113 protein-coding genes, 1 tRNA gene and 2 pseudogenes (2 of these 116 running past the window's edge) are annotated in these 108972 nt (G+C 44.1%); 82 read left to right on the top strand and 34 right to left on the bottom strand.

Going from position 1 to position 108972, the window contains the following annotated elements; genetic code table 11:
- Positions 1-2380 carry the 5' portion of a DNA gyrase subunit A gene (gene gyrA / locus CEF13_RS28395; RefSeq protein ID WP_102716115.1) on the bottom strand. Its footprint begins 104 nt before the window's first position, so only the first 2380 of its 2484 coding nucleotides appear in the window; it begins with the start codon at positions 2378-2380; its stop codon lies off the left edge, out of view.
- Between the two features lie 289 nt (positions 2381-2669).
- Here gyrA and CEF13_RS28390 point away from each other — a divergent pair, with 289 nt between their 5' ends.
- Positions 2670-3443 (top strand): YheC/YheD family protein, encoded by a 774-nt coding sequence (locus CEF13_RS28390; protein ID WP_243864807.1) that lies wholly within the window; start codon positions 2670-2672, stop codon positions 3441-3443.
- A gap of 28 nt (positions 3444-3471) precedes the next feature.
- Here the strand turns inward: CEF13_RS28390 and gyrB are convergent, their stop codons facing one another.
- From gyrB to dnaA, 6 genes are all read right to left on the bottom strand, one after another.
- Complete coding sequence (gene gyrB / locus CEF13_RS28385) at positions 3472-5382, bottom strand: DNA topoisomerase (ATP-hydrolyzing) subunit B (protein ID WP_102716113.1); 1911 nt, start codon at positions 5380-5382, stop codon at positions 3472-3474.
- A gap of 46 nt (positions 5383-5428) precedes the next feature.
- Positions 5429-5680 (bottom strand): extracellular matrix regulator RemB, encoded by a 252-nt coding sequence (gene remB / locus CEF13_RS28380; RefSeq protein ID WP_102716112.1) that lies wholly within the window; start codon positions 5678-5680, stop codon positions 5429-5431.
- Positions 5681-5708: 28 nt separating this feature from the next.
- Positions 5709-6818, bottom strand: a complete 1110-nt coding sequence (gene recF / locus CEF13_RS28375) for a DNA replication/repair protein RecF (RefSeq protein ID WP_102716111.1) — start codon at positions 6816-6818, stop codon at positions 5709-5711.
- 27 nt (positions 6819-6845) lie between these two features.
- Positions 6846-7061 carry a S4 domain-containing protein YaaA gene (gene yaaA / locus CEF13_RS28370; RefSeq protein ID WP_102716110.1) on the bottom strand — a complete coding sequence of 72 codons (216 nt, stop codon included), beginning with the start codon at positions 7059-7061 and terminating at the stop codon, positions 6846-6848.
- A 35-nt stretch (positions 7062-7096) separates the two neighbouring features.
- Positions 7097-8239 (bottom strand): DNA polymerase III subunit beta, encoded by a 1143-nt coding sequence (gene dnaN / locus CEF13_RS28365; RefSeq protein WP_102716109.1) that lies wholly within the window; start codon positions 8237-8239, stop codon positions 7097-7099.
- Positions 8240-8467: 228 nt separating this feature from the next.
- A complete protein-coding gene (dnaA, locus tag CEF13_RS28360) occupies positions 8468-9823 on the bottom strand; it encodes a chromosomal replication initiator protein DnaA (RefSeq protein WP_102716108.1) in 1356 nt (451 codons plus the stop codon).
- 543 nt (positions 9824-10366) lie between these two features.
- Between dnaA and rpmH the strand changes: the two genes are divergently transcribed.
- The 12 genes from rpmH (at position 10367) to CEF13_RS28300 (ending at position 21768) form a co-directional block, all read left to right on the top strand.
- Positions 10367-10501 carry a 50S ribosomal protein L34 gene (gene rpmH / locus CEF13_RS28355; protein ID WP_054025773.1) on the top strand — a complete coding sequence of 45 codons (135 nt, stop codon included), beginning with the start codon at positions 10367-10369 and terminating at the stop codon, positions 10499-10501.
- A 128-nt stretch (positions 10502-10629) separates the two neighbouring features.
- On the top strand, positions 10630-11001 hold the full coding sequence (rnpA, locus tag CEF13_RS28350; protein ID WP_102716107.1) for a ribonuclease P protein component: 372 nt from the start codon (positions 10630-10632) through the stop codon (positions 10999-11001).
- 266 nt (positions 11002-11267) lie between these two features.
- Complete coding sequence (locus CEF13_RS28345) at positions 11268-11990, top strand: YidC/Oxa1 family membrane protein insertase (RefSeq protein ID WP_102716605.1); 723 nt, start codon at positions 11268-11270, stop codon at positions 11988-11990.
- A complete protein-coding gene (gene jag / locus CEF13_RS28340) occupies positions 11987-12610 on the top strand; it encodes an RNA-binding cell elongation regulator Jag/EloR (RefSeq protein WP_102716106.1) in 624 nt (207 codons plus the stop codon). Before CEF13_RS28345 ends, jag begins: the two co-directional genes overlap by 4 nt.
- 96 nt (positions 12611-12706) lie before the next feature.
- Positions 12707-14086, top strand: a complete 1380-nt coding sequence (gene mnmE / locus CEF13_RS28335; RefSeq protein WP_102716105.1) for a tRNA uridine-5-carboxymethylaminomethyl(34) synthesis GTPase MnmE — start codon at positions 12707-12709, stop codon at positions 14084-14086.
- Between the two features lie 159 nt (positions 14087-14245).
- The gene (gene mnmG / locus CEF13_RS28330; protein WP_102716104.1) at positions 14246-16135 is read left to right on the top strand and encodes a tRNA uridine-5-carboxymethylaminomethyl(34) synthesis enzyme MnmG; all 1890 of its coding nucleotides are present in this window, start codon (positions 14246-14248) and stop codon (positions 16133-16135) included.
- A gap of 1 nt (position 16136) precedes the next feature.
- Positions 16137-16859, top strand: a complete 723-nt coding sequence (gene rsmG, locus CEF13_RS28325; protein WP_102716103.1) for a 16S rRNA (guanine(527)-N(7))-methyltransferase RsmG — start codon at positions 16137-16139, stop codon at positions 16857-16859.
- Between the two features lie 500 nt (positions 16860-17359).
- Positions 17360-18178: a nucleoid occlusion protein gene (gene noc / locus CEF13_RS28320; protein WP_102716102.1), complete on the top strand. Its 819-nt coding sequence runs from the start codon at positions 17360-17362 to the stop codon at positions 18176-18178.
- A gap of 191 nt (positions 18179-18369) precedes the next feature.
- Complete coding sequence (locus CEF13_RS28315) at positions 18370-19143, top strand: ParA family protein (protein ID WP_102716101.1); 774 nt, start codon at positions 18370-18372, stop codon at positions 19141-19143.
- On the top strand, positions 19124-19978 hold the full coding sequence (locus CEF13_RS28310) for a ParB/RepB/Spo0J family partition protein (protein WP_102716100.1): 855 nt from the start codon (positions 19124-19126) through the stop codon (positions 19976-19978). Before CEF13_RS28315 ends, CEF13_RS28310 begins: the two co-directional genes overlap by 20 nt.
- A gap of 110 nt (positions 19979-20088) precedes the next feature.
- Positions 20089-21258, top strand: a complete 1170-nt coding sequence (locus CEF13_RS28305) for an aminotransferase class V-fold PLP-dependent enzyme (RefSeq protein ID WP_102716604.1) — start codon at positions 20089-20091, stop codon at positions 21256-21258.
- A gap of 27 nt (positions 21259-21285) precedes the next feature.
- Positions 21286-21768 carry a DUF4446 family protein gene (locus CEF13_RS28300; protein ID WP_102716099.1) on the top strand — a complete coding sequence of 161 codons (483 nt, stop codon included), beginning with the start codon at positions 21286-21288 and terminating at the stop codon, positions 21766-21768.
- Positions 21769-21789: 21 nt separating this feature from the next.
- Here the strand turns inward: CEF13_RS28300 and yyaC are convergent, their stop codons facing one another.
- Positions 21790-22398, bottom strand: a complete 609-nt coding sequence (gene yyaC / locus CEF13_RS28295; protein ID WP_102716098.1) for a spore protease YyaC — start codon at positions 22396-22398, stop codon at positions 21790-21792.
- A 135-nt stretch (positions 22399-22533) separates the two neighbouring features.
- Here yyaC and CEF13_RS28290 point away from each other — a divergent pair, with 135 nt between their 5' ends.
- The 4 genes from CEF13_RS28290 (at position 22534) to CEF13_RS28275 (ending at position 24162) form a co-directional block, all read left to right on the top strand.
- Positions 22534-22773 (top strand): putative Se/S carrier protein, encoded by a 240-nt coding sequence (locus CEF13_RS28290; protein ID WP_102716097.1) that lies wholly within the window; start codon positions 22534-22536, stop codon positions 22771-22773.
- 35 nt (positions 22774-22808) lie between these two features.
- A complete protein-coding gene (locus tag CEF13_RS28285) occupies positions 22809-23684 on the top strand; it encodes a mechanosensitive ion channel family protein (protein ID WP_102716096.1) in 876 nt (291 codons plus the stop codon).
- On the top strand, positions 23674-23892 hold the full coding sequence (locus tag CEF13_RS28280) for a DUF951 domain-containing protein (RefSeq protein ID WP_102716095.1): 219 nt from the start codon (positions 23674-23676) through the stop codon (positions 23890-23892). Before CEF13_RS28285 ends, CEF13_RS28280 begins: the two co-directional genes overlap by 11 nt.
- A 179-nt stretch (positions 23893-24071) precedes the next feature.
- Positions 24072-24162: transfer RNA gene (locus CEF13_RS28275), tRNA-Ser, on the top strand.
- Between the two features lie 407 nt (positions 24163-24569).
- Here CEF13_RS28275 and CEF13_RS28270 read toward each other — a convergent pair.
- Positions 24570-24752, bottom strand: coding sequence for a YjzC family protein (locus CEF13_RS28270; RefSeq protein ID WP_102716094.1), 183 nt, complete (start codon positions 24750-24752; stop codon positions 24570-24572).
- Positions 24753-24973: 221 nt separating this feature from the next.
- On the opposite strand from CEF13_RS28270, the gene rpsF reads away from it, so the two are divergent.
- From rpsF to rpsR, 3 genes are all read left to right on the top strand, one after another.
- On the top strand, positions 24974-25258 hold the full coding sequence (rpsF, locus tag CEF13_RS28265; RefSeq protein WP_102716093.1) for a 30S ribosomal protein S6: 285 nt from the start codon (positions 24974-24976) through the stop codon (positions 25256-25258).
- A 35-nt stretch (positions 25259-25293) separates the two neighbouring features.
- Positions 25294-25833, top strand: a complete 540-nt coding sequence (gene ssb, locus CEF13_RS28260) for a single-stranded DNA-binding protein (RefSeq protein WP_102716092.1) — start codon at positions 25294-25296, stop codon at positions 25831-25833.
- A 103-nt stretch (positions 25834-25936) separates the two neighbouring features.
- On the top strand, positions 25937-26224 hold the full coding sequence (gene rpsR / locus CEF13_RS28255; RefSeq protein ID WP_102716091.1) for a 30S ribosomal protein S18: 288 nt from the start codon (positions 25937-25939) through the stop codon (positions 26222-26224).
- Positions 26225-26304: 80 nt separating this feature from the next.
- Here rpsR and CEF13_RS28250 read toward each other — a convergent pair whose 3' ends face one another.
- The 4 genes from CEF13_RS28250 to CEF13_RS28235 are packed head-to-tail and all read right to left on the bottom strand — an operon-like array spanning position 26305 to position 29215.
- A complete protein-coding gene (locus CEF13_RS28250; RefSeq protein WP_102716090.1) occupies positions 26305-27033 on the bottom strand; it encodes a hypothetical protein in 729 nt (242 codons plus the stop codon).
- A 16-nt stretch (positions 27034-27049) separates the two neighbouring features.
- The gene (locus CEF13_RS28245; RefSeq protein ID WP_102716089.1) at positions 27050-27739 is read right to left on the bottom strand and encodes a fluoroquinolone export ABC transporter permease subunit; all 690 of its coding nucleotides are present in this window, start codon (positions 27737-27739) and stop codon (positions 27050-27052) included.
- Positions 27736-28617, bottom strand: a complete 882-nt coding sequence (locus tag CEF13_RS28240; protein WP_243864806.1) for an ABC transporter ATP-binding protein — start codon at positions 28615-28617, stop codon at positions 27736-27738. Before CEF13_RS28240 ends, CEF13_RS28245 begins: the two co-directional genes overlap by 4 nt.
- Positions 28595-29215, bottom strand: a complete 621-nt coding sequence (locus tag CEF13_RS28235) for a TetR/AcrR family transcriptional regulator (protein ID WP_102716087.1) — start codon at positions 29213-29215, stop codon at positions 28595-28597. The genes CEF13_RS28240 and CEF13_RS28235 overlap by 23 nt, the downstream gene beginning before the upstream one ends.
- Positions 29216-29346: 131 nt before the next feature.
- Here CEF13_RS28235 and CEF13_RS28230 point away from each other — a divergent pair, with 131 nt between their 5' ends.
- The 8 genes and pseudogenes from CEF13_RS28230 to CEF13_RS28195 all read left to right on the top strand — a co-directional run bounded on the left by CEF13_RS28230 (position 29347) and on the right by CEF13_RS28195 (position 37051).
- A complete protein-coding gene (locus CEF13_RS28230; RefSeq protein ID WP_102716603.1) occupies positions 29347-29643 on the top strand; it encodes a hypothetical protein in 297 nt (98 codons plus the stop codon).
- Positions 29644-30097: 454 nt separating this feature from the next.
- On the top strand, positions 30098-32974 hold the full coding sequence (locus tag CEF13_RS28225) for a Na+/H+ antiporter subunit A (protein WP_102716086.1): 2877 nt from the start codon (positions 30098-30100) through the stop codon (positions 32972-32974).
- Positions 32975-32976: 2 nt separating this feature from the next.
- Complete coding sequence (locus tag CEF13_RS28220; RefSeq protein ID WP_102716085.1) at positions 32977-33315, top strand: Na(+)/H(+) antiporter subunit C; 339 nt, start codon at positions 32977-32979, stop codon at positions 33313-33315.
- Positions 33308-34789, top strand: a complete 1482-nt coding sequence (locus CEF13_RS28215) for a Na+/H+ antiporter subunit D (RefSeq protein WP_102716084.1) — start codon at positions 33308-33310, stop codon at positions 34787-34789. The genes CEF13_RS28220 and CEF13_RS28215 overlap by 8 nt, the downstream gene beginning before the upstream one ends.
- 5 nt (positions 34790-34794) lie before the next feature.
- Positions 34795-35124, top strand: a pseudogene (locus tag CEF13_RS28210) (Na+/H+ antiporter subunit E); the annotation flags it as partial.
- Positions 35121-35414, top strand: coding sequence for a Na(+)/H(+) antiporter subunit F1 (locus CEF13_RS28205; RefSeq protein WP_102716082.1), 294 nt, complete (start codon positions 35121-35123; stop codon positions 35412-35414). The pseudogene CEF13_RS28210 and the gene CEF13_RS28205, both read left to right, overlap by 4 nt.
- A complete protein-coding gene (gene mnhG, locus CEF13_RS28200) occupies positions 35398-35751 on the top strand; it encodes a monovalent cation/H(+) antiporter subunit G (protein WP_102716602.1) in 354 nt (117 codons plus the stop codon). Before CEF13_RS28205 ends, mnhG begins: the two co-directional genes overlap by 17 nt.
- Positions 35752-35911: 160 nt before the next feature.
- A complete protein-coding gene (locus CEF13_RS28195) occupies positions 35912-37051 on the top strand; it encodes an AI-2E family transporter (RefSeq protein WP_102716081.1) in 1140 nt (379 codons plus the stop codon).
- Between the two features lie 67 nt (positions 37052-37118).
- On the opposite strand, the gene CEF13_RS28190 is transcribed toward CEF13_RS28195, so the two are convergent.
- On the bottom strand, positions 37119-37472 hold the full coding sequence (locus CEF13_RS28190; RefSeq protein ID WP_102716080.1) for a DUF4870 domain-containing protein: 354 nt from the start codon (positions 37470-37472) through the stop codon (positions 37119-37121).
- A gap of 210 nt (positions 37473-37682) precedes the next feature.
- On the opposite strand from CEF13_RS28190, the gene CEF13_RS28185 reads away from it, so the two are divergent.
- The 14 genes from CEF13_RS28185 (at position 37683) to CEF13_RS28120 (ending at position 54260) form a co-directional block, all read left to right on the top strand.
- On the top strand, positions 37683-38747 hold the full coding sequence (locus tag CEF13_RS28185; RefSeq protein WP_102716079.1) for an LCP family protein: 1065 nt from the start codon (positions 37683-37685) through the stop codon (positions 38745-38747).
- A gap of 79 nt (positions 38748-38826) precedes the next feature.
- On the top strand, positions 38827-39246 hold the full coding sequence (locus CEF13_RS28180; protein WP_102716078.1) for a CBS domain-containing protein: 420 nt from the start codon (positions 38827-38829) through the stop codon (positions 39244-39246).
- 201 nt (positions 39247-39447) lie between these two features.
- Positions 39448-40353, top strand: coding sequence for a DUF2232 domain-containing protein (locus CEF13_RS28175; protein ID WP_208414732.1), 906 nt, complete (start codon positions 39448-39450; stop codon positions 40351-40353).
- Positions 40354-40371: 18 nt separating this feature from the next.
- The gene (locus CEF13_RS28170) at positions 40372-42333 is read left to right on the top strand and encodes a DHH family phosphoesterase (protein ID WP_102716076.1); all 1962 of its coding nucleotides are present in this window, start codon (positions 40372-40374) and stop codon (positions 42331-42333) included.
- Positions 42330-42773 carry a 50S ribosomal protein L9 gene (gene rplI / locus CEF13_RS28165; RefSeq protein WP_102716075.1) on the top strand — a complete coding sequence of 148 codons (444 nt, stop codon included), beginning with the start codon at positions 42330-42332 and terminating at the stop codon, positions 42771-42773. Before CEF13_RS28170 ends, rplI begins: the two co-directional genes overlap by 4 nt.
- A 175-nt stretch (positions 42774-42948) precedes the next feature.
- Positions 42949-44310 carry a replicative DNA helicase gene (gene dnaB, locus CEF13_RS28160; RefSeq protein WP_102716074.1) on the top strand — a complete coding sequence of 454 codons (1362 nt, stop codon included), beginning with the start codon at positions 42949-42951 and terminating at the stop codon, positions 44308-44310.
- 200 nt (positions 44311-44510) lie between these two features.
- On the top strand, positions 44511-45797 hold the full coding sequence (locus CEF13_RS28155; protein WP_102716073.1) for an adenylosuccinate synthase: 1287 nt from the start codon (positions 44511-44513) through the stop codon (positions 45795-45797).
- Positions 45798-45970: 173 nt separating this feature from the next.
- Positions 45971-46639, top strand: a complete 669-nt coding sequence (locus CEF13_RS28150; RefSeq protein WP_102716072.1) for a hypothetical protein — start codon at positions 45971-45973, stop codon at positions 46637-46639.
- A gap of 144 nt (positions 46640-46783) precedes the next feature.
- Positions 46784-48352, top strand: coding sequence for a M23 family metallopeptidase (locus CEF13_RS28145; protein ID WP_102716071.1), 1569 nt, complete (start codon positions 46784-46786; stop codon positions 48350-48352).
- 251 nt (positions 48353-48603) lie between these two features.
- Positions 48604-49368 (top strand): response regulator YycF, encoded by a 765-nt coding sequence (gene yycF, locus CEF13_RS28140; RefSeq protein ID WP_102716070.1) that lies wholly within the window; start codon positions 48604-48606, stop codon positions 49366-49368.
- The gene (gene walK / locus CEF13_RS28135) at positions 49365-51215 is read left to right on the top strand and encodes a cell wall metabolism sensor histidine kinase WalK (RefSeq protein WP_102716069.1); all 1851 of its coding nucleotides are present in this window, start codon (positions 49365-49367) and stop codon (positions 51213-51215) included. The genes yycF and walK overlap by 4 nt, the downstream gene beginning before the upstream one ends.
- Entirely contained in the window at positions 51212-52618 is a 1407-nt protein-coding gene (locus tag CEF13_RS28130) for a YycH family regulatory protein (protein WP_102716068.1), read from the top strand. The genes walK and CEF13_RS28130 overlap by 4 nt, the downstream gene beginning before the upstream one ends.
- 46 nt (positions 52619-52664) lie before the next feature.
- On the top strand, positions 52665-53420 hold the full coding sequence (gene yycI, locus CEF13_RS28125) for a two-component system regulatory protein YycI (protein WP_102716067.1): 756 nt from the start codon (positions 52665-52667) through the stop codon (positions 53418-53420).
- 33 nt (positions 53421-53453) lie between these two features.
- Positions 53454-54260, top strand: coding sequence for an MBL fold metallo-hydrolase (locus CEF13_RS28120; RefSeq protein WP_102716066.1), 807 nt, complete (start codon positions 53454-53456; stop codon positions 54258-54260).
- Here CEF13_RS28120 and CEF13_RS28115 read toward each other — a convergent pair.
- Positions 54229-54450, bottom strand: coding sequence for a hypothetical protein (locus CEF13_RS28115; RefSeq protein WP_102716065.1), 222 nt, complete (start codon positions 54448-54450; stop codon positions 54229-54231). The genes CEF13_RS28120 and CEF13_RS28115 overlap by 32 nt on opposite strands.
- A 164-nt stretch (positions 54451-54614) precedes the next feature.
- Here CEF13_RS28115 and CEF13_RS28110 point away from each other — a divergent pair, with 164 nt between their 5' ends.
- From CEF13_RS28110 to rlmH, 3 genes are all read left to right on the top strand, one after another.
- Positions 54615-55997, top strand: coding sequence for a S1C family serine protease (locus CEF13_RS28110; protein ID WP_102716064.1), 1383 nt, complete (start codon positions 54615-54617; stop codon positions 55995-55997).
- A gap of 332 nt (positions 55998-56329) precedes the next feature.
- Positions 56330-56497 (top strand): CxxH/CxxC protein, encoded by a 168-nt coding sequence (locus tag CEF13_RS28105; RefSeq protein WP_102716063.1) that lies wholly within the window; start codon positions 56330-56332, stop codon positions 56495-56497.
- Positions 56498-56706: 209 nt separating this feature from the next.
- The gene (gene rlmH / locus CEF13_RS28100; protein WP_102716062.1) at positions 56707-57186 is read left to right on the top strand and encodes a 23S rRNA (pseudouridine(1915)-N(3))-methyltransferase RlmH; all 480 of its coding nucleotides are present in this window, start codon (positions 56707-56709) and stop codon (positions 57184-57186) included.
- A 288-nt stretch (positions 57187-57474) separates the two neighbouring features.
- Here the strand turns inward: rlmH and CEF13_RS28095 are convergent, their stop codons facing one another.
- On the bottom strand, positions 57475-58029 hold the full coding sequence (locus CEF13_RS28095; RefSeq protein WP_146022767.1) for a hypothetical protein: 555 nt from the start codon (positions 58027-58029) through the stop codon (positions 57475-57477).
- Positions 58030-58285: 256 nt separating this feature from the next.
- Between CEF13_RS28095 and CEF13_RS28090 the strand changes: the two genes are divergently transcribed.
- From CEF13_RS28090 to CEF13_RS29090, 5 genes are all read left to right on the top strand, one after another.
- Complete coding sequence (locus CEF13_RS28090) at positions 58286-58573, top strand: alpha/beta-type small acid-soluble spore protein (protein ID WP_424991989.1); 288 nt, start codon at positions 58286-58288, stop codon at positions 58571-58573.
- A gap of 150 nt (positions 58574-58723) precedes the next feature.
- Positions 58724-59275 (top strand): phosphotransferase, encoded by a 552-nt coding sequence (locus CEF13_RS29605; RefSeq protein WP_102716059.1) that lies wholly within the window; start codon positions 58724-58726, stop codon positions 59273-59275.
- Positions 59276-59967: 692 nt separating this feature from the next.
- Entirely contained in the window at positions 59968-62019 is a 2052-nt protein-coding gene (locus tag CEF13_RS28080) for a helix-turn-helix transcriptional regulator (RefSeq protein ID WP_102716058.1), read from the top strand.
- A 182-nt stretch (positions 62020-62201) separates the two neighbouring features.
- A complete protein-coding gene (locus tag CEF13_RS28075; RefSeq protein WP_102716057.1) occupies positions 62202-62657 on the top strand; it encodes a DUF2269 family protein in 456 nt (151 codons plus the stop codon).
- A gap of 24 nt (positions 62658-62681) precedes the next feature.
- Positions 62682-63383, top strand: coding sequence for a hypothetical protein (locus tag CEF13_RS29090; protein WP_208414728.1), 702 nt, complete (start codon positions 62682-62684; stop codon positions 63381-63383).
- A gap of 57 nt (positions 63384-63440) precedes the next feature.
- On the opposite strand, the gene CEF13_RS28065 is transcribed toward CEF13_RS29090, so the two are convergent.
- Complete coding sequence (locus CEF13_RS28065; protein WP_102716056.1) at positions 63441-64298, bottom strand: hypothetical protein; 858 nt, start codon at positions 64296-64298, stop codon at positions 63441-63443.
- A gap of 513 nt (positions 64299-64811) precedes the next feature.
- Here CEF13_RS28065 and CEF13_RS28060 point away from each other — a divergent pair.
- From CEF13_RS28060 to CEF13_RS28020, 9 genes and pseudogenes are all read left to right on the top strand, one after another.
- Positions 64812-65600 carry a response regulator transcription factor gene (locus CEF13_RS28060; protein ID WP_102716055.1) on the top strand — a complete coding sequence of 263 codons (789 nt, stop codon included), beginning with the start codon at positions 64812-64814 and terminating at the stop codon, positions 65598-65600.
- 108 nt (positions 65601-65708) lie between these two features.
- Entirely contained in the window at positions 65709-67052 is a 1344-nt protein-coding gene (locus CEF13_RS28055) for an ABC transporter substrate-binding protein (RefSeq protein ID WP_102716054.1), read from the top strand.
- A 186-nt stretch (positions 67053-67238) separates the two neighbouring features.
- Entirely contained in the window at positions 67239-68084 is an 846-nt protein-coding gene (locus CEF13_RS28050; protein ID WP_244917139.1) for a carbohydrate ABC transporter permease, read from the top strand.
- Positions 68085-68087: 3 nt separating this feature from the next.
- Entirely contained in the window at positions 68088-68936 is an 849-nt protein-coding gene (locus CEF13_RS28045; protein WP_102716052.1) for a carbohydrate ABC transporter permease, read from the top strand.
- A gap of 137 nt (positions 68937-69073) precedes the next feature.
- Positions 69074-69388, top strand: a pseudogene (locus CEF13_RS28040) (Crp/Fnr family transcriptional regulator); the annotation flags it as partial.
- Between the two features lie 134 nt (positions 69389-69522).
- The gene (locus CEF13_RS28035) at positions 69523-71658 is read left to right on the top strand and encodes a winged helix-turn-helix domain-containing protein (RefSeq protein ID WP_102716051.1); all 2136 of its coding nucleotides are present in this window, start codon (positions 69523-69525) and stop codon (positions 71656-71658) included.
- Positions 71659-71723: 65 nt separating this feature from the next.
- The gene (locus CEF13_RS28030) at positions 71724-72383 is read left to right on the top strand and encodes a DUF4386 domain-containing protein (protein ID WP_102716050.1); all 660 of its coding nucleotides are present in this window, start codon (positions 71724-71726) and stop codon (positions 72381-72383) included.
- Positions 72384-72538: 155 nt separating this feature from the next.
- Complete coding sequence (locus CEF13_RS28025) at positions 72539-73099, top strand: TetR/AcrR family transcriptional regulator (protein WP_102716049.1); 561 nt, start codon at positions 72539-72541, stop codon at positions 73097-73099.
- Between the two features lie 50 nt (positions 73100-73149).
- On the top strand, positions 73150-73662 hold the full coding sequence (locus CEF13_RS28020) for a DUF2798 domain-containing protein (protein ID WP_102716048.1): 513 nt from the start codon (positions 73150-73152) through the stop codon (positions 73660-73662).
- A gap of 88 nt (positions 73663-73750) precedes the next feature.
- Here the strand turns inward: CEF13_RS28020 and CEF13_RS28015 are convergent, their stop codons facing one another.
- Positions 73751-74362, bottom strand: a complete 612-nt coding sequence (locus CEF13_RS28015) for a TetR/AcrR family transcriptional regulator (RefSeq protein ID WP_102716047.1) — start codon at positions 74360-74362, stop codon at positions 73751-73753.
- Between the two features lie 230 nt (positions 74363-74592).
- Between CEF13_RS28015 and CEF13_RS28010 the strand changes: the two genes are divergently transcribed.
- From CEF13_RS28010 to CEF13_RS28000, 3 genes are all read left to right on the top strand, one after another.
- Positions 74593-76092, top strand: coding sequence for a DHA2 family efflux MFS transporter permease subunit (locus CEF13_RS28010; RefSeq protein WP_102716046.1), 1500 nt, complete (start codon positions 74593-74595; stop codon positions 76090-76092).
- Between the two features lie 200 nt (positions 76093-76292).
- Positions 76293-77153: an NAD-dependent epimerase/dehydratase family protein gene (locus CEF13_RS28005; RefSeq protein WP_102716044.1), complete on the top strand. Its 861-nt coding sequence runs from the start codon at positions 76293-76295 to the stop codon at positions 77151-77153.
- 84 nt (positions 77154-77237) lie between these two features.
- On the top strand, positions 77238-78134 hold the full coding sequence (locus tag CEF13_RS28000; RefSeq protein WP_102716042.1) for a DMT family transporter: 897 nt from the start codon (positions 77238-77240) through the stop codon (positions 78132-78134).
- Between the two features lie 124 nt (positions 78135-78258).
- Here the strand turns inward: CEF13_RS28000 and CEF13_RS27995 are convergent, their stop codons facing one another.
- The 5 genes from CEF13_RS27995 to CEF13_RS27975 form a co-directional block, all read right to left on the bottom strand.
- On the bottom strand, positions 78259-79038 hold the full coding sequence (locus tag CEF13_RS27995; protein ID WP_102716040.1) for a sulfite exporter TauE/SafE family protein: 780 nt from the start codon (positions 79036-79038) through the stop codon (positions 78259-78261).
- A gap of 52 nt (positions 79039-79090) precedes the next feature.
- On the bottom strand, positions 79091-79318 hold the full coding sequence (locus tag CEF13_RS27990) for a sulfurtransferase TusA family protein (protein ID WP_102716038.1): 228 nt from the start codon (positions 79316-79318) through the stop codon (positions 79091-79093).
- A 48-nt stretch (positions 79319-79366) separates the two neighbouring features.
- On the bottom strand, positions 79367-80494 hold the full coding sequence (locus CEF13_RS27985) for an MBL fold metallo-hydrolase (RefSeq protein ID WP_102716036.1): 1128 nt from the start codon (positions 80492-80494) through the stop codon (positions 79367-79369).
- A gap of 12 nt (positions 80495-80506) precedes the next feature.
- The gene (locus tag CEF13_RS27980; protein ID WP_102716034.1) at positions 80507-81073 is read right to left on the bottom strand and encodes a sulfurtransferase TusA family protein; all 567 of its coding nucleotides are present in this window, start codon (positions 81071-81073) and stop codon (positions 80507-80509) included.
- A 111-nt stretch (positions 81074-81184) separates the two neighbouring features.
- Entirely contained in the window at positions 81185-81664 is a 480-nt protein-coding gene (locus tag CEF13_RS27975) for a DsrE/DsrF/DrsH-like family protein (RefSeq protein ID WP_102716032.1), read from the bottom strand.
- A gap of 306 nt (positions 81665-81970) precedes the next feature.
- Between CEF13_RS27975 and CEF13_RS27970 the strand changes: the two genes are divergently transcribed.
- The 4 genes from CEF13_RS27970 (at position 81971) to CEF13_RS27955 (ending at position 84929) form a co-directional block, all read left to right on the top strand.
- A complete protein-coding gene (locus CEF13_RS27970) occupies positions 81971-82372 on the top strand; it encodes an Rrf2 family transcriptional regulator (protein ID WP_102716030.1) in 402 nt (133 codons plus the stop codon).
- A 100-nt stretch (positions 82373-82472) separates the two neighbouring features.
- Positions 82473-83090, top strand: a complete 618-nt coding sequence (locus tag CEF13_RS27965) for a TetR/AcrR family transcriptional regulator (RefSeq protein WP_166742929.1) — start codon at positions 82473-82475, stop codon at positions 83088-83090.
- 87 nt (positions 83091-83177) lie between these two features.
- Positions 83178-84374, top strand: a complete 1197-nt coding sequence (locus tag CEF13_RS27960; protein ID WP_208414727.1) for a YhgE/Pip domain-containing protein — start codon at positions 83178-83180, stop codon at positions 84372-84374.
- Between the two features lie 228 nt (positions 84375-84602).
- On the top strand, positions 84603-84929 hold the full coding sequence (locus CEF13_RS27955) for an MGMT family protein (protein ID WP_102716599.1): 327 nt from the start codon (positions 84603-84605) through the stop codon (positions 84927-84929).
- Positions 84930-84945: 16 nt separating this feature from the next.
- Here the strand turns inward: CEF13_RS27955 and CEF13_RS27950 are convergent, their stop codons facing one another.
- Positions 84946-86169 carry an L-dopachrome tautomerase-related protein gene (locus CEF13_RS27950; RefSeq protein WP_424991988.1) on the bottom strand — a complete coding sequence of 408 codons (1224 nt, stop codon included), beginning with the start codon at positions 86167-86169 and terminating at the stop codon, positions 84946-84948.
- A gap of 258 nt (positions 86170-86427) precedes the next feature.
- Between CEF13_RS27950 and CEF13_RS27945 the strand changes: the two genes are divergently transcribed.
- Positions 86428-87246, top strand: a complete 819-nt coding sequence (locus CEF13_RS27945) for a purine-nucleoside phosphorylase (RefSeq protein ID WP_102716026.1) — start codon at positions 86428-86430, stop codon at positions 87244-87246.
- A 128-nt stretch (positions 87247-87374) separates the two neighbouring features.
- Here CEF13_RS27945 and CEF13_RS27940 read toward each other — a convergent pair whose 3' ends face one another.
- Positions 87375-88016 (bottom strand): NAD(P)-dependent oxidoreductase, encoded by a 642-nt coding sequence (locus CEF13_RS27940; protein WP_102716024.1) that lies wholly within the window; start codon positions 88014-88016, stop codon positions 87375-87377.
- Positions 88017-88158: 142 nt separating this feature from the next.
- Between CEF13_RS27940 and CEF13_RS27935 the strand changes: the two genes are divergently transcribed.
- Positions 88159-88515: a winged helix-turn-helix transcriptional regulator gene (locus CEF13_RS27935; protein WP_102716022.1), complete on the top strand. Its 357-nt coding sequence runs from the start codon at positions 88159-88161 to the stop codon at positions 88513-88515.
- A 79-nt stretch (positions 88516-88594) separates the two neighbouring features.
- On the opposite strand, the gene CEF13_RS27930 is transcribed toward CEF13_RS27935, so the two are convergent.
- The 3 genes from CEF13_RS27930 to tlp form a co-directional block, all read right to left on the bottom strand.
- On the bottom strand, positions 88595-89566 hold the full coding sequence (locus tag CEF13_RS27930) for an iron-hydroxamate ABC transporter substrate-binding protein (protein WP_102716020.1): 972 nt from the start codon (positions 89564-89566) through the stop codon (positions 88595-88597).
- Between the two features lie 242 nt (positions 89567-89808).
- Complete coding sequence (locus CEF13_RS27925) at positions 89809-91011, bottom strand: MFS transporter (RefSeq protein ID WP_102716018.1); 1203 nt, start codon at positions 91009-91011, stop codon at positions 89809-89811.
- A gap of 138 nt (positions 91012-91149) precedes the next feature.
- Positions 91150-91374 carry a small acid-soluble spore protein Tlp gene (gene tlp, locus CEF13_RS27920; protein ID WP_102716016.1) on the bottom strand — a complete coding sequence of 75 codons (225 nt, stop codon included), beginning with the start codon at positions 91372-91374 and terminating at the stop codon, positions 91150-91152.
- 160 nt (positions 91375-91534) lie between these two features.
- Here tlp and CEF13_RS27915 point away from each other — a divergent pair, with 160 nt between their 5' ends.
- From CEF13_RS27915 to CEF13_RS27865, 11 genes are all read left to right on the top strand, one after another.
- A complete protein-coding gene (locus CEF13_RS27915) occupies positions 91535-92485 on the top strand; it encodes an urea transporter (protein ID WP_102716014.1) in 951 nt (316 codons plus the stop codon).
- Positions 92486-92620: 135 nt separating this feature from the next.
- Complete coding sequence (locus tag CEF13_RS27910) at positions 92621-92923, top strand: urease subunit gamma (protein ID WP_102716012.1); 303 nt, start codon at positions 92621-92623, stop codon at positions 92921-92923.
- A gap of 31 nt (positions 92924-92954) precedes the next feature.
- Positions 92955-93278: an urease subunit beta gene (ureB, locus tag CEF13_RS27905; protein ID WP_102716010.1), complete on the top strand. Its 324-nt coding sequence runs from the start codon at positions 92955-92957 to the stop codon at positions 93276-93278.
- Positions 93275-94987, top strand: a complete 1713-nt coding sequence (ureC, locus tag CEF13_RS27900; RefSeq protein ID WP_102716008.1) for an urease subunit alpha — start codon at positions 93275-93277, stop codon at positions 94985-94987. Before ureB ends, ureC begins: the two co-directional genes overlap by 4 nt.
- An 11-nt stretch (positions 94988-94998) precedes the next feature.
- The gene (gene ureE / locus CEF13_RS27895; protein WP_102716006.1) at positions 94999-95454 is read left to right on the top strand and encodes an urease accessory protein UreE; all 456 of its coding nucleotides are present in this window, start codon (positions 94999-95001) and stop codon (positions 95452-95454) included.
- Positions 95447-96133, top strand: coding sequence for an urease accessory protein UreF (locus CEF13_RS27890; RefSeq protein ID WP_102716004.1), 687 nt, complete (start codon positions 95447-95449; stop codon positions 96131-96133). Before ureE ends, CEF13_RS27890 begins: the two co-directional genes overlap by 8 nt.
- 30 nt (positions 96134-96163) lie before the next feature.
- On the top strand, positions 96164-96775 hold the full coding sequence (gene ureG / locus CEF13_RS27885; protein ID WP_102716001.1) for an urease accessory protein UreG: 612 nt from the start codon (positions 96164-96166) through the stop codon (positions 96773-96775).
- Between the two features lies 1 nt (position 96776).
- Complete coding sequence (locus tag CEF13_RS27880; protein ID WP_102715999.1) at positions 96777-97601, top strand: urease accessory protein UreD; 825 nt, start codon at positions 96777-96779, stop codon at positions 97599-97601.
- A 75-nt stretch (positions 97602-97676) separates the two neighbouring features.
- Positions 97677-98378 carry a HoxN/HupN/NixA family nickel/cobalt transporter gene (locus CEF13_RS27875; protein WP_102715997.1) on the top strand — a complete coding sequence of 234 codons (702 nt, stop codon included), beginning with the start codon at positions 97677-97679 and terminating at the stop codon, positions 98376-98378.
- Between the two features lie 363 nt (positions 98379-98741).
- On the top strand, positions 98742-99716 hold the full coding sequence (locus CEF13_RS27870) for a glycosyl hydrolase (RefSeq protein ID WP_102715995.1): 975 nt from the start codon (positions 98742-98744) through the stop codon (positions 99714-99716).
- 221 nt (positions 99717-99937) lie between these two features.
- Positions 99938-100795, top strand: coding sequence for a class II fructose-bisphosphate aldolase (locus tag CEF13_RS27865; protein ID WP_102715993.1), 858 nt, complete (start codon positions 99938-99940; stop codon positions 100793-100795).
- Between the two features lie 126 nt (positions 100796-100921).
- Here the strand turns inward: CEF13_RS27865 and CEF13_RS27860 are convergent, their stop codons facing one another.
- The 4 genes from CEF13_RS27860 to CEF13_RS27845 form a co-directional block, all read right to left on the bottom strand.
- On the bottom strand, positions 100922-101323 hold the full coding sequence (locus tag CEF13_RS27860) for a VOC family protein (protein WP_166742928.1): 402 nt from the start codon (positions 101321-101323) through the stop codon (positions 100922-100924).
- 149 nt (positions 101324-101472) lie between these two features.
- Positions 101473-102480 carry a FecCD family ABC transporter permease gene (locus CEF13_RS27855; RefSeq protein WP_102715989.1) on the bottom strand — a complete coding sequence of 336 codons (1008 nt, stop codon included), beginning with the start codon at positions 102478-102480 and terminating at the stop codon, positions 101473-101475.
- The gene (locus tag CEF13_RS27850; RefSeq protein ID WP_102715987.1) at positions 102477-103487 is read right to left on the bottom strand and encodes a FecCD family ABC transporter permease; all 1011 of its coding nucleotides are present in this window, start codon (positions 103485-103487) and stop codon (positions 102477-102479) included. The genes CEF13_RS27855 and CEF13_RS27850 overlap by 4 nt, the downstream gene beginning before the upstream one ends.
- 4 nt (positions 103488-103491) lie before the next feature.
- Positions 103492-104424: an iron-hydroxamate ABC transporter substrate-binding protein gene (locus tag CEF13_RS27845; RefSeq protein WP_102715985.1), complete on the bottom strand. Its 933-nt coding sequence runs from the start codon at positions 104422-104424 to the stop codon at positions 103492-103494.
- 168 nt (positions 104425-104592) lie between these two features.
- On the opposite strand from CEF13_RS27845, the gene CEF13_RS27840 reads away from it, so the two are divergent.
- From CEF13_RS27840 to CEF13_RS27830, 3 genes are all read left to right on the top strand, one after another.
- Complete coding sequence (locus CEF13_RS27840; protein WP_102715983.1) at positions 104593-105642, top strand: NAD(P)/FAD-dependent oxidoreductase; 1050 nt, start codon at positions 104593-104595, stop codon at positions 105640-105642.
- A gap of 170 nt (positions 105643-105812) precedes the next feature.
- Complete coding sequence (locus CEF13_RS27835) at positions 105813-106154, top strand: zinc ribbon domain-containing protein YjdM (protein WP_102715981.1); 342 nt, start codon at positions 105813-105815, stop codon at positions 106152-106154.
- Between the two features lie 211 nt (positions 106155-106365).
- Positions 106366-107343, top strand: coding sequence for a ring-cleaving dioxygenase (locus CEF13_RS27830; protein WP_102715979.1), 978 nt, complete (start codon positions 106366-106368; stop codon positions 107341-107343).
- A 66-nt stretch (positions 107344-107409) separates the two neighbouring features.
- Here the strand turns inward: CEF13_RS27830 and CEF13_RS27825 are convergent, their stop codons facing one another.
- Positions 107410-108252: an aldo/keto reductase gene (locus CEF13_RS27825; protein WP_102716597.1), complete on the bottom strand. Its 843-nt coding sequence runs from the start codon at positions 108250-108252 to the stop codon at positions 107410-107412.
- Positions 108252-108972: the 3' portion of an MFS transporter gene (locus tag CEF13_RS27820; RefSeq protein ID WP_102715977.1), read on the bottom strand. It continues 485 nt past the right edge of the window; 721 of the gene's 1206 nt are visible here — the last part of the coding sequence; the start codon falls outside the window, past its right edge; the stop codon is at positions 108252-108254. The genes CEF13_RS27825 and CEF13_RS27820 overlap by 1 nt, the downstream gene beginning before the upstream one ends.

Below are 108972 nucleotides of genomic sequence, written 5' to 3'. Positions count from 1 at the left end.
CACGCGTATTAATGAGTCTCACGCCCTGCGTGTTGCGACCCATTGTTGAAATGCCTTCCATACTTGTACGGATCATTGTGCCAGAAGCCGTCATGATCATCAGATCCTCGTCATTCTCAACAACCTTGAGCGATACGATAGCTCCGTTTTTATCGGTTACATTCAACGTTTTTATTCCTTTACCGCCACGGTTCTGGATACGGTAATCAAGCACCGGAGTACGTTTGCCATAGCCATTGGTCGTAACGATCAGAATATCTTTCTCAGGGACGATGACATCCATGTCAATAACGGTATCCCCATCATCAAGCTGGATTCCCTTCACGCCTGTCGCTGAACGGCCCATTGAACGGACATCCTGCTCTGAGTAACGAATCGACATCCCTTGGGCAGTTCCCATAATAATTTCTTGGTTGCCGTCTGTCAGCTTGACGCCGATCAAATCATCATCTTCGCGAAGTGAGATGGCGATTAAGCCGACCTTGCGAATGTTGACATAATCATCAAGCGGAGTCTTCTTCACAACCCCTTGCCTTGTAGCAAAGAAGAGGTAGTGTTCGGAATCAAAATCTTTTACCGGAATAACCGCATTAATCGTTTCACCTTGTTCAATCTGAATCAGGTTAATAATCGGTGTTCCGCGGGCCGTACGGCTTAGATCCGGAATTTCATACGCTTTTAACTTATACACTTTCCCTTTGTTCGTAAAGAACAGAAGATAGTGATGCGTATTAGAAACAAAAAGATGCTCTACAAAGTCATCATCTTTCGTATCCATTCCGACTACGCCTTTGCCTCCGCGCTTCTGGCTGCGATACGTCGTAACCGGCAAACGCTTAATGTATCCCGTATGGGTAATGGAGATGATTACATCCTCGCGCGGAATAAGATCCTCGTCCAGAATTTCCTCATCACTCGCCATAAGCTCAGTACGACGTTCGTCACCGAATCTATCCTTCACTTCGTTAAGCTCCGTGCTAATAATATCAAGAACGAGCTGCTCATCTGCTAGAATAGCTTTGTATTCGGCAATTTTACGCATAAGTTCTGCGTACTCCGCTTCTATTTTGTCTCTTTCCAAGCCAGTTAGACGCTGTAAGCGCATATCTAGAATAGCTTGTGCTTGCTCATGGCTTAACGAGAATCGATTAATTAATCCTTCTCGAGCCTGATCGGCTGTTTGAGATCCACGTATTAATGCAATAACTTCATCCAAATGGTCTAGCGCGATACGCAAGCCTTCCAAAATATGCGCACGAGCTTCTGCTTTCTTCAGTTCAAACTCAGTACGACGGCGAATAACCTCAATTTGGTGCTGCAAATAATGATAAAGCATATCTCGCAGGTTAAGCGTCTTAGGCTCACCGTTTACAAGCGCCAGCATGTTAATCCCGAAATTGGATTGCAGCTGTGTATGCTTGTATAGATTGTTCAATATTACGCTCGGATTTACATCTCTGCGAAGCTCTATAACAACACGCATACCGTTACGGTCTGATTCATCGCGCAAATCGGTAATGCCTTCTATTTTCTTCTCGCGCACAAGCTCAGCTATTTTCTCTACTAGTCGCGCTTTAATAACTTGGTACGGCAGCTCATGAACAATAATGCGTGCTTTCCCATTGTTTTCCTCAATCGTCGCCCTAGCCCGCATCGTTACCGATCCGCGGCCTGTCAGATAAGCCTGACGGATTCCTTGGCGGCCCATAACAAAGCCGGCAGTAGGGAAGTCTGGACCTTTGATGTATTCCATTAGTTCAAGCGGCGTAATATCCGGATTCACAATCAAAGCCTGTACGCCATCGATTACTTCATTCAGGTTATGCGGCGGAATATTCGTAGCCATGCCGACAGCAATACCAGTAACCCCGTTTACGAGCAGGTTTGGATAGCGGGCTGGCAAAACAACCGGCTCACTCTCTTCACCATCGTAGTTGGGTGCGAAGTCAATCGTTTCCTTGTTGATATCACGAAGCAGCTCCATTGCAATTTTCGAAAGACGAGCTTCCGTATAACGCATGGCAGCCGCGAAGTCACCGTCAATTGAACCAAAGTTTCCATGTCCGTCGACGAGCATATAACGCATAGAGAAATCCTGTGCCATCCTTACCATTGATTCATAAACAGCGGAATCACCGTGCGGATGGTACTTGCCGATTACTTCCCCTACAATTCTCGCCGATTTCTTATGCGGCTTATCCGGCGACATGCCAAGCTCGGACATTGCGTACAAAATACGCCGATGCACCGGCTTTAAACCATCCCTAACATCGGGAAGAGCACGGCTTACAATAATGCTCATTGCGTAATCCATAAAGGAATCTCGCATCTCCGTGCCAATATCGCGATCTGTTACAGATAATCGTTGTTCTTCCGCCATGATTTACCTCCCTGACGCTATCTATCACTACTCTTCATTCAACAGAAACTCACTATATTACTTTCTCAAAAAGCGAGCATCTAAACCTTTTCTGCTCATACTTTTGGAATTACCTCAAATCTCTTGAAATTCATCCTAAAAAATAGGTGAATCGACACTCTCCATTTATGAAAAGCTGCCATAAAATAAACAGACCTAACTTACATTATACCACTCAATCCAAAGTCTGTCTCCTGTCCCAGCTTAAATAATGATCATGGGAAGCACCATGTCGAGAGGGGAAATAACGTTGACCATTCAGCGCGTTCAGAGCAAATGGGCCAAAACAAAAGTAATGCTGAAATCCGATTATTTGCGTCAATATATGCCAGATACAAAGTTGTTTAGCCATAGCAGCTTAAAGTCCATGCTCCTCGAATATGGCATGATTTACGTTAAGCCGATAAACGGCACATTCGGCAACGGCGTCATTCGGGTAGAAAGAACATTCGTTCCTTCTATTGGCTACCGTTATCAGCTTGAGCAAAAAATACTTTTTTTCTCATCGATTGATTCGCTTTATCGCAGGCTTGCGTCCCAAATCAAAAATCGCCGTTATATCGTCCAGAAAGGAATTCACCTGCTTCGTCATCAAAAACGCCGTTTCGATATACGTGTCATGGTACAAAAAAATCTTAACAATAAATGGGAAGCAACAGGGATAATCGGGAGGCTTGCGCATCCGAAGAAGATTGTGACTAATTATCACAGCGGCGGCACACCAATGTCTATAGAGATGCTCATGTCCGATCATACGACTTCATCGGAGCTGGCTGCATTCAAGAATAAGCTGAGAAAGCTCAGCCTTAATATCGCACACCATCTGCAAGCCACCTACCCGAATATTAAAGAAATAGGCGTAGATATCGCCGTTGATTTAAAGCTTCATCCTTGGATACTGGAGGTAAATACCTATCCTGATCCATTTATTTTCCGCAAGCTGAATGATCAAAGTGTTTTTCATAAAATATATCGATATGCCAAAGCTTATGGGCGATTCAAAAAAAGAAGCAATCATCCGTAATGGATGACTGCTTCCACACTCACAATAATTAAACGTCCAAATTCGTTACGTATCTTGCATATTTGTGAATAAATTCGCGACGAGGCTCAACGTTGTCGCCCATCAGCGTATCGAATATGACATCGGCTTCAATAGCATCTTCGATTGTCACTTGCAGCATGGAACGGCTTTCGGGATCCATCGTTGTCTCCCAAAGCTGAACGGCGTTCATCTCTCCGAGTCCTTTGTAGCGTTGAACGTTTACTTTCACGCCTTCGCCGAATTCAGCAATGATCTGATCACGTTCCTTCTCCGTCTGCGCATAGCGAATGACTTTGTTGCGCTCAACTTTGAACAATGGAGGCTGTGCAATATAAATATAGCCTGCTTCTAGAATTTCTCTCATGTAACGGTAGAAGAAAGTCAGCAGCAATGTACGGATATGTGCACCGTCAACGTCCGCGTCCGTCATAATAATCACTTTGTGGTAGCGTGCTTTAGACAGATCGAAGTCATCGCTTATACCAGTGCCAAGCGCTGTAATAATTGCTCTTATCTCGGCATTGCCCAGAATGCGATCCAAGCGAGCCTTCTCAACGTTCAATATTTTACCGCGCAACGGCAAAATAGCTTGGAAGTGACGGTCACGTCCTTGCTTCGCGGATCCGCCTGCCGAGTCTCCTTCTACGATGTACAGTTCGCTGATTGATGCATCCTTAGATGAGCAATCGGCAAGCTTACCTGGAAGGGAACCAACCTCAAGCGCGCTCTTGCGGCGAGTCAGCTCACGTGCTTTACGGGCTGCTTCGCGGGCGCGAGCTGCCTGCAGGCCTTTCTCGACAATTTTACGCGAGACGGATGGATTCTCTTCCAGGAACTCTTGAAGCTTCTCTGCGAAAAAGGATTCTACAATCCCTCTTACTTCACTGTTGCCAAGCTTTGTTTTCGTTTGTCCCTCGAATTGCGGTTCTGGAATTTTCACAGAAATAATCGCCGTCAAACCTTCACGCACGTCATCTCCGGAGAAGTTTGAATCATTTTCTTTAATTAAATTCGATTTACGGGCGTAATCGTTAATGATCCGTGTCAAAGCGCTCTTGAAGCCAGATTCATGTGTTCCGCCCTCATGCGTATTAATGTTATTGGCAAACGAATAAATGTTCTCTGTATAGGAATCATTGTATTGCAGAGCAACTTCTACTTGGATGTAATCCTTCGAACCCTCTACATAAATCGGCGTTTCATGCAGCGCAACACGATTGCGGTTCAAATACTGAACGAATTCACTAATACCGCCTTCGTTTTTGAATGTATTGGATACACCTGTGCGCTCATCGGTCAACACAAGTTCAATGCCTTTATTCAAAAAGCCCAGCTCGCGAACACGCGACTGCAGCGTCTCGTAATCAAATATGGTTGTTTCGGTGAAAATTTCTTTGTCCGGCGTAAACGTAGTCTTAGTTCCCGTTTCTGTCGTATCACCAACGATTTTAGTATCGTATTGAGGAGCGCCTTTGCGGTATTCCTGTTGATAAATATGTCCGTCCCGTTTAACTTGAACAATAACGAGCTCAGACAATGCATTCACAACGGATACGCCAACCCCGTGCAAGCCGCCGGATACTTTATAGCCCTCTCCGCCAAACTTGCCTCCCGCATGCAATACAGTCATAACAACTTCGAGCGTGGATTTTTTCAGCTTTACATTCTCGCCGACTGGAATACCCCGTCCATTATCTGTAACGGTCACACTATTATTCTCATGGATGATGATTTCGATCTTAGAGCAATAACCGGCCAAAGCCTCGTCAATACTGTTATCGACAACCTCCCATACGAGATGGTGAAGACCTTTGCTACTAGTGGAACCAATATACATCCCCGGACGTTTGCGTACTGCCTCTAAACCTTCTAGGACCTGTATCTGACTCTCGTCATACGTATGCTGCTCCAAAGACATGCAAGCTCACTGCTCCTCTCAACTGCTTTTCCTAATCGCCTTCGCTCTACCCGTTTGCTGCAAAATAATGTGCGCGTTTCTTTAACGTAGAGGATGAAATGGGCGAATAATATATTTTCTGCTTCGTCACAACGATTGATTTCGGCTCTTCCTCGCCTATCGTTTCAACGTCTTTACGTTTGCGTGCCCCCGCAACGAATTGCTTGGATAGTTTTGAGGATTGCTCGATAGAGATATCAAAAATGGCCACCAGCTCCGCAGCCCGAATAATTTTCTCGCCGCCTAAATGGATGTACATAGCCTTAGCTCACCTCTCCTAATCGCACCTAACGTGTCACTCGGCCGTCTTTCACATGGTAGATGCCGGCATCCTGAAGCTTACTAACATTCACGCTTTCAAGGCCGGTGGTCGTAATAAAGGTTTGCACCTTGCTTTGGAACGTCTCAATAAGCTGCGTTTGCCGATTCTGGTCGAGTTCTGACAAGACATCGTCAAGCAGCAAAAGCGGGTATTCTCCGATTTCTTCGTTAATGAGCTCTATTTCCGCTAATTTTAAAGATAGGGCCGTTGTTCGCTGCTGCCCTTGGGAACCGAATATTTGGGCTTCCTTGCCGTTAATGAAAAAAGCCAAATCGTCGCGATGTGGTCCCACGAGCGTAACGCCTCTGCGAATCTCCTGATCTTTCACCTGTGATAACTTTATCATAAATTGATTAAATAAAACAGATTCATCTTGCAAGGCGTCCGTATCAAACGAAGGACGGTACTGAATTGTGAGCTGTTCGGCCCCATTCGTTATTCCCGCATGAATTTGTTCGGCGTACGTTTGTAATTTATGTATGAAGTGTTCCCTTTTTTTCATAATTTTAACACCGTGCTCCGCCAGCTGCATATTCCAAACATCGAGCATCGTTTGATTAGCCCCGCTTGGGTACGCTGCTTTTAGGAAATTGTTTCGCTGCATAAGCACTTTTCCGTATTGCTGCAGCGTATGCAAATAGCCGGGCTGTACTTGTCCGATTTCCATATCAAGAAACCGTCTTCGTATTCCCGGCGTTCCTTTTACGATTTCAAGATCCTCTGGCGCAAACATAACCACATTGACGGAGCCAATAAAATCACTTAGCTTGCGCTGCTCAAGTCCATTGATCTTCGCTTTCTTTCCTTTGGCGGAAAAGAGCAGATCGAGCTTCACTGAACCATACTTCTTGTTCGCCTCTCCGGCAATACGAGCCGATTCAGCTTGCCAGCCAATCAGCTCCTTATCCTTCGAGGTGCGATGAGACTTTGTTAGAGCGAGCACAAAAATCGCTTCAAGCAGATTCGTTTTCCCTTGTGCGTTAGGGCCCAGAAATACGTTTACTTTGTTGGGCGTTTGCAAATCAAGCTCACTATAATTGCGATAGTTTTGTAACTGTATGCTTGTTAAAAACACGTTTTGACCTCCCGGTCCCTTGGTGCGCTACGCTCTACCTACCGTAAAGTCGCCGCAGCCCTCAACCTCTACTTTATCACCAGCATACAGCTTTCTGCCTCTGCGATTATCTGCCTCTCCGTTGATGAGAACCTTGCTTTCTTGGAGAAAAAACTTGGCATGGCCTCCAGTAGAAATACAATCCGCGAGCTTTAAAAACTGGCCAAGCGTTATATATTCTGTATGAATGACGATTTCCTTCATAGGACGTCTCATTCCTTTCTTTGCTTAAGTTCGTATTAGCCTGTTGTGCGGTAAGGCAGAATTACGTACATGCTGTAGGCATGGTCAATTGGGCGAATAATGATAGGGCTCATGGCGCCTGTGAAGCCGATAAACAATTGCTCGCTGTCAATAACTTTAAGCACATCAAGCATATATTTCGAGTTAAATGCGATCCGAAGCGGTTCTCCGTTAAATTGCTTCGCTTCAAGCTGCTCTGTAACACGTCCAAGCTCTGTAGAGCTTGATGATATTTCGATCGTTCCATCCTCAAGAGTCATTAGGCGAACAATATTCGTTTTTTCCTCACGTGACATCAGATAAGCCCGATCTATCGCATCCATTACATTTTTTGTATCTAGAACAAGTTCTGTTTTGAACGTTTGAGGAATAATCTTAGATGTATCGGGATAAGTTCCATCCAGAATGCGCGTATAGAACAGCACATTTCCAAGTTTGAATAGAACTTGATTGTCGGCAACAACGATATCAACTAGCGCATGCTGCTCTGGCACGAGCTTCGACAGCTCGATGAGCGTTTTGGCTGAGATGACGACATTGCTAAATTTAAATTGGGCTTCCGTATCTACTTGAGCCGTACGGCTTGCAAGCCGGTGGCGGTCAGTGGCTACGAATTTAAGCTCGCCTTCAAGTAAATTCCACAAAACCCCTGTCAAAATCGGCGTTTGCTCGCTCGCTGATGCAGCTAAAACAGTTTGTCGAATCATCGCTTTCAGTAAATCGCCAGGTACTTGCAGCACATCATTCTGCTCAATGGACGGAAGGACTGGGAATTCCTCTGGATCAAGCCCAACCATTTGAATTTCAGTGGAGCCTGAACGAATCATCGTCTGGTAAGAACTGCTTACCTCGATTATGACTTGTTCCGACGGAAGCTTCTTAACGATCTCTACAAAAAATTTGGCAGGAAGAACAACACTTCCCGGCTTATCGACATTTGCAATAACGAATTGATCTCTTTCGACAGGAATAAAGCTTTGGATCGATATATCAGTATCACTAGCAGTGAGTGTGACCCCTAAGTGGGTAACTTCGATTTTGATACCGCCAAGAATCGGAATGGTTGGTCGAGAAGATGCAGCTTTCGATACTTGCTGGATGGCATCATTTAATTCATTTTTTGAAATAGTTAATTTCATAGTTTCACTCCTAGTGATCTTATAGAATTATTCGTTTTAATTTGTTGAATGTTGTTGAATTTTTTTGAAATTAAGAATTGGCCGTTTCGGCTTATTTGATGATGTTTTTTTAAAGATTTTTAGTAGTCGTAGTAGTAGGGGCACTGAATATGTGGATAACCCCTAGTAAGGCTGATAAAGCAAGCCTATCCACATGTGCATAGCGTGTGTATAGGCTTGCTTACTTGTTCACATATGATTTTTGATCTTTTCAGTCAGGTTTTGAACGATTTTGTATAGGTCCTGATCGATCTTAAGCTGCTGAGTAATTTTTTCATGCGCATGGATGACCGTTGTGTGGTCTCGGCCACCAAACGCTTCACCGATCTTTGGAAGTGAGAAATCAGTGAGCTCCCGCGATAAATACATAGCGATTTGACGCGGGAAGGCGACAGCCTTCGTACGTTTCCGCGCTTTGAACTCTTCAAGCCTTAGTCCATAAAATTCGCCGACTTTATTCTGAATATCGAGCATCGTTATCATCCTAGGGCGGCTTGAGGGAATAATATCCTTGAGTGCTTCGGCTGCCAAATGCGAGGTGATATCAGCATTGATTAAGGAGGAGTAGGCGACAACCCTTATTAAAGCTCCTTCTAATTCTCTAATATTCGTATCGATTTGATTAGCAATATAGATCATAGCTTCGTTCGGAATATCCAGGTTCTCGGCTCGCGCTTTCTTACGCAATATGGCGATCCGTGTTTCTAGATCAGGAGGCTGAATATCCGTAATAAGTCCCCATTCAAACCGGGAACGCAGTCTTTCCTCAAGCGTTGGAATTTCTTTCGGCGGGCGATCGCTTGATATAACAATTTGTTTCCGTTCCTCGTGCAGAGCATTAAAGGTATGGAAAAACTCTTCCTGGGTTTGCTCTTTGCCTGCCAAAAATTGAATGTCATCGATGAGAAGGACGTCGATATTGCGGTATTTCGTACGGAAGCTTTCTCCGCGGTTATCACGAATCGCATTAATAAATTCATTCGTAAATTTCTCGGACGAAATATACAGCACCTTCGTGTTCGGATTGTGATCCATGATGTAGTGGCCGATTGCGTGCATTAAGTGGGTTTTTCCAAGGCCTACACCACCGTACAAAAACAATGGATTATAAGCTTTGGCCGGCGCTTCGGCTACAGCCAACGATGCAGCATGCGCGAAGCGGTTGTTCGCGCCAATGACGAATGTATCAAATGTGTACTTCGGGTTAAGCATATGAGTCGGCGTTGCTTCTTCATTCATTGCAGGAATATTAACGGCTTTCGGCGGGAACATAAAAGCAGGCTCCGCGCCTTTGGGCTCTTCAATAGAAAAGCGCACATCAACTTGTCTGCCTAAAAATTCGAACAGCGTCGTTCTAATAAGCTTTGTATATCGGCCTTCCAGCCATTCGGCCGCAAATGTTGTCGGCGCTGTTACTTCAAGCATAGAATCATCGACAAAAGAAGCCTTCGTCGCTTTGAACCAGGTGTCAAAGCTCGGTTTGCTTAGTTTTGTTTGGATGATTGACAACACTTGCTGCCATAAATCATAGGTATGGCTGTCCACAGACTGTCACTCCTTATCCAAATCGCCCAATGGGCGCAGTTACGCGAAAAATTGTCGAAATACGGGATTTTATAACGAAAGCATCCACATTCTGACGCTGTAGAAGCAAATGAGTTATAAATAGGGGATGAGTTTGTTCACAATGTTATCCACAGGTTGTTGATAAGACTGAGGCCATCACGATGTAATCCACAGTGAAAACATAATTATCATAGCAAAAGATGCCTTATATTTCAACGAAATCGCATATTTTATCCACATTCTCAACTGCTTGTGCATAAAAGTTATCTACACCACTACATATTGTTTATATCTTGTTAAGATTTCGACAAAGTTCGTTCGGGCCGCTTGTGGATTGTGCACATGTTATTAGTTTTCGATAAAAGGAAGCATTTCATACTTTTATCCACAGCCTTTTTAGAAAGTGCTAACTTACCAACTTTGAAGGGAGGGCGAATCATTGACTTTTGAGCGTTAACATGGTTTAATAAAAAAAGCGTTTTTTAACAGGCAAGGGACACGCTATATAGGAGGTGCAGAACGATGAGACCTACATTTAGACCGAATGTAAGCAAACGCGCGAAAGTGCATGGATTCCGTAAGCGGATGAGCACGAAGAACGGACGTAAAGTTTTGGCAGCGCGCCGTCAAAGAGGAAGAAAAGTATTGAGCGCATAAGCAGAAGACCACGTCCGGTGGTCTTTTTTTTTTGCTTGCGATGAAGAGAGCTATGAGTGCACTTAGCTTAAGCGGTGCACTTATTGGCAATGCTAAGAAGATGAAGAAGAGAACGGTGGCTATCAGTCGTGCATAGAAAATTGCGTCTTCGCAACCGTGAAGACTTTAGCCGAATATATAGAAGCGGCAAATCGTTTGCGAATGGGCAGTTTGTCGTCTATTGGTCGAAGCAGCCCTCGGCGGATCCATTTCGCCTTGGTGTATCTGCTAGTAAAAAAATTGGCAACGCTGTTGTTCGCAATCGCATGCGCCGAATGCTGAAAGAAATCGTGCGTCAGCATGAGAATAGAATCGTCCCCAAAACCGACTTCATACTAATAGTAAGAAAGCCTGCTACTGTAATGAAGATGAAGGAGATGGAGAAGAGCGTTCTTCATGTATTGAAGAAAGCCGGTTTGCTCCAAAGCATAAGCTATTCCAAGGATAAGCAAGCAGATTAGCTCTAATCAGCGTGCTTACTTTGTGTTTTCAAAAAACGCTGATAGATGAGATTGAAGAAAGCGGATGCATGGACATGCTTCTTGTTTCTTTGTCCCATAAAATATGGTATAGTCTAGAATGAAAATATACCGTGAAGCGAATGGTGCGCCGCTTGATTTCAGCGTAAGCCGCTTACGCTTGATGTGATTGCTCTCAGAGAGGAGTTTTATTGTTGTTTTGGACTAAAAACAAGAAATGGATTTTAGTAATTGGTCTTGTTTTGTTGATGGGCGTGCTTGCTGGTTGTGGCGCTCCTGCGACAAAGACGACGGAGACCGCTGAGTTATTGAACGGTAACTTCTGGGAGAAAAATGTCGTCTACTATTTTGCAATTACGCTCGATACTTTCGCTAAATGGTTTGGCGATTCGTATGGGCTTGCTATTTTGCTCCTGACGATTATTGTAAGAACGTTGATTTTACCATTAACGCTGAAGCAATATCGCAGTTCAAAGGCAATGCAGAAACTTCAGCCGGAAATGGCTGAAATTAAAAAGAAATACAAAGACGATCCGAAAAAACAGCAAGAGGAAACGATGAAGCTGTTCCAAACGCATCAAGTAAATCCGATGGCGGGCTGTTTGCCGCTGCTTGTTCAAATGCCTATTTTCATTGCATTGTACAATTCGATTTACAAAAATCCGGATATTCGTGAGCATACATTCCTGTGGCTCCAGCTTGGTGAGAAGGATCCGTATTATATTCTTCCGATTCTCGCTGCTGCAACGACTTTCATCCAGTCCAAAATGATGCAAAAGCAACAAACACAAACAATGCCTGGTATGGGTATGATGCTGGCTATATTCCCAGTGCTTATCTTTGTCATGGCCCTTTCCTTCCCTGCAGCTCTTCCGCTGTATTGGGTATATAGCAACATTTACACAATTACTCAAAACTACTTCCTATACGTTCGTAACGCTGATAAGGGTAAGGGGGCCCTCGCGAAATGAAGAAAATCATCGCATCAGGCAAGACGATAGACGATGCTTTGCGTAATGGATTATCACAATTGCAAGTGACTGAAGACCGTGTAAAAACAGTTGTGCTTGAACAGCCCTCCAAAGGTTTCTTGGGGCTGTTCGGTGCTAAGGAAGCGAAAGTTGAGCTTGAGCTTATTCCCGACCCAACACAGGAAGCGGAGAATTTTCTTCGTGAGGTGGCAGGTTCTATGGGGCTGCAAGTGAACATTGATCGAAAGCAAACGAGGGAAGGGACTCATCTGGCCGTATCGGGCAGCGGAGACCTTGGTATGCTGATTGGACGTCGCGGACAAACGCTGGATGCACTACAGTACTTAGTTAATATTGTGGCTAATCGTTACTCAGACAGTCATTTGCGTATCGTGCTAGATGCAGAAGATTTTCGGGAACGCCGCCGCAAGACGCTAGCGGATTTATCGGATCGACTAGCAGGCCGTGTCATTCGGACTAGGAAAGAGGTTGTCCTAGAGCCGATGTCACCGCATGAGCGGAAGGTTATTCATTCGCAGCTTCAAAACCATCCTAAAGTGAAAACGTTCAGTAAAGGCGATGAGCCGAACAGGCGTGTAGTTATTGCATTAAGATCATAAAACCGGCATACAAAAATTTAAGATTTTATATGCTATACGCAGCAATGGCTCATTATGGTCATTGCTGTTTTTCCATTTGAGAGGTGCTGAATACCGATGGTACATGATACGATTGCAGCCATTTCGACAGCAGTAGGTGAAGGCGGCATTGCGATTATTCGTATAAGCGGACCCGATGCAATAGAAGGGATCGCACAAATTTTTCGTTCAAAAATCAGCTTGAAGGATGCGGACACACATACGCTCCACTATGGCCATATCGTTGATCCGAAAACAGGGGACGATGTGGAAGAGGTGCTCGTTACGTTGATGCGTGGACCCCGTTCCTTTACGGCTGAGGACGTTGTCGAAATAAATGCGCATGGCGGTGTAATAGCCGTTAAAAAGGTTTTGGATGTTGTCCTGCAGCAAGATGGATTCCGAACGGCTGAGCCAGGTGAATTTACGAAGAGAGCATTTCTTAATGGCCGGATCGATCTCATGCAGGCTGAAGCGGTTATTGATTTAATTCGTTCCAAATCGGATCGAGCTTTCTCGGTCGCTCGGAAGCAATCGGAGGGAGTGCTCTCGAAGCGAATAAAAGCACTCCGGCAGACCGTTATTGAGCTGCTTGCCCATATCGAAGTGAATATTGATTATCCGGAGCATGACGTAGAGGAAATGACGAATTTATTTATTCGTGACCAATGCGATTCTGCTATTGATGAAATAGATCGGCTGTTGAAAACAGCAAATGAAGGAAAAATATTAAGAGAAGGTATTGTAACGGCTATTGTTGGAAGACCAAATGTCGGTAAATCATCGCTTATGAATGTACTGACGCAGGAGAATAAAGCAATCGTTACGGATATACCTGGTACGACAAGGGATGTTATTGAACAGTTTGTAGCATTGAACGGGATTCCTCTTCGTCTGCTCGACACAGCGGGGATTAGGGAAACAAGTGATGTGGTAGAGCGGATCGGTGTTGAACGCTCGCGCAATGCGCTTGAAGAAGCGGACCTGATTTTATTTGTATTGAATTACAATGAGCCGCTACAGGATGACGATATCGAGCTGCTGAAGCAGTTAAAGGATCGTCCTGTCATTGCTATTGTGAATAAGACTGATTTGCCGCGTCAATTAGAAATTGAGGTGGTGGAGGAAGCTATTCCAGCAGATTCCATTGTGCGAATGTCCGTATTAGAGGAAGATGGACTAGATCGGTTAGAACGTACGATTAGCGAAATGTTTTTTGAGGGACAGCTGGAATCCAATGATTTGACATATGTCAGCAATGTCCGACATATCTCGTTGCTGAAGCGAGCTAGGCAATCGTTAGTTGATGCGATTGAAGCTTCAGATGCTGGAATTCCGATTGACCTTATTCAAATAGATGCACGTTCAGCATGGGAATCACTTGGCGAGATTTTGGGCGATGAGGCTGGGGATTCTTTGATCGATCAAATTTTTTCACAGTTTTGCTTAGGGAAATAAGAGATCGAGGCTTGCCGTGCAAGCTTTGATTATTCATAGAAAGTAGTAGGTTTTCTTCGAAAACCTTAGTTTATGCTTACGTAGTAGGTTTGCATCGCAAACCTTGGCTTATGCTTACGAAGTGGTTTTCTTCGAAAACCTTTAGGAGGGAAAAGGACAATGGGATATTTAGCTGGACAATATGACGTTATCGTCATTGGAGCGGGGCATGCGGGCTGTGAGTCCGCGCTTGCAGCTGCACGTATGGGCTGTGAGACGCTTCTGCTGACAATAAATTTGGATATGGTGGCATTTATGCCATGTAATCCATCTATCGGTGGTCCTGCGAAAGGGCATGTGGTGCGGGAAATTGATGCGCTTGGCGGTGAAATGGGCCGGAATATTGACAAGACATTTATACAAATGAGGATGCTAAATACGGGTAAAGGCCCTGCTGTGCATGCATTGCGTGCGCAAGCAGACAAAGTCGATTATCAGTATGAAATGAAGAAGACGATTGAAGAAACACCTCGCTTAACGCTTCGCCAAGGTATGGCAGAAGAGCTAATTGTAGAGGATGGCAAATGCGTCGGCATTATTACGAAAACAGGTGCAGAATATCGTTCGCGTACAGTCGTAGTAACGACAGGAACTTATTTGCGCGGTAAAATAATTATGGGCGAATTGATGTACGAGAGCGGCCCTAATAATCAACAGCCTTCGGTAAAATTGGCTGCAAGCTTGAAGGAACACGGTCTAGAGCTCGTACGCTTTAAGACTGGAACACCTCCGCGCGTGCATAAAGATACAATTGATTTCTCCAAAACAGAGATTCAACCTGGCGATGAGAAACCAAAGTTTTTCTCGCATGAAACTGAGTCTTCGAATAATGAGCAGCTGCCTTGTTGGCTGACGTATACGTCAGAAGATACACACAAAATTATTAATAGTAATCTACACCGTGCTCCTATGTTCTCGGGTGCGATCGAAGGCACTGGGCCAAGATATTGTCCTTCTATTGAGGATAAAATTGTACGCTTTGCTGATAAGCCGAAGCATCAGATTTTCTTAGAGCCGGAAGGCAAGAATACGTCTGAGTACTATGTGCAAGGCCTTTCGACAAGTATGCCAGAGGATGTACAGCTCGGAATTGTGCGTTCTGTTCCAGGTTTGGAAAAAGCTGAGATTATGAGAAATGGTTATGCCATTGAATATGATGCGGTTGTTCCAACTCAGTTATGGCCGTCTTTGGAGACAAAGGTGATTGACGGTTTATTCACAGCTGGACAAATTAACGGAACGTCAGGATATGAAGAAGCAGCAGGCCAAGGTGTTATCGCAGGCATTAATGCTGCTCGTAAAGTGCAAGGTAAAGAACCAATCATAATAGGACGGGCTGAAGGATATATCGGTGTAATGATTGACGACTTGGTTACTAAAGGGACAAATGATCCTTATCGTTTGCTTACTTCAAGAGCAGAGTATCGCTTGCTGCTTCGTCATGACAATGCTGATATGCGTCTTACACCAACCGGTTATGAGATCGGACTTATTTCGGAAGAACGCTATAATAAGTTTTTACGCAAGAAAGAGCTTGTTGAGCTCGATATTGAGCGTTTACGCGGTATAAAAGTGAAGCCAGATGAAGTAAATGAAATGTTAACTGCGGCAGGCACGGCAGCCATGACAAATGGTACGGATGCTTTATCATTGCTTCGCCGTCCGGAAGTAACGTATGCGATGCTCGAAACGGTCGTTCCATCTGTACCGGAGATGACAGAAGAAATGAAAGAACAGGTTGAAATACAAATTAAGTATGAGGGCTATATTGAAAAACAGCTGGTTCAGGTCGCTCGATTAAACAAAATGGAGAAAAAGCGTATACCTGACGATATAGATTATAGTGATGTTCACAGCTTGGCGTCAGAGGCAAAACAAAAGCTTGCTTTGATCAGACCTCTATCCATTGGTCAAGCTTCTCGTATTGCAGGTGTAACACCTGCTGATATTTCTATACTTCTTGTATATTTAGAACATTACAACCGAGTAACTGCTGCGAGAGGTTCATAATATGGATGAAACTTTGTTATGGTTTACAAAGAGAATGGAGGAGAGTGGGATTCCACTCTCTGCCAGACAGCTGGATCAATTCGAACTCTATTATCGTCTTCTTGTTGAGTGGAATGAAAAAATGAACTTAACTGGCATTACCGAGAGAGATGCGGTATATGAAAAACATTTTTTCGATTCCGCCTCTCTTTCTTTTTTTGTTAACATGAGTAATGTGCGAAACATTGCTGATATCGGGTCTGGGGCGGGCTTTCCGAGCATCCCGTTAAAAATATGCTTTCCCCACTTGAAGGTTATGATTGTTGATTCTTTGAATAAAAGAATACAATTTCTTACTCATCTAAAGGATCAGCTTCAGCTTGAGGACGTACTTTGCATACACGGACGTGCTGAGGATGTTGCACAATTGCCTGCACATCGAGATGGCTATGATTTGGTTACAGCTCGTGCGGTTGCTAGGCTTAACGTTTTGAATGAGTTTTGTTTACCTTTCGTTAGGAAGGGCGGTCTTTTTGCCGCGATGAAAGGTTCGCAGTCAGATGAAGAAGTTCGTGAAGCTTCTTTTAGCTTGAAAGAATTGAAAAGTAAAATTAAATCACAGCATCAGCTTTCTCTTCCTAATGAGCAATCTGAACGTCATATTGTATTAATAGAAAAGCTGGACGCTACACCCCGTAAATACCCTAGAAAAGCAGGCACTCCTCTAAAGCAGCCGCTTATTTAGAATGGTTTTGTTCCACGTGAAACATTTATACGTACAGTAAATTATTTGTACACGATTTTAATCTAACAATTATGTGTTGAAGACAGGTGTCAAGCAGGAGATCGTTTAACAATAGTCGAATGAATAGATTATATGAAGTGACTGGAATACCTTTTGGAAATCGCATGCGAATAACACGGGCTTTTGATCGTGGAGTTAATCCATTCCTATCATTACCAAATGACTTTTGTTATGAATACTCACCTAATAGCTGAAAAATGAAGGCATGAAAATTTCAAGCCATTCCTATTCATACAACAGGTAATGAACCAGACTCTCTGCTGAAGCGTGTTTGTCGCAAAACCTTGCAATCGCTTTTAATTGGCAATATTCGCTTGAGTTATTACTCGATGCTTATGTTGTTGTGGAATTCATAGCTTTCGTCGGGAGATGGTAGTAGATGAATTCCAGAAAGTGGTTGAACACGAGGTTTATCTCATGATCGGGTGGTAATTATCGATATGAAGGAACAATTTTCTCGATTGTTCGGCTTGTCCGAACAGCGTATTCCGCAAGAAGAAGTGCGGCAAATTCCCATTAATGAAATCGATGCAAGTCCTTTTCAACCGCGTACTATATTTGATGATGATCGAATTGAAGAGCTTTGCCAAACGATTAGAACTCATGGTGTCATTCAGCCCATTGTTGTACGTATGCGTAATGGCAGATATGAGATTATTGCAGGTGAACGTCGGTGGCGAGCTGTAACGAAGCTTGGTTATGATACGATTCCTGGTATTGTACGCGAATTTAACGATTCACAGACAGCTTCTATCGCTTTAATAGAGAATCTTCAACGAGAAGGCTTGTCCGCAATAGAAGAAGCTATTGCTTATCAGAAGTTGATTGAGCTTCATCAGCTCACTCAAGAAAGCCTAGCGCAGCGGCTTGGCAAGAGCCAATCAACTATTGCGAATAAATTGCGGCTATTAATGTTGAATGATACGATTAAGATGGCATTAATGGAACGAAAAATTACCGAACGTCATGCTAGAGCTTTATTATCATTAGATAATGAAGAGCTGCAGCTTAAGGTTTTGGAAGAAATTATTACAAAAGATCTGAATGTAAAGCAAACAGAAGTTAGAATTGCTTTTTTGAAGGAATCGACAAAACTGAAGAAATCAAAGCGTATTTCCTTTACGAAGGATGTACGATTGGCTCTCAATACCATTAGACAATCGATTGAAATGGTGTCTGGTTCTGGTTTACAGATCAAAACAAACGAGAAGGACCATGAGGATCATTATGAAATAGTCATTCAGATCCCCAAAAGATAATACCCATTTATAACATGGTGAAAACAAGCGATTATCTGTTTTCATCGTTTATTACATTATAAGAGTGTATCCATACCCATTTTTTGCCGTCCTTACTGAGGACGGCGATGCCATTTTGGGAAAATTAATCATTATATTCTACTAACATAAAAACAGAACATAAACGTTGTACACATAGAGGTGAGCCGGTTTTGTCGAAAATTATTGCTATTGCCAACCAGAAGGGCGGTGTCGGAAAAACGACAACGTCTGTAAATTTAGCTGCTTGTCTCGCATCGCTTGGTAGAAGAGTGCTGCTTGTTGATATTGATCCACAAGGAAATACAACTAGTGGACTTGGTATCAACAAAGGAGATGTAAACAATTGTATTTATGATGTTCTTATTAACGATGTCCATCCACGGGATGCAATGTTTGAGACAAGTGTTCCTGGCTTGAAGATTATCCCTGCTACTATTCAATTGGCTGGGGCGGAGATTGAATTAGTGCCAACTATATCTCGTGAGCTGCGTTTGAAGAAATCATTGCATTTGGTTAAAGATGACTTTGATTATATTCTTATTGATTGTCCACCTTCACTTGGTATTCTAACTATTAATTCATTAACAGCTGCAGATTCCGTTCTAATTCCTATTCAATGTGAATATTATGCTCTCGAAGGATTGAGCCAATTATTAAATACGGTTCGACTCGTTCAGAAGCATTTGAATACATCTCTTCAAATAGAAGGGGTACTCTTAACAATGCTGGATGCTAGAACGAACCTTGGAATTCAAGTTATTGAAGAGGTTAAAAAGTATTTCCAACAGAAGGTATATCAAACTATTATTCCGCGCAACGTTCGTTTGAGCGAAGCGCCATCACATGGACAAGCAATTATCACATACGATCCACGATCTAAAGGTGCTGAAGTTTATCTTGAACTCGCGAAGGAAGTGATTACGTATGAGCAAGCGGCTAGGTAGAGGGCTTGATGCTCTTATTCCATCGCTTTCTGTAAATGATGATGACAAAGTGATTGAAATCACCTTATCCCAATTAAGACCAAACCCGTATCAACCTCGAAAAACGTTTGATGAGGATTCGATAAGGGAACTTGCAGAATCGATTAAACAGCATGGTGTTATTCAGCCGATAATCGTTCGTACCGTGTTAAAAGGGTATGAGATTATTGCAGGGGAAAGACGCTTCCGTGCATCTCAATATTGTGGAAACCCAACGATCCCCGCTGTAGTAAGATCCTTTACAGATCAGCAGGTAATGGAAATTGCTTTGATCGAGAATCTTCAAAGGGAAGATCTGAATGCAATTGAAGTGGCTATTGCTTATCAAGCGCTTATTGATAAATTCAAGCTTACGCAGGAAGAGCTATCCATGAAAGTCGGAAAGTCTCGTTCGCACATTGCTAACTTTGTAAGACTATTATCTTTGCCAACAGAAATCAAAGACAATGTTTCACGTGGAACAATTTCCATGGGGCATGCAAGAGCTTTGGTTGGCATAAAGGATGATAAGGTGCAGAAGGAATTGGCTGATCTTACCGTATCAATGGAGTGGAGCGTACGTGAGTTGGAAGAAGCTATCCAGAAGCTGGATTCCAAGCAGCCGGATGATAAAGTAAGTAAGCCGAACCAGAAAAAACGCGATCCGTATATTGATCATCTTGAAGAGTCGTTGCGGGAACGATTTAAGACCACGGTTAAAATAAAACAACAAAAAGATAAAGGTAAAATAGAACTGCAATACTATAGCAAACAAGATTTAGAAAGATTGTTGGAATTGCTTCAAAATATGGCTTAAATGATATTAATATAATGGCATACCTTAGTTGTAATCTTCCTTTTGAAGGATTAAACTAAGGTATGCCATTGTTGTGAGAAGGCGTTCTGGGGAAGGTGTGTGTGGAATTGATTAACAATGATCAGTCTGTTATTTATTTGGATCATGCGGCTACGTCATGGCCTAAGCCCGCTGCTGTAACCGAGGCAGTAGTAAATGCGATGATAAACGATGCGGCTAATCCAGGCCGAGGAAGCCATGCGATGGCTGTTCGAGCAAGTCGGATATTATTTGAAACTAGAAAACAGTTAGCAAAATTATTCAATATAAAAAATCCTAACGATATTGCATTTGCTTCCAATACAACAATGGCATTAAATATGGCGATAAAAGGTTTTCTTAAGCCGGGTGACCATGTTATTGCCACATCAGTTGAACATAATTCTGTAAGAAGACCATTGTATTACTTAGAACAGAAAATTGGGATTCAAGTTACTTATATAGAAGCGGATGAAACCGGAAATCTTAATGTAGATGATATTGCGAAGGCAATACAGCCTAATACGACATTAGCGGTAGTAAACCACAGCTCGAATTTATTGGGAACGATTATGCCAGTTGCAGAAATAGCTGAAATATTGAAGAAGCATGATATCAAGCTGCTTGTAGATGCAGCCCAAAGTGCAGGAATCATTCCTGTAGACGTTAGAGCAATGGGTATTCACATGTTAGCCTTTCCAGGTCATAAGGGGTTGCTTGGTCCACAAGGCACAGGAGGCCTTTACATCGATCCTAGCTTGGAATTGGAGCCTTTATTGCATGGAGGAACTGGAAGCCAGTCAGAGGCAATTGAGCAGCCTCATGTGAGGCCGGATAGGTATGAGGCGGGAACGCAAAACACGCCAGGATTAGCAGGACTTAAAGTGGGTGTGCAGCATGTGTTGAATGAAACCGTGCAGAGCATACAAACGAAGGAGTGGACGTTAGCCCAAAGGCTAATGCATGGATTACAACCACTAAATGGAGTGAAGCTGCTTGGTCCGGCTATTGGAAAACAACGCACAGGTATAGTTGCGTTTAATATAGAAGGCATTGATCCGTCTGAGCTATCATTTATTCTGGATCAGCATTATCGAATTGCTGTAAGAGCGGGTTTTCATTGCACACCGCTCGCACATACTTGCGCGGGCACTTCAGCTACGGGAGCCATTCGCGCCAGCGTAGGTATCTATACAACCGGAGCTGAAGTAGATGCATTAACAGATGCTATAAAAGAAATCATACAGCAATATGGGATTTAGTCATAAAATGGAGGCGGAACAGCAGCGATGAATGATTGGACATCAAATCCGATGAATGCGGTAACGGTAGGTATAGCTTTAATAGTCATCATTTTATTCATATGGATTGCAGTTGTTGGCAGAAGGCTGAAAAATCTTAGAAAACAGTATACAGCGGTTATGGGGAATACAGGTGTTTCTAATGTAGAAGAAGTCATTGTGGGGTTGAAAGAAAATCTCGCTGAGCAGCTGCAAACCATCAATCTTCTGCAATCTCAGCTTGCGGAAGTAAGGAATGCTTTGCCAGAGAAGAAATCAAAAATAGGCATGAACCGCTATAATGCATTCCATGATCAAGGAAGTGATCTAAGCTTCTCCATTGCAATTGTTAATGAAGCACAGGATGGTGTTGTTGTCTCTAGCATTCATGGCAGAGATAATTCATATGTGTATGCAAAACCAGTTGCAAAAGGGGAGTCATCCTATCCTCTTACACCTGAGGAGCGCAAGGCTATCGTCGAAGCAAAGTAGCAGCATGCTTAAGCTGTGCAATCAAATATTATCGGAAGCAGCCGTTTGCTCACGAGTATCATGATTTAGGTGTGTATAATTTGATATCGCTGTAAATAAGCTAAGTGAAATAATGTCTGCCATTCTCATAACAAGATGTAGACGCGTATTCTGTAAAACAAAGTACTCCATGAATCCTCCGACATTTACGATGCCTGTAAGATGAATGTCGCCAACAGGAGGCAAATCCTTGTTAACCCCGGCACCAGGGCGGACAGGGCCAGCTCCTACTTGTATACAACCAACGCTCGCAACTTGTCCAAGACAAGCATCAATACCGATGACAAAAGGCTTATGGAATCGGCGATTTACTTCAATTAATGTTTCATCCAGATTCATGGCATGTACGGGTTCTTCTAATGTGCCGAATAGGTTGAAATGAGGACTCCGGTATTTGGACAAATTGGTACCGATCAGAGGGCCAAGTGAATCACCAGTAGATCGATCGGTACCGACACATACGATGACGATAGGCCGGCCTTCTGCCATTTCTTCCAGCATGACGGTCAAACGATTAACCAGCATACCAATGACATTAGGTGTTGTATAGGGCACCTTTAGTGGCGTTTCTTTCATAAATGGAAGCTTCATAGAATCCCTCCGATAATACTAATGTGTTACTAGTATATGGATGGAACTAACAAATTATACGTCAGATAGTTTTGATATTTTTGATAGCGATGAATAAGGCAGCTTGCTGCATGTATTTTTTTGGAGGTCTTGCTTATGCTAATCGCATTTGATTCTACTCAGCAAGCATTGCGGGCAGAAATGCTGCTTGAATATGCAGAGGTGGAAATCGATATTTGTCCAACGCCGAAGGAAATAACGGCAGGCTGCGCTTTATCCATTCATTTTCCTGAGGATGATTTAACGATGGTGAAGAAGGTCATTGAAGAAGAAAATGTAGAAATCAGAGGGATATTCAAATCTGTTCAAAGCGGGTATGAACAAATAGAGATATAAAACTGGGCTCAGGATGTTGGTAAGGAGGAATTATCATGTCAATCACAGAACTATATACAAATGTTATTAACGGATTGACTGACAATGAACAATGGCAAGCAATAGGTACCACTATACTTCGAGTTGTACTGTTTCTCGTTATAGGAAGAATTATCGTATGGGCCATACATAAAACAATTGATCGTGTCGTATTAGAGCGTGAGGCAAAGCGTTTGCCTAATCATGCTAGGCGAATGATGACAGTCGGCAAGCTTATGAAAAATGTAACCTCATACGTCATTTATTTTATTATGGCTATGCTGATTATGTCTGAGTTCGGATTTAATCTCGGCCCTCTGCTGGCTGGTGCAGGCGTCCTAGGATTAGCCATAGGCTTTGGCGCTCAAAGCTTAGTAAAGGATATTATTACAGGCTTCTTCATTGTCCTTGAGGACCAGTTCGGTGTCGGAGACGTCATTCAAACCGGACAATTTAAAGGTACGGTCGAAATGATCGGTCTGAGAACCACTCGGGTGCAAAGCTGGACAGGAGAAATACATATCATCCCTAATGGAATGATTAATCAGGTAACGAATTTTTCCATTAATAATACCGTTGCTGTAGTTGATATATTAGTTGCGCATGAAGAGGATGTAGATCGTGCTCTAGATATCATCCGCTATACGATGGTAAGCACGCAGGATGATAATCTCATTAGTGCTCCCGAGGTGCTAGGTGTTCAATCCATTGCTGCTACAGGCGTAACGGTACGTGTTATAGCGGAATGCAGGCCCAATACGCATCATGCCGTTTCACGGAAGCTCAATATTGAGATAAAGAAGGCTTTGGATGCAAGCGGAATAGAAATTCCCTATCCAAGAATAGTCACGTACCAACGTAATGAAAAGGGAGGCAGTAGAGATGGAGCGTAAACAGTTTGAGCTAGGCGACGTTGTTCAAATGAAAAAACAGCATCCATGCGGCTCTAATGAGATGGAAATCATTCGAATGGGGATGGATATTCGCATCAAATGTGTTGGCTGTAAGCATAGCGTCCTCATACCGCGGGCTAAATTCGAGAAAAATATGAAAAAGGTTTTACGTTCAAAAGCTGCTGAAGAAGGAGATTCAGACGTTTAGCTATTGATTCTGAATGGATGAATAGTTTAATAGATTTATTACTTGAGACTTCTACAGATATGTGTGGAGGTTTTTTTTGTTCTCAGCTCATAGAATGATAAAGGGGTTAAAATAACTAGAAAAGGGATATTGCATTCCATAGATATTATATGATACAATAATTTTTGTCTCATCAATGCGGAGAGGTACCCAAGAGGCCCAAGGGGGCTGACTCGAAATCAGCTAGGCGTGTCAAAGCGTGCGTGGGTTCGAATCCCACCTTCTCCGCCATAATAATAAACTTCAAGCGACTCAAGGGCTGAGTCGTTTTTTTGTTTTTATACATGTAGAAGAGGGCTCTTGCGAGCCCTCTTTTGACGGTGGTTGATGGTTGAGCATATAAAGTCTCACTATAAGCATGTAATACCTCAGAGCTGTCATTCGTCAATCGGAGCAAATCAGCAGTCGCTTCATTAATTCCCATCTAGCACAATCATGCGTATCCGTCTGAGACGAAATAAGGCATGGGTGCTTGAATGTGCGTGTGTTACGGACAAGGTCCTTAGCACAAGCCTCCGCTTCTACATGATGTGAACTGAAATCCTCTTAAGGCTCAAAAGAACCACACCTCTCATACACCGTCAATAATTATCATGACCTAAGCTGGCTTTAAATATGCATTATCGTTTCTATGATGCTTAATGACCCATGCGCTTCCATTTTCGTTCATGATTTGTTGTATCCGGGAAACGCTGTCCTTTGTTTAGTTGTACCTTTTTGGGGTTTTGAATACCCATATGATACGAGTTGACGCCGTCTTCAATATAAGTTCCGTCGTTTGGCGCTTTGTCTCCTGGTGAGAACAATGTTCCTTCACCCATACTGATCACTCCCCAGCTTGAATTTAAGCGAACGGTGAGTTCCGCTCGTCGTTGTAGTATTTGCAGGAAGGCAGTAATGCATAAGTAGCAGATAACGGCTAAAAGCAGTTAAAAGCTTTACTTGTCATAGGCGTTTGAATTTGTTATAGTATAGAGATGCGAGCAGAGCTCGTTCCTTGCTCCATTTATGGGGCCGTTAGTCCAAGAGGAGGTGAAACAATATGCGCAAATATGAAGTAATGTACATTATTCGTCCAGACGTTGAGCAAGAAAACCTTCAAGCTATCGTTGACAAATTCCATGGCATTATATCCAATGGCGGAGAAGTCACAAAGCAAGATGTGAGCGGAAAACGTCGTCTTGCGTATGAGATCAATAAGCTTCGTGATGGTTACTTTGTGCTGGTACATTTCAACGCAACGACTGAAGTTGTGAATGAACTTGACCGCATCATGAAGATTACGGATGAAGTTATCCGTTCATTGATCGTCAGAGATGTCGCTTAATCCAGCTGGATTGTTCGATTGGGAGGTCAGAAACGATGTTGAATCGTGTTATACTAATTGGTAGATTGACGAGAGACCCAGAGCTTCGTTATACGCCTGCAGGCGTTGCCGTTACACAGTTTACGTTAGCAGTAGATCGTCCTTTCACAAGCGGCGGTCAAGGCGAGCGTGAAGCGGATTTCATTCCGGTTGTAACGTGGCGTCAACTGGCAGAAACTTGCGCTAACTACTTGCGTAAAGGCCGTCTAACAGCGGTTGAAGGTCGCATCCAAGTGCGGAATTACGAGAACAACGAAGGCAAACGTGTCTACGTAACGGAAGTTATCGCTGATAATGTACGGTTCTTGGAATCTAATAAAGATGGCGGATCAGCGCGTGAAGAAGGCGGAAGCAGCTATGGCGGTGGTGCTAGCGGTTCCGGCGGCGGTACAAGCAGCGGAGGATCTTTCGGCGGCAACGCTTCCCAAAGCAGCGGAAACCGACCATCTGGTAATAACTCACGTAACGACAACCGTGATCCGTTCAAGGATGACGGTCGCCCGATTGATATATCAGAGGATGATTTGCCGTTTTGATACTTAAGCAATATTGCTTAACATTCAAATGGACAATTGCACAGCCTTTATCACTAAAGCAGCGGTGTAATTGATAATTTTCAACGATAAGGAGGATACTATCATGGCTTTTAAACCACAAAGAGATAACGGCGGCGACGAGCGTCCAGAACGTAAGTTCAGCGGACGTAAAGGCGGACGCAACAAACGTCGTAAAGTGTGTTTCTTCACTGTAAACAAAATCACTAAAGTTGACTATAAAGATGTTGATTTGTTGAAAAAGTTTATCAGCGAGCGCGGCAAAATCTTGCCACGTCGTGTGACTGGAACAAGCGCGAAATACCAACGCTTGCTTACAATCGCAGTTAAACGTTCACGTCAAATCGCATTGCTTCCTTACACGACTGAATAGGTCGCAGTAGAAGCATATGAAGAAGGGACTGTTCGCAAAGCAGCTTATTGCTGCCTTGCGAACAGTCCCTTTTGTTTGCTTTAATCGGTACGTTTTAAATACATAGAGCTTAACCTTTGCAATAGAAAGAGATGAAAGAGAAGTCCTAATGCAAAACTGGCAAGAGCAAAATAGGGTTCATTTAATGTACCTAGCAAATACGTTTTGGCCGGCCAATACGTCGGAACCCATAGGGCAAGATACTGCAAGGGGTCAGGGATGAAAGCTGCGGCAATAGGACCTGCAAAGAGCAGACCGCTTATTTTGGATAAGGCTAAGCCCTCCACTTTATTAGCGGCGAAAGCAACCAGGAATAATGCCAAGCAAGGAGCTTCCAAGGTAAGAAGAATGATTGTATATAGATTCTCAAACTGCATGGCTGCTATACCTGATAGAAGGAGGAAGGCTGAAGCAAGCATAGCTGACAAAAAACACGGCAGGGCTAGACGATAAAAGATGTACCCGTGGCGGGTAAGCGGTGTTGCGGCATAATAGCTGATCAGATTCTCGTCACGTTCATCGAGCATGAGCAAACCGGACATAGCACCTGGCAGCAATGGAATAATAAGAAGTAAGAAAGCGACTGTGAAATCAGAATAGGTGTACAGATAAAAGGAAAACTGTTGTTCCAGCCATATGGACAGGAAAGGGAATCCAAAACGTGCAAAAGCAATGATCGCAAGTGGACCGAGAAGGCTAGCTAAGAGCATTGGATCCTTCGCAATTTGCCTTACATCATTGAAAATTAGCGACTGATATTTTCTACTCATCATAATGCTCCTTTCGTTAACCGAGCAATATACGCTGCTGGAAGGAGTGCCGAGCCCAGATGAATATAGCTATGTTTCCTACAATTAATATTCCAATTGCATAAATGATCTCATGGAGCGCAATAGGCCGGTAGATTGAGCTGAGCAGAAGGAGTGAGCCGTAGGTTGGAAATAGGCTATACAGCATACGTGGGCCCCAATCCAGCAAACTCAGCAGAGGAATAGTAAATGGCAAAGCATATAACTGAATTAACAATATAAAACCATTTATAGATTGTGTCCGGACGACCACGCCAATGGATAGTAGAGTGAAGAAGCTGGAGGATAGGAGGACGCCTAGTGAAAATAAGAAAGGGGAACTTGGCATTCCAAGTGAGAAGCCGTGTATGACCCAGGCAGCAATTAGCGAAAGCAGTGATAATGAGCAGGCTTTCGCAACTAAATATTCGGTTAGCCGCAGCGGAGTGACAAACAGGCAATCATGTATGCCTTGGTCTTTCTCCAACAGTAGAATCCCACCGGCAAATATTAAACCAAGGGCGCTTGGGTCAGAGAAGGTAAGGAGCATTGCTGTTTTTTCTTTGTATCCGGATGGAATGCCATGAAGAAGCAGCAAATAAACGGAACACACCACCATATAAGCGAAATAAAAGCGATGTCGCCATTGGAATTGAATATCATGTCTAATCATTTTAATCAGCCTCATAGCAGTGATCTCCCTGTCACTTCAATAAAAATGGCATCAAGCGTAGCTTCTAAGGAATGCAGCGTTTGAACCTCATAATGGCGCATAATATGAAGGAAGCGATTATTATCTGCCAATTGATGAAGAGAAAACTCCTCCATTAGCAGCTCCGAGCCGATTTTATATTCTACTCGAACCTTCTTTTCTCCCTGACGAAGCTTTAATTCCCTTGGAGAATCTATTAATTTGATTTGTCCATCTACAATAAAGGCCACTCGGTCGCAAAGCTCTTCTGCAGCCTGCATATTATGCGTCGTAATGATAATAGTCGTTCCAGCTGCTTTACGTTCCAGAATAAGCTCTTTCATGATAGCAGCATTGACGGGATCAAGTCCTGAGGTTGGCTCATCAAGAAAGAGTATAGAGGGACGGTGAAGCAAGGAGCGGCAAAAATTAAGCCTCATCTTCATCCCCTTGGACAACTCCGAAACTTTCAAGTATGCTGCATCCTCTAGACCGACCTGCTTTAATAGTATACTGGGCTCCTCCGTTTCTCCTTGGTAAAGGGAGCGGAATAAACGTAAATTTTCAAGCACGGTAAGCTTACTGTAAAAGTTAGGAAATTCAAAGGCGACTCCAATTTGCTCATAATAATCAGAACGAATAGATTTTATTTCTTTTCCTAATACAGTCACGCTCCCCTCATAGCCTTTAAGCGCACCGATCAGTATTTTTTGTGTCGTGCTTTTACCTGCTCCAGACGGGCCGAGAAATCCAAAGATTTCCCCTCGGCCAATCTCAAAGCTCATCCCATGCAGAGTAGGCTTTGTCGTGCCAGGATAAGCATAACGCAGCTGTTCGACTTGAATGACCATGTCAGTCGCTCCCTTTGATGCCATAAGAAAACATACCTTCGGCAATCATCTCAATTAGCAAATCTATTGTAGGCTCATACAGCTGCACACCTATTTCTTTCTTATGCAGGGAGAGGAGAACAAGCGACCTAAGCAGACTGACAATGAGCTCCGGACGAACGCTATGCAATAAGCCTGCAGCTTGCCAATTCATAATAATAGGCATTAACGCATCTTGATCTTCGGAAAAATTAAGCTCTAGCAGCTCTGGAGGGAGCTTGCGCAGGAGCTGTTCAAATTGCCCTTCTAAATAAATTTGTCTAATCAAGGGACTTTCGCTTAGAAGCCTGAACGCAGTCTGCATAAAATGCTTGATTTTTTCTTTTGTAACAGGCTCTTCGTTAAGAAAGGTCTCAAGAAGATATTGACGAATCCTTTTTTCTTCATCCAACAAAATATAATAAAACAACTCTTCTTTAGAGCTGAAAAACAAATAGAATGAGCCTTGAGCGATTCCAACAGCGCTTGTTAAATCCTCTACACTCGTCTTTTTAAGACCGATTATTTCAAATTTTTGCTTGCCGTGCTCCACCAGCTTTTGACGTATCCAATCTTTTTCTTGCTCATTAAATTTTTTCGGCATTGTCTTACCACCATCATTTTGATTTTGTGAATAAATTTATTTTATATTCATATTGGCTGATAAGTAAAAAAGTGTCAAGGGGTAATCCTATTTGATATAGTAAACGTTAGAAGATGAAAAGGAGGGGTACTATCAGTTGGATAGCCGCACAGCCCTATTATAAGGTGAAAAGAGTCGTGTCCAGCGTCGAGCAAAAGGCAATCGTGGAGGATCGGCTGATGCATCTGTATCAAGAGAGAATTGTCACCAAGTATCGAGAGTTTCCGATTTCGGAGGTTTTTGATTTATCATATCGATCAATAGGCGGAGCGGGAGGATTATTATATTTGCATACCCTGCAAGGGGTTTATTCGTATACGGTAGCTGCTGATCCTCAGCCATTCATTGAAGCTTATAAGGAATTGGTTCAATCTTCGCCCGGTAAGTGATTCTTATATATTCCCTCGGAGCGAATGGGTAGGAACGGACATTTGTATTCGTTGAGTAGCTGCTTTGCTTCAACTGTGAGGGATTGGAGTGTTGTTTCGTTAGATGAATACTCTCTAAGTACCCTGCTGTTAGAATGAGTGCAAATACTAAAATTGAAACGGTTATTTTTCGACTGAGCATGAGAATCGACTCCTTTTTTATTAAAGAGTAATCCCCTAATTGAATCGTGTTCATTCCTAAAGCATTTATGGAGTCAATTTCTTTTGACATTAAGAAGCTTGGAATATATACTTAAAAACAGCGAATAAACAATATAATACATGATTTATCGGAGGAGCCTGCCAACAGCGGGCTCTTTTTGCGTTTTTTGCCTATTTTGGTCGATTTGTACTTACTTATTGCGATTATTGGAAATGATGTATAGGTACAACACCCTGTGAAGGAGGATGAAAATTGTCTTTGCTGCATCTTGTTATTATTTTGCCTTTTATTTTTGCGTTTGGCAGTCCATTTCTCTATAAAGTGACAAACCGTATTCATACGGGCTGGTTTATGCTCCCGGCACCGATTTTCATTTTTGGTTATTTTCTGAGTCGTGTGCCAAAGGTTCAGAATGGAGAATCAGTGACAACTGCGGTACCGTGGATTCCTTCAATTGGCGTTCATTTTACCGTTTATTTGGATGGGCTTAGTCTTCTATTTGCACTCCTGATCTCAGGGATAGGCTCTTTGGTCATCATTTATTCCATCTTTTATTTGAATAAGAGAAAAGAAGCGCTTGGCCAGTTTTATATTTATTTATTATTGTTCATGGGTGCCATGCTCGGCGTTGTGCTTTCTGAAAATTTGATAACGCTTTATGGCTTCTGGGAGCTGACGAGCATTTCTTCCTTTCTTCTGATTGCATTCTGGAACCAAAGAGAAAAGTCGCTATATGGCGCTTTGAAGTCGATGCTTATAACGGTATTTGGCGGTTTGGCGATGTTGAGCGGTTTTTTGCTGCTGTATATGATGACAGGAACATTCAGCATAAGAGAAATCATCGCGAATGCCGCTATGATAACGGAGCACAGCTTATTTATTCCGGCGATGCTGCTTATTCTGCTTGGGGCCTTCACGAAGTCAGCCCAGTTTCCGTTCCATATTTGGCTGCCGGATGCGATGGAAGCTCCAACGCCAGTAAGCGCGTATTTGCATTCTGCAACTATGGTGAAGGCAGGCCTATATTTGGTAGCGCGGATGAGTCCTATATTTGCGGGAGAAGCGAGCTGGTTCTGGATCGTTTCCGCAACGGGAATTGTGACCTTGATATATGGATCCTATCGAGCGCTCAAGCAGACGGACTTGAAAGCGATGCTTGCCTTCTCAACCATTAGCCAGCTAGGTCTTATTATGAGTTTGCTAGGCTTAGGCTCAGCGGCAGCTATATTTACCGGAACAAGTGAATCACTGTTTTATGTGAAAGCTACGATGGCCGGTATTTTTCATCTAATCAATCATGCTGTGTTCAAGGGAGCCTTGTTCATGATCGTAGGCATAGTTGATCATGAGACCGGAACAAGGGATATTCGTAAGCTGGGTGGCTTAATGTCCGTTATGCCGATCACCTTCTCGGTCGCCTTAATTGGTACATTCTCCATGGCGGGTCTGCCGCCGTTCAATGGATTTCTGAGTAAGGAAATGTTCTTTACAGCCGTGATCAATATCATGAATTTGGATATGTGGAATATGCAGTTTCTGAGCGTGCTTTTCCCTGTAATTGCTTGGGTTGCAAGTGTTTTTACGTTCATTTACAGCATGCTGCTGCTGTTTAGAACCTTTGCCGGGAAGAAGCAGTTCGATAAGCTGGAGAAAAAGCCGCATGAAGCACCACTTGGACTGCTGCTTCCCCCTGTTGTACTAGGTGCACTCGCCGTCGTGTTCGGAATATTCCCTAATATCTTGTCGTACACGCTGATCGAACCGACCATGGCTGCCATTCATCCGACCATGCTGCTCTCAGGTCAGCAATTCGATACATCCATTCAAATCTGGCATGGCTGGACAGCAGAAATCTTTATGACCATTGGCGTCATTGCGGTGGGCACGGTGCTGTATCGGCAGCATCAACGCGTGAAGGTGCTGCATCTGCCACTCTTTAGTGAGATAACATTGAATAAAACCTATGATGGCGGACTCAGGCTTCTGGATAAAGGCGCTAAAGGTCTAACGGATCGTTATATGACAGGCTCGATTCGCCACTATATGATCTATATATTTCTGTTTCTGATTATTTCTATTGCGATTACAATGGGAATTTCGAACAGCGTCCGCTTAGACTTCACACAATATGCTCCGATGTCCTTGTATGAAGCGGTTATTATATTCGCGCTGATCGTATCGGTCATTGCTGTTCCGTTCGCACGGACGAGGATGATGGCCATTATTTTAACCGGTACAGCTGGTTATATGGTTACGTTATTTTTTGTTATTTTCCGCGCGCCAGATTTAGCACTGACCCAGATGATCGTTGAGACGGTATCGGTTACGTTGTTTCTACTCTGCTTCTATCATTTGCCTAAGCTGAAGAAAGAGCTTGAAAGCTTACGCTTTAAGCTGTCGAACTTTATTATCGCGCTTGGAGTAGGCGTGGTTATGACCCTGCTTGCCCTGAGCGCAAGCAGCAGCCGATCATTCGAATCCATATCCGATTTTTTCATCAAGGAGAGCTATAATCTCGCAGGAGGCAAAAATATTGTCAATGTCATTCTCGTTGATTTCCGCGGCTTTGATACGATGCTGGAGATTGTCGTGCTTAGTATTGCATCCTATGGCATATACGCCTTAATCAAGGTGAATCTCACCGATGATGTGGACAGAGTCGGGACTGGTTATTGGGAAAGCGAAAATAAATTGACTTTCAATGGCATTCGCAGCAATGATGTGATATTGAAGACTATAGCCAAAGCAGTCATTGTTATCATCCTGGCCTTTTCTTTGTATCTGTTTTTCTCTGGGCATAATGCGCCGGGAGGCGGTTTTATCGGAGCATTGATGGCAGCGGCAGCATTCGTGCTGCTCGCTATGGCGTTCGGAAGCAAGCGAGTACGGGAAGTTATTTCAATCGATTTCCGCAAGTTGAGCGCTGTAGGCATTCTGATCGCTTTATTAACGGGTACTGGCTCATTCTTGTTTGACCTACCGTTTCTGAGTCATGCCTTCGGCTATGTAGAGCTGCCGCTGCTCGGACATATGGAATGGGCAACCGCTATGCTGTTCGATCTAGGTGTCTACCTAACCGTCGTTGGCATTACGATGACGATTATCCTGGCAATAGGGAGGGATAAATAAGAATGGAACTATATATGTCAATTGCCATAGGCGTGCTGTTTACCGTCGGCGTATATTTGGTGCTGTCGAAGAGCTTGCTGCGGATCATACTCGGGACCTCGCTCCTTACACATGGCATCCATTTGCTATTGCTTACGATGTCCCGTTTAAAAACAGGTGCGGCTCCGCTGCTGGGACAGAAGGCAGATTCTTATGTAGATCCGCTACCGCAGGCACTGATTTTAACATCCATAGTGATTAGCTTCGGAGTTACGTCATTTTTCTTCGTCCTGGCTTACAAGGCGTATCAGAAGCTGGGGACGGATGATATCGAACAATTAAGGGGGAAAGAGGATGAATAATCTGCTTGTATTTCCGCTTCTAATCCCTTTATTTACAGCTGCCATTCTCATATTTTTCAAAAATAATATAACCATACAAAGAGGGCTGAACACGCTCAGCCTATTGGCTACTGTATGTGCTGCTGGCATCATCCTGTATCAGGTGAAAACGGAAGGCATTCAAACGCTGCATATGGGCGGTTGGCTGCCGCCTTATGGTATCGTTTTTGTAGCTGATATGATGTCGGTGCTTCTTCTTCTCACCACATCGGTTGTAGGCACTTTTTGTTTATTCTATTCGTTTGGTACCGTAGGTGAGCAGCGGGAGCGCAATTACTATTATCCGTTTTTTCAATTCCTGCTTGTAGGAATCAACGGCTCATTCCTAACAGGGGATTTGTTTAATTTGTTCGTCTGCTTTGAGGTGATGCTCATCTCATCCTACGCACTTATTGTACTGGGCGGTACGAAGCGCCAGCTTCGCGAAACGTTAAAATATATATTGATTAACATCCTTTCATCGACGTTGTTCGTAGCTGCTGTAGCTTATTTATATGGCGTTGTCGGCACGCTGAATATGGCCGATTTGTCGCTGCGAGTAGCGGAGGCGGGGCAGGACGGCGTATTGAATGTAATCGCGGTTTTGTTCATGATTGTTTTCTCGCTTAAAGCAGGATTGTTCCTTTTCTTCTGGCTTCCGGGCTCCTACAGCGTTCCTCCGGCAGCCGTGTCGGCGCTGTTCGGAGCGCTGCTGACTAAAGTAGGGCTGTATGCGCTAATTCGGACATTTACACTCATTTTTTATCATGATCCGGCCGTTACTCACAGCTGGATCGCTTGGATGGCAGCCGCGACGATGATTCTTGGCGTATTCGGGGCAATTGCTTATTCTGACATTTACCGCATTATGAATTACAATGTTATCATTTCTGTAGGATTTATAGCATTTGGGCTGGCTATAAGTGCTGATGCTGCGATGGACGGAGTCGTCTTTTATTTGCTGCACGACATGGTTGCCAAGGCACTCTTGTTTATATTGGGGGGCTTTATAGTACATCTAACTGGAACGAGCCGGCTGAAGGAGATGGGCGGTATGATTAAGCATCATCCGGCGGTGGGCTGGATGTTCTTCATTACTGCTCTTGCTATTGCGGGTATTCCGCCGCTCAGCGGGTTTGCGGGGAAGCTGCTCATTCTTCAAGGCGGCTTGCAGGAGAAATATTATGTACTGACAGGCGCTGCGCTCGTATCCAGCTTTATCGTGCTCTATTCGTTAGTCCGAGTATTCATGAGCGCTTTCTGGGGAGAAGAGAAGAAGCCGAGGACCAATCCTCCAGCGTTGATATCTAAAAGTCATCTTCTATCCGCTGCGAGTTTGTTCATCATTATGATGTTGATGGGGTTTGGTTCGGAGTGGATTTACCGATTTGCTGCAGAAGCGGGAAATACGCTAATGAATCCGGCAGATTATATTGACGCCGTATTGAAGGAGTAGATGATTTGAAGAAATTATGGGCGATTGTCAAGCTGCTGATTCTGTTCATTAAAGAGCTGTTTATTTCCAGTTATGCGGTCATGCTGCAAATTGTTCGGCCAAGGCTTCAAATTCGACCAGGTATATTCGCGCTTAAGACTGAGCTGAAGTCAGATTGGGAAATTACACTGCTGTCTTGTCTTATCTGCCTCACACCCGGGACATTAACGATAAATGTGTCACGGGATAGCCGGACGCTTTATATTCATGCTATGGATATTGAGGATGCCAATGAGCTGTCGCTGCAAATCAAAGGCACGTTTGAGAGAGCGATTATGGAGGTGACGCGGCCTTGATGTCTACTTTGCTGCTACTTTCCTTAACCATATTGTCGTTTGCAATCATTGGCTGCATGTATCGGCTGTTGAAAGGGCCTTCGATCTCGGACCGTATCGCTGCGCTCGACACGATTGGTGTGCTTCTGCTGTCTATGATCGCAATTATCTGTATGCTGTTGAAAACCTATGCGTATTTCGACATCATTTTGGTGATAGGCATTCTAACCTTTATTGGCACTACTGCCTTTGCAAGGTATATCGAAAGAGGGGTTGTCATTGAAAGCGGAGATGATGAGCGGAATCGGTGAAATTATTATCGGATTAATCGTGTTAGCAGGTGCTTTGATAAGTGCCATAAGCGCTTTTGGCCTAGTAAGACTGCCGGATGTCTATTTGCGCTCGCATGCTGCAACCAAAAGCGCAACGCTAGGTGTGCTGTTCATTCTAGCAGGCGCCTTTCTATATTTCGCCTTTTATTTAGATCATATAAGCGCCAAGCTGCTGCTCGGTATCGTATTCGTATTTATAACCGCACCAGTGGCTGGGCATTTGAACGGAAGGGCTGCTTACATCTCAGGAGTTCCTTTATGGGAGCGGAGTGTACAGGATGATTGGGCGGTTGTATTGAAGAAAAACAAGGATTAGAAAATAAGAAAAAAGCAGCAGCTTCTCAGGAGAGCTGCTTTTTTCGCTTTATATGGACATAAATTATGCTGTAATATGGAAGAAGAGTGCTATTCGCGTTCTGATTTATAGAAATGATACAATACATATAATAAAGCACAATTGGAGGGGATAGATTGGAATGAACAACGTCAGAGCAGGTACGGAGCGGTTCAAAAAATTTATACTGAACAATAAGTTCGTATTGTTTCTGCTTGTATTGCTTCTTGTTGGGTTGAATATATTAGTTTTAACGAAAATATCGTATATTTTTACGCCGCTTACAGTGCTGCTCAAGACGCTGCTGCTGCCTATTATACTAGCAGGAATTGCGTATTTTCTGCTTAACCCTGTGGTTGATTATTGTGAACGCAAGGGGATTAAGCGTGTTATTTCGATCATTATTCTCTTTCTGCTGGTTGCCGGTCTGATCACGATTCTGTTAGTGCTTGTGATCCCGATTCTGAGCGATCAGTTGACGAGCTTTATTAATAACTTGCCCACTTATGGCGAACAGCTTCGTATTGAATTCATGCAGTTCATAGATAGCTCCAGCTTCAATCAGATTCAGCAATGGTTTAACCTGAATTCAACGGAGCTTACGGGAAAAATTACGGAGAAAATTTCCACAGTCTTAAATGGGACGCTATCGAGCCTGGGCACCTTTGTAGGAGCTCTAAAAGATATTGTTCTTGCCATTGTGACACTGCCTTTTATACTATTCTATATGTTAAAAGACGGCAAACAGCTGCCACAAGCGATTGTTAGCTTTCTGCCTGCTAAGCTGCAGCCTAAAACGAAGCGAATTATGGCAGAGATGAACAATCAAATCAGCAGCTATATTAGAGGACAAATTATTGTCAGCTTCTGTATCGGTTTCTTGTTGTATATTGGTTATTTAGTAATTGGGCTCGAATATTCACTAGTATTGGCTCTGGCAGCTGCTTGTACGAGTATTATTCCTTACTTGGGACCCGCTATTGCTATTACTCCTGCCTTAGTCGTCGCTATGGTCACATCGCCGGTAATGCTGCTGAAGATGATTGTGATATGGACGATTGTGCAGTTAATAGAGGGCAAATTCATATCGCCGCAAATTATGGGTAAAAGCTTGCAAATTCATCCGATCACGATTATTTTTGTTATTCTGACAGCTGGGAATCTATTCGGCCTCGTTGGAATCGTGCTCGCGGTGCCCGGCTATGCGGTGTTAAAGGTTGTCGTTATTCATTCTTTTGAATGGCTCAAGGATCATTCCTCGCTATATCAAGAAAAAAAGTGAACGGCAGAGTGCCGTCCACTTTAAATAGCAGCGAACATGTCCAAAGCAAAGGCGCACAATGAATGAATTAAAATTTTCTAGACTGCTGCTCGCACCAATCACCGATAATAGGAAGCTTATATAGCTTTCCTTGGTAAGTAAGCAGCATAAGTCCAATCCATAGAATCGTACTGACCGGCCAAAGTAGTATTCCCAGTATCCAACCGATGATGGGAATAACGCCAAGCAGCATACTGATGACTATAATAGCAACAGATACGACTATGGATTGAAGGGCATGAAGACGGACAAAACGGCTTTGCTTTTCCAGCGCTAGGAAAATAATGCCGGTAATAAAGCCTCCTAGGTAACAAAGGACACCTGCTAATTTAGGATCCAATCCGGTTGATGAGCCTTCTGGATGTAGGGATGGAGGTTGCATAACAATAATCATCCTTTCCTATTTAACATTATTCTTGCAATGATTGTATTCGTCATAAGTTGTCAATAGACCTTTTTAATTACAAAAATTGTATACCATAGAGGTATAAACATATTGTAAAAAATTTGTAACCTGTTTTATCTCGAAATCGTCTAAACTGAGAGGGCGAGTTCTAAAAAGAACAGTGAAGATAGGAGAAATTATCATATTATGAAAATGATGAACAAAAGAAAATGGCTGTATACGACAGGAGCCGCGCTAGCTGTCGTAATCATGGTGGGATTTTTCTACCGCGGAGCACTAGCATCGCTAGGATTTGATTGGTTTCTGCAAGGGCATGTGGAGAAGAAACTAGAGCAAACCTATAAGCCGATTGAAGGACGCGAGCCTGTTACCACCAGTACTGCCAATAAGAAGCAAGACCCATTCGCGGTGCTGCTGCTTGGCATTGATCAGCGCGGCAAAGAAATCGGACGCTCGGATACGATGATCTATACGGTTGTTCGTCCTAATGACGGTGATCTGTTGATGGTATCCATTCCACGTGATATGTATGTCGAAATTGTAGGTAAAAAAAGCAAAAACAAACAGGATAAAATTACACATGCTTACGCATTCGGCGGTGCAGGGATGTCTATGGACACGGTAGAGAAGTTTTTGGACGCTCCTATCCAGTACTACGCTACTATTAATTTCGAAGGTTTCCGTCAAGTCATTGATAAGCTGGGAGGCATAAAGCTTCCTCTTGAAAAAGATATGGTTAACAAAGATCCTGACCACGAGAAGTTTGTCATCAAAGCAGGGCAGGACATCTATAATGGACAGGATGCGCTTAATTATGTACGATATCGTGAGGATAGTGATATAAACCGTACAGAGCGCCATCAGATCTTCTTGTCGTTGTTGATGGATAAAGCGAAGCAAATGAACCAATGGTCCAAAATTCCGGATTTAATCGATATTATGGGTGAGAATTTCAGTACGAATATGCGTCCGGATCAGCTTGTTGACTTAGGCCAAAGCATCATTCAAGCGAAAACTCGCAATATTTACAGTCATTCCATACTTGGTGACGGTCATCGGTTGACAGAAGGCGGAACTTGGTATTATTTCGCCGATGAAGAAGACTTAGCGAAGGTACAGACGATGATCAAGAGCTGGTTAAATGCGGATATCTCTTCATCGGAGCTTATTCTGCCGGATAAATACATGGAGAATAAAACGAAAGAGGTCAAATCTTTATCTCTTCCACAGGAGCAATCTGGGCAGCATTAAAGCGATCAACTCTGATCGGTCTGCAGCCATGGACAAAAGTAGAATGGGAAGAGCAATCGAAACGGAGTTGTGAAGCGAAATGAATATTGCGTTTTTTTTATTGCCGAAGCAGGAGGTCGTATGTCTTCCGCAGGATGCAACGCTAAGGCAGACACTTGAGAAAATGGAATACCACCGTTATACATCGGTGCCCATTATTAATAATGATGGTGGTTATGCAGGCACGATCACCGAAGGCGATCTTCTCTGGTACTTCAAGAATCACGGAGACTTGTCGCTTGAACAGACCAATAAAGTAAAGCTGATGGACGTACCGCGGCGATTATTGAACAAGACGGTTCAAATTGATGCGAATATGGATGATCTAATTTCACTCGCTAAGCTTCAAAACTTTGTACCGGTCGTAGACGACCGAAATCGATTTATCGGAATCGTGCGAAGAAGTGAAATTATTGACTATTGTCAAAAGCTCATTATGGAAAAGCATAAGGTATTATAGAATAAAATAAGTAATAATTCATAGACTAGGGCGGAACAATATAGATGTTCCGTCTTTTTATTCTGCATGCAGCCGCGGCCTATTCATCTTGTCTGTGCTTGGCGCTAAGTTTGATTATGAGTGATATGTTAAGCTTTTATGCTATAATGAGTTGTAAAAGTTTCAGACGAAACCAGATTAAATAACCAAGAGGTGAACGGTTTGAAAACCGGCAAGAAACCCGTACTATGGAGCGTTGTAGCACTCCTGTTATTATTGTCTCTTTTATTGCCGCTCTTTAACATCATCGCTTTATTACTGATGATGGTGCCGTACGTTGTATTGTATACGACATTGACTCCCAAGTCATTTGTACTGCATTTACTTCCCGTATGGGTGCTGGCGTTCCTGATTGGTGGACCCGCTACGCTTATTATTGGATTATTCTTTCTCATTCCGTCTATCGTGATGGGCCACTTGTATATGAAGCAAGCGCCTGCATCGAGAATTATGAGGATTGTGGGTGTTGTGTTTCTAGCCCAATTGATGCTTGAAATGCTCATTTTTGAAGTATTCTTGAATATTTCGCTCATCAAAGAAATAGGTACCATAGTAAAGGAAACATTTAATAATCTGATTGCGCAGGGCTTTCTGCCGACGGATTGGAATGCAGACTTAACGGATATTTTCATTCGTACAATGGTCAATTCCATACCTTTCACCTTTATTATGATTGCTTTTGTGTATACGGCAATTACACAATTCATCGCCCGTAGAGCAGTGAAATGGAGCGGCGGACCTGACATTCCAAGATTTACACGCGCCAGAGAGTGGCGCTTGTCGCGCTTGCTCGTTATTATTTATTTGATTGCTTATATGATGGAAATGTTCGCATCGACTACAAGCGATTCTTTTTTTGCGATTGCGTTATTGAATTTAGTCCCGCTGCTTAGTTGTATTTTTGCTTTTCAAGCGGTTGGATTTTTCTTCTTCCTTGCCCATCAGCGAGGCTGGAACAAAGCGGTACCTCTAATTTTGGCCATTCCAGTGCTTCTATTCCCGCCGCTAAGCTTAATTGGCGTGCTCGATACCGCTTTTCCAATCCGCAAGTCGTTTACGAAACCATAGCACAGGAGCGGATCGGATATGCCAAAGTTTTTAGTTACACGGTGGCACGGTATGCATCAGATTTGGGCATTCGCATTATTGTCACTGATGACAGGGGCGCTTGCTTATTATGAGTGGCTGTTGGGATTACTGGGGCTTTTATTAACATGTGCTTTAGCTGTTTATACGGTCCTTGCAGAACGAGCTTTCCGCAAGGATCTGAAATCGTATTTGGGCACGCTGACCTATCGGGTGAAAAAGGCTGGAAATGACGTTATAAACGAGCTTCCATTCGGAGTTATACTATATAATGAAGATAGAGCTGTAGAATGGCATAATCCATACATTGCAGAAATGATGGAGCGGGATTCCGTCATTGGTGTTCCGCTTCCTGAGCTGTTTCCTGCCCTGCAGCAGGTGAAGGAACGCGAAGGAAAGATTGAAGCTACGGTAGGCTCTCATGTGTATCAGCTTATTTTTAAGCCCAAGGAACGCATTTTGTATGTCCAGAATATAACGGAGATCTGGCAGCTTGGCCGCAAATATGATGATGAGAAGCTTGTGCTTGGTGTCGTTATGATTGATAACCTGGAGGAAGTGACCCAGGGACTCGATGATCACCAGCGCAGCTCCATGCTTGCGAAGGTAACGACAGAAATTACGGAATGGGCGCAGAAATATCAGGTTTATTTGAAAAGGCTGACGTCTGACCGTTTTCTGTTAATTACAGATCAGAAGACACTCAAGCAGTTGGAGCAATCCCGTTTTCTTGTTCTTGACGAGGTAAGGGAAATAACGGGAGATCATAAAATTCCGGTAACCCTTAGCATCGGGTTTGCGGCAGGTGCTGAGCATATTATAGAGCTTGGCCAATGGGCGCACACAAGCCTTGATATTGCTCTTGGACGAGGCGGAGATCAAGCGGCAATCAAGGTTGGAAGCCGTCAGTCCTTCTATGGCGGCAAGTCGAATGCGGTGGAGAAGCGGACGCGCGTTCGAGCGCGGGTTGTTGCCCATGCGCTTCGGGATCTAATCCGCGAGAGCCACAATGTCGTTATTATGGGACATAAGATGCCTGACATGGATTCCGTTGGAGCGGCAATCGGCGTTATGAAGGCGGCGCAATTGTTCGGTAAAGAGGCGTATATCGTGCTTGAGGGTGTCAATCCTGCCATTGAGAAGATGATGGAGCTGCTGCGGGAGGATGAGAAGCTTTCCAAGCGGTTCGTATCACCGGAGCAGGCATTCTCGCTTATTACGCCTCAGACGCTTGCTGTAGTCGTTGATACGCATAAGGTGTCGATGGTGAAGGAACCGAAGCTGCTGACACAGACCGAGCGCATTGTCGTTATTGATCATCATCGCCGCAGCGAGGAATTTATTGCGAACGCCATTTTGATCTATATGGAGCCGTATGCTTCGTCAACCTGTGAGCTCGTAACCGAGCTGCTGCAATATATCCATGACCGTGTTGCTCTGGACGTAAGAGAATCGACATCGCTGCTTGCGGGCATTACCGTAGATACGAAGAGCTTCTCGCTTCGTACAGGAGCGCGGACGTTCGAGGCTGCCTCGTTCCTGCGCCGCAATGGTGCAGATTCCATGATGATTCAGCGTATGCTCAAGGAAGATCTTGAGGAATACGTGCGTAAAGCGGAAATTATTAAGCATGCTGAGGTCGTCTATGAGCATGTGGCTATTGCCGTAACGGAAAGCGGCCGCAAGTATTCACAGCTTCTCATTGCACAATCTGCGGATACGCTGCTCAATATGACTGATATACTAGCTTCCTTTGTAATAGGGGAGCGGCAAGACGGACTAATTGGCATTAGCGCTCGTTCGCTTGGCCATATGAATGTACAGGTTGTAATGGAGCGAATGGGCGGTGGCGGACATTTGACGAATGCTGCCGCTCAGCTTGAAGGGACAGTTCAGGAAATAGCAGTACGTCTCAAGAAGGTCTTGGACGAAATTGAAACAGAAGAGGGGTTATTTGAATGAAAGTAATCTTTTTGCAGGATGTTAAAGGGCAAGGCAAGAAAGGGCAAGTCAAGGAGCTTTCCGAAGGGTATGTTCGTAATTTTCTGCTGCCGAAGGGTCTGGCAAAGCTAGCATCTGACGGAAACTTGAAGACACTAGATCTGCAGAATGCCTCTGAGCAGAAGCGTAAGGACAAAGAAAAGGAAGATGCGCAGGAGCTGGGCAAACGGCTTGACGAGATGACGGTTGTCATTAAGACTAAAGCCGGTGAAGGCGGAAGGCTATTCGGCGCCATCACGAGCAAACAAATTGCTGAAGCGCTCGCTGCGCAAGGCATTAAGATAGACAAGCGCAAAATCGAGCTGGATGAGCCGATTCGCACATTGGGCATTACGCAGGTTGGCGTTAAGCTTCACACGGCTGTGAAAGCAAAGCTAAGCGTACAAGCGGCAGAGGAATAATTATTAAAGCATAGAATGTTAATGGAAGTTTGCTACGCAAGCTTTTGAGAATATGCTTACGAAGTAAGTTTGTTACACAAACTTTAGGATTATGCTTACGAAGTAAGTTTGTTACACAAACTTTAAGAATATGCTTACGAAGTAGTTTGCTACGCAAACTTTAAAGGAGCGCTAAATGAGTACAGAGCTGATGTTTGACCGTGTCCCACCGCAAAACCTGGAAGCTGAACAGGCTGTCATTGGCGCCATATTACTGCAGGCTGAAGCGCTCATTACGGCGATGGAGCGGGTGCGCAGCGAAGACTTTTACAGCGGTGCTCATAGACAAATCTATGAAGCGATGGTCGAGATCGCGGAGAACAACCAGCCGGTTGATCTTGTAACGCTGACCGCGCATTTACAGGATCAGCATTTGCTTGAAGAAATCGGCGGCGTCAGCTATTTGGCCAAGCTGGCCAATGCAGTGCCAACGGCGGCAAATGTTGATTATTACGCACAAATCGTTGAAGAAAAGTCTATGCTTCGCCGACTTATTCGCACGGCTACGAATATCGTATCAGACGGCTATGCGAACTCTGAGGATGTTGGCGTGCTGCTGGGAGATGCGGAGAAGAAGATTCTTGAAATCTCGAATCGGCGCTCCGGCAGCGGCTTTATCTCCATCCGCGATGTGTTGATGGAGGTATTCGAGAAGGTCGAGCAGCTATATACGGACAAGGGCGGAACGACAGGCATACCTTCCGGATTCACGGATCTGGATCGCATGACTGCAGGCTTCCAGCGAAGCGACTTAATTATCGTTGCGGCTCGTCCGTCAGTAGGTAAAACGGCCTTCGCGCTTAATATCGCTCAGAACGTCGGTGTTCGCGCACGTGAAACAGTCGCCATCTTCAGTCTGGAGATGTCCGCAGCACAGCTGGTGCAGCGGATGATCTGTGCGGAAGCGAATGTCGATGCACAGCGAATGCGGACAGGGCATTTGGAAGGCGATGACTGGGAGAAGCTGACGATGGCAATTGGTTCCCTCTCGGAAGCGCAAATCTTTATCGATGATACACCGGGTATTACGGTAGCTGAAATTCGCGCGAAATGCCGCCGTTTGAAGAAGGAGCGGGGCCTCGGCATGATTCTGATCGACTACTTGCAGCTCATATCGGGCCGCGGCAAAGCAGGCGAAAACAGACAGCAGGAGGTTTCTGAAATTTCACGGACGCTTAAGCAGATTGCGCGGGAGCTTGAAGTGCCGGTTATTGCACTTTCGCAGCTCAGCCGTGGAGTTGAGCAGAGGCAGGACAAACGCCCGATGATGTCTGACCTTCGGGAGTCTGGATCGATCGAGCAAGATGCTGATATTGTATCTTTCCTATATCGGGATGACTATTATGATAAAGAATCCGAGAAGAAGAACATTATCGAGATTATTATCGCCAAACAGCGGAATGGGCCTGTAGGTACAGTTGAACTTGTTTTTCTTAAACAATACAATAAATTCGTAAGTATCGATCGTGCGCATCAAGATCCGTCGCACGCATCGTGAATAACCGAACAATTGCATGGGTAACTGTGCAATTGTTCGTTTTTTGTTTGACTTCTTGGGGAGGGATTGCTACAATGTTAATGCTGTCTTTGGACTTTCATGACGTAGCATTTCGTGACCTTTATTGGAAGGGAAAACGCTGCTATCAGGTCTAGACGGTAATTTTCGGTGTGTATAAACACCGGACGGGGGTATGAATTATGTCTACGGTTGTTGTTGTTGGTACGCAGTGGGGAGACGAAGGAAAAGGAAAAATCACTGATTTCTTGGCAGAGGGAGCCGACGTCGTTGCTCGTTACCAAGGAGGTAACAATGCCGGACACACGATCCTTATTGATAACAAAAAATATAAATTGACGATGATTCCATCGGGTATTTTTAATCATAATAAAACGTGCGTAATTGGTAACGGGATGGTTATTAATCCAGAAGCGCTCATTCAAGAAATTAACTATATTCACGAAAATGGATTCTCAACAGAGAATTTGAAAATTAGCGATCGCGCTCATGTTATTATGCCTTACCACCTTATTCTTGACGGTCTTGAGGAAGATCGTAAGGGTGATAACAAGATCGGCACAACTCGCAAAGGAATTGGTCCTTGCTACATGGACAAAGCCGCTCGCAATGGTGTTCGTATCGCTGATCTGATGGATGCGGAGGAATTCGAAGCAAGAATCCGCAGTATTATGATTGAGAAAAATCATTTAATCGAGCAAGTATATGGCGGAGAAGCGCTTGATGCGGATGCAGTTATTCGCGATTACCTTGGTTTCGCTGAAGTACTTCGTCCGTATGTGACGGATACATCTGTTGTTCTTAATGATGCTATCGACGCTGGGAAAAAGGTTTTGTTCGAAGGCGCTCAAGGCGTTATGCTGGATATCGATCAAGGAACTTACCCGTATGTTACGTCCTCCAACCCATCGGCTGGCGGCGTTTGTATCGGATCAGGTGTAGGCCCTTCAAAAATCCAACAAGTTATCGGTGTTGCCAAAGCGTACACAACTCGTGTAGGCGATGGTCCATTCCCAACGGAGCAGGATAATGAAATTGGTCAATTAATTCGTGACAAAGGCCATGAGTATGGCACAGTAACAGGCCGTCCGCGCCGCGTTGGCTGGTTCGATACGGTAGTTGTCCGTCACGCACGCCGCGTTAGCGGAATTACTGGCTTGTCGCTTAACTCGCTTGACGTTCTGACGGGTCTTGAAACGGTGAAAATTTGCACAGGCTACAAATTGCGCGGAGAAGTTATCGATACTTATCCAGCAAGCCTGAAACTCGTTTCAGAGTGCGAAGCGATCTATGAGGAATATCCAGGCTGGTCGGAGGATATCAGCGGTGCAAAAACGCTTGAAGATCTTCCTGCCAACACACGCAACTACTTGAATCGTGTATCCGAGCTGACAGGCATTCCAATCGCAATCTTCTCGGTAGGCCGCAATCGTGAGCAAACAAATCCGGTGCGTCCGATCTACGAATAGAAAATGGAAGAGGATGGCCCTGTGCCATCCTTTTTTTTTTGGATAAATGCTAGGGAAATGCAAGCTGCTCCGAATGTACAGCGAAATTGTTGACCATACTGGTATATAACAGATTATGGAAACGAAGGCTGATAGATATTTATTAGCTGCTGGACGAAGGGTGAGGTGCAAGCATGCTGAGAAAGATCGGATGGTTGGGAAAGCTGGTAGCTGCAGGGCTGATTTTGAGTTTTTTGTCCATATGGACAACGGGATATATTGTGACAAGTTATGTAGAAACGATTCTAAAGCAGTTCAATCTGCCAATTGAGGTGCCTCCGATGGCCATGGCAGGCGTCTGGGGCAAGCTGTGGGGATCAGATCCGCTTCTCATAACCGATACGGCTAACAAGAAGGAAAATACTCCCTCAAAAGGGGGAACGGCTGAGACAGACGCACAAGTGGATGAAAATGGCGATCCGCCGGTAGCAGTAGATGCATTCGGCGATATGTCTGATCCGCCTTTGACGGATATGGGCATTGGCGGCGGAACGCAGGCGAATGGCGGCGCTGCGACAGGTGGGACAGAGGTTCAAGAAGGAATGACGCCGGGCGATGATACGGAAACGACGATGACAACCGAGGATTTGACAATCGCGAAGCAGCAGATGACAAATGACGATAAAGAACAATTATTCGCTTTATTAATAAGCAAATTACCGCAGGAATCGTGGCAAATGATTTCTCAATACGTAGAAGATGGCCTTACAGAGAAAGAACTTACAACGATTCAGCAAATAATGGCACAGCATCTCGACAAGACCGAATATGCACAAATGATGGAGATTCTGAAAAAATATTAATATTTTGAACGTTGTGTAAAGGTTGCCCGAGTTGTTAGGGGTATGATAAAGTATTAGGCGAGCGATCCGAACGGGATCATTCGCCTTTTTTTCATGTTGGAATCTAGAAAAATAGTGGCAATTGCGCGCGAAAAGGAGACAATCATGACCGTTTTCAGGGACCAAGGTCGGATAAAGAAAGTATGGAATCAAGCGATTCAGTACTTTAGACATGACCGATCGCAACACTTGGATGGCAAGACACAGCAACAATCCGTTAGCGACAAGACATCTGCGTCATTTTGGCGGAAGAAGTCGGTTCAGTTGACGGGCGGGGCGCTCGTACTCCTCACAGTAGCCGGATTTAGCGGCATCCAATATGTTCAAGCACACACAGTCGAGTATTATAACGTATATATAGATGGAACAGTCGTTGGAACCGTAGATAATCCAGATGCAGTCGAGCAGTTAGTTCTATTAGAAGCAGAAGAAGTGCAGCAAGCTAATCCAGATATCAACATGATACTGGATACCGGCAACATTACATATGAAGTCGACAGTGCATACAAAGCAGCACCTCAAACAGAGGAAACGTTAAAGAAGCTGGAAGGATTATTCACTTCTCACGCCGTTGGCGTCGAGGTGAAGGTTGACGGCAAAGTAATTGGCATCGTGAAGGATGAACAGACAGCAGATGAGATTTTGACAAGAGTGCAAAGCAAATTTGCACCAAAGCTGGCGGCTGCGAAGCAGAGTGCCAAAGAAGTTAGAGCGCTGGCTTATAATCCTAATGAGGCTGCCAAAACAGCGGACAAGCCTGTGTCCAAAACACCAGGCCGCGAAGTAACGGAAGTCGAATTTATGGAGACGGTTCTAACTGAAACGATTGATACCGATCCATCGGAAATTATGGAAGCAGAAGCGATTTATAAATTACTCGTTCAAGGCAGTATTCAACCAACCAAATACACGGTAGTAGCTGGCGATTGTGTCGGCTGTATTGCCCAGAAATTCAATATTTCACCGCAGGTTATTTATGAGAACAATACGTGGATTAAAGATGACAAGCTGACGGTTGGCGATGTACTTGATCTCACTGTGCTTCAGCCGGAGCTTACCGTAAAAACGGTTGAAAATTTAGTGGAGATTGAGACGATTGAGCCGCCAGTTGAAATTAAAAAAAGTGAAAATATGCGTGCCGGCGAGTCCAAAACAATCTCAGAAGGCAAAGCTGGCTCTAAGCGAATGACGTACAAAATCGTGAAGCAGAACGGTTATGTGGTTTCCGAAGAGCTGTTAACGAAAGAAGTTATTGAAGAAGCACAGCCGAAGATCGTTATGCGCGGCACGAAGGTTGTCTTAGGTGAAGGCTCCGGCCGTTTCGCTATGCCAGTAACCAATTCTAGACTGACTAGCAAGTTCGGGCAACGTTGGGGCCGTAATCATAACGGCATCGACCTTACAGGCGACAAGAATATACATGCTGCCGATAACGGCGTCGTTGAGTTTGTAGGTAAAAAACCGGGCTTAGGCAATGCCATTATTATTGATCATAAGAATGGCTATAAAACCGTGTATGGCCACCTTAGCTCCTTCGGAGTCAAGAAAGGTGCAGTTGTCGAAAAGGGCGATAAAATAGCCATTATGGGCAGCACAGGCAATTCGACAGGCGTTCATTTGCATTTCGAGGTTCACAAGAACGGTGTTTTACAAAATCCGCTAAAGTACTTATAAAACTTATACCCATAAATATGCAGAAAGAATCATGAAAGCTTCGGCTTAGTGATTCTTTTTTTTGTGCTGTAGTCCTATGACGGAGTGCTTGCAAAACTCTTGCTGCCATGAGGGAAGATTCATTGTGAAGGAAGGGATAACGTGTGTTAAAATAGAAGAGATGTAAGAAGGTGATGGCAATAGATAGACATACAATAGTAGAAATGCATGAAAAGAGATTTTAAAAGGACAAGCGACGGGCGGGTGTAACGATGCACGGAAAAATATTAGTGGTCGATGACGAACAGCCGATAGCAGATATCATAAAGTTTAATTTGGAGAAGGAAGGGCATCAGGTCATATGCGCCTTCGATGGCGGCGAAGCGGTAAGGCTGGCATTCGAGGAGAAGCCGGACCTGATTCTGCTGGATTTAATGCTGCCTGTTAAGGATGGCATGGATGTATGCCGCGAGGTGCGTACAAAGCTGCATATGCCCATTATTATGCTTACGGCTAAAGATACGGAAATCGATAAAGTGCTGGGACTGGAGCTTGGCGCGGACGATTATGTGACCAAGCCGTTCAGTACGCGGGAATTATTGGCGCGAGTAAAGGCGCATCTACGGAGACAGCAGAAGCCGGCGGAATTAGAAGCGGGAATTAGCGGCGATGCTAACAGCAATGGAGCTTCAGACAGCCCTTCGGAGCAGCAGGGCTTCAAGCTGTTTAATCTGTTCGTTGATACGGATATGTATGTGGTCTATAAGGACGGCGAGCCGCTTGATCTTACGCATCGCGAATATGAGCTTGTCTATTACATGGCTCGCAACAGCGGCAAGGTGATGACACGCGAGCATTTGCTGCAAGCGGTATGGGGGTTTGAGTACTTCGGCGATGTACGGACAGTTGATGTAACCATCCGCAGATTGCGAGAGAAAATCGAGGATGATCCGAGCCGTCCCGAATATATTATGACTCGGCGCGGACTCGGTTATATGATGCGTAATTCCAAGTCCGGGGGCTTCGGTCCAGGATGAAAGGCAAAAGCTTTTTCCGTACAATCCAAGTAAAGCTCGTCATTATTTACTTGCTGCTCATTCTGGTTGCGATGCAGCTGATCGGCGTCTATTTCATCAGTACGGTCAAAAATTCGTTAATATCCAGCTTCACGAACAACCTGAAGGAGCAAGCGGATATTTTATCCAAATTTGCTGCTCCGAGCCTTGCGGCCAAGCCGGATACGGAAAGCGACTCGCCAGAGAGCACGACAGAGGATCTAAGCCTAGTCGTACGCAACTTATTCAGTATAAGCGGCGCCGAGGTACAAGTGCTGGATTCCAACGGCAGGCTGGTCGCCACCTCGCTTCAAGGCCATCAGTCTGATATCGGAAGCAAGAAAAATAAATCGCTTGCGGTCAGCCGGGCGCTGCAGAACATTCCCGATAATGAAGAAGAAATTATAGATGAAGACAATATTCGAAAGAAAATGATTGCTCAGCCGGTAACCTTGAATGATAAAGTGGTCGGTGCTGTATATGTCGTTGCTTCTATGAACGATCTTTATGAGACCGTAAATAGGGTGAATCAAATCTTCTTCTCGGGTACGCTGATTGCGCTTGGCTTAACCGGTGTGCTTGGTATTCTGCTGGCGCACACGATTACGAATCCGATTCAAGGCCTTACCCGGCAAGCGGAGGCAGTTGCTGAAGGTAAATTCGACCTAAAGGTGCCTGTGCTTGGCGATGATGAGATCGGCAGGCTTAGTATGGCGTTTAATGATATGACGATACGGCTGAAGGAAGCTCTCTCCGTCAATGAGGAAGAAAACGAGAAGCTGGCTTCCATCCTCTCGAATATGAGTGACGGTGTTGTTGCCGCGGACGAGCATGGCAAAATCATCATTTGGAATAGACGCGCGCTGGAGCTGCTTGAGATTCCGAACTGCGAGGGCTATGAACTATCCGAGCTATTCGAGCTCTCGGAGCAGAAGCTGCTTGAGCTGCAGCAAGGTCGCGGTCAGACGCTGCTTATCGAGCACAACTTCGATGAGCAGGAGATAGGCGACAGCAACGAGGGCATGCTGAGAGCGACATTCACGCCGATCCATCGACGTGACAAAGGCATTACGGGGACGATTGCCGTGCTTCAGGATGTAACCGAACAAGAAAAGCTGGAGCAATCAAGGCGTCAATTCGTTGCGAATGTGTCGCATGAGCTGCGCACGCCGCTCACGACGATTAAGAGCTATGCGGAAGCGCTCAATGACGGTGCGCTTGAGGAGCGGGAGCTTTCTGAAAGGTTCGTCGGCGTTATTCGTAATGAGACCGAACGAATGATAAGACTCGTTACGGACCTGCTGCATCTGTCGCGGCTTGATTCCAATCAAGCGCCGCTTCGCAGAAGACAGACCAATATACATGACATGCTGGATGAGGTGGCAGACCGCTTCTCATTCCAGCTTCGACAGAAATCGATCAAAGCATCCGTTCTAGTGGATCGAGGCTTGGAATCCGCGTGGCTCGATCGCGACCAAATTGACCAGGTGCTTGATAATTTATTTTCCAATGCCATCAAGTATACGCTGGATGGCGGCAAGATTGAGCTGCTGGCTAAGAAGTCGGGCGATTCGTCAGCGCTTGCAATTAGCGTCAAGGATACCGGTATTGGTATTCCAAAAAAGGATTTGAATCGCATATTTGACCGTTTCTATCGCGTAGATAAGGCGCGCTCACGAAATATGGGAGGAACGGGACTCGGTCTCTCCATTGCCCGGGAAATTGTTAAAGCGCATAGCGGTACGATCTCCCTTCATTCTGAGCTCAACGAGGGAACAACGGTCACGTTCACTCTTCCGTTGCTGCAAGAGGGGGGAGATCTGGCATGAGAGAGAGATTGAAGACCACAACGCTCATTGTTCTTGTCGTGCTCAGCTTATTGCAGAGCTACTTGCTTGCTTACAGCATGCCAGGACTTGGCGCAACGGTCAGGAGTGATCAGGATTATGTCAATGCGGAACCAATGGGATCAGCGAAGAGCGTAGAGAGTGTTATATTCCCGGAGGAGCTTATTATCCATATGGGCAATAACCAGCATACGGTCATTTATCCGGGTACGCAGTTCTATGAGATTATTCTGAACCAGCGCATACAAGGCAGGGAGTTCAAAGGCTTCCAGCGAAGTCCCGCCAATATGCTCAATTGGGACGAGGTCAGGAAGAATGATATCGGTATCGAGCTGCGCTTCGACAAAGGCATTCCAGTGGAACTGCTCCAAAAGCTATTAAAGGTGGAAGGCGATCTGCTCTTCTTGAATGAGACCATTGATCGGATATGGATTTTCAAAACAACCGGCACCGAGGAGATTCGTACGTTCTTCTTCAGTGCGGATGGCCAAATGGTCTATGAATCGGTACGAGCGGACTTAACCGTGCGCGATGTGCAGGATTACGTGGGCTTCGGGCAGTTCCAGCCGAAGTACACGATGATGGGCGATGAATTATATATTCCGATCGATCCGATTCAATCGACCGAAATCGTATTTCCTTACGAAATTTACTCACCTGAATTAATGCAGCGCGGCCTGTTCTTTGATCCAAGCACATCAAGGGCATTCGAGGATCGGAGCGGCTCGCTTATATTCACAGACGGCAAACGAGGCTTGCAGGTAGAGCAGAATGGCATGTGGATCAGCTATACCGACCCTGCCGCGCCACAAAGCTTAGAAAATTTGCTGAGCGACAATGTATATGCTTCCGTCGATTTCGTTAACAATCATGGCGGCTGGGACGGCGTTCACCGCTTCGTAAACGCGGAGTCCGGCAGCGAAGGCAAGTATATTAAATTCAAACAATATGTGGAGCAGTATCCTGTTATTGCAGCAGCGCCATTCCGTTATGGCTATATGCGGCTTACGCTGCAGCAGGGAGTTGTGACTGAATATGCGCGGTCCATGATCACGCTTGCCGAGCAATCGGAATCACGGCAAGTAAGATGGCTGCCGGGCGGCGAGGCGTTGCTGGAGAAGCTGAGAAATTACTCAAGGCGCAGCGAAGTGACAGCTTTATTCCCGGCGCTGCAGGCATTGCCGATAGACGATAAGCGGCTGCAATTTCTGCCTGTATGGGCTGTCCGTCTTACGGATGGCACAGAGGAAATGCTGCTTGAGCCTTACCCAGTCGGTTATGAGCCCCCACCGCCAGTTGAGGACGAGCCGAGTAAAGAAAATGATGCAGCGGGAGCGCCGGATAGTGACAAGGCTGCCGTTGGAAAGCTTGAAAATGAAGGTTAAATGACGAAGGATAAGTGTAATAAGATAGGGGCGGAGGTGAGGGCGAGTGGATTGGGGACGAGCGAAAAATGTGCTTATTATTTCATTTCTGCTGCTTAATATACTGCTTGGATATCAGCTGTGGCTTGATATTCGAGAACAACTGCATGTCAATGTCAATACGGCGGAATTGCCGCAGGATAAGATCCTGCTGATGCAGCAGAAGCATATTTCACTGGAAGCCAATCTGCCGCTTGAAACACCAAAGCTCGGCGATTTAAACTATTTGCTCCAGTCGGATTCTCGTGATAATGTTGAGCCCGTCATGCTGGAGACACCGGTCGACAGTAAGGTTATATACTCGCGTTCCGAATTAAAGAAAACTCTTGGAAGCCGAATACCAGACCTCGACCAGTATGTATTTGATTTGAAGAACAGCAGCGTTGATGTATTTTCTTTGAATCGTGTGGTTGATGGCCATCCGATGTTCGATGTGAAGCTGGAGCTTAGTATTAGCAATCAGAAAATAACAGCCTTTCAGCAGGATCGAATTGAGCTGCTTGGAATTGGCGAGGAGAAGCAGGTTCTCCCAGCCGTTAAGGTTGTGGGCAGCTTAATTGAAACCTATTTGCCCGATGGTGCGGTAATTACCGATATACAGCTTGGCTATCACGGACAAATTTTTGATTCCGAGAAGCAGGTAGCGGCACCATCTTGGCGTGTATTACTAGAGAACGCTCCGCCGTTTTATGTCCACGCGATTAGCGGGGAAGTGTCAACAGATGAAGTGAAAGCAGAAACGGCAGCAAACGGTTTACATTAGCGGGAGCGTGAGAAGGGACAGGACAGAGTAGCTATGGGATTGCGATTTACGGTGTTGGGAAGCGGATCGACAGGCAATGCGACGATTGTGCAGGGTAATGAGAAGACAGTGCTAGTCGATGCAGGAATGAGTGCGAAGAAGCTGGATGAGCTGATGCGTGAACGCGGAATTGCGGGCCATCAATTGGACGCGCTGGTCGTCACGCATGAGCATTCGGATCATATTAAAGGCTTGGGTGCTTTTGCAAGGAAATATGAGCTGCCGATCTATGCGAATGAGGCGACGTGGGCTGCCATGGAGCGGCATGTCGGTACAATTGCCGCAGAGAAGCGGGTTTTTATGGAGACAGGAGAAGAGATCGCCTTCGGTACGATGTTGGTGCAATCTTATCCGATCTCACACGATGCGGCGGAGCCGGTAGGCTATTGCTTTATTGAGAACGGCGAGAAGCTGAGTCTAGCAACCGATCTTGGATATGTAAGCGAAAAAGTGAAAAAGCATATTATAGATTCTGATGTGCTTGTACTAGAATCAAATCACGATACGGAAATGCTGCGCATGGGCCGTTATCCTTGGAATACGAAAAGGCGTATACTTAGTGATGTCGGCCATTTATCCAATGTGGCAGCGGGCGAAGCTTTGCTTGAGCTTATGACGGATCGAACAAAACGTGTCTATTTGGCTCATCTTAGCCTTGATCATAACTTAATGGATTTAGCCATGCTTACCGTGAATACTATATTAGAGGACAACGGAATATTTTATAAGAAGGATGAAAATCCGCTGCGTGCAACGTATCACGACAGACCTACCCCATGGGATGAAGTGAAGCGGAAATAAGCGACTCAAGCTGCGCATCAAGCGCATCGGCTTTGGCGCTGAGTTCTTCTCTTGTAATGATGCCTTTGTCTATGAACAATTCTAGCATTGCACTTAATGTGAGAACGGTACGGTAGTGATCATCCTTCAAATCTGCTAGCTTGGCAGCAAGCTGCACATGCTCCCAAGCGACAGGCGTTTTGGCTTTCATTACGGCATCTCTCCTTAGACAGTAACGGGCTTGGACTATTCCTATCGCAAATCCGTCTTCTGTAATTTTTTGAATCTATTATTATTTTAGTCCAATCTTCCGAAAACATTCCTAGATTGAAAAAAATAGTCTTGATGCTTTAGGCATCGAGAGGGGCGATCGTAATGAGCTTATTCGACGACGATTTTTATTCCACTAAAGTATCCAAGCGTACTTCGCGTGAGAGTAAGAAAAAAGACCTTTCTTTTCCATATAGAAGCGGTAGGCAAAAATGGTCTACTGTCCGTATTGCATTCGTATCATCCTTCACTAGCGCAGTAGCAGCAACGCTGCTGTTCGGTGTGTTCTTTGGCGGAGGAAGCGGGCTTAGTCTTGGAAGGTCATCCTTCCCAGTATCAGGCGCCTTTCAAACCGTTGATCCGCTTGAGCGTCCTATACAAGCCTCTGCAAAAGTAAGGCCAGCCGTCGTAAGCGTCATTAACGAGCAAATGTTTAAGCTTGGTTTGGGTAATGGCAAGAAACCCAAGAAGGATGAGGGAAATACTATTCTGCGTGAAGCAGGCATTGGATCAGGCGTTATTATTAGCAAGAAGAACGGAAAAGCAATCATTATAACGAATTATCATGTTATCGATCAAGCACAGTCAGTGAAAGTTGTGTTAATGAATGGCGAGAAGCGGGAAGCCCGCATTGTCGGCAAGGATCTAATGACAGATTTAGCTGTGTTGGAGATTGATTCTAAGGGTATTGACGTCGTTGCAGAGATTGGTGATTCATCTACACTGCGCCCAGCCGAGTATATAATCGCAATAGGGAATCCGCTCGGACTTGGAGAGTCCGTAACGACGGGCAGCGTTAGCAAGACGAAGCAAATTGTGCCCGTTTCATTAAACCAAGATGGTGATTACGATTGGGAGCAGGAAGTCATTCAAATTGATGCTTCCATTAACCAAGGCAACAGCGGTGGACCGTTGATCGATCTGAACGGACGTGTTGTCGGAATCAACAGCATGAAGATCGCTGACTTTGGCGTAGAGGGGATAGGCTTCGCTATTCCGATCAATCTGGCTATGCCGATCGTGGAGAGTCTAATTAAGGATGGATATGTGGCTCGTCCATTCCTCGGTGTGACAACAATGGATTTGGAGCAATACTGGAACCAGCAATCATTGAGTGATGCATTCGGCAATCCTAGTGACGGCATTGTGCTTCCAGAAGAGAATGACGATGCTTCTGCCGAGAGGGATGAAGCGGACAGTGATGCTAAAGGCAGTGACGAAGAGGCCCCGCCGGGGCTGATGCTGCCTGATGAGGTATATAATGGCGTCATTGTACTGGAAGCAGTCGGACCTGCTAAGGATGCGGGGCTTGTGTTCAATGATGTGATCGTGAAGCTGGATAAACAGCCGATAGGCAGCACCATGGAGCTTCGCAAGTATTTGTACACGAAGAAGAAAATTGGCGACGAGATTGAGGTTTCATTTTACCGAGATGGGCAATTAAAGGTAACGAAATTCAAGCTAGGCGTGAAGGATAAGGAAGAATAGTTAGTTAGGGATGGGCACCGCAGTATGCAGATGGGAAACCGTCTGTGTGCTGCGGTTTTTTCTGTTGGGCGGCGAGAGAGTTTGGGGTAGGGCAAGGATTGACTAGGGGGAGATAAGGGAACGGGATTCGGCTTGATATATGGGGGTTAATTCTCTTTGCTTCACCATCCCCTTAGCTCAGGAATGATCCATTCGTGCAAATAAAAAAGAGTGAGATTGGAATACGCTGGACAGGTGCCTAATTGCTGACTTCACATGGGAAGGCATTTTCTGATATGCTGTGTGTATAAAAGTAGGACGACAATCAACTAGGGATAGGAAGCGTGTAGACGATGTATTGTGTATGTAAAGAGCATATTGAAAAGGCGTTAGACCGATTTGTAGATGAATATGAGGATGCACCGGATGTTGTCGATTTGAAGGAGACACAATTCGCGGATTGGGATCCGCCACGCAAATGCGATTTCTGCGAAGAGCCGGCCACTTATTTGGTGGTTTAGGGAAGAGCGAATGAACGCGAGCGACACTGGGATCAAGATGAAGACCGAGACACGTACCGAGGCCGAGATGAAGACTAACGGAGCTATGGGGATATGCAGGAAATTGGATAGTAGAAAATGAGACAATATTCATGACTATAATGGATTTTTTCATAAATAAACCTGTGTGACATTACGGTTTGACAATATAGAAGGATGTGTAAGGCATCGTGCATATACAGATAGCGGCTGTAGGCAAGCTGAAGGAAAAGTATTTGGTTATGGGCATTGCGGAGTATGCCAAGCGGTTAGGCCCTTACGTGAAGCTCACGCTCACGGAAGTGGCCGATGAGAAGGCTCCGGAGACGATGAGTCCGGCGGAGGAAGCGATTGTGCGCGAGCGAGAGGGCGAGAGGCTTCTAGCGCAGCTGAAGCCGGAAGCGCATGTTGTCGCGCTCGCGCTGGAGGGCGAGCTCTGGTCCAGCGAAGATCTCGCGGACCAGCTCGATAAGTTAGCCACGTATGGGCGCAGCCACGTGGCTTTTGTTATTGGCGGGAGCACGGGTCTGGCTCCCGCTGTTCTGAAGCGCGCCCAGCAGAAGCTGAGCTTTGGGCGCATGACCTTGCCGCACCAGCTTATGCGGCTGGTGCTGGTGGAGCAGATTTATCGAGCGGTGAAGATAAATCGGGGGGAACCTTACCATAAGTGACGGCGAAAAATTGGGGTATAGGTGCGGGTTAAAGAGAGTTGTTGGACTAGTGTAGAGTGCTAAGATATGTTTATCCCTCTAGAGATGGATTCTAGGGGGATTTTTGTGCGACTTGATACGACAATGTCTTCCGATGAGCACGCTGAAGTTCGGTAAAACTTGACTAGATCGTTACACAGTATTTATATGTTTCGGAGGTTGAATAAGGACATCTTCAATATGCTCGAAATACCGCCAGGGAACGGGTTTGATTCCCTGACGGTACTTCTTATCCGCTAAAAACCTTCTTCATTTTGCGATAAACCGGAACGTTTTGACGGCTTTTGGAACGTTGTCGTTCACCATACGCTTTATTAGTCGAATCTGCTTGCCGTATTTTTGATAATCAAAGTCGTTACCGGTTTTATCGAGAAACTCGCTAGGAAGCTCTTCCGGCGTCAAATAGGCAAAAGTGTTCCCATTGCGGCTGGCAAGCACCACGTAAGGAGAATCTTTGTAGCCTTTTTTGCGCCATTGTTGCAAGGTCATCCGGAAGACGTATATACCGAGAACCTCTTGATATACTTTCCCTTTGTACTTAAAGCGGAAAAGTATGGCATGTTGCGCATCTCCAGGATGATTTGTCCTTTTTACGACGATATAAGGTTTCCACCATCTCGGAAGTTTAAGCGAGAAACTGTATTTCGGGTCGACGTACGTCCAGAAACGATCGACGATAACCACCTCCTCAAACATAATCAAGGCCGGACGATTATCATCAGGATATTCACTTTTCTTTGCTAGTGATTGTGCGTTTGTAGAGAGCTTCAACATTGATCTCAAAATTGATGAAAAACAGTTCATCTCCATGGCCTTCAAATTCGATAACTAATCGCTGTATAGATGATATGGTGAACCTTATCATAAGTAGGGCGAAATTTTTTACAGGCAGATTGTCTAGTTCCCCGCGGCGGATGACCTCCAAGATAATCTCCTCTAAGATATTTCATATAGATTCCATCAGTTTATCAACTGATCGATAGTCCCGCATTGAAGTGGAAGAGGGATGAAATTTTGTACTTCCGGGCATGTTAGGGATAAAACATCGAGGGAGTGTTGCATGATGGCAAGAAGAAGGAGAAAATATGCTGTACCAGGGGTCGAACAGAGCATGCAAGCGTTCAAAGCTGATGTAATGAAACGCGAAGGCTATGCCGTGAATCCGAATCAACCGGATGACGTAAAATACGAAGTGGCGAAGGAGCTTGGAGTGCCTTTGCACCCGGGAAACAATGGTCATTTAACTACGGAATCAGTGGGCCATGTCGGTGGCAAAATTGGCGGTTCCATGGTTCGGGAAATGATCCGTCTCGCCCAAGAGCAAATAGCGAATAGAGAGCAGTCCTGAAAAATTCAGAGATCAGGATGAACCGCACTAAAAATAGAGGGAAGCATCCACTTTTTTATCAAAATTTCAGCGAAACGAATAACCTATTTCCCATAACTCTACAGCGATAGTTACTGAGCGTTGACATAAAATAGCATCACCGTGGTTTTAATGAAATTAACCGATAACTTCCCCCTTCTCATAGGTAGGGGGCTATTTCTTAACCTTATTGGGTGCTTACTGGACACTTTGTGGAAAGAGTCATGCAATGAGATTCTCGATCCAGAATTGTATGAGAGATGTACTCTTCACTTTGATGGCGTTTTCTCTGCTTTACCAGATCCTGACGGACCATGCATCGTTCATATGGATTTTAGACATGGTGATTTATTGGTGATCGGTTACAAGGCTACTGGCATTATTGATTTCGAGAGTGCCCGTGGTGGATCCTCTGAAATAGATTTTACAAAAATGAATAGATATATTTGGAGAGTCAATCCGAGAACAGAGTTACCGTACCTTAAAGATTATCAAACGATTCGAGGAAAGTATTGTTGTTCTACAGGAATCAGTGGGTTAATTGAGCAGACATGTTTAGATGTACGATTAGATGCAATTGGAAAACCATCCGACAAGGGCTTTCTTCAGTCGAACAGAATATTCTTGTTTAAAATAAGATGGATCAGATACGTGGGAAAGGCGAATAGCGAGTGTGTAAAATAGATTAAAGTAAACTCCTAAACCCAGTGAAATGGAAATGTACGAGAGGTTGGGGAGGACACATGGGACTTTGGACAAAACAGCAAATTAGGTCATTTATTAAGAGAAAAAGCTGGTATCAGCATAAGATGCTCAGAATACATTAAAAGAACTTCATAAGCGAGTACGGTGAGCAAGAGGCAACGTTCCTCGTGAGCGTGAAGGCGATCCAGAATCGGCTTAACAGATTGAAATAACTGGCGCCATATATGACGCTTCTTTAAGTTTCTAGGCCCATTTACTACGATAAAATGAAAGCGATTACTAAGGTGAATCACCTATCGTCACTGGTTATCGACGATTTCATGTTTAAGCGAAATCGCAGCAAGATTGTCGAACTGCTATCCCGATTCAAGGACCACGCTATAGGACCTATATTTCGAAGCCATTATCTAAGATAGAATGACTTATGGATACGATAAGAATATCGAAAAGAAGTACTGGCACTCATATACAATAAAATATAAAATCTACATAAATATGGGATTACAGCTGAACTTTACCGGAAGAAGCATATGTAAAGAAACTTTGGTCCCGATAAGAACAATGGCTTGATCCTGACCGATTTACTTTAATAATGCAAAAGAATCTACCTTGCTGCAACGCACTCGTCCCGCCTTTTTTATAATGATGTAATTCGAAGGTAGGTATATCCTATGTATGATGGCAAGGTGATGGCAGGTGGTCCCGAGGAACGCATAGCTGCCCAGATTGACCAGCTGGAACGGCATTATTTGGTAGGGCGGGACAACGAAATTGAGTATTTCATGCAGCAACTGACAGTTGGCGGACAACAGGGACGGATCTTGAATCTATATGGTACCGGCGGCGTAGGAAAAAGCTATTTAATCGACGAGTTTCGTCGGCTGGCGGTGAATGTGAACGCCGCCTTTCTGTTGATGGACAGCCGCGGGTTCTCTCATACACCGCAGGACTTCTGCACGCAATTGTTGCGTATGCTCGGCTATCCGATGGGGAAGCTGCAGCAGATCACCGAGCCGCAGGCGCTTCTAGATCTATGCCATGACATCCTGAGGGAAAAGGCGGCGAATCAGAAGCTAGTCCTCGCATTAGACACATTTGAGGACATGGGTGACATGGAGCTCTGGCTGAGAGAGGCATTCCTCCCACAATTGTACCCGGAAATCTTGATTCTCATTGCGGGGAGATTCCCCTTGCAAGGCATATGGCTCAGTTCTCCAGCATGGCGCCATTGGATACACCGGATGCCCATTGGTGATCTGGATTATTTCTCCGTTAAGCAATATCTGGAGCGCTCGGGCATTTCTCAAGAGTCGGTGATAAAACAGATTTGGATGAAAACGAGAGGACATCCACTCACGTTATCCTTGATCGTCTCGACGACGATGGTTCAGAACATTCAAGGCTTGGAATTGGTGGATGGTACCGAAGTGTTCGAACATATCGTGAGCATTTGGCTAAAGGAGGTTCCGGACGACAATCTTAGGGAGCTCGTAGAGACCGCAGCCGTACTTCGGCATTTTAACCAGGAGCTGCTTTCCTATGTATTGGATCGGCAGGTAAAGACGGATTTATTCCAATGGCTGATCGGACTTTCCTTCATTCGGAGAGTGGATAGAGGTTGGGTCCTTCATGATTTGATGCGGGACGCCATCGGCTATGAGCTGCGTTTGCGCCAGCCTGAGCATTACGACTGGTTATGGAAGCGCTGTATTATGTATTACTACAACAGGATGACCAACCAGTCCAAGAAAAAGACGATCACTTGGGAGGGCGTCGAATGGTACTATTATATCGGCGATCATGTTGTCCGCAATTTCTGTTTTCAGAAATTGACTCCGCATCTCATGGAGACGTTGAATCCGTCCAATTGGGCGGAGGCAGAGCGGTATTTGGAAAATCGTCGCAGCAATCTGAAGGAAGTTTGCCTCCCTCTCCAGAACCCGGACACGGGCGAGAGGTTCGAGTATATCATTTCTAAAGAAGAATGTTTTTACCCGATTAAGTATATTCATCTTCAAGAGCTTTACGAGCTCGATCCTGGCATTGTTAAGCTGATGAGAGACCAGCAGGGGGCAATATGCGGTCTGACGGCAATCATTCCGATTCATAGAGGAACGCTTGACTACTTGCTAACTCACCCGCCGTCATCCGCTTATTTCCAAAGTCTGCCGGATCATAAGCTAAAGGAACTACGGGTATCGAATGAACATATTGCGGGTTATTTTGTGAAAACGGTTGATGTGATGGATTTCGAGGATGTGGCGATACGTACAACTGCAGGGCTATCTTTCGTTTCACTGCTTATTTCTTCCGGTTATGTCGTAACTGGCCCTCCGGATCTCTCCTTCTTAAAGGAGTTCCACCTTAGCTTGGGGTGCGAGCAGGTGAAAAACGTTGCACATTATGATTATGACATTAACAATCCTACGCCATATTACGTTCATGATACGAGGGGCGGCAAGCTGCAAAAATATTTGGACAAAATGATGGCTTCCTTCGGCCTTGTAGATCATTCCAAGCAGCAGGATGATGGTATGCCGATGCTATCCGAGCGGGAAAAAGAAGTGGTGGGGCTGCTGATGAAAGGATATACGAATCAAGAAATTGCGGCGGGCTTATATATTACAGAAGTAACGGTCAAGAAGCATTTGACGGCGGTATTTCGGAAGTTGAATGTTAAGAACCGAACACAATTGGTTAACAGCTACTTGAAAAAAACATAATGATCGTAATCAGACAAGCATTCTTTGAGGAGAGAGCTTGTCTTCTTTTTTTCTCGTGAGGAGAATAGAAGTATACCCGAATTCGACTATTTTGCTACGTTCGGATAATAGAGTGCACGAAAGCAAGGTGATACGCTTAATGTAATGAAATCAAAGTATTCTAGAAAGGAGGAAACTGGATAATGGAGTGGCTGGTATTGATTCATGTATTATCGGCGATTATTGGTGTTGGTCCAACATTTTTCGGGCACGTGTTAGTAAGGAACAACCAAACGTTGGAACAATTGAGACATTCCATGAAGCTAGCCCGTAAGCTGGACTTTTTTCCGAAAATCGGGGGTTCCATTGCGGTGATCTCAGGTATTCTGCTCATCTCGTTGAACAACTACGGCTCAGTCACGCAGATATGGATATTGGGATCGCTTATACTCTATGTCCTGATCCAAATCGTCGTAATTGGCTTTGTCGCTCCGGCGCAAAAACGTTTCACACAATGGTTGTTTGATGCCAAGAACTTAAACAAAATCGAGCTTCCTCAGGAGCAGCGGGTCAACCTCTCAAGGGCGAATGCGATGCTTTATGCTGCTACAGCAATGGGCGTGGTATTATTCGTATTTATGATTATTAAACCTAATTAATCGGAAAAATTGGAGTGGAATGCTATGAAAAAGATTATGTTATTGGCTGTTAGTCTGTTCATTCTAATGTGCAGCGGTGTATCGGCGCAAGGAATGACGGCGAGTGGGAAGAAAAGTGATGGATTGACCATCAAGGTCAACGGAGTTGAAGTGAAATCCGCGGCGAATCATTTAACGACCGATGGTAAAGCGTATGTGTCCGTTCGCGCTTACGCTCAATTGTTCGATCTTACGTATACTTTGAGCAAGTGGAACAAAGAAGTGGTTTTTAACGGAAAGAAAATTTCGAAAATACGTATGAAACAGAACGAACCGACGGCCTGGATCAAGGATTTGGCCAATGCGGTCCACGCCCAGCAAGTAAGCTGGGACGGTAAACAGGAAGTGTATGTACTGGCGCTTCCTGAAGGAACGATCAAAATATCGGAGAGCGTACCTGCCATGGGCGAACATTGGTCGAATCCGCAAGCAGGAGACCTCCCGAATGGACCGATCTTCGGTGTACATGATGGAAAACTGGTATTCCTTGAATATATGATTGCTCAGGACGATTTCATAAAAGGAGTTAATCATACTAACTTGGATGGTATGAAGGGGGTCCCGTCACCTGCTGTCGTGCAAGTGGATATCGAGTTCCAACAACACGGGCACGAAGGTTTCGAAGTTCCGCACTACGATATTCATGCATACTTTATTACCGACGAAGAGCAGCAGAAAATAAAATAATTAGCAATAAACGGGGTCAGCCTATTAAGTTAAAAGGGGCAGACCCCATTTTTCTGGCTATTTCACCATATTCGGACTTTCCAACGTTCGCACAAAAGCCTCTATATTGTCTGTTATGAACCCCTTATTTTCTAATCCGGTATTGGCAATGATGTCCTTGATTTGTTTGACAAACTCAGTCAAGCTGGCAGTAGAAGCATTCCCGAATCTATTCTCACCGACAATGTCTCCCATCTGTTTGCCTGCTCCCTCTCTGTATTCATGTACCCAATCCTTACGAGTTGATGCTTTCTCAGCGAAGGCTCGCAAGATAATACTCCAGTCTTTTCCATTCTCAATAGATTTTTGCAGCTTGTCCATAGTGTCCGGCTCGAATTTCTGCATCATATCGGTCAAATGTATATAATCGTTCGGAGCTCCAATAGGCCTCTGTGGCGGTGTTTCGTAACGGATTTCTTTCGTTTCAGGGTCTATGCTTCTGGTTTTGGAGATGGCTCCGATTTGACGAATCGTGTTCATAAATTCCGCGGCTTCGTCATCTTTCAAGTAGTTGTCCGCGATATACTTAGCTTGAGTGAGTCCCAATTCTAATAAAGCTGCTCTTTCCTCTCCACTGTCTACGTCTGTAATGAAATTGGATTGAATGATGCCGTAGACAGCTTCCTTCACCTCCGGGGACTGATTTCTGAGAAGGCGATTCAGTGAATCATTAATTTGAACGGTTCCAAAATAAATAGCCGAATGATTCACAATATCGGATGCCGCCAATTGTCTGGCAGTCGGGCTGATTTCCACTGTATCGGTGTCATGCGACAGTTCGGGTATCGTACCTGTGACCAAGGCCGGTTTATCGGCAAGCTGTTTCGAATTTATATATAGATTTAAGTCATACTGGGTCGAGCCATAAATCTTCATAATTAATCCACCTCTATCCCGTTTGTTCATTTTCACTTTGCTCTTCTAATCATAATATCGGACGTTTTTCCAAATTTTTAATATTAATGGACAAAAAAGTGATGTGGGAGTCTATTCCATTGCTAATTGCTAAGTGTAACTAGTCATGGAAGAGATTAATTGAGATTAGCAGGCATTGATCGATTTTGTGAAGAGAGATAACAGTTTATTACAAATAAAATTTACAATTATTAATAGACAAAACCAAAAAATGCAGGTTAATATATATTTAACGTGAGGATAAATGCGTAGTAATGGCTAGCATCTTTATAGATGCAACATATGGATTGCAATCCAACGATTCAACTTTGATATTCTGTATTTCTATATCGTAGAGGTACAGATTTTTTTTATTTTCGGGTTCGTTAATCATGTAGATTGAAATCACTTGCAAATTGTAATCGCTTACAGATTGATGGTTTAGGCAACAATGCGCTTCAAAATTATTATTTCATCCAAAGGAGACTATCCATTTTGAAAACAATATTGATTGTTGATGATGAACCGCGTACACGGATGGGTATAAAAAAGACGCTGGAGGTCTGGTCGGTAGGCAGATATCGGATTGAGATGGTTGCGAACGGAATTGATGCCCTTAAGTGGCTTGAGGTGAATACGGTTCATATTATTGTTACGGATGTGTGTATGCCGGAAATCGACGGTTTGCAAATGCTAGAGATGTTGGCTGAACGTGGACAATTGCCTGTTGTTATTGTCATATCCAGTTATGCTGAATTCGATTATGCGAAGAAATCACTGCAACTCGGCGTGTTCGAGTATCTTCTTAAACCTATCGACAAATCTATATTAATTCATACCGTACAAAAAGCGCTTGAGCTCGATAGCAGCCGCGATCGCCTTGATGCGATGGAGAAGCTTGTCGATTCAAAGCTGCTTGAAGTAGGTCGTGATGAGGCTCGGTATGGCAGCGTTATAAAAGAGGCCATTAAATATATTGATAATCATCTTCATGAAATGATTGGCATGAAGCAGGTAGCGGAACATCATCACTTGAACGCGAGCTATTTCAGCGTGCTGTTCAAGGAGCAGACAGGCGTTACTTTTAGCGACTATTTAACACGTTCACGGTTGCAAAAAGCGAAGGAATTTTTAACGACGACTAGAATGCCCATTTGGGAAATTGCTGAGAAGGTCGGATATAGCACGGCCAAATACTTCATCAAAGTGTTTAAAGATAATGAGGGTGTAAGCCCAAGACATTATCGAAGCGAAGTGTTAAATAGTGAACAAACAATCCAATGAAATTGGTATTTATTCCAACGCGAGCTACTTTAAGTAAAAAAATATAAATACTATAATATGTATGCGGTTACATAAATAACAGCAAGATTTAAAAAGGGAGGTTTACAAATGAAACGCATTTTTGTTGTATCCACTATCATTGTCTTACTAGCAAGTCTTCTTTCTGCGTGCAGTGGCGGCCAAAGCAATAACGGTGCATCTTCTGGGAAGAAGGTTACGATCAACCTTTGGAGTTTTACGGATGAAATTCCAAACATGACAACTAAGTATCTTGCAACTCATCCTAATGCGAACGTTGAGTTCAAGACTACCATTATCGCTACAACGGACGGTGCTTACCAACCAGCTCTTGACCAAGCACTAGCCGCTGGCGGTAAAGATGCTCCGGACATTTACGCGGCTGAAGCAGCATTTATTCTTAAGTATTCACAAGGCGATGCATCTGACTATGCAGCCAAATATGCTGACCTAGGCCTATCGGATAAACTTGTAAAAGACGCTGGAATCGCTCAATACACAGTTGATATCGGCAGTAAGGATGGCAAGTTAAAAGCTCTTGGATATCAAGCAACTGGAGGAGCATTTATTTACAGCCGCTCCATAGCTAAAGACGTATTCGGAACGGATGACTCTGCAACTATTAAGAATGAAATCGGACCTGGATGGGATAAATTTTTCGCTGCTGCAGCTAAATTGAAAGCTAAAGGCTACGGTATTGTTTCAGGTGACGGAGATATATGGCATGCGATTGAGAACAGCTCTGATAAGGGCTGGATTGATAATGACAAGCTATACATTGATCCTAAGCGTGAAGCGTTCTTGGATTTATCTAAGAAGCTTAAAGACAACGGCTATCATAATGATACACAAGATTGGACAGAAGCATGGTTTGCAGATATGTCTGGATCGGGCAGTCAGCCAGTCTTCGGATTCTTTGGCCCAGCGTGGCTTATCAACTACGTAATGAAGGATCAAGTTAAACAAACGAATGGTGATTGGGCTGTTACTGAACCACCGACTGGCTTCTTCTGGGGTGGCACATGGCTTCTAGCGAATAAGAATGTTACGAAAGATAAGGCTAAGAAAGAGGCTGTTGCTGACTTCATAAAGTGGGTAACGCTTGATACTTCAGATACAGGACTTCAATATTATTGGGCAAACGGAACAATGAAAGATGGTGAACAAGGTACGAAGGATAGTGTAGCGTCCTCTGTCGTAATGAGCAAATCTAACGGTGAAATTGAGCTGCTCGGTGGACAGAACATGTTCGACGTATTCGTTCCGGCTAACGCTAATGCTTCAGGTAAAAACTTGACTCAGTACGACGAAACCATTAACAAGCTGTACCGCGATCAAGTTCGCGAATACACAGCAGGCAACAAGAGCCGCGATCAAGCGATTGCTGATTTCAAAGTACAAGTTAAAGACCAGCTAGAAATCGATAGCCAATAATATAGTGTCAAAGGGGCGAGTGAGTTTTCCCGCCCCTTTATTTCAACTTTTGGGGTGGTAGTCATGCGACGAAAAGGAGTCAGCTATGCAAAATACGGCTATATCTTCTGCTTACCGTTCGTTATAATCTTCTTAATTTTTTCGATGTACCCTACTTTGTATACCGCGGTCATTGGCTTCACGGATATGAAGGGTGTTATTCCTAAACCCGTTCATTTATTGGACAATCCATTTCAAAACTTTCGAGACTTGATTTTCAATAACGAAACTTTTAGAAAAGCTCTCTTAAACACATTATTAATATGGATTATCAACTTTATTCCTCAGATTTTATTGGCATTGTTACTTACTGCATGGTTCACGAATAATCGTCTCAATATTCGTGGTCAAGGTTTATTCAAGGTTCTGCTTTATATGCCTAATATTATTACGGCGGGTACGATCGCCGTACTTTTTAGTGCCTTGTTTGCTTATCCAATGGGTCCGGTGAACAGTTTCTTTCATTTAATGGGTTGGTCAGATGCACCAATCTTTTTCCTTCAAGATAAGACGACAGCACGCGGTCTTGTTGGATTTATTCAATTCTGGATGTGGTATGGAAACACAATGATTATCCTTATCGCAGGAGTTATGGGTATTAACCCTGTCCTTTTTGAGGCAGCAATAATGGACGGCGCTACAGCGGTTCAAACCTTTTTCCGTGTTACTTTACCAAGTTTGAAAACAATATTACTGTATGTGCTCATTACATCGATGATTGGCGGTTTGCAAATGTTTGATATTCCGCAGTTATTCTTACAAGGCGGACCGGACAATGCTACCCTTACTACGTCCGTTTTCATATACAACCAAGCATTTAGAGGTGCCTATATGTATAATCGTGCTGCGGCAGCGAGTATGATTGTGTTCCTCATTGCTGTTGTGCTTTCCTTAGTCTTGTTCTATTTCATGCGTGACCGTGATGCAGCGGAACTAAAGAAAATGGAAAAAATGATGAAAAAAGCTGCAAAAGCGGCCCCAAGAGAGGTGTAATTCATGGAGCTTTCGCAAAACAAAAAATCCTTCTCTATAAACATGGTCATTATTTACATATTATGTATTTTGTTGGCGTTGGTTAGTATAGTACCGTTTTATATCATGTTTATAAACGCTACTCGATCTACACCGGAAATTCAAAGTGGTCTCGCTTTGTTGCCGTCGACGCATTTATTGTCAAACTGGAATGTACTGCTCGATAAGAGCTTTAATCCGTTTAAAGGGTTTCTAAACTCGTTTATTATCTCTGGTGGGACGACTCTTTGTGCGGTTTATTTTTCAGCGTTAACCGCTTACGGGCTTGTGGCGTATAACTGGAAACTGCGCCAACCGTTCTTTACGTTTATTTTATGCGTTATGATGATTCCGGCACAGGCAAGTGCTATTGGTTTCTATAAATTTATGTATCAATTTGGGTGGACGAATAACTTCCTGCCATTAATTTTACCTGCAATTGCATCACCGACAGTAGTATTCTTCATGCGTCAATATTTGCTCGCCACATTATCTACCGAAATTGTAGAAGCTTCACGTATAGACGGAGCAGGCGAGTTTTACAGTTTTAATAAGATTATGATGCCCATTATGATGCCCGCTGTGGCGACACAAGCTATTTTTGTATTTGTTGCCAGTTGGAATAACTTATTTACACCGTTGATTCTACTGACACAGCGAGATAAATATACTTTGCCTATCATGGTTAGTTTACTACGGGGCGATATTTATCGGACGGAATTTGGCTCCATCTACTTAGGTCTTTCCCTGACGGTTTTGCCGTTATTCGTGTTTTACTTCCTGTTATCGCGATATATTATTGCCGGTGTGGCGCTTGGTGGCGTGAAAGAGTAAGATCGACTTATCCGGTGGAATCATCGGGCTCAAGTGGAGTGGCGCGTCGTTACAGATGAAGGAATCGAAGCCCGACCTCACACGGTCTGGGCTTTTGTTCTTTTCAATAGACATATGGGGACAGTGTAAGCTGTCATTCCGATTACACCTTCACGTGCATCGAAGATTCGGTAATGGTCGTTGGCGACCTGGATACGGAAAAAGACATGTACAACAAACACCCTCAATTGGAGACGATGACCCGCAGGATGATCGAGGAGAACTTTAGTCAGGTCCAAGAGGAATTCGCTGCTTTTATCGCTTCTTCACCTGAAGAGCGCTTCAGGACACTGCTCATGAAACGCCTATCACTCATCGACCGGGTACCCCAACATCAATTAGCCAGTTATCTTGGGATTACTCCGGAGTCGCTAAGTAGAATTAAGAAGAGAATCCACCAAGACCTTCACTGATCCGACAACCCAATCCTTGGAATACTCATGAAACACCCCCAAAGTGTAAGTAATGAATATATTGTAACTAGAGGGGTGTTTTCGTGCATTGACTTAAGTCAAGAGACGAGCTAACGGGAAGGATGGTTGAATATATGTCTGCCTCTATCATGATCACCAAACTTTATATCCCCACGCCTCGGCCGAAAGCAGTTCTCCGCCCGCGATTGACCGAAAGGCTCAACAAAGGTTTTTACCGCAAACTTACCCTTATCTCCGCACCCGCGGGCTATGGTAAAACTACTTTAGTATGTGAATGGCTCGCCGACTGCGGGTGGCCTGCCGCATGGCTGTCGCTCGAAGAAGGGGACAACGAACTTACACGCTTTTTAACTTGTATGATCTCCTCTCTACAGACACTTGAGGAGAATATAGGAGAAGGCGTACTTGCTGTGCTTCAAACTCCCCAACTGCCGCCGATCGAGTCGATCCTGACCGCTCTTCTTAATGAGATCGCGGCCATTTCGACTCCTTTCATACTTGTTCTTGACGATTATCACGCGACAAATTCGAAACCGGTCGACGATGCCATGTGCTTCCTGCTTGACCACCTTCCCGCTCAGATGCACCTTGTCATGACGACCCGCGAGGACCCAAGTATTCCGCTGGCTCGATTGCGAGTTCGGGATCAATTGACCGAGCTGCGAGCAGCCGATATGAGATTTACTCTCTCCGAATCCGAAGATTTTTTGAACCGTATCATGGGCCTTAACCTGTCCATGGATATAATAGCCTCGTTGGAATCACGCACGGAGGGCTGGGTTGCGGGTCTGCAATTGGCTGCGATCTCCATCCAGGGGGATCATGACGCCGATCGGCTCATTCAGTCTTTCACCGGCAGCCATCATTTCGTGCTAGATTATCTAGTAGAAGAAGTCCTGCAGCGGCAACCCGAAGCCGTTCAAACCTTTTTGCTGCGGACATCGATCCTCGACCGTCTGCGCGGGTCTCTTTGTGATGACGTTATGCTCGATCCCGCGGTTTCCGGTAAGAAAACTTTAATGGATCTAGAACGCAAGAACTTATTCGTCGTGCCCTTGGATAATGAACGACGGTGGTATCGCTATCACCATTTGTTTGCTGATTTACTCCGCAAAAGGCTGCGGGAAAGTCCTGACGGAAGCAATATCGAGGAATTGCATAAACGAGCAAGTAACTGGTATGAAAACAATGGATTCGAAATCGAAGCGTTTCGCCATGCCGTGGAATCCCATGACATCGAGCGCACCGCACGTCTGCTGGAAGGCAAAGGGATGCCGCTGCATCTTCGTGGGGCTGCAGGCATTTCACTGAACTGGCTGGAGTCATTGCCTTCCGCGGAATTGGATGCCAGACCCGCGTTATGGGTGATATATGGTTCAGCCCTGCTGATTGCAGGTAAGCTGACAGGCGTCGAACACAAGCTGCGAGCGGCAGAGGTGGCCTTGGCAGATGCGGAACAGGACGTCAGCGTCAGGGATCTGATCGGATTGATTGCCGCAACTCGGGCTACATTGGCATCATTGGTGTTGACCGGCAATCCTGACGGTGCTGAACGAAAATTACAGGCAGCCGAAGCAGCCATGCAAAACACGGGGCAGGTCGACAAGACTGATGAACTTGTTGGACTGATTGCACCTACAAGTGATGTATGTATACGCGGAAATCAAGGAATTGAGAATATTATAGTCCAATCACGCCGTGCGCTCTCGTATCTGCGACCGGATAATATCCCCGTTCGGACGGCAGCTGCTTGGATGCTGGGCGTCGCTTGCCAGCGGCGCGGAGTTCATTCCGCTGCTAGTGAGGCCTATAACGAAGTCGTATCGAATAGCCTAATGATGGGTCATCAACTGATGGCTGTAATGGCCATGATTGGACTGGGTCAAATAGAGGAAGCTGAGAATCGGACCAGTTCGGCGGCAGAATGTTTCCAAGAGGCACTGCGTCTGGGCGGTGATCTGCCGCTTACAGCTCTCCGTGAAGCGCAGCTTGGTCTGGAGCGTGTACGCAAAAACGGGATCAAGAGCAACCTGATCGAGCCGCTCAGCCAGCGAGAAATCGAAGTGCTCGAGCTCATCGCTAAAGGGCTCTCGAACAAGGAAATCGGTGAGAAACTCTTTTTGGCATTGGACACGGTCAAAGGGCACAATCGCAGGATTTTCGAAAAACTTCAGGTGCAAAGACGCACGGAAGCGATTGCCCGTGCCGGTGAGTTGAATTTGTTCTCGAACACCCGTAAACCACACTAAAGTGTCTACAGGCCCCACTCCTCTTTGAGCTATACTGCTTATAAATTAGTCGAGAGGAGATAATTATGAATAAGATTGCAAGAGTGGCAGGGGCATTGTTTCTGGTGTCGACGGGTACTTACATGATAGGCAACGGACTTCTGATTCCGGTTCTAAATCGCTTGGATTTTCTATCCTATCTGTATATGGACCGAACAACCGTGGCTTCGGGATCGTTTTTGGAGTTGATAAACGCCATGGCGGTGGTGGGGATTGCCATGCTTCTGTACCCCATCTTAAAGAAGCATAACGAAATGTTTGCGCTGGGGTATTTCGGATCCCGGATCCTGGAGTCTGCACTACTTATCCTAAGTGCAATCGGTCCGCTTGTACTTATCGAGCTGAGCAAAAAATACATTTCCGTAGGCTCTGCCAAGGCCCCATACTTTGAAACGATAGGAAATTTATTGTTAGAAGCGCATTCTGTACTCTTTCAAATGGCAATGATCGTGCTGAGCTTGGGCAGCTTGTTGCTTTGTAATGTCCTCTATCGATCGAGGCTGGTTCCACGATTTTTGTCAGCCATCGGTTTTATCGGGTATGCGGCATTGTTGGCGAGTGGTTGTCTGTCGATCCTCGGCCAAGAAATCGGATCCATTCTGTATGTTCCAGGAGCAATATTCGAAATCGTGTTTCCCATTTGGATTATTGTTAAGGGATTCAATCTTCGTACGAAGGAATTCTGAATACAATTTTTGTTCATCTTTGGTTTAGTTTTACTGGATAATATCCAAATTTGAAACTAATTTATATAAGAGAAAAAAAGCACTTACACCGTTGGATAAAATTCTGTTATACTAACAAACAGACCGGTTGGTATGTTGGGAGGGAAAGATCAGAATTGGATACAAAATCGCTAATGATTGAGACGGCTACAATCCTCTTTCAGCAAAAAGGCTACAAAAGTGTCGGGCTGAATGAACTCTTAAAAGCTTGTAGCATTACAAAAGGAGCGCTCTATCATCATTTTCCGAATGGTAAAGAAGAGCTGTTAATCGCTTGTTTACACGCCTTAAACGAAACTATTACGACGGATATCGAGGCTATTTTTAGTGGGCATCAATCAACTAAGGAAGCCACACAAGCCATGATTGATAAGTTAATTCACAACTTGGAGACAGACGGTACCATTACCGGATATACATTCAGCAGCATTGTAAGTGAAATGGCAACGGTGAGTGAGCCTGTCCGCAAGGCATGCAGTGCACTATATGAGAACATTCAACACATTTACTGTACTAAACTTGTAACGGACGGCTTTTCGAATGAATCAGCTTCCGCTATTGCATTATTGATGACCGCCTCGATTGAGGGTGCGATGCTGCTTTGTTTAACACAAAAATCGATAGAACCTTTAAAAACGACCGGCCAATTATTGCCGAATCTAATGAAGATGTATTAATGCAGCAAGTTGCTAAGGTATAAAATCATATTTTTGAAAGGAAGAAAAAAATGAATCTAGAAACAAGATTGCCAAGAAACGGTAAGGAGGGCGCGTTGTACGGTTTAATCATCTGTGCACTGACAGCTCTGTTCATGACATCATTAAGTACGATTCTAGCCGTTAAGAACTTCAATGGAGACGTTGCGATATCGATTCTTAAGATGTTTCCGATTATGGTAGTTATTGCCATAATACTCGAGGCAGTTGTTATTGGTCGAATTGCAGAAAAATTGGCTCATAAATTTACAAAGCCAACGGATAGCTTTAATGCCCAAATTTTATTCCGAATTTTATTTACTGTCATAGGAATGTCAGCCTGCATGACACTTATTGGTAATGCTGTAGCAGAGGGGTTTAGTTCCGAAATCTTTAGCAACTGGGTAACGAATTGGCCAAGAAATTTCATAATTGTACTCGCCGCTGAGAGCATAGTGATCCAACCTATTGCACGATTTGCAATGGTAAAGCTACATGCTTCTCAAGATAAAAAAATCAAGACTGCCGATTTAAACGTCAATTAACGTTATTTAACAAAGCCCAAACTCTTAACATAGATAAGCTCCCAGGCGAATGGACTCGTCTGAGAGCTTATTTCTATTTTTGACCCAATCATTCCGTGTCTATAAGCTCGTTCGTATTGTGATGTAAACGGAACAGCAGAGAAAGCTGCTTGGCGAGAAAAAGCGGTGTGTAGGGCATATCATTGCGAAGCCAGCAAACAATTGTACCGATGAAGGCGGAGGAGCCATACCAGATTGCAATATCTTTCGGAACGTTTACAGCTGGAGAAGGTGAGGAATCGTCTCGGTTCTCGCTTCTGCTAGTAATAATATCAATGATCAGATTCATCAGCCGATCGGTGAAGACCGGTACGCGTTGTGAAGCGAGCAGCACCGTGTAGAACTTTGAATTTTCTGCGATATGCTCTAATATTTTGACCAATATGGACCAATCCATATCTTTGGAAGGAGCCTGATTCCGAACACCGCTAAGGATCGCCTGGATTTCATTAATCATGTCATCCGCCATCTTCTCAAGCATTTCCGGAATATCCCGGTAATGAAGATAGAAGGTAACACGATTAATGGTGGCACGTTCCGCAAGGCGATTCACGGTTATTTTCTCAAGTTCAATCTCCTGAATCAAATCGATAAATGCATCTCGAATCAATTGGCGCGTGCGAAGTACACGCGGGTCTGTGCGCGGTGCTAGGGCTGACATTGGCGCTCATTTCCTCTCTCTAAAAAAATTTATGCGACAATTGCATCTTGTTTTGTAGTTTTTTTGGGCTGTAGACGACAGATCTCTCTCAAATGTAAACTAATAAACACTTTTCTGAAATCTGTTGTTTGTGAAATACAAGAGAAATAAATTATAATCTTTTACATTGAGCTTATTATACTACAAAGTGTTTATTAAGTTCAGGATGAATGTGAAGGAGATTGAGCAAGATGAGTACAAATTTAGCTTTTGACAGCAGTTCCATTAAGAAAGGTCCCTTGTTGTTTGTCATGATTCTGGGGGCGTTCATCGCTGTTTTGAATCAGACCATTATGAGCGTCGCGCTGCCGGAGTTAATGGTCGACTTTAGCATTGAGGCTTCTACCGCTCAATGGCTAACAACTGGATACATGTTGGTTAACGGGGTTCTTATTCCAATCACTGCATTTCTAATGCAGCGATTTACGACTCGTGAGCTTTTTCAAGCTTCCATGGTTATTTTTCTTGGTGGAACGATTGTTTCGGCAGTAGCGCCTAACTTCGACGTTTTGCTAGCTGGCCGCTTAATTCAAGCTGCTGGTGCCGGTATTATCATGCCGCTGTTAATGAATGTCATTCTAACTGTGTTCCCGCCTAATAAGCGAGGAGCCGCAATGGGAATGGTTGGTTTCGCTATTATTTTTGCTCCTGCAATCGGGCCTACAATAGCCGGTTATATTATAGAGCATTTTTCCTGGCGTACGATGTTTTATGGAATGATTCCGCTTGTTGTGATCGTTATTGCGGTTGCCTTTATTTTTCTGAAAAATGTGGCTGAACGATCCTATCCTAAAATTGATATTTGGGGTGTCGTTCTCTCAACTATCGGATTTGGTACCGTTCTTTACGGCTTCAGCAGTGCTGGAAGCAAAGGGTGGTCAAGCGCGGAAGTGGTTCTACCTCTTATTGCAGGTGTGGTAGCCTTGATTTTGTTTACATGGAGACAGCTGGTCACGAAGAGTCCGCTCCTTGATTTGAGAGTGTTCAAATACAACATGTTCTCTTTGACCACTGTTATTAATATTGCTGTAACAATGGTCATGTATGCAGATATGATGCTGCTTCCACTATATTTGCAGAGTGCACGCGGATACACAGCTCTGGAGTCCGGATTGCTGATGCTCCCTGGTGCGCTTCTGATGGGATTAATGATGCCGGTGACAGGAAAGCTGTTCGATCGGTTTGGAGCGAAGTGGCTATCCATCATCGGAATGGCTATTACGATCTTAACAACAATCGGCTTCGTTAATCTGACAGACTCCACTAGTTATACGTATTTAGTACTGATGTCCACAGGACGACGCTTCGGGATGGCTATGTTCCTGATGCCAATCACTACGGCGGGTCTAAATCAATTGCCTGCAAGACTTAATGCGCATGGTACAGCCATTTCCAACACCATCAAGCAGGTGGCTGGTGCAATAGGTACCTCTCTGCTTGTCACAGTTATGGCGAACCGTACCAAAGCCCATCTTCTGGATATGGCCGCCGCAGGCGGCTCAGGCAATTTGTCCAAGGAACATATGTTAATGGAAGCGTCTATTCAAGGTATTAATGATGCGTATCTTGTCATTATTGGAATTGGAATTGTTGGTCTGCTGCTTTCATTCTTCATTAAACGTGCAGATCAGGCCGAGGAAGCAGAAGGATCCCAAATACCCTTGAACCGAAAAGTAGCTAGTAAAGCATAGGAAGACGCCAGCTTGGCTGCAACCAGATCTTCCCTCAAACAAAGAACCGCTTCTGAAAAAGAAGCGGTTCTTCCCATTTCCATTCGAATAGCAGTGATTTGACGAATACACAGCACACAAAAGTTATGATGGATCAAATGATTGTTTACCGATTAAACAAAGTCTGCTAATCTAAATCTATAATGGGAGGGGAAGATTAAATGACTAATAAAGTTAAGAAAGTAGTTGTAACTGGTGGAAGCGGTATGCTGGGCAAATGGGTTGTCAAGCATTTGGTTGAACATGGCTATGAGGTTCTGAACGTAGATACGCGCCAACCGGAGGAGCAAATATGCCCGACGCTCATCGTGAATCTTGAAGATTTGGGCCAAACCTATGGCGCGTTAGCCGGGGCGGATGCAGTCGTTCATATGGCAGCAATTCCACGGGCGGGTATGGTACCGCCTGAAGTGACTTACCGCAATAACGTTATGTCTACATACAACGTTTTGGAAGCGGCTTCAGGGCTCGGGATCAAAAAAGCAGTTGTCGCCTCAAGTGAATCTTCGTACGGTATTTGCTTCGCGGTTCATCCGTTCGGTCCGCAATATGTGCCAATGGATGAAGCACATCCGCAATTGCCGCAGGACAGCTACGGTTTGTCCAAAGTGGTAGGCGAGTTAACTGCTGATATGTTCTACCGCAGATCCGGCATTCAGGTTGTATCGCTTCGTCTTGGCAACGTTATTCCACCGGAATGGTATGAACGGTTCCCATCGTGGATTAATAACCCAGAAGAGCGTGAACGGATTCTGTGGAGCTACATCGATACCCGTGATGTTGCAGAAGCTTGCCGTCTTGCCATTGAAGCAGAAGGACTAGGCTCTGTTGCGCTTAATCTCGGATCGAATGAGACGAGCATGGCTGTTCCAAGCCGTGAGCTAATGGCCGCGCGTTATCCAGAAGTGACTGACTTCCGTGCACCGCTTGAAGGACATGAAGCGTTGCTCAATAGCGAGAAAGCAATGAAATTACTCGGCTGGGAGCCGAAATACAAATGGCGCGAGCAACTAAGCAAGTAATGGATTTCATAAGAGGTTGCCCCGATGTTGTAGTTGTTTAAAGGGGCAGCCTCTTTATTATATTAGCGAAGAAGGTGCACCTGCTTGAGTTATATTCTGCTCCTTCTGGCGACATTGGCATGGAGCTTTGTTGGGGTTCTCGTCAAAGCGGCGTCGACGATGGTGGACAGCGCCATTATTTCGTTCGCACGCTTTTTTTTCGGCGTCATTTGTCTTGGCATTTATCTGTTTATTCGGGATGGCAAGATCCAGCTCCGCTTTGGGATGAAATGGATCTGGCTAGGCGCAATAGGGAAAGCAGTTAATTATATGTTTGAAAATATAGCTATAAAAATCGGATATTCCTACGGTAATATTCTCGTTCAGCCTGTTCAGACGGTCGTCCTTTTATTTGCAGCGGCATTGTTATTCAAGGAGAAAATATCGACGCGCGGATGGATTTCCGCTGCGTTTTGCGTTGCTGGCGTCATCATTGTCGGCTGGAACGGCACACCGCTTGATGAGCTGGTGCATGGAAGTGGTTTAACGACGCTGCTGTTCACACTTGCAGGTATCGGCGCTGCCGTACATGTATTAAGCCAGCGTAAGCTGCTGGAGACAATGGACAACGGTAATATGAACTTATCTGTTTTCTTATTGAGTACATTAATCGTCACTGTTCCGATACCGGTTCAGTCTCACGGATTTATTGGCCCGATAACGGCATGGGCATGGGGAGCTTTGGTGCTGCTTGGCGTAATTACAGGACTCAGCTTTTTCTGGTTCGCAGAAGCCATCAAGCGGGTGCCCTTCGCAGTCGTTGCGATTGTTGGCAACTGTACCGTCCTTTTCACGATATTGTGGTCATATATATTTTTCAAAGACCCTATTACTATCTATATTATTAGCGGTACACTCATTTTTGTGGCGGGACTCTTATTGTTGAGCCTTCCGAAATTACGCCGAAGCGTCAAGAAATCACCAATATACCAAGAAAAATAGTGGATATAAGCTCATATGAAGAAATCCTTATAGAAAGGGCTGTCCAAAAAGTGATAAACCATGAAGGGTAACTCAAGGATTTATTACCTTTTGACAGCTCTAGTAGTACTGCATAAAACAAATCTTAATCTAAAATACCGATCCAAATCTTTATGGCTGTAGCTAAAATAAGAAGTGCCAAAATGATTTGAAGAATCTTTGTGTTCATTTTTTTGCCGGCTATTGCTCCCAGAGGAGATGCGATTATGCTGGCAGCTACCATGATTAAGGCGGGGTAATAATCAACTTGGCCTGTCGTTATTTTTCCCACAGTTGCTCCAATTGATGAGATAAAGGTGATCGCAAGGGAAGATGCGATTGTGACCCTTGTTGGAATTTTTAAGACAACGAGCATAATCGGCACTAATAGGAAGCCCCCTGCAGCACCAACGACACCTGAACCCAGTCCTACGATGAAAGCTAAAATCGCAGCAAGCCACTTGTTAAAGGTTACCTTATCTAATGGAGTATCATCTAACCCTCTCTTCGGAATAAACATCATGACTGCTGCTATTAAGGCCAGTACGCCATAGACAATATTAATACCGTTTTCAGACATGGACTGTGATCCAAAGCTTCCTATCACGCTGCCGATTAACACCGCGCCACCCATATATATAATGACTGATTTATTTAAATATCCGCCTTTGCGATAAGCCCAGACACCGGCAATCGAAGCAAATAACACTTGGACAGCACTTATCCCAGACACTTGGTGCGAGCTGAATGCGACCAGCCCGAATAGGGGCGGTATATATAAAAGCATGGGGTACTTAATAATAGATCCACCTATACCGAGCATTCCAGAAATATATGAACCAATAAATCCGATTAAGAAGATGGTAATGATAAATGTAAAGTCCATAATAATTCTCCTTCATATAAAGAAGGGAACCACGCGGGCTCCCTTTTCTTTATCAGCCTTTTTTAATCCAAAACTTAAATACGCCATTCTCTTCGGTAGATTGTAACCATTCATGTCCTCCCGATTTCGACCAAGCAGCTAAGTCTGCCTTAGCTCCTTTATCAGTTGCATGTATTTCTAGCACTTGACCCGTTTGCAGTTCATTCATTGCTTTCTTTGTTTTTACAATCGGCATTGGACAAGCTAGTCCCTGCGCGTCTAATACTTTATGTGCATTCATCTTCATTTCTCCTCTATTTATAGCGTTATTAGTATAGCTGTGCTGCTATTAACGAACGGCACAACGATTAGGCCCGATTTCCATCTCCCGTTGTTTTTCATTATCTGGAGTGATTTTTCCCATATTTGTTTCACGGATTTCTTGGTATGCATGTGGCTGCGGAGGTAAATTTCCTGTAACCATTGCTCTAAACTCTTTCTCATCTGTCATGTTTAAGCCGTGATTTTCCGCAAGTAACGTACCTAACTTCCTAGCAACACTGCCATTGTCATTCAATTCTTCAATAATCATAAAGTGAGAAGGCAATACAATTAATTCATCTGATAATTGTCTGTAACGACTATAAAGCGTTTCTCTTAAATCTCCCACCCAGTCCTCCGCTAATCCAGCAAGGTCAGGTCTGCCTATGGAATCAATGAATAAAATGTCTCCAGAGAGCAAATACTTCTCATCGATAACAAATGATGTAGAACCAATGGTATGGCCAGGAGAATATAAAGCATGAATAGCTATAGCTGTATTCCCGATTGTCACAACATTCCCGTCTTCTAATGGCTGGTACTCAAATTGAACTTCTGCTGCATCCTTAGGAGGCAACCAATAGGCCGCATTCGTTTTTTTTGCAATTTGTCTGCCGCCTGAAATGTGATCCGCATGCAAATGTGTGTCTAGAACATGAGTGATTGTGGCATCGATATGATCCGCAAATTCGAGATAAACATCGGTCATTCTTGTAGAGTCGATAATGGCTGCCTCACCATCGGAAACGACCATGTAAGATAAACATCCTTTGCCCAGACGTACAAACTGATAAATAACGCCGCCATTACTCAAATCTCCGATTTTAACGGGTTCTAAATGCTCGCTCCATGCTTTCATTCCGCCCTTTAAATAGGACACCGAACGCCCGGCATCTGACAACATTTCAGCAATTAGAAGGGATGAGCCTTCTTTCGCACAAACGACTAATACTTCTTTATCAGCTGGAATTTTGTCCAAGATTTCCTCTACACCATCAAGTAAATCAAAGTAAGGGGTATTCATAACTGCAATGTTCTCCCCTTCTATCTTCCAATCGTTAAAATCACTTTCATTCCGCACATCCAAAATAAACAGTTCATCTTTATGAATAACTTTTCTCGCAACCTCTTTAGCTGTCATTTCATTTACTGACACAAGTTTTCCTCCTCATAATGTGGACTCTACAGCGCCTTCCCATTTACTCATCCCAGGAATAACATTGATTACTTGCTTGAAGCCTGCCGACGTTAGTTTCTGCGCTGCTAAGTCGCTTCGGCTGCCTGTGCGGCATATGACATATATTTCATCATCCTGGTTCATTTCACTTAGACGATCTTCCAGTTCTTCTAAAGGAAGCGATTTAGCATTAGGAATATGATGAAAGGCATACTCAGCTGATTCGCGGACATCAAGCACAATCGTATTTTTGTTCGTTTCTAATTGCGCAATAAGCTCATTATTTGAAATAACATGTTTATGTTTCTTTTCTATTTGTTCTTCTCCGCTTGATTTCCTCAAGTAATGTTTCAAAACCGATCCTTCTTCAACGGTGCCTAAATATTGTTGCCCCGTACTTTCAGCCCAAGCCTTCAAGTCAGCAGTTGACCCTTTATCTGTCGCTTGGATTTCCAACACGGCTCCTGCTTCTAAGCTGCTCATCGCTTTTTTTGTTTTTACAATGGGCATTGGACATGCCAAGCCCTTTGCATCTAGTACTGAATTTGATTTAATCATGTATTTCCCTCCTATTATTTATATACCCAACGGGGTATGGGAATGGGCAAAAAAATTTACACTTTGGGCCCATTACATTCAAGCCTGCCGCCCATGTAATCCCTCCTTTACTTAGATAAATAAGTTAACATTACCGTTCTCGGCATCTGCCAGATAAGCTGCCACACCTGCATATTCAATTCCATCTAGTAGTTCTGCTTGCTGCAAACCTAATAAATCCATTGTCATTGTGCAGGCGATTAGCTTCACCTCTTGTTCCTGTGCCATCTCAATTAATTGAGGAAGAGTCATCGCATTATGCTTTTTCATAACATGCTTAATCATTTTGGGGCCCATTCCAGCGAAGTTCATATTGGATAATCCCATTTTATCGGCACCTTTAGGCATCATTTTCGCAAACATTTTTTCTAGGAATCCCTTATTCAAGGTCAATGGCTCATCCTTACGTAAAGCATTTAGCCCCCAGAATGTATGGAAGATGATAACCTCATGATCATAAGCCGCTGCCCCGTTTGCAATAATATAAGCTGCCATTGCCTTATCATAGTCACCGCTAAATAATACAATGGTTGTTTTTTTCTTTTCAGACATTTATGCTCTCCTCCAAATTTTTTATAATACCCCATGGGGTATATTATTCGCAAAAAAATTTTCTTGCTTCAATAAAATACGTACTGCTAACAATTGAACAACGATGTCCCGTTATCCATTTGTAAACCAATCATATACCCAGGGGGGTATAATGTCAAGTTCGCTATCAGAGTGACAAGAATACTGTTGCTGACAGAACAAATACATAATTAGGGTAGAATTAAGAAGAGCATGATACTTGACGAAGCTTCTATATAAAATCTATTATGGATATATAAAATCTTGTATTGAGGAAGATGATGTAGGATGAAATATTCGAAGGCTACGAATTATGCTCTTCACACCATGCTCTTTCTTGCGGCGGCTACTCCAGATAAACCTGTCAGTGTACAGCAGCTGGCGGAGCGTCAAGACGTTTCCCCTACCTATTTGTCCAAAATATTAACGAAGCTTGTTAAAGCGGGAATGATTGAATCGGCTTCAGGTGCCAATGGCGGGTATAGGCTAAAACGGAATTGGGAACAAATTTCATTCCTTGATATTATTCACGCCATCGAAGGAACGGCTTCTTTGTTCGATTGCAGCTTGGATCATGGACCGGAATGCCCTATTCAGGTGGTGGTATTATCGGCAGAAGAAAAGATGGAACAACATTTAAGAAATCAGACCATGTCTGAGCTCGTTCAAAAAATGAAGATTGTTTTGTAAACAGGTCAAGGTTAGGCTTGTTTCTAAATTGACAATGAATGTAATGGACTCTATAATTGGTTGAACAAACGTTTAATCAATGGGCAAGGAGGATGTTAAGTTGGAGCGTACGACAAGGAAAGAACAAGCTACGGAGACGCGAGAGAAGCTGCTGGAGGCAGCAAAGACACTGTTTGCAGAAAGAGGCTATGACGGTACGCCAGTACGAGAAATAAATAAACAAATAGGCAAAGGCGACGGCATTCTGTATCATTATTTTCCTGGCGGAAAACGAGAAATTTTATCTGTTCTTTTGCAGGAGAGCATGGTGCGTCGCAAGTATGAGCTTCAAATTGCAACTCAATCCATTGAAGAACTTAAGCTGAGAGATGCTTTGCTAACGTTTAGCAGACGGTTCTATGAAGTATTTATGGCGGATATAGATATTTTGCGAATTATGGTTCGTGTCAGCGATTTGCTTGATCTGGAGCAGCAGGAAGAGTTCTCGGACATGATTAAGAAACAAACCGAATTATTTGCCCAGTTCTTGAGAAGAAGAGAACAAAAGGGAGAAATCAGGACTTTAAATTATATTATGGCAACCAGACAATTTATTGCGATGATTATGCAAATTTTAATAACAGAGCTTGGTATTGTGAAAATACAGTGGGAGGAAGATACGGAGACTTACCTAGAGCAAATTGTAGATTACACCTTTGAATTATGGAGAAAGCCATAATGCGGCCTTCTCCGAATAACGTTTTTTTGTCCTTTAATTGAACGAACGATCAATCAATTAACTGATTAGAAAAAGGAGAGCTATACAATGTCCATATTGAAACAGAAGCTGGTTGCTTTGCTTCCTATAATTGTTACTGTTGTTGTTTTTATCTTTAGTCTTACAATCATTCCCTCGATTAATCCACATCCAGAGAACTTGCCTATAGCTGTGGTGAATGAAGACGAAGGGATGGATGTTCCTGGTCAAGACCATATGAATGGCGGAGAGAAGCTGCTTGAGGGAATGCAGACGGCTTTGTCTGCGCAGGCCAAAGGTGGAGAACCGGCTGTTAAATGGGTACAAGTAGACAGCATAGAAGCTGCTACGCAAGGGCTGAACGAGAAGAAGTACTACGCTGCAGTTGTAATACCTAATCATTTCAGCATCAATCAAGCTACACTTCAGACGGCAGACCCTGAATCACCGAAGGTGCAGATCTACATTAGCCAGGGTGCGAATATGGCAGCAGCCAATGCAGCTTCACAGCTGTTGAGCGGTATGATAGATGGCTTGAACACCCAAATGCGCGCCCAGTTGATGACCTCCTTGGAGCAGCAGGGAGGCTCCATTAATTTGAAGCAGGCTGCCATGCTTGTTTCGCCAATCAACAAAGAGGTTACGACGCTTAATTCGGTTGGCACTAGCAGCGGTAATGGCAATGCTCCTGTCTCCTTGTTTCAGCCGATATGGATTGGTTCTATGATCGGAGCAGTCATTATGCTTATCTCTAAAAATAATCTAAAATTGTTCAAGGTTAAGCAAAAGCTATTGTCTCACGTTGCGCATGTGTTATGGGGAGTTATTATTTCCGTCATTGTCGGGTACGGGTTAACATGGTTCGCAGACTTATGGGGCATGAACATTGCTCATTTCAACCAAACAGCATTGATTCTAGCAATCAGCTATTTCAGCTTCTTCATGATGATATCTGCCGTATTGTCTTGGACGGGTCTGAGCGGAATGGGTTTCTTCGCCCTGTTCTTATTTTTCGGTGCTCCTCTGCTGAGCTTGGCACCCGAATTTCTGTCGTCGTTCTATCGTGACTATGTATACTCCTGGCTGCCGATGCGATTCATGGTTGACAGTCTGAAAGATATTTTTTACTTTGGCAAGGGTCTCAGCTTCAGCGGCTCGACCGGCGTATTGCTTTCGATTGCCATCGTCGGAATCTTGGTATTGCTTAGCTCATCCATCAAGCCTTCAAGGCATGTAGAGAAAGCGGCAGTAATTACAGCTGCTTAAAAAATACTCTTTTATAAATAACGAAGTGCGCCCCCTTGAATACACATTGGAATAAACCTTTCAGTTCTCCATGAGATTCTAGGGGGTGCATTTTTTATGCCAGCAGCAAGAATGATAATTGATGGAAAGGCGACAGTTGTTGCCAATTGAAATTCGATCCACTATTCTAACAGGGAGGTTTCTTTGTTCAATTAACAAAAAAACATGAACGGAGGGACTATTGAGCCAATGAAGCCATTCACAAGTAGGGTAATTGCGATTATAAAAAATATACCGGCAGGTTATGTCATGACGTACGGGCAGATTGCTAAGCTGGCTGGAAGCCCTAGAGGCGCAAGGCAGGTAGTAAGGATTCTGCATTCGATGAGCAAATTATATGAACTGCCGTGGCACAGGGTCGTCAACGCCAAAGGAGAAATTGCTATTAAGGACGATGAGTCTCGTTTCATGCAAAGAGCCTATTTAAGTGATGAGGGTGTTTTTGCAGATGAGAATGATCTCATTGACTTGGATAAGTACCTGTATAGGCCAGTTGGCGAGAATGATGATCGATGAGGCTTTCTCCCAAAGGCTAAGAGTCTGCGTACAAATATGACTTCACGCCTTGCCCAACAAATGCTTTCCAAATTATTAAATTGTAAGGATAATTCCAATCGATCTCGTAACCCCCAAACATCTCATGAAGCCGGTTATTGTTGAAGATAATAGATCCCTTCTGATCAAAGGCGACCCCATCCACCCAAAGCATCCAATCATCTGATACAAAATCATGGAATGCATTGTCCAGTGGCCGATAGAAGCCAACTCCTTTGCCTTCGAGCATCGTGTAAAAGACATTGCCCTTATTATCCGCGTGCATTCCATCGGTTGTCGTGCGCTTGCTGCCGATGGTCCGAACAGCCCGCTTAATCTCCTCCTGCGGCATATTGAAATTTCTTAGCCACGAAGTATCCACCGCGTAGAGATTGCGCCCTGTTACCACACAATAATACAAGATGGAGCGGTCTGCGGATAAGGCGATGCCATCTGCTCCTATTCGAATCGGCTTATCTTTGTATACCGGCTTAGTGTCGATATCGAATTGAAAATCGGGGAAATCCTGTGTACTGTAATGCTGATCGAGTACCCGCCGGAGTGTTCTCGTCCTCATGTTGTACACAATAATTCCGCCGGCAATCGGGTGATCCGGCGAGCCGCAGCCGGAATCGGTCATATAGACAAAACCGTTCTTATTATCCACGACCACATCATTTAAAAAAGAGGTCCGATATGGCGCGATCTCATCCGGAATAACAATAGAGTCGATCAAGCGGTTGGTGTTCAAATCCCAGACGATCAGCTTCTGCGACCCTTCCGGGGAAGGGGCATAATCTATCTTTCCTTGGTCCAGCAGCCACATCCGGTTATTCTCATCAATTTCATAGCCTAAAACCGATTGAAGCACATCTACATCGCCTGCCTGATTCCATTCCCAGCTCGGGAAAGCCTCCAATAATGGTTTCCCGTCCTTCATAACGATTCGATTCATGGTCGAAGGAATGCCCTCGGACCAGCGTGGCACCGAGACATAATAATGGCCTTGCTGGTCTACTTTTACTCCGGCAGGCATTGCCTTCTTCCAATATTGGTTCGTTTCAAAATCTTGTTTCATGTTGAGGTCTGGAAAGTTCCAGTCCAATCGGTTCCAATGAAAAACCATGTAATAGCGTCCGATTGGATTATCAGCATTGCCAGCTTGATTCGGCAGCTGGTAAGGCGATTGCTGACGCTGATTTTGACCATACAAATTGGGCATATATATTGCCTCCCGCTAATTAGTTAATGCAACGATCTTACACATATATGCCTATAGCGAGAGTTGGTGAATAGGAACACCTGCATTAGGGTTTTAAAATTTATCCTCCTAAGTGTGGATTGCTTGGATTAACCAACGAATGCGATGTTATTTGGCAATTATGCATGTCGTGTTGAGAGACTATTATTAACATAGTGTGTGCGCTATAATATTAGGGTATTTAAAGTCCTATAAAAAAATCAGGGAGGCATTTCTTATATGCATCAACTACATGAGATTTCGGAAGCAACAGAATTTATTTTGGATAAAACGAAACTGCGTCCTACCGTCGGCATGATTCTCGGTTCAGGTCTAGGCGGACTAGCAGATGAAATTCAAAACGCAACAGTTATTCCATACAACCAAATTCCTCATTTTGCCAAATCAGAGGCGGTTGGTCACGCAAATGAATTGGTTATTGGCGAGATAGAAGGTAAAGTCGTCGTCGCTATGAAAGGGCGTTTTCACTACTATGAAGGATATACGTTGGACGAGGTTACTTTTCCAGTTCGCGTAATGAAAGCACTTGGAGTTGAGAGTGTATTAATTACAAATGCTTGTGGTGCTGTTAATACAAGCTTTAAACCAGGTGATCTAATGCTCATCACGGATCACATTAATTTAGTGGCTAACAATCCATTAATAGGCCGTAATAATGACGCCTTGGGAACTCGATTCCCAGATTTGTCCCAAGTGTATAATGCGGAGCTGAGACAGCTTGCACTTAAAGTGGGCAAAGAACAAGGAACGGACCTGCAGCAAGGGGTATATGCTTGGTGGACGGGCCCTGCTTATGAAACGCCTGCTGAAATTCGGATGATTCGTACAATGGGTGCAGATGCTGTAGGCATGTCAACGGTTCCTGAAGCTATCGTAGCGACACATGCGAAACTTCGCGTGCTCGGTATTTCTTGCCTAACCAATATGGCATGCGGCATTCTGGATCAACCGCTGAATCATGATGAGGTTCTTGAGGTGGCTAGCCAGGTCAGAACTAAGTTTACTCAGCTTGTAAAAGGCGTTTTGAAAGAAATGTAAGCTGGTTGATGGAGCAGCAGATGTAAATGCTGTCTTTGCTCCATATTCAATTGCTGAATGATAAGGGCACCCCAAAGGGTGCCCTTATTTGCGTAACATATTTCATTTCTGCTTTCGTTTCGAATCGTTTATTCTGCTTCACCAACAAGTGTAAACCTTTCATTAACATGCTGCGGCTTTTCAATTTCATCAAGTACAGCGACAGCGTAGTCAGCATAACTAATATAGCTTTGACCCTTACTATTTAAGATGACATGATCTTTGCCTACCGTATAGGAGCCAGTTCTTTTCCCTTCGGGGTCAAAAAAGCCAGCAGGGCTCATATAAGTCCATGTGATCGAATCTGTTTGTTGTAATTCCCCAAGTTGTTTCGCGGCATTGGATGCAGTAGGATAAACAAAATTCGGGAAATCAGGCGTGTCCATCAGTTTAATTGTTTTTTCTTCATCCACAAAGAGACTTCCTGCTCCTCCCACTACGATTAATTTAGTATTTGGGGCATCTTTCAGTGCTTGAATCAGGGCTCTACCAGATTCGACATATAAATGTTCTTCTCCATCGGCTGCTTTAAAGGTACTTACAACAACGTCAAATAATTTTAGATCTGCTGAAGTAAGATTGAAAATATCTTTTTCAAGAACGTTAATATTTGATTCTATGATTTTTGAGGCATTCCTCACGATTGCTGTTACTTCATATCCTCTATGCATAGCTTCTTTCATAATAAGACTTCCAATTTTTCCGTTTGCGCCAATGACTCCGATTTTCATTATGAATTCCTCCAATTTATATCTAAGGTTTGTATTCCAAGCTATGGTCCTATATTATTGCATTAGTCAGAATTTTGTAAGTAGTCACTTTTTTATAACCTAGTCATAAAAATAGAACCATAAGGAAGGAGGGGAATGGCATATGGCTCGAACTTCATTCGAGGGAGAAATTCCCGAGGAGCAAATTGAGGTTTGCCCTGTTACGGAAGCGCAAAATGTCATTGCAGGGAAATGGAAAATTATTATTCTTTGGCATTTGAAGCAGACAAGGAGATTTGGTGAGCTGCAAAGATTGTTGCCTGGCATATCAAAAGGAATACTGACCAATCAACTGAGAGAATTAGAAAAAGATCAAATGTTGCATAGGAAAGTGTATCAGGAAGTGCCTCCAAAAGTAGAATACTCCCTTACACATGCAGGGAGATCCTTTATCCCTATATTGGAGAGTATGGGGGAGTGGGGGAAACTATATACAACAAGTAAAAAGGACACCCCATAATGACATCTCCCATCTATTGAACTTCGAACATAAAAAAAGAGCATGGCGATAATTTCGCCATGCTCTGTATTAAGAATGATTACTCCCCAAGAAAGCTTTTAATGAAAAATTCCAACTGGTATTCCATGCTCAGCGGATCATTAAAGTAGAATGCTTTCGCGTTGGCCTCGTACACTTGATTGTTCTTGACCGCGGGAATGTTCTTGTACGTTTCAGTATTCTGGAATGAATTGTCTTCATCTTCATTCTTGCTGAATATTACGTAATCGCCGAAGTAGTCCTTCAAAACTTCCGACGACACGGCAAAGTAGCCTTCTTTCTGTGTAGCTGACTTAACTTTCTCCGGCATGGCAAGGCCAAATCCCTGATAGAGGATTTCGGTGCCGCGGCCAAAGTTATCGCCGTAGACATAAAGCTGCTTATTGAAGGTCTCGATGACCGATACCGTTGCATTTTCACCGATCTTCGCTTTGATTTTTTCTCCGGCATCTGTGACACGCTTAGTGAAATCATCGACCCACGCTTGCGCTTCTTTCTCCTTGTTCAGCAATTTTCCGATTTCCAATTGCTGTGTTAAGTAATCGACTTTTCCATAAGTATAAGTGACCGTTGGAGCGATTTTCTTGAATTTGTCGATGTTTTTGATGTCCGAGAGTCCGATAATAAGATCCGGCTGCAGCTCGATGATCTTCTCAAGACTTTCGTCTGTAACAGTCTCAACGTCCTTCAGCTCCTCTTCGAACTTCGGATTGGTTTTGGACATCTCATCCACGCCGACTAAAGGCACACCAAGCAACATGACGTTGCCAGTTAGAAACCTTGTAATAACAACGACGCGCTGCGGGTTTTTCGGAACCTCAACCGGCCCATCCTCGGATTGATAAATAAACGTACCGGATTCGGCGGATGAATCGTTGGATGCTGATGCCGAATCTGTCGGTGCAGGGGAAGACGAGTTGCCTGCAGTGTTGGCGATGTTCGTAGAGTTGCCGCCGCAAGCGCTAAGTAGAAGTACAAGAACTAAAGATAACGGAATAAACAGCTTTTTCATAAGATGACTCTCCCTTTAGCATCGCGTGCTAATTTTTATCGATAATTCAATTCTCGTCAATGGTGTGCCAACTGCTCGAGCTGCAAGGAGCGGGACTAGAAGCTGAGAATGATTATCATATTCATTTCATTGATCATTATAATGGGCGCTGGAAGAGCTGTCAATAAGTAATAAAAAAAGGACAGCCCATGAGGCTGCCCTTAAAAATTTGGAGGAATGATAAGTTTGACTCATCAATAGATTCATTTGTCAGTCTGTGATAATCGAAGTGAGCGGTTAAGCATAATGACAAGGAAGCCAGTCAAGATTAATAAACCGCAAACCATCCAAATAACTCCACCCCAACCAGAATGGCTTAAAAAAAGCCCCCCAGACCAGCCGATTAGACTAGAGCCGGTATAGTAGAACAATAAGTATAACGATGAAGCGTATGCTTTTGAACGAGGGGGCGAAATCCTTCCTATCCAGCCGCTTGCTACGCTATGGCCGGCAAGGAATCCCGATGCAAATAAAATTAATCCAATAATGAGAATATAAATATTACTGGATAGTGTCATTAAAGAACCGATCAAAGCCATTACAATAGCCCAAATCATTAAAATGGCACGTGAATATCTTTCTGTAAGCATCCCGAAATAATATGAACTCCATGAGCCTGCCAATTGACAAACAAACAGAAAGCCAATCCACGTTTGGCTTAAATGGTACGGCGGTTTCGATAATGGAAAGCTAATATAATTAAATAAGGCCACATAGACACCGAGTAATAGAAAGCCCATTCCATAAATATAAAATAAGTGTTTGTTTTTTAGCCCGCTTGAAATGCCAGACGTCCAATTCGTTAATGAAAAGTTTATTTTTTTGAAGTTTTGGGATTCTGGCAAATAAACTAAAAATAATAAGCTGCACAATAAACAAAATAGTCCTAATACCAATACTGCTATTTTCCATGAGAAGAAATCAGTTAAAGTACTGACAATTAGTCTGCCAATAAACGCACCCAAAGCAGAACCGCCTACATAAATTCCCATAATCCTTCCTATATGCTTTGGAGAAATCTCTTCACCTAAGTACGTCATAGCGATAGCTGGAAATCCACTCATAGCGATTCCTTGTAGGACCCTCAAAAAAACGAGAGTTTGAAAATGAGGACTGAAAGCAATGGCAATGTTTAATATGGATGCAGACAGTAAGGAAGCACCCATGATTCGTTTTCGTCCCCAGGCATTAGAGAATACAGTAACAAACAGCATACTGACAGCTAATGCGAACGTAGCAAAAGAAATAGTAAAGCTTGCAGTAGACGGGGGTATGTTAAATTGGTTTGAAAAAGTATGAATTAACGTCTGTGGACTATACAAAATGGCAAATGTAACGGTACTTCCCAGCAGCATGCTAAAAAATGTCCGGCGATAAGCAGCTGTACCAAATTCGATATATGGCATGAAATGCTCTCCTTATTTTCGTATCCTTAATAAGAATACTCCTTGCATAACAATAACGTCCAATCCCAATGGATTACATGTCGCAGAAACGGCGTTCCTGCTCCGCTTTGGAGTTGGAACGCCGTTTGTATTGCCTACCTACTCCCCGGAATGTTCTGCCTCGTCCTTCACTTCTTCACGAAAGCCGCTGATACTAGCTCTGCGGCGTTCATTCTTTTCTTCGATTTGGTTTATTTCCTCGCGGCTGATTTCCGAGGAAAATTCGTTTAAATAACCTTCAGCTTCATTAAGGTTTTCCTCAGTATTCTGAATACTTTGCTGTAAATGCTCAACATTATCTGCTCGATTATCCGGTTTTGCCATTTGTTTATCGCCTCCTGGTATATTGAAGCACTCATTAGAGCGCTAACAGGTAGCTTGAGCATTATCGTATCGTTTCATGCAGATTGTTTAAACATGTATGTAAGACTATGGCAGGGGATAAAATGATTACAGTCATTCCACTGAAATAGAGGGATAAATCATGCAGAGCAGCAAGAGCAGGAATAAGGGAAAAATAGAAGATAAGCGATGGTTATTCATTGTGGCCGTATTCAAAGGCATATCTCAAGTCGTATTGATTGAGAATGCGATCACAGGCTTGATCATTCTTATGGCTATAACCATCGCCAATTATTCACTCGGCATCATCACTCTGATATCCGCTTTAATAGGGACGTGGATTGGTTTTGTTGGCGCGAAGGATAAGACTGTAGTTGTCCAGGGGATATTTGGATATAATTCTGTGTTAACTGGCTTGGCGTTGTCGTTATATTTAGAAGGCAGTCAGAAATGGGCATTCGCCATTATCGGAGCAGCCGTTACAGCGCTTGTAACAGCCGCTATCATGCATATTTTGCGAAATACCGGGCTTCCTTCGCTAACCTTGCCCTATATTTTACATACGTGGCTTTGGTTGCTCGCTTCTTTCCATCTCAATTTCGTCAAATTAAGTCCCGCATTGAAGCCGCAGGATATTACCAGCTTGAATCCGAATTTTGAAGAAGGCACCATTGAATGGAGCGACGGGTTGATAGACGGAATTGGACAAATCTATTTCGTGGAATATTGGGCATCCGGAATATTGATTCTGATCGCCATTTGTTGGGCCAGTTGGAGGCTGGGACTGTGTGCGATAGCAGGGACGGCGATTGGGTGGCTGACAGCTTATGGCTTAGGCGCTGAAATTAATATGCTGAATCTAGGTCTCTATGGGTTTAACGCTGTATTGACTATATTGGCGGTCGCGGTTGTTTTCAATACTGCGAAAGGGATGAGAATCTGGATGGGAATTGTGGCTGCGATGCTTACAGTACCTGTTGCAGCAGGGCTTGGAACATGGCTTAACCCCTATGGACTGCCAGCTTTAACAATGCCTTTTGTACTTGTTACGTGGATCATGATCGCTGCACGGAATGTGCTGCCCAAATATTGAACGAAGCTTATATCCTTTCAAGCTGACATCTATTCGATCAATAGTGTCAGCTTCTTTTTTTGTAATTCTGAATGTTTGACTAAATTAAGGAAATAATGATGCTTGTTGAACTCACTGTGTCTAAGGAGGATTGGAATGAAGCTTTCGGCTCGGGAACAGGAGAAATTGATGATTGTCGTTGCAGCCGACTTGGCAGTAAGACGGAAGAATAGAGGATTAAAGTTAAATTATCCGGAGGCGATAGCTCTAGTTACTTATGAAATCATGGAAGGTGCGCGAGATGGTAGAACAGTAGCTGAGCTTATGAAGATAGGAAGGGAAATATTGTCCGCCAGCGATGTGATGGACGGTGTCCCGGAAATGATTCATGACATTCAGGTAGAAGCTACATTCCCGGACGGAACCAAATTAGTTACCGTTCATTATCCGATAAGCTAACGAATCAATCCCATTGAAAAGGAGAACGGCGATGAAACCAGGGGAGTATATTTTACTCGAGGACGATATTATTTGTAACCAAGGGAGAAACATGGATATCATCAAAATATTGAATACAGGCGATAGGCCGATTCAAGTGGGCTCCCACTATCATTTCTATGAAGTGAACACAGCTCTTCAATTCGATAGGGAGCGGGCATTCGGTATGCATCTTAATATTCCTTCAGGCGCAGCCGTTCGCTTTGAGCCGGGCGATGCTAAGGATGTCGAGTTGGTATCCTTTGGAGGCAAACGGTTTGTTTATGGACTTAATAACCGAACTGATGGACCGCTGGATAAGGAGGGCACAAGATGAGCCTGATCATACCGAGAAAACAATATGCCGATCTGTTTGGCCCTACAACTGGCGATTGCATCCGATTAGCGGATAGCGAATTGATCATCGAAATTGAAAAAGACTATACAAGCTATGGAGATGAGTCCAAGTTCGGAGGCGGCAAATCCATTCGGGACGGAATGGGGCAGCATCCTTTGGCGACACGTGCGGACGGTGCGATGGATGTCGTTATAACGAATGCGGTTATCATCGATTACACCGGAATATATAAAGCGGATATTGGTATTCTTGACGGTAAAATCGCTGGAATAGGGAAGAGCGGGAATCCATTGCTTATGGATGGCGTGGATATCATTATCGGAGCTGGAACAGAGATCATGTCCGCAGAAGGATTGATCGTGACAGCCGGAGGCATCGATACCCATGTACATATGATTAATCCGTTTCAAGTGGAAGTGGCCTTGTCATCCGGACTCACCACATTGATCGGGGGCGGAACGGGACCTGCGGAAGGTTCGAAAGCGACCACCTGTACGCCGGGCATATGGAATATGCACCGCATGCTGGAAGCGGCTGAGGGTCTGCCTATTAATATGGGATTCTTGGGCAAAGGAAACGGTTCTGCTGAGGAACCGCTGGCTGAACAAATACGTGCCGGTGCGATTGGACTAAAAATACACGAGGATTGGGGAGCAACCGCCTCTGCTATCGACCATGCTTTGCGTGTGGCCGACAAATTTGATGTTCAGGTGGCTATCCATACCGATACACTCAATGAATTTGGGTTTGTCGAAGATACGATTGCTGCAATTAATGGCAGGGTTATTCACACTTACCATACGGAAGGAGCGGGCGGCGGCCATGCTCCAGATATTATTAAGATGGCAGGTTACTCCAATGTTCTTCCTGCTTCAACTAATCCTACAAAGCCTTACACGGTCAATACAATCGAAGAGCATATTGACATGTTAATGGTCTGCCATCATCTAAGCATGAAGGTGCCTGAAGATATCGCATTCGCTGACTCGCGAATTCGCCGCGAAACGATCGCCGCGGAAGATATTTTGCATGATCTTGGGGTAATCAGCATTATGAGCTCCGATTCACAAGCGATGGGCCGAATTGGCGAAGTGATCTGCCGTACTTGGCAGACGGCCGATAAGATGAAGAAGCAAAGAGGGAAATTGGAAGGGGACGAAGGGATCGCTGACAATAATCGGGTTAAGCGTTATATTGCCAAATATACGATCAATCCCGCTATTGCCCACGGTATTTCTTCCTATGTCGGATCGATTGAAGTCGGCAAAGTAGCTGATTTAATCATTTGGCATCCAGCATTTTTTGGGGTTAAGCCTGAATCAGTGTTGACGAGCGGGATGGTGGTCCATGCTGCAATGGGGGATGCGAACGCCGCTATTCCTACGCCCCAGCCTATTCTAATGCGTCCCATGTATGCAGCTTACGGGAAAGCGATGCAAAGCAGCACCATTACTTTTGTTTCGCAGGCTGCTTATGATCTAGAATTGCATAAACAGCTGGGACTGCAGAAAAATATATTGCCGGTTGGAGGCATTCGCAATCTGACTAAGCAAGCGATGAAGCATAATGCGGAAACTCCGGAAATAGCAGTCGACCCTCAAACGTTCGAGGTAACAGTAAACGGTGAATTATTGACTTGCGAACCTGTAGACGTCGTACCGATGGCGCAGCGTTACTACTTATTCTGAGGTGATTTCAAATGATTATTGAGCAAATCGTAACCAGTCTTGAAGATGTACATCCAGAAACCCGATTAAGCCGCCATCTAGAGAAAGTCTATTTGCAGAGCGACGACCTGCTGAAACGAGTTCAGCGGGTGGTTACGGATCATGGCAGAGAGCTCGGCATCTCGCTGCTTCAACCTGCCAATCTTAGCCACGGTGACGTTCTATTCATGGACGACCACAATCTTATTGTGGTGGAGGTTGTACCGGAGGATGTGTTGATCATCAGGCCGCGCAGCATAGGGGAGATGGGGGATATTGCTCATAAGCTGGGCAATCGCCATCTGCCGGCACAGTTTGAAGAGGATCGAATGCTGGTTCAGTACGATTATTTGGTAGAGGATTTGCTGAAGCATTCCGGCATTCCATATACACAAGAAAAATTAAAGGTGAAACAGCCGTTCAAACCGATCGGGCACAGCCATGGATGACGATTTATTACCGCTCCTGCAGCTGTGTGATTCCAACCTGCCGAATGGGGCATTCAGCCATTCTTTTGGACTCGAAACGTATATTCAGGAAGAGAAGGTTATCGATAAGTCAACTTTTGCAGAATGGATACGGGTTTACATCGAAGAACAGCTGGTCTATACCGATGGACTGGTATTCAGGCTCGTATACGATGCGCTTGCGAGGGAGCAATGGGATGAAGTGTGGACGTGGGACCGGATGATTACGGTACAGAACTTCTCGCAGGAGGCACGGGAAGGGAATGTGAGAATGGGTCAACGATTAGTGCAGCTCGGCCTTGAGCTTTATGATTCGCCTGCGCTAGCCGCGTATCAGGACAGGGTGAAGGCGCAGCGGAGCTTTGGCCATCCGGCCATTGCGTTTGCGATCATTACTCAGCATCTTCATATTCCCTTGCCCATCGCTTTATTGTCTTTTTTATATTCGTCTACGGCAAGCTTGATTCAGAATGGAGTGCGTGGAATTCCGCTCGGTCAGACAGACGGCCAGCGACTCATTCAAGAGGCTCAAATTCCTTTAAGACAAGCAGCCAAGAGAATAGAAGAGTTGGATAAGAATCAGTTCGGGATCACGTCTCCCGGGCTGGAGCTGTCTCAAATGAGACATGAGCGGCTGCACATCCGGCTTTTTATGTCGTAATTATGAACTGGAAAGGATGATGGAGGAACGATGCAACCGATTCGAATTGGGGTAGGAGGGCCCGTTGGGGCCGGCAAAACCATGCTCGTGGAGAAAATAACCCGACATATGCACCAGCAGCATAGCATGGCTGTTATAACTAATGATATTTACACGAAGGAAGATGCTAATTATTTAATCAAGAATGGGGTTCTTCCTTCGGATCGCATTATTGGAGTCGAAACAGGGGGATGTCCTCATACCGCCATTCGAGAAGATGCTTCTATGAACTTCGCTGCAATTGAGGAGCTGAAAAATCGCCATCCCGACGTTGAAATCATCTTCGTAGAAAGCGGCGGAGATAATCTGGCAGCTACGTTTAGCCCGGAACTCGTTGATTTCTCCATTTATATAATCGATGTGGCCCAAGGAGAGAAAATTCCCCGCAAAGGCGGCCAGGGCATGATCAAATCAGATTTATTCATCATAAACAAAATTGATCTTGCTCCGTATGTCGGCGCGAGCCTTGAAGTGATGGAATCGGATACGAAGGCCTTTCGAGGGAATAAACCGTTTATTTTCACAAATCTGAAAGAAGATGTCGGTTTGGCTTCCGTCGTGGAATGGATTGAAAAAAACGTGCTGCTTAGGGGACTCGTATAGAATGGACAATTGGACGGGTGTTCTTCGGCTTGCGGTTCAGCGGAAACAAGAGAGAACGATCCCATCCGAGGTATACAATCAGGGGGCTTATAAAATTACACCCCCTGTGTATCTCGATGATAGTGGACAACCTTGCTTCTATATGATGAATCTCGGCGGAGGCTATGTAGACGGAGATAAATATAAAGCGGAAATTGTTCTCGGTGAACATGCACACATGCTGCTGACCACGCAGTCATCGACCAAAATCTATAAAACGTTAAAAGTTCCAGTGACTCAGCAAACCGATATTCAAATGGCATCGGGCAGTTATCTGGAGTTTGTTTCTGATCCCATCATCGCTTATCGACATGCCCGATATTTGCAAGAAACTGTCGTTCACATGGCGCAGGGATCGACCTTGGTCTACGGGGAAATCATAACTCCGGGCTGGTCCCCGGATGGCCAATTATTTCAATACAGCCGGCTGCAGCTCAAGACGATCATATATATGGAGGACGAGCTAGTTGTATTTGACCATCTTCGGCTATGTCCAGAGGAACGTCCGATAGACGGACTTGGACTTCTTGAGGGATATACCCATCTGGGGTCCTTATTAGTTGTAGGAGAACTGGCTACGCCCGACATATTCGAAACATTAAGTGCAGCCTTTGGGTCAGCTGTGAGTCCGTGTAGGATTGGTCTATCCGCGTTAGCGGGCTCTGGCTTTTCCTTAAGGGTGCTGGCAGCGTCTACGATGCAAATAGAGACCGTATTCGAGCAGTGCCGGCTCATGGTTCGTGAACAGCTGCTGGGCAAGAAACCTATATCATTCCGTAAATATTAATATGGTGGCAGTAGTTATGCTCATAAACACCTTGGCATAAGGATAAGAATAGTCCTTCGCAAAGGGGTGTGTTTATTGGATATCGGTATATTTTCAATTCTTGGCATTGGCTTTATTCTAGGTATTAAGCATGCGGTAGAACCCGACCACATTATTGCTGTATCCACCATTGCAAGCCACACAAAAAAGCTGTGGCGAACATCATTAGTAGGCGTATTTTGGGGGATTGGCCACACTGCTACTTTGTTGGCAGTAGGCCTCGGTCTCATACTGACAAAGAGCACCCTTCCCGATAAATGGTCCGGTCTTCTGGAGTTCATGGTCGGCGGGATGCTCGTTTATCTAGGTATTGTCAATCTGATGTCAATCAGGAAGAAGAAAACCCATTTGCAGCAGCATCAACATGGCCATGAGCAGCATAAGCATTTTCTTTCTAAGCAGTCCAATTCCCATAATCATACTTCCTATTTGAAGTCCTTACTCATCGGTTTAGTACATGGGCTGGCCGGAAGCGCCGCGATGGTCTTGCTTACGATGTCAACGGTTCAAACGGTTTGGGATGGAACCTTGTATATATTGATTTTCGGCTTAGGCACAATTACAGGCATGCTGTTCTTTACAACCATACTAGGTATTCCGTTTGTGTTAAGCGCGAATAATGTGAATTTGAAATTGACATTAACCCGGATTACCGGAGCGGTCAGCATGCTATTCGGTCTGTACTATATGTATAGCCTTGGGATATCTGATGGATTATTTCAACTGTGGCTGAAATAGAGCAGGTCGGGACCGTTATACATAAACATAAGCTAATTAAAGAATGGTAATGAAAATAATCTAGTTGTAAGAGGGGTATTTCCACAGCCTAACGGCAGTGGAAATACCTCTTTTTTTCATTCCTAACTTTGTTATTCTCAAGAAGAATAGAACCAAGAAGCATAATTAAATGATTTTCTTCCGATAAAGAGATTGTTTGTTTAATTTTTCTTGACCTAACGGACAAGACCGAGTACTCTACACGTAGGGGAATAATAACATAAATAACAAAAATAACAAATTATCGGAATTGCGCTGGCTTGTAATGGAAAACGAATGTAGCTCGAAAATTGAATATACAGAAGGTAAAGGGAGAGATATTTGATGACAATCGTAAAAAATGTAACGCCATGTAATCCTAATGCCTCCGAAGAGGTAAAGGCTGTACTTCAATATCTTAGCGATATTTCCGGCAAGGGCATTATTACGGGGCAGCACACACTAACGACTGCTCAAAAGGAGCTTCATTATATTGAAGAGCTGACGGGTAAGCTCCCTGCACTTTGCGGATTTGAGCTTCTTTCTTATTCTCCGAACATTAATTATGAGGATGCTGGCGAAGCATGCTTAATTGAGGTAGAAGAAAATAAAAATACACTTGATAATGCATGGGATTGGGCTTTGAACAGAAAAGGCTTAGTCACATTTACTTGGCACTGGTTCTCGCCATTCGGCAGCAGGGACAAAGGATTCTATGCCGAGAATACAACCTTCGATGCTTCCCAGGCTGTCATTGTGGGTACTAAGGAATATGAAGCTCTAATATCTGATATGGATGCCATGGCGGACATTTTGAAACCATTTTGCGATAAGAAGATTCCAATCTTATGGCGTCCTTTCCACGAGTCGGAAGGCACATGGTTCTGGTGGGGCAATAAGGGGCCTGAAGCTGCCAAAAAGTTATATCAAATCATGTATGACAGATACACTAATTATCATCATTTAAACAATCTCATCTGGGTTTGGAATTCTCCGCTTGTGGAAGGGTATGTAGGCGATGATGTAGCCGACGTAATTTCCAGAGACTTGTATCCGGTTAAGCACCAGCATTCGGATCTGAAAAAAGAATATGATGAGCTTGTTCAAATAACACCTACAGAAAAGGTAGTTGCTCTAGGCGAAATCGGGATTATTCCCAGCATTCAACAGCTGTCTGAAACCCATATTCCGTGGGCTTGGTATATGACCTGGTCAGGCGACTTCTGTACTACAGAGGAGTGGACGACAAGAGAGGAATTATATAACGCATACCACCATGATTATGCCATAACGCTGGATAAGCTGCCGAAGCTTTACTAAAGAGAGAACGAACATCATGCACTCTGCCCCTCTATAGGTAGTCTTCCACTAAAATTTGTGATAACATGTAGACTGATGAGTAGAACGTGAACGTGGAAAAGCCCATTCCGTTCGTGCCAGTATAACTGCAGTTTACGGACGCATTTTTAAACTGCAGATGAATTGGGTATGATTGAAAGGTCGAGTCATTAAATCGCAGTCATTTTGAAGGAGGATTTATCATGGCATTAGTTTCAATGAAAGACATGCTGAACAAAGGTTTGAAAGAAGGTTACGCTGTTGGCCAATTCAACATCAATAACCTAGAGTGGACACAAGCAATCCTTGGCGCTGCTCAAGAAGAACAATCACCTGTTATTCTTGGCGTTTCTGAAGGTGCTGCTCGTTACATGGGAGGCTTTACTGTTGTTACTGCAATCGTAAAATCTCTTATTGAAGAAATGAAAATCACGGTTCCAGTTGCTATTCATTTGGACCATGGTTCAAGCTTTGAGAAATGTAAAGCAGCGATTGATGCTGGTTTTACTTCGGTTATGATAGATGCTTCTCACTCACCGTTTGATGAGAACGTGAAAACAACACAACAAGTTGTTGCTTATGCACATGAGCGCGGCGTTTCCGTTGAAGCTGAGCTAGGTACAGTTGGCGGACAAGAAGACGACGTGATTGCTGACGGCGTTATCTACGCTGATCCTCAAGAATGTAAGCAGCTGGTTGAGCTTACAGGTATCGATTGCCTTGCTCCAGCACTAGGTTCTGTACATGGTCCTTACAAAGGCGAACCAAACCTAGGCTTCAAAGAAATGGAAGAAATTTGCCAAACGATTAAGCTTCCATTGGTATTGCACGGTGGTACAGGAATTCCAACTGCTGATATTAAGAAATCGATCTCACTTGGAACTGCAAAAATCAACGTAAACACAGAAAACCAAATCGCGTTTACAAAAGTAGCTCGCGAAATCTTAACTTCTGATTCAGAAGTATACGATCCGCGCAAATTCTTGTCACCGGGCCGCGATGCGATTAAAGCAACGGTTCAAGGCAAAATGCGTGAATTTGGTTCTTCCAATAAAGCGTAAGAAATGTAAAGCAGAAATGGTTGGATCGGATGCAAATTGCATCCGGTCCAACCATTTTTTTTCGAGCAGATACACGATAGAGGCCAAATAGGTTTGCGATCATCAATAGAAAGCACTTCATTCAGATTACAAAATCTGTTCAATCTGTAGACGTTCGCCGCTGGGGCCTCTGAACATAGCAAATCTTTCGCCACGATCATACAGCTTCTCGTCAAACAAAATTTCTGTTTCGAATTGAACTCCTTTTGATTCCAGATAGGACTTCGCTGCTTCAACATCCTCCACTCTTATGGACAGATGATCAATGATGCCGTCTTTGCGGTCTCTGCTAATCGTGAGGTCGGCAAATTCAATCAGCTCTATGGTGCAATTCCCGTTGTTTAAAAAACATAGCTTCGCGCCGTCTTCCCCTGTATATTCACTGACTACCTTAAAGCCGAGTATGTCCATATAAAACGTTTTGGATTCGATCATATTTTTAATAAACATACCCGTATGTCCAAAACCTAAATAAGTTAAATTTTCCATACAAACTCCTCCTTTTTTGTAATTCACCATAACATACCAACTGTTTTTTGTCGCTAGCATCGTTTGCTTTAATCGATAATTGTCAGTGACCCAAAACAGCCGAACAGGTATTGGAAACCTGATCGGCTGTTAGTAAGGATCTTTGTTTTTTATTTTTTCAATAATAGATACATAAAATAGGGTGCGCCTATTAACGAAACCATAATACCGGCAGAAATACCGTCTGGGTCAACGAGCTGGCGTCCCACAGTGTCTGCAAGCAACAGCAGCCATCCGCCAATCAGAATGGCAACAGGGATAAATAATTGGTTGCGAGGGCCTACTAACGCCTTTGCAATATGAGGTGCCATGAGACCGATGAAGGCAATTCCTCCGGTCACGGAAACAGCAGAAGCAGCGAGTGCAACCGCAGTTAGCAGCAGCACGATACGTTCCCTATCAACTGATACGCCTACTCCAATGGCTACAGGCTCGCCTAGTCCAAGGAGGTTCAGACGATTCGCTTTGTATAAAGTGAATGGAATAAGTACGATTAACCACGGAATGATCGCCCAAATAAAGGGCCAGTCAGTACCCCAAATATTTCCTGATAACCATTTGGCAATAAAATCGACTTTGGCACGTTCAGCTGAAGAAATAATGACAATCATGATCCCGGACAGCGCCATGGAGAACCCAACCCCTACCAGAATTAATCTTACGGGTTGAAGACCTACTGATCGGCTATATGACAACAGATAAATCAAGCATGCGGTAATCAATGAGCCGATAAATGCGACCAGCGGAAGCATATACACGAAAGATCCGGCATCAATAGGGAAAAACAGGAAGAAAATGGCTATGGCAACACCAGCCCCTGAATTAATGCCTATAATGCCCGGATCAGCCAGATCATTGCGTGTAATTCCTTGCAGAATAGCACCGGATAACGCCAAAGCCATACCTGCCAGCAATGTTATGACCATTCGCGGCAATCGGACGGAGAACAGAATAAAGTGTTCTTTAAATGTACCATGACCAAGAAGGGTTGGAATGATTCTGTTATAGGATATTGAAGAGTACCCCATCCTAATCCCCACAATGAATGTAATCGCAATAAGCGCCAATAAAAGAACAATTATTACACGTTGTTTTCTAATTAATGCGGGATGGATCATGAGAATGCTTTTCCCCCTTTACGTACAATTACCAGGAAGAAGGGCAGGCCGAGCATGGCAACAATAGCCGCCATCGGCGTTTCATAAGGAGCATTGATGATCCGCCCAAGCGTATCAGCAAACAACATGAAGACGGCACCTGTAATAGCGGACATCGGAATAATGAAACGATAGTCTGTTCCGACAATGGCCCGAACAACATGAGGAATCATCAATCCAATGAAGGCAATATTCCCGACAAGCGCCACAGCGGCGCCGGCTAATATGACGTTAACGATAATTAAAATAGCTTTGATTAGCGTCGTCTTCTGCCCTAAGCCAACAGCGACCTCTTCGTTCAAGCTAAGAATGGTCAGCTGTCTCGACAGCACGAGGGAGATAAGTACACCTAATGTAATGACTGGAGCTAGCAGTTGAAGCTGCCCCCATGTAGTGCCACTCAAGCCTCCCGCAGTCCACATCGATACGTCTTTTGATATTTTGAAATAAAGACCGATGCCTTCTGAAATGGCATACAGGAATGCAGAAACAGAGGCTCCTGCCAATACAAGTCGTAGAGGAGAGAAGCCGCCCTTCTTCATCGCTCCTATACCGAAGACCATGAGAGAGCCTATCGCAGCACCAATGAAACAAGCGATCATGATCGTGAAATAATTTGCGGAAGGAATAAAGGCAATGGTAAAGGCAAGTGCGGCATTGGCTCCCGCAGTCAAGCCAAGCAAGCCTGGATCAGCAAGCGAATTTCTCGTTATTCCCTGCATGATTGCACCGGAGACAGCTAATGCGGCTCCAACAAAAATGGCTGCTATCTCGCGCGGCAATCGAAGCTCACGTATGATCAAGATTTTCTCGCCGACAGCATTCGAGGTGAGAGCCTGCCATACATCCTTGATCGTGGCGTCTGCTGCACCCAGTATCATGGAAATGGCGAACATGCCGACTAGCACGAATAGTCCAGCGATCAGTTTGAATAAGAATGAGATGGAGTTTCGATTGTTTTTGGTCATGGGGTTACTTACCTAGCAAAGTTTTGATAAAGAAGTCGAGCTGGTATTCTAATGACAGGCGGTCATTGAAATAAAATGCTTTAGCGTTCACTTCATACACATGGTTGTTCTTTACGGCTGCAATATTCTTGTATACATCGGTTTGCTGGAATGAGCTATCTGCTTCTGGATTTTTACTGAAGATAACATAATCCCCGGCATACTCAGGAAGAACCTCTTGAGACAAGGCATAATAGCCATCTTTTAAAGCCATTTCTTTTACCTTCTCAGGCATTTTTAATTTCATTTCTTGGTATAAAATTTCGGTGCCGCGGCCCCAGTTATCGCCAAATACATAAAGCTGTTTGTCGAAGTTTTCAATGACAGAAATGGTAGAATCACCACCGATCTTCGCTTTAATTTCCTCGCCAGCCTTTTGTGCCCGCTGTTTGAAGTCCTTAATCCAGTCTTCAGCATCTTTCTGTTTGTTCACCAGCTTGCCGAGTTCCAGGTGCTGTGTTAAATAGTCGAGTTTTCCATAGGTGAACGTTACGGTAGGAGCGATTTGTTGTAATTTACTAATGTTTTTGATATTGGATAGGCCAATGATAAGATCAGGCTTTAATTCGATAATTTTTTCTAGATTTTCATCGGATACTTCTTGAGCACCCTGTAATTTGCTTTCAAAGTTCGGATTCATCTTGGACCATGAATCTACACCGACAACATTGATGTTCAGAGCAAGCATATCTCCTGCATAGGAGGAAAGTACAACAACACGCTGGGGATCAGCAGGCACTTCAACTGGCCCATTCTCGGACTGATAAGTGATCGTAGTGGGTTTGTTTCCTGATTGGCCTGCAGTGCTGTTGTTGTCTGCTGGGGCATTAGCATTACTGCAAGCGCTTATAGCTAATACGATAAGAAGCGTGAATGGAATTAGAAAGCGTGTTTTCATTTACTTATTCTCCCTTTAATTGATAATGATTATCGATATCGGTACATGAAATACTTTAAATTTATCCATTTGCTTTGTCAAGTTTAAATTGTTGTCAAATGAATCGAAAACGGTTATATTCAAATGAGAATGATAATCATTAATATTTGGATTAGGGGTGACCGAGTGATGGACGGGGCAGAATTATTTGATGTAACAGTAATTGGAGGAGGTCCTGCGGGGCTGTATTCTACTTTTTATAGCGGGCTTAGAGAAATGAAGACGAAAATTATCGATTTCCAATCACAACTGGGCGGGAAAATTCATATCTACCCCGAGAAAATGATATGGGATGTTGGCGGCCATACGCCGCTTACAGGAGAACAACTCATCGAGAAGCTTGTTGAACAGGGATTAACCTTTAATCCAGAGGTTGTACTAAACGAAAAAATTGAGTCTATTTCACGAAATGAAGAGGATATTTTTATATTACAAGCAGCTTCAGGCCAAAAGCATTATTCGAAGACCGTTATCGTAGCTATTGGAGGGGGGATATTTAGTCCTCAAAAACTGGAGATCAAAGGTGCTGAGAGATATGAGGTTTCCAATTTAAATTACACTGTGAAATCGTTGAAGCGATTCAAAGACAAGACCGTTATTATATCGGGTGGAGGCAATACGGCAATTGATTGGGCCAATGAGTTAGAGTCTATTGCCAAGAAGGTATATATTACGTATAGAAAAGATGCTCTTAATGGGCATGAAGCACAAGTCACACAACTAATGGAAAGCTCGGTTGTCTGTTACTTCAACACGTCCATTACGAAGCTAATTGCCAGCGCTAATCATGAAGTCATTGAACATGTTGTACTAACTAATCATGAAACGGGAGAGGTCTCGCATTTGCCAATCGATGAAATTATTATTAATCACGGCTTTGAACGCGATGCGGCATTAATGGAAAATAGCGATTTGGAAATTAAGATTGCGGATAACTACTATATTGCCGGCAGTGCTGCGAGCGAATCCTCGATAACAGGTTTGTATGCTGCAGGAGATATTTTGAGCCATGATGGAAAATTGCATTTAATAGCGGGTGCGTTCCAGGATGCTGCTAACGCAGTAAACAAAGCGAAGCAATACATACAGCCCAATGCGCATAAGGTGGCAATGGTATCTTCTCATAATGAAGTATTCAAAAAGCGCAATCGAGAACTAGTGAAACGCATGATGAGATAGTTTAGACAGATAATCAGCCAGGCTCCTCATGAGTCGGGCTGTTGCTATTTCACCAATCCGAAGCAATTGTCTAATATAGTGGAATCATGGCTGAATATCCAATATACTTGTAGGAACTTCAAGGAGAGCTTGGAGAATGATTTATTATAAGGAATGGAGGACATGAATCTATGTCTAATTTACCCAATTGCCCGGAATGCAATTCAGAATACACTTACGAGGATGGCAGTCTTCTTGTTTGCCCAGAATGTGCTCATGAGTGGTCATTAGAATCAGTAAATGAAAATAGTGAAGATATAAGAGTGATTAAAGATGCAAATGGGAATGTTTTGAATGATGGTGATTCTGTAACGGTAATTAAAGATCTTAAAGTCAAAGGAAGCTCATTGGTTATAAAAATAGGCACAAAAGTGAAAAATATTCGTTTGATTGATGGAGATCATGATATTGATTGTAAAATAGATAGCTTTGGCGCTATGAAATTAAAATCTGAATTTGTGAAAAAGATTTAATAGCGCATAATAGAACAAAGTAAATGGAATGAGGCTGCCGTTGCAGCCTCATTTTATTTTCAAAAATGACGGACTCCTGCATGGTTGTTGACAGCTCTAAATAAAGGTGATATATTTATCTTAAATTAAAGATGTTTAAATTAAAGATTATTTAATAAAGATTTTTATTTTTTGTTTTGGGAAAGCTAAAATTGAAATGGAGGAATAGGAAATGAACGGATTAAAAGGAATACATCACGTAACAGCTATTACAAGCAGCGCAGAGCGGAATTATGAATTTTTCACATATGTATTAGGCATGCGGCTAGTTAAGAAAACAGTGAATCAAGATGACATTCAAACGTATCATTTATTTTTCGCGGATGATCAAGGCAGCCCAGGAACAGATATGACATTTTTTGATTTTCCTAACATCCCCAAAGGCGTACATGGTACGAATGAAATATTTAAAACCTCTTTCCGCATACCAAACGATGCAGCGCTTCGCTACTGGGAAGAGCGGTTTAACCGCCTGGAGGTCAAGCATACGGGAATAAAAGAGTTGTTTGGCAAAAAGACGCTTTCTTTTGTTGACTTTGATGATCAGCAATATCAATTGGTTTCGGATGAGCATAATAAAGGTGTTGCTGCGGGAACACCGTGGCAGAAGGGGCCTATTCCATTAGAGTATGCCATCACCGGTCTAGGTCCTATCTTTATTCGTACAGCTAGTGGTGAATACTTTAAAGAAATGATGGAGAAAGTGCTATTGTTTAAAGAAATAGATGCGGAAGGCTCGCTCCATTTATTTGAGGTTGGAGAAGGCGGCAATGGCGCTCAAGTGGTCGTTGAATATAATGCAGATCTGCCTCAAGCCCAGCAAGGCTTCGGTACGGTACACCATGTCGCATTCCGTGTCGATGACCGCGGCCAATTGGAGGAATGGATTAAGCGTCTGGATAGCTTCCGTCTTCCATCGTCCGGTTATGTGAATCGCCACTTTTTTGAATCCTTGTACGCTAGAGTTGCTCCGCAAATTTTATTCGAGTTTGCAACGGATGGTCCTGGTTTTATGGGAGATGAATCTTATGAAACACTTGGAGAAAAATTATCTCTTCCTCCATTCTTAGAGCCGCAAAGGGAGCAGATTGAAAAATTGGTTCGACCAATTGATACGATACGCAGTACAAAAGATTTGGTTAAAGAATAAATCGAGGAAATCGAAATAAAAGGCGCCATATTTTCCTATCCGGAAGATATGGCGCCTTTATATCTATTAGAAATCAAAATGATCTGGATCTGGGCCAACACGATGATTCTCGTTCAAATCATTAATCCGAGCTAGGTCATCGCGGGATAGATCGAAATCAAATACAGATGCATTTTCAATAATACGATGTTCTTTCGTGGATTTTGGAATAGTTACAATGCCGTTTTGTAAATCCCAGCGCACAATAATTTGAGCGATTGTTTTATTATACTTATTTGCAATTTCTTTTAGAATAGGATGATCTAACAGCTGGCCTTGCATTAAAGGTGACCATGCTTCCATTTGAATGCCCTGTTCCTTACAGAAGCTTATTAGTTCCTTCTGAGTTAATTGTGGATGCAATTCCACTTGGTTCACCATTGGCTTAATAGCGGCGTCCTTCAGCAGTTCTTGCAAATGATGAATGTTGAAATTGCTTACTCCTATTGCCTTTACACGTCCATCGTTATAGAGGGTTTCCAAAGCTCTCCATGCATCCTTGTATTTCCCCTCTACAGGCCAATGTATAAGGTACAAATCGAGATAATCCAGCCCAAGCTTATTTAGACTTGTTTCATAAGCTGCGAGTGTGGATTCGTATCCTAGATCGGCATTCCATACTTTTGAAGTGACAAAAAGGTCTTCTCTAGCAATAGTGTTCTCTAGAATAGCCTCGTGGATGCCCATTCCAACGCTTTTTTCATTCTCATAAATGGCGGCTGTATCGATACTGCGATAGCCATGCTTAATTGCCAATTTCACAGCTTGGATTAATTCAGAGCCTTCTTCGACTTTAAACACACCTAGTCCAAGCCACGGCATTTTGACACCATTGTGTAGGGTTGTTGTATCTTGCAAATGTTTCGCGATCATAGAAAAACTTTCCTTTGTTTGGTTTCATCTTTTCTTTCCAAGGCATGTGCAAAGCCGGTTAAGACAACAGCTGCGAGAACCATCAATGACCCTACCCATGCGGTATGGATAAGCCCAATCGATTCGGTAACTACACCGCCTATATAAGCCCCAATCGCAATGCCGGCATTAAAAGCGGCAATATTGACAGCAGAAGCAACATCTACCGCTTTGGGCGCAAATCGTTCAGCCAACATAACAACATACACTTGTAATCCAGGAACATTCATAAAAGCTAATAAGCCCATAAAGAAAATCGTAATTAATCCGGCGACCTTAAACGGAGCGGTGAACGTTAAGACGAGCAGTACGATAGCTTGTAAAATAAACATAAAGAACAGAGCAGAAACCGGCTTGCGATTGGCCGCTTTTCCTCCGATGATGTTGCCGATGGCAATCGCAATACCGTACACAAGAAGAATGGCCGCAACCGTACTTTCCTTAAATCCGGTTATATCATGAAGCAGAGGGGATAAATAAGTAAAGACGACAAAGGTTCCCCCGTATCCTATAGCGGTAATGGAGAATGCAAGCAGCAAGCGTCCATTTGTAACCAGTTTGACTTGATCACGAAGCGGCGTTTTGGTACCTCGGCGCAAATCGGATGGAATTAGGATCATGTTGGTTATGAGGGCTATTAGACCGACTGCCACAATCCCGATAAAGGCTGCCCGCCAG

The sequence above is a fragment of the Paenibacillus castaneae genome, from assembly GCF_002884445.1.
In the GTDB taxonomy this organism is placed as follows: Bacteria; Bacillota; Bacilli; order Paenibacillales; family Paenibacillaceae; genus Pristimantibacillus; species Pristimantibacillus castaneae.
The sequence above is the reverse complement of the archived record's forward strand: the minus strand, read 5'-3'. Positions and strand labels throughout refer to the sequence as shown.

Coding starts and splice junctions, on each gene's coding strand:
- gyrB (WP_102716113.1), bottom strand. CDS start 5,382: ATGTCTTTGGAGCAGCATACGTATGACGAGAGTCAGATACAGGTCCTA.
- remB (WP_102716112.1), bottom strand. CDS start 5,680: ATGTACATCCATTTAGGCGGCGAGAAAATTATTCGGGCTGCGGAGCTG.
- yaaA (WP_102716110.1), bottom strand. CDS start 7,061: ATGAAGGAAATCGTCATTCATACAGAATATATAACGCTTGGCCAGTTT.
- dnaN (WP_102716109.1), bottom strand. CDS start 8,239: ATGAAATTAACTATTTCAAAAAATGAATTAAATGATGCCATCCAGCAA.
- rpmH (WP_054025773.1), top strand. CDS start 10,367: ATGAGACCTACATTTAGACCGAATGTAAGCAAACGCGCGAAAGTGCAT.
- CEF13_RS28345 (WP_102716605.1), top strand. CDS start 11,268: ATGGGCGTGCTTGCTGGTTGTGGCGCTCCTGCGACAAAGACGACGGAG.
- jag (WP_102716106.1), top strand. CDS start 11,987: ATGAAGAAAATCATCGCATCAGGCAAGACGATAGACGATGCTTTGCGT.
- mnmE (WP_102716105.1), top strand. CDS start 12,707: ATGGTACATGATACGATTGCAGCCATTTCGACAGCAGTAGGTGAAGGC.
- mnmG (WP_102716104.1), top strand. CDS start 14,246: ATGGGATATTTAGCTGGACAATATGACGTTATCGTCATTGGAGCGGGG.
- rsmG (WP_102716103.1), top strand. CDS start 16,137: ATGGATGAAACTTTGTTATGGTTTACAAAGAGAATGGAGGAGAGTGGG.
- noc (WP_102716102.1), top strand. CDS start 17,360: ATGAAGGAACAATTTTCTCGATTGTTCGGCTTGTCCGAACAGCGTATT.
- CEF13_RS28310 (WP_102716100.1), top strand. CDS start 19,124: ATGAGCAAGCGGCTAGGTAGAGGGCTTGATGCTCTTATTCCATCGCTT.
- CEF13_RS28300 (WP_102716099.1), top strand. CDS start 21,286: ATGAATGATTGGACATCAAATCCGATGAATGCGGTAACGGTAGGTATA.
- yyaC (WP_102716098.1), bottom strand. CDS start 22,398: ATGAAGCTTCCATTTATGAAAGAAACGCCACTAAAGGTGCCCTATACA.
- CEF13_RS28290 (WP_102716097.1), top strand. CDS start 22,534: ATGCTAATCGCATTTGATTCTACTCAGCAAGCATTGCGGGCAGAAATG.
- CEF13_RS28285 (WP_102716096.1), top strand. CDS start 22,809: ATGTCAATCACAGAACTATATACAAATGTTATTAACGGATTGACTGAC.
- CEF13_RS28280 (WP_102716095.1), top strand. CDS start 23,674: ATGGAGCGTAAACAGTTTGAGCTAGGCGACGTTGTTCAAATGAAAAAA.
- CEF13_RS28270 (WP_102716094.1), bottom strand. CDS start 24,752: ATGGGTGAAGGAACATTGTTCTCACCAGGAGACAAAGCGCCAAACGAC.
- rpsF (WP_102716093.1), top strand. CDS start 24,974: ATGCGCAAATATGAAGTAATGTACATTATTCGTCCAGACGTTGAGCAA.
- ssb (WP_102716092.1), top strand. CDS start 25,294: ATGTTGAATCGTGTTATACTAATTGGTAGATTGACGAGAGACCCAGAG.
- rpsR (WP_102716091.1), top strand. CDS start 25,937: ATGGCTTTTAAACCACAAAGAGATAACGGCGGCGACGAGCGTCCAGAA.
- CEF13_RS28250 (WP_102716090.1), bottom strand. CDS start 27,033: ATGAGTAGAAAATATCAGTCGCTAATTTTCAATGATGTAAGGCAAATT.
- CEF13_RS28245 (WP_102716089.1), bottom strand. CDS start 27,739: ATGAGGCTGATTAAAATGATTAGACATGATATTCAATTCCAATGGCGA.
- CEF13_RS28240 (WP_243864806.1), bottom strand. CDS start 28,617: ATGGCATCAAAGGGAGCGACTGACATGGTCATTCAAGTCGAACAGCTG.
- CEF13_RS28235 (WP_102716087.1), bottom strand. CDS start 29,215: ATGCCGAAAAAATTTAATGAGCAAGAAAAAGATTGGATACGTCAAAAG.
- CEF13_RS28220 (WP_102716085.1), top strand. CDS start 32,977: ATGGAACTATATATGTCAATTGCCATAGGCGTGCTGTTTACCGTCGGC.
- CEF13_RS28215 (WP_102716084.1), top strand. CDS start 33,308: ATGAATAATCTGCTTGTATTTCCGCTTCTAATCCCTTTATTTACAGCT.
- mnhG (WP_102716602.1), top strand. CDS start 35,398: ATGAGCGGAATCGGTGAAATTATTATCGGATTAATCGTGTTAGCAGGT.
- CEF13_RS28195 (WP_102716081.1), top strand. CDS start 35,912: ATGAACAACGTCAGAGCAGGTACGGAGCGGTTCAAAAAATTTATACTG.
- CEF13_RS28190 (WP_102716080.1), bottom strand. CDS start 37,472: ATGCAACCTCCATCCCTACATCCAGAAGGCTCATCAACCGGATTGGAT.
- CEF13_RS28185 (WP_102716079.1), top strand. CDS start 37,683: ATGAAAATGATGAACAAAAGAAAATGGCTGTATACGACAGGAGCCGCG.
- CEF13_RS28180 (WP_102716078.1), top strand. CDS start 38,827: ATGAATATTGCGTTTTTTTTATTGCCGAAGCAGGAGGTCGTATGTCTT.
- CEF13_RS28170 (WP_102716076.1), top strand. CDS start 40,372: ATGCCAAAGTTTTTAGTTACACGGTGGCACGGTATGCATCAGATTTGG.
- rplI (WP_102716075.1), top strand. CDS start 42,330: ATGAAAGTAATCTTTTTGCAGGATGTTAAAGGGCAAGGCAAGAAAGGG.
- dnaB (WP_102716074.1), top strand. CDS start 42,949: ATGAGTACAGAGCTGATGTTTGACCGTGTCCCACCGCAAAACCTGGAA.
- CEF13_RS28155 (WP_102716073.1), top strand. CDS start 44,511: ATGTCTACGGTTGTTGTTGTTGGTACGCAGTGGGGAGACGAAGGAAAA.
- CEF13_RS28150 (WP_102716072.1), top strand. CDS start 45,971: ATGCTGAGAAAGATCGGATGGTTGGGAAAGCTGGTAGCTGCAGGGCTG.
- CEF13_RS28145 (WP_102716071.1), top strand. CDS start 46,784: ATGACCGTTTTCAGGGACCAAGGTCGGATAAAGAAAGTATGGAATCAA.
- yycF (WP_102716070.1), top strand. CDS start 48,604: ATGCACGGAAAAATATTAGTGGTCGATGACGAACAGCCGATAGCAGAT.
- walK (WP_102716069.1), top strand. CDS start 49,365: ATGAAAGGCAAAAGCTTTTTCCGTACAATCCAAGTAAAGCTCGTCATT.
- CEF13_RS28130 (WP_102716068.1), top strand. CDS start 51,212: ATGAGAGAGAGATTGAAGACCACAACGCTCATTGTTCTTGTCGTGCTC.
- CEF13_RS28120 (WP_102716066.1), top strand. CDS start 53,454: ATGGGATTGCGATTTACGGTGTTGGGAAGCGGATCGACAGGCAATGCG.
- CEF13_RS28115 (WP_102716065.1), bottom strand. CDS start 54,450: ATGAAAGCCAAAACGCCTGTCGCTTGGGAGCATGTGCAGCTTGCTGCC.
- CEF13_RS28110 (WP_102716064.1), top strand. CDS start 54,615: ATGAGCTTATTCGACGACGATTTTTATTCCACTAAAGTATCCAAGCGT.
- CEF13_RS28105 (WP_102716063.1), top strand. CDS start 56,330: ATGTATTGTGTATGTAAAGAGCATATTGAAAAGGCGTTAGACCGATTT.
- CEF13_RS28095 (WP_146022767.1), bottom strand. CDS start 58,029: ATGAACTGTTTTTCATCAATTTTGAGATCAATGTTGAAGCTCTCTACA.
- CEF13_RS28090 (WP_424991989.1), top strand. CDS start 58,286: ATGATGGCAAGAAGAAGGAGAAAATATGCTGTACCAGGGGTCGAACAG.
- CEF13_RS29605 (WP_102716059.1), top strand. CDS start 58,724: ATGAAATTAACCGATAACTTCCCCCTTCTCATAGGTAGGGGGCTATTT.
- CEF13_RS28080 (WP_102716058.1), top strand. CDS start 59,968: ATGTATGATGGCAAGGTGATGGCAGGTGGTCCCGAGGAACGCATAGCT.
- CEF13_RS28075 (WP_102716057.1), top strand. CDS start 62,202: ATGGAGTGGCTGGTATTGATTCATGTATTATCGGCGATTATTGGTGTT.
- CEF13_RS29090 (WP_208414728.1), top strand. CDS start 62,682: ATGAAAAAGATTATGTTATTGGCTGTTAGTCTGTTCATTCTAATGTGC.
- CEF13_RS28065 (WP_102716056.1), bottom strand. CDS start 64,298: ATGAAGATTTATGGCTCGACCCAGTATGACTTAAATCTATATATAAAT.
- CEF13_RS28055 (WP_102716054.1), top strand. CDS start 65,709: ATGAAACGCATTTTTGTTGTATCCACTATCATTGTCTTACTAGCAAGT.
- CEF13_RS28050 (WP_244917139.1), top strand. CDS start 67,239: ATGAAGGGTGTTATTCCTAAACCCGTTCATTTATTGGACAATCCATTT.
- CEF13_RS28045 (WP_102716052.1), top strand. CDS start 68,088: ATGGAGCTTTCGCAAAACAAAAAATCCTTCTCTATAAACATGGTCATT.
- CEF13_RS28035 (WP_102716051.1), top strand. CDS start 69,523: ATGTCTGCCTCTATCATGATCACCAAACTTTATATCCCCACGCCTCGG.
- CEF13_RS28030 (WP_102716050.1), top strand. CDS start 71,724: ATGAATAAGATTGCAAGAGTGGCAGGGGCATTGTTTCTGGTGTCGACG.
- CEF13_RS28020 (WP_102716048.1), top strand. CDS start 73,150: ATGAATCTAGAAACAAGATTGCCAAGAAACGGTAAGGAGGGCGCGTTG.
- CEF13_RS28015 (WP_102716047.1), bottom strand. CDS start 74,362: ATGTCAGCCCTAGCACCGCGCACAGACCCGCGTGTACTTCGCACGCGC.
- CEF13_RS28010 (WP_102716046.1), top strand. CDS start 74,593: ATGAGTACAAATTTAGCTTTTGACAGCAGTTCCATTAAGAAAGGTCCC.
- CEF13_RS28005 (WP_102716044.1), top strand. CDS start 76,293: ATGACTAATAAAGTTAAGAAAGTAGTTGTAACTGGTGGAAGCGGTATG.
- CEF13_RS27995 (WP_102716040.1), bottom strand. CDS start 79,038: ATGGACTTTACATTTATCATTACCATCTTCTTAATCGGATTTATTGGT.
- CEF13_RS27990 (WP_102716038.1), bottom strand. CDS start 79,318: ATGAATGCACATAAAGTATTAGACGCGCAGGGACTAGCTTGTCCAATG.
- CEF13_RS27980 (WP_102716034.1), bottom strand. CDS start 81,073: ATGATTAAATCAAATTCAGTACTAGATGCAAAGGGCTTGGCATGTCCA.
- CEF13_RS27975 (WP_102716032.1), bottom strand. CDS start 81,664: ATGTCTGAAAAGAAAAAAACAACCATTGTATTATTTAGCGGTGACTAT.
- CEF13_RS27970 (WP_102716030.1), top strand. CDS start 81,971: ATGAAATATTCGAAGGCTACGAATTATGCTCTTCACACCATGCTCTTT.
- CEF13_RS27960 (WP_208414727.1), top strand. CDS start 83,178: ATGTCCATATTGAAACAGAAGCTGGTTGCTTTGCTTCCTATAATTGTT.
- CEF13_RS27955 (WP_102716599.1), top strand. CDS start 84,603: ATGAAGCCATTCACAAGTAGGGTAATTGCGATTATAAAAAATATACCG.
- CEF13_RS27950 (WP_424991988.1), bottom strand. CDS start 86,169: ATGCCCAATTTGTATGGTCAAAATCAGCGTCAGCAATCGCCTTACCAG.
- CEF13_RS27945 (WP_102716026.1), top strand. CDS start 86,428: ATGCATCAACTACATGAGATTTCGGAAGCAACAGAATTTATTTTGGAT.
- CEF13_RS27940 (WP_102716024.1), bottom strand. CDS start 88,016: ATGAAAATCGGAGTCATTGGCGCAAACGGAAAAATTGGAAGTCTTATT.
- CEF13_RS27935 (WP_102716022.1), top strand. CDS start 88,159: ATGGCTCGAACTTCATTCGAGGGAGAAATTCCCGAGGAGCAAATTGAG.
- CEF13_RS27930 (WP_102716020.1), bottom strand. CDS start 89,566: ATGAAAAAGCTGTTTATTCCGTTATCTTTAGTTCTTGTACTTCTACTT.
- CEF13_RS27925 (WP_102716018.1), bottom strand. CDS start 91,011: ATGCCATATATCGAATTTGGTACAGCTGCTTATCGCCGGACATTTTTT.
- tlp (WP_102716016.1), bottom strand. CDS start 91,374: ATGGCAAAACCGGATAATCGAGCAGATAATGTTGAGCATTTACAGCAA.
- CEF13_RS27915 (WP_102716014.1), top strand. CDS start 91,535: ATGCAGAGCAGCAAGAGCAGGAATAAGGGAAAAATAGAAGATAAGCGA.
- CEF13_RS27910 (WP_102716012.1), top strand. CDS start 92,621: ATGAAGCTTTCGGCTCGGGAACAGGAGAAATTGATGATTGTCGTTGCA.
- ureB (WP_102716010.1), top strand. CDS start 92,955: ATGAAACCAGGGGAGTATATTTTACTCGAGGACGATATTATTTGTAAC.
- ureC (WP_102716008.1), top strand. CDS start 93,275: ATGAGCCTGATCATACCGAGAAAACAATATGCCGATCTGTTTGGCCCT.
- ureE (WP_102716006.1), top strand. CDS start 94,999: ATGATTATTGAGCAAATCGTAACCAGTCTTGAAGATGTACATCCAGAA.
- CEF13_RS27890 (WP_102716004.1), top strand. CDS start 95,447: ATGGATGACGATTTATTACCGCTCCTGCAGCTGTGTGATTCCAACCTG.
- ureG (WP_102716001.1), top strand. CDS start 96,164: ATGCAACCGATTCGAATTGGGGTAGGAGGGCCCGTTGGGGCCGGCAAA.
- CEF13_RS27880 (WP_102715999.1), top strand. CDS start 96,777: ATGGACAATTGGACGGGTGTTCTTCGGCTTGCGGTTCAGCGGAAACAA.
- CEF13_RS27870 (WP_102715995.1), top strand. CDS start 98,742: ATGACAATCGTAAAAAATGTAACGCCATGTAATCCTAATGCCTCCGAA.
- CEF13_RS27865 (WP_102715993.1), top strand. CDS start 99,938: ATGGCATTAGTTTCAATGAAAGACATGCTGAACAAAGGTTTGAAAGAA.
- CEF13_RS27860 (WP_166742928.1), bottom strand. CDS start 101,323: ATGGAAAATTTAACTTATTTAGGTTTTGGACATACGGGTATGTTTATT.
- CEF13_RS27855 (WP_102715989.1), bottom strand. CDS start 102,480: ATGATCCATCCCGCATTAATTAGAAAACAACGTGTAATAATTGTTCTT.
- CEF13_RS27850 (WP_102715987.1), bottom strand. CDS start 103,487: ATGACCAAAAACAATCGAAACTCCATCTCATTCTTATTCAAACTGATC.
- CEF13_RS27845 (WP_102715985.1), bottom strand. CDS start 104,424: ATGAAAACACGCTTTCTAATTCCATTCACGCTTCTTATCGTATTAGCT.
- CEF13_RS27840 (WP_102715983.1), top strand. CDS start 104,593: ATGGACGGGGCAGAATTATTTGATGTAACAGTAATTGGAGGAGGTCCT.
- CEF13_RS27835 (WP_102715981.1), top strand. CDS start 105,813: ATGTCTAATTTACCCAATTGCCCGGAATGCAATTCAGAATACACTTAC.
- CEF13_RS27830 (WP_102715979.1), top strand. CDS start 106,366: ATGAACGGATTAAAAGGAATACATCACGTAACAGCTATTACAAGCAGC.